At 68.5% G+C, this 115,343-nt stretch carries 86 protein-coding genes, 1 pseudogene and 4 riboswitches (1 of these 91 only partly in view); of the genes and pseudogenes, 48 read left to right on the top strand and 39 right to left on the bottom strand.

Translation table 11 applies throughout. The annotated features are described in order from the left end of the window. Positions 1–19,626, top strand: partial view of a non-ribosomal peptide synthase/polyketide synthase gene (locus tag AC6CID_RS12315; protein WP_498354017.1) — the 3' portion only. The gene continues 10,935 nt to the left of window position 1, outside the view; only the last 19,626 of its 30,561 coding nucleotides appear in the window; its start codon lies off the left edge, out of view; its stop codon occupies positions 19,624–19,626. A gap of 7 nt (positions 19,627–19,633) precedes the next feature. On the opposite strand, the gene AC6CID_RS12320 is transcribed toward AC6CID_RS12315, so the two are convergent. Further along, positions 19,634–20,512, bottom strand: coding sequence for an esterase/lipase family protein (locus tag AC6CID_RS12320; protein ID WP_217579500.1), 879 nt, complete (start codon positions 20,510–20,512; stop codon positions 19,634–19,636). A 115-nt stretch (positions 20,513–20,627) separates the two neighbouring features. Here AC6CID_RS12320 and AC6CID_RS12325 point away from each other — a divergent pair, with 115 nt between their 5' ends. Further along, complete coding sequence (locus AC6CID_RS12325; RefSeq protein WP_217579501.1) at positions 20,628–21,602, top strand: alpha/beta hydrolase; 975 nt, start codon at positions 20,628–20,630, stop codon at positions 21,600–21,602. Between the two features lie 94 nt (positions 21,603–21,696). Next, positions 21,697–22,647, top strand: coding sequence for a hypothetical protein (locus AC6CID_RS12330; RefSeq protein WP_138844359.1), 951 nt, complete (start codon positions 21,697–21,699; stop codon positions 22,645–22,647). A 58-nt stretch (positions 22,648–22,705) separates the two neighbouring features. On the opposite strand, the gene AC6CID_RS12335 is transcribed toward AC6CID_RS12330, so the two are convergent. Further along, positions 22,706–25,861 (bottom strand): (Fe-S)-binding protein, encoded by a 3,156-nt coding sequence (locus AC6CID_RS12335; protein ID WP_498354018.1) that lies wholly within the window; start codon positions 25,859–25,861, stop codon positions 22,706–22,708. A 434-nt stretch (positions 25,862–26,295) separates the two neighbouring features. On the opposite strand from AC6CID_RS12335, the gene AC6CID_RS12340 reads away from it, so the two are divergent. After that, positions 26,296–26,994, top strand: a complete 699-nt coding sequence (locus AC6CID_RS12340) for a DUF8020 domain-containing protein (protein WP_498354019.1) — start codon at positions 26,296–26,298, stop codon at positions 26,992–26,994. 331 nt (positions 26,995–27,325) lie between these two features. Here the strand turns inward: AC6CID_RS12340 and AC6CID_RS12345 are convergent, their stop codons facing one another. The 5 genes from AC6CID_RS12345 to AC6CID_RS12365 all read right to left on the bottom strand — a co-directional run bounded on the left by AC6CID_RS12345 (position 27,326) and on the right by AC6CID_RS12365 (position 36,145). Next, a complete protein-coding gene (locus tag AC6CID_RS12345; RefSeq protein ID WP_217579503.1) occupies positions 27,326–28,633 on the bottom strand; it encodes a S1 family peptidase in 1,308 nt (435 codons plus the stop codon). A 166-nt stretch (positions 28,634–28,799) separates the two neighbouring features. Beyond that, positions 28,800–30,131, bottom strand: a complete 1,332-nt coding sequence (locus tag AC6CID_RS12350; RefSeq protein WP_006553037.1) for a S1 family peptidase — start codon at positions 30,129–30,131, stop codon at positions 28,800–28,802. A gap of 138 nt (positions 30,132–30,269) precedes the next feature. Continuing rightward, a complete protein-coding gene (locus tag AC6CID_RS12355; RefSeq protein ID WP_033096239.1) occupies positions 30,270–31,847 on the bottom strand; it encodes a DUF7159 family protein in 1,578 nt (525 codons plus the stop codon). Further along, entirely contained in the window at positions 31,838–34,315 is a 2,478-nt protein-coding gene (locus tag AC6CID_RS12360) for a LuxR C-terminal-related transcriptional regulator (protein ID WP_498354020.1), read from the bottom strand. The genes AC6CID_RS12355 and AC6CID_RS12360 overlap by 10 nt, the downstream gene beginning before the upstream one ends. A 9-nt stretch (positions 34,316–34,324) precedes the next feature. After that, complete coding sequence (locus tag AC6CID_RS12365) at positions 34,325–36,145, bottom strand: Hsp70 family protein (RefSeq protein ID WP_498354021.1); 1,821 nt, start codon at positions 36,143–36,145, stop codon at positions 34,325–34,327. A gap of 264 nt (positions 36,146–36,409) precedes the next feature. Here AC6CID_RS12365 and AC6CID_RS12370 point away from each other — a divergent pair, with 264 nt between their 5' ends. From AC6CID_RS12370 to AC6CID_RS12385, 4 genes are all read left to right on the top strand, one after another. Beyond that, positions 36,410–38,452 carry an IniB N-terminal domain-containing protein gene (locus tag AC6CID_RS12370; RefSeq protein WP_498354022.1) on the top strand — a complete coding sequence of 681 codons (2,043 nt, stop codon included), beginning with the start codon at positions 36,410–36,412 and terminating at the stop codon, positions 38,450–38,452. A gap of 71 nt (positions 38,453–38,523) precedes the next feature. Continuing rightward, a complete protein-coding gene (locus AC6CID_RS12375) occupies positions 38,524–40,341 on the top strand; it encodes a dynamin family protein (RefSeq protein ID WP_064061282.1) in 1,818 nt (605 codons plus the stop codon). Further along, positions 40,338–41,801: a dynamin family protein gene (locus AC6CID_RS12380; RefSeq protein ID WP_217579505.1), complete on the top strand. Its 1,464-nt coding sequence runs from the start codon at positions 40,338–40,340 to the stop codon at positions 41,799–41,801. The genes AC6CID_RS12375 and AC6CID_RS12380 overlap by 4 nt, the downstream gene beginning before the upstream one ends. 95 nt (positions 41,802–41,896) lie before the next feature. Then, entirely contained in the window at positions 41,897–42,673 is a 777-nt protein-coding gene (locus tag AC6CID_RS12385) for a MerR family transcriptional regulator (RefSeq protein ID WP_006553030.1), read from the top strand. A 55-nt stretch (positions 42,674–42,728) separates the two neighbouring features. On the opposite strand, the gene AC6CID_RS12390 is transcribed toward AC6CID_RS12385, so the two are convergent. Then, complete coding sequence (locus tag AC6CID_RS12390; protein WP_498354023.1) at positions 42,729–43,640, bottom strand: hypothetical protein; 912 nt, start codon at positions 43,638–43,640, stop codon at positions 42,729–42,731. Between the two features lie 388 nt (positions 43,641–44,028). Here AC6CID_RS12390 and dnaK point away from each other — a divergent pair, with 388 nt between their 5' ends. From dnaK to AC6CID_RS12415, 5 genes are all read left to right on the top strand, one after another. Next, positions 44,029–45,870: a molecular chaperone DnaK gene (gene dnaK / locus AC6CID_RS12395; RefSeq protein WP_024101921.1), complete on the top strand. Its 1,842-nt coding sequence runs from the start codon at positions 44,029–44,031 to the stop codon at positions 45,868–45,870. Continuing rightward, on the top strand, positions 45,867–46,511 hold the full coding sequence (grpE, locus tag AC6CID_RS12400; RefSeq protein WP_024101920.1) for a nucleotide exchange factor GrpE: 645 nt from the start codon (positions 45,867–45,869) through the stop codon (positions 46,509–46,511). Before dnaK ends, grpE begins: the two co-directional genes overlap by 4 nt. 32 nt (positions 46,512–46,543) lie before the next feature. Beyond that, complete coding sequence (gene dnaJ, locus AC6CID_RS12405; protein WP_498354024.1) at positions 46,544–47,716, top strand: molecular chaperone DnaJ; 1,173 nt, start codon at positions 46,544–46,546, stop codon at positions 47,714–47,716. Beyond that, complete coding sequence (locus AC6CID_RS12410; RefSeq protein WP_498354025.1) at positions 47,716–48,120, top strand: heat shock protein transcriptional repressor HspR; 405 nt, start codon at positions 47,716–47,718, stop codon at positions 48,118–48,120. The genes dnaJ and AC6CID_RS12410 overlap by 1 nt, the downstream gene beginning before the upstream one ends. 143 nt (positions 48,121–48,263) lie before the next feature. Beyond that, positions 48,264–49,799 (top strand): FAD-binding protein, encoded by a 1,536-nt coding sequence (locus AC6CID_RS12415; protein WP_033096233.1) that lies wholly within the window; start codon positions 48,264–48,266, stop codon positions 49,797–49,799. An 80-nt stretch (positions 49,800–49,879) separates the two neighbouring features. Here the strand turns inward: AC6CID_RS12415 and AC6CID_RS12420 are convergent, their stop codons facing one another. From AC6CID_RS12420 to AC6CID_RS12440, 5 genes are all read right to left on the bottom strand, one after another. Beyond that, positions 49,880–50,332, bottom strand: coding sequence for a hypothetical protein (locus AC6CID_RS12420; protein ID WP_006553023.1), 453 nt, complete (start codon positions 50,330–50,332; stop codon positions 49,880–49,882). Between the two features lie 96 nt (positions 50,333–50,428). Further along, complete coding sequence (locus AC6CID_RS12425; RefSeq protein WP_019291024.1) at positions 50,429–51,418, bottom strand: LLM class flavin-dependent oxidoreductase; 990 nt, start codon at positions 51,416–51,418, stop codon at positions 50,429–50,431. 98 nt (positions 51,419–51,516) lie between these two features. After that, positions 51,517–52,011, bottom strand: coding sequence for a flavin reductase family protein (locus AC6CID_RS12430; RefSeq protein WP_006553021.1), 495 nt, complete (start codon positions 52,009–52,011; stop codon positions 51,517–51,519). 78 nt (positions 52,012–52,089) lie between these two features. Beyond that, positions 52,090–52,479, bottom strand: a complete 390-nt coding sequence (locus tag AC6CID_RS12435) for a nuclear transport factor 2 family protein (RefSeq protein ID WP_094980091.1) — start codon at positions 52,477–52,479, stop codon at positions 52,090–52,092. A 105-nt stretch (positions 52,480–52,584) separates the two neighbouring features. Next, on the bottom strand, positions 52,585–53,487 hold the full coding sequence (locus AC6CID_RS12440) for an LLM class F420-dependent oxidoreductase (protein WP_064852469.1): 903 nt from the start codon (positions 53,485–53,487) through the stop codon (positions 52,585–52,587). 31 nt (positions 53,488–53,518) lie between these two features. On the opposite strand from AC6CID_RS12440, the gene AC6CID_RS12445 reads away from it, so the two are divergent. Genes AC6CID_RS12445 through AC6CID_RS12455 form a run of 3 tightly spaced genes read left to right on the top strand, consistent with a single transcriptional unit; the run spans position 53,519 to position 56,708 of the window. After that, positions 53,519–54,400, top strand: a complete 882-nt coding sequence (locus AC6CID_RS12445) for an alpha/beta hydrolase (protein ID WP_006553018.1) — start codon at positions 53,519–53,521, stop codon at positions 54,398–54,400. Between the two features lie 47 nt (positions 54,401–54,447). Further along, entirely contained in the window at positions 54,448–56,160 is a 1,713-nt protein-coding gene (locus tag AC6CID_RS12450; protein ID WP_220666847.1) for a 3-ketosteroid-delta-1-dehydrogenase, read from the top strand. Positions 56,161–56,189: 29 nt separating this feature from the next. Next, positions 56,190–56,708: a hypothetical protein gene (locus AC6CID_RS12455; RefSeq protein ID WP_498354026.1), complete on the top strand. Its 519-nt coding sequence runs from the start codon at positions 56,190–56,192 to the stop codon at positions 56,706–56,708. 25 nt (positions 56,709–56,733) lie between these two features. Here AC6CID_RS12455 and AC6CID_RS12460 read toward each other — a convergent pair whose 3' ends face one another. Further along, a complete protein-coding gene (locus tag AC6CID_RS12460) occupies positions 56,734–57,525 on the bottom strand; it encodes an FAD-binding oxidoreductase (RefSeq protein WP_006553015.1) in 792 nt (263 codons plus the stop codon). A gap of 197 nt (positions 57,526–57,722) precedes the next feature. Between AC6CID_RS12460 and AC6CID_RS12465 the strand changes: the two genes are divergently transcribed. Beyond that, positions 57,723–59,276 (top strand): AMP-binding protein, encoded by a 1,554-nt coding sequence (locus tag AC6CID_RS12465; protein ID WP_033096228.1) that lies wholly within the window; start codon positions 57,723–57,725, stop codon positions 59,274–59,276. A 99-nt stretch (positions 59,277–59,375) separates the two neighbouring features. Here AC6CID_RS12465 and AC6CID_RS12470 read toward each other — a convergent pair whose 3' ends face one another. From AC6CID_RS12470 to AC6CID_RS12485, 4 genes are all read right to left on the bottom strand, one after another. Continuing rightward, on the bottom strand, positions 59,376–59,900 hold the full coding sequence (locus AC6CID_RS12470) for an AMIN-like domain-containing (lipo)protein (RefSeq protein WP_232512559.1): 525 nt from the start codon (positions 59,898–59,900) through the stop codon (positions 59,376–59,378). A gap of 55 nt (positions 59,901–59,955) precedes the next feature. Continuing rightward, on the bottom strand, positions 59,956–60,234 hold the full coding sequence (locus tag AC6CID_RS12475) for a hypothetical protein (protein WP_064061273.1): 279 nt from the start codon (positions 60,232–60,234) through the stop codon (positions 59,956–59,958). Positions 60,235–60,266: 32 nt separating this feature from the next. Continuing rightward, positions 60,267–60,887, bottom strand: coding sequence for a hypothetical protein (locus tag AC6CID_RS12480; RefSeq protein WP_482127391.1), 621 nt, complete (start codon positions 60,885–60,887; stop codon positions 60,267–60,269). Between the two features lie 76 nt (positions 60,888–60,963). After that, a complete protein-coding gene (locus AC6CID_RS12485) occupies positions 60,964–61,287 on the bottom strand; it encodes a hypothetical protein (RefSeq protein WP_231413818.1) in 324 nt (107 codons plus the stop codon). Positions 61,288–61,514: 227 nt separating this feature from the next. Here AC6CID_RS12485 and AC6CID_RS12490 point away from each other — a divergent pair, with 227 nt between their 5' ends. From AC6CID_RS12490 to AC6CID_RS12500, 3 genes are all read left to right on the top strand, one after another. After that, the gene (locus tag AC6CID_RS12490) at positions 61,515–61,982 is read left to right on the top strand and encodes a hypothetical protein (protein ID WP_228044656.1); all 468 of its coding nucleotides are present in this window, start codon (positions 61,515–61,517) and stop codon (positions 61,980–61,982) included. Positions 61,983–62,027: 45 nt separating this feature from the next. After that, complete coding sequence (locus AC6CID_RS12495; protein WP_019291034.1) at positions 62,028–62,594, top strand: hypothetical protein; 567 nt, start codon at positions 62,028–62,030, stop codon at positions 62,592–62,594. Between the two features lie 97 nt (positions 62,595–62,691). Then, on the top strand, positions 62,692–63,258 hold the full coding sequence (locus AC6CID_RS12500; RefSeq protein ID WP_033096225.1) for an ester cyclase: 567 nt from the start codon (positions 62,692–62,694) through the stop codon (positions 63,256–63,258). On the opposite strand, the gene AC6CID_RS12505 is transcribed toward AC6CID_RS12500, so the two are convergent. Beyond that, the gene (locus tag AC6CID_RS12505) at positions 63,239–64,399 is read right to left on the bottom strand and encodes an FAD-binding oxidoreductase (RefSeq protein WP_024101900.1); all 1,161 of its coding nucleotides are present in this window, start codon (positions 64,397–64,399) and stop codon (positions 63,239–63,241) included. The genes AC6CID_RS12500 and AC6CID_RS12505 overlap by 20 nt on opposite strands. Before the next feature lie 270 nt (positions 64,400–64,669). On the opposite strand from AC6CID_RS12505, the gene clpB reads away from it, so the two are divergent. The 9 genes from clpB to AC6CID_RS12550 all read left to right on the top strand — a co-directional run bounded on the left by clpB (position 64,670) and on the right by AC6CID_RS12550 (position 74,204). Beyond that, positions 64,670–67,225: an ATP-dependent chaperone ClpB gene (gene clpB / locus AC6CID_RS12510; protein ID WP_039585568.1), complete on the top strand. Its 2,556-nt coding sequence runs from the start codon at positions 64,670–64,672 to the stop codon at positions 67,223–67,225. A 67-nt stretch (positions 67,226–67,292) separates the two neighbouring features. Beyond that, complete coding sequence (locus AC6CID_RS12515; protein WP_498354027.1) at positions 67,293–68,222, top strand: hypothetical protein; 930 nt, start codon at positions 67,293–67,295, stop codon at positions 68,220–68,222. A 29-nt stretch (positions 68,223–68,251) separates the two neighbouring features. Beyond that, a complete protein-coding gene (locus tag AC6CID_RS12520; RefSeq protein ID WP_006553002.1) occupies positions 68,252–68,911 on the top strand; it encodes a TtfA family protein in 660 nt (219 codons plus the stop codon). 105 nt (positions 68,912–69,016) lie between these two features. Next, a complete protein-coding gene (locus tag AC6CID_RS12525) occupies positions 69,017–69,799 on the top strand; it encodes an SDR family NAD(P)-dependent oxidoreductase (RefSeq protein WP_019291039.1) in 783 nt (260 codons plus the stop codon). Between the two features lie 184 nt (positions 69,800–69,983). Then, positions 69,984–70,571, top strand: coding sequence for a LemA family protein (locus AC6CID_RS12530; protein ID WP_019291040.1), 588 nt, complete (start codon positions 69,984–69,986; stop codon positions 70,569–70,571). Positions 70,572–70,657: 86 nt separating this feature from the next. Further along, complete coding sequence (gene pyrE / locus AC6CID_RS12535; RefSeq protein ID WP_006552999.1) at positions 70,658–71,197, top strand: orotate phosphoribosyltransferase; 540 nt, start codon at positions 70,658–70,660, stop codon at positions 71,195–71,197. 4 nt (positions 71,198–71,201) lie between these two features. After that, positions 71,202–72,317, top strand: a complete 1,116-nt coding sequence (gene galT / locus AC6CID_RS12540) for a galactose-1-phosphate uridylyltransferase (protein WP_006552998.1) — start codon at positions 71,202–71,204, stop codon at positions 72,315–72,317. After that, on the top strand, positions 72,314–73,435 hold the full coding sequence (gene galK / locus AC6CID_RS12545) for a galactokinase (RefSeq protein WP_019291042.1): 1,122 nt from the start codon (positions 72,314–72,316) through the stop codon (positions 73,433–73,435). The genes galT and galK overlap by 4 nt, the downstream gene beginning before the upstream one ends. Before the next feature lie 40 nt (positions 73,436–73,475). Beyond that, positions 73,476–74,204, top strand: a complete 729-nt coding sequence (locus AC6CID_RS12550; protein WP_019291043.1) for a lysoplasmalogenase family protein — start codon at positions 73,476–73,478, stop codon at positions 74,202–74,204. Here the strand turns inward: AC6CID_RS12550 and AC6CID_RS12555 are convergent. Beyond that, entirely contained in the window at positions 74,195–74,635 is a 441-nt protein-coding gene (locus AC6CID_RS12555; protein WP_094980097.1) for a hypothetical protein, read from the bottom strand. The genes AC6CID_RS12550 and AC6CID_RS12555 overlap by 10 nt on opposite strands. 67 nt (positions 74,636–74,702) lie before the next feature. Between AC6CID_RS12555 and AC6CID_RS12560 the strand changes: the two genes are divergently transcribed. The 4 genes from AC6CID_RS12560 to AC6CID_RS12575 all read left to right on the top strand — a co-directional run bounded on the left by AC6CID_RS12560 (position 74,703) and on the right by AC6CID_RS12575 (position 78,062). Beyond that, positions 74,703–75,485: an SDR family oxidoreductase gene (locus AC6CID_RS12560; protein WP_064061267.1), complete on the top strand. Its 783-nt coding sequence runs from the start codon at positions 74,703–74,705 to the stop codon at positions 75,483–75,485. 59 nt (positions 75,486–75,544) lie between these two features. Further along, entirely contained in the window at positions 75,545–76,153 is a 609-nt protein-coding gene (locus AC6CID_RS12565) for a hypothetical protein (RefSeq protein WP_019291046.1), read from the top strand. 2 nt (positions 76,154–76,155) lie between these two features. Continuing rightward, positions 76,156–76,842, top strand: a complete 687-nt coding sequence (locus AC6CID_RS12570; RefSeq protein WP_019291047.1) for a TrmH family RNA methyltransferase — start codon at positions 76,156–76,158, stop codon at positions 76,840–76,842. A gap of 77 nt (positions 76,843–76,919) precedes the next feature. Beyond that, positions 76,920–78,062 (top strand): glycoside hydrolase family 76 protein, encoded by a 1,143-nt coding sequence (locus AC6CID_RS12575; protein ID WP_498354028.1) that lies wholly within the window; start codon positions 76,920–76,922, stop codon positions 78,060–78,062. A 72-nt stretch (positions 78,063–78,134) separates the two neighbouring features. Here AC6CID_RS12575 and AC6CID_RS12580 read toward each other — a convergent pair whose 3' ends face one another. After that, a complete protein-coding gene (locus tag AC6CID_RS12580) occupies positions 78,135–78,872 on the bottom strand; it encodes a VTT domain-containing protein (RefSeq protein WP_024101889.1) in 738 nt (245 codons plus the stop codon). Between the two features lie 165 nt (positions 78,873–79,037). Between AC6CID_RS12580 and fbaA the strand changes: the two genes are divergently transcribed. Continuing rightward, positions 79,038–80,072, top strand: coding sequence for a class II fructose-bisphosphate aldolase (gene fbaA, locus AC6CID_RS12585; RefSeq protein WP_006552988.1), 1,035 nt, complete (start codon positions 79,038–79,040; stop codon positions 80,070–80,072). A gap of 132 nt (positions 80,073–80,204) precedes the next feature. On the opposite strand, the gene AC6CID_RS12590 is transcribed toward fbaA, so the two are convergent. Then, on the bottom strand, positions 80,205–81,044 hold the full coding sequence (locus AC6CID_RS12590; protein ID WP_248846267.1) for an Rv0361 family membrane protein: 840 nt from the start codon (positions 81,042–81,044) through the stop codon (positions 80,205–80,207). Between the two features lie 274 nt (positions 81,045–81,318). Here AC6CID_RS12590 and AC6CID_RS12595 point away from each other — a divergent pair, with 274 nt between their 5' ends. The 3 genes from AC6CID_RS12595 (at position 81,319) to AC6CID_RS12605 (ending at position 83,924) form a co-directional block, all read left to right on the top strand. Then, the gene (locus AC6CID_RS12595; protein ID WP_006552986.1) at positions 81,319–81,735 is read left to right on the top strand and encodes a DUF3151 domain-containing protein; all 417 of its coding nucleotides are present in this window, start codon (positions 81,319–81,321) and stop codon (positions 81,733–81,735) included. A 10-nt stretch (positions 81,736–81,745) separates the two neighbouring features. Then, positions 81,746–82,909, top strand: coding sequence for an FUSC family protein (locus tag AC6CID_RS12600; RefSeq protein WP_174556266.1), 1,164 nt, complete (start codon positions 81,746–81,748; stop codon positions 82,907–82,909). Between the two features lie 85 nt (positions 82,910–82,994). Continuing rightward, positions 82,995–83,924 (top strand): cation diffusion facilitator family transporter, encoded by a 930-nt coding sequence (locus AC6CID_RS12605; protein ID WP_064061265.1) that lies wholly within the window; start codon positions 82,995–82,997, stop codon positions 83,922–83,924. A 1-nt stretch (position 83,925) separates the two neighbouring features. Here AC6CID_RS12605 and AC6CID_RS12610 read toward each other — a convergent pair whose 3' ends face one another. Further along, positions 83,926–84,474, bottom strand: coding sequence for a histidine phosphatase family protein (locus AC6CID_RS12610; protein WP_498354029.1), 549 nt, complete (start codon positions 84,472–84,474; stop codon positions 83,926–83,928). Between the two features lie 53 nt (positions 84,475–84,527). Beyond that, positions 84,528–84,646: riboswitch (cobalamin riboswitch) on the top strand. Between the two features lie 32 nt (positions 84,647–84,678). On the opposite strand from AC6CID_RS12610, the gene AC6CID_RS12615 reads away from it, so the two are divergent. From AC6CID_RS12615 to AC6CID_RS12630, 4 genes are read left to right on the top strand one after another with little or no spacing between them, the layout of a single operon-like run. Further along, the gene (locus AC6CID_RS12615) at positions 84,679–84,873 is read left to right on the top strand and encodes a CbtB domain-containing protein (protein WP_006552982.1); all 195 of its coding nucleotides are present in this window, start codon (positions 84,679–84,681) and stop codon (positions 84,871–84,873) included. A 14-nt stretch (positions 84,874–84,887) separates the two neighbouring features. Continuing rightward, positions 84,888–85,658 (top strand): CbtA family protein, encoded by a 771-nt coding sequence (locus AC6CID_RS12620; protein ID WP_019291054.1) that lies wholly within the window; start codon positions 84,888–84,890, stop codon positions 85,656–85,658. A 4-nt stretch (positions 85,659–85,662) separates the two neighbouring features. Continuing rightward, complete coding sequence (locus AC6CID_RS12625) at positions 85,663–87,141, top strand: cobyric acid synthase (protein ID WP_498354030.1); 1,479 nt, start codon at positions 85,663–85,665, stop codon at positions 87,139–87,141. Then, on the top strand, positions 87,138–87,968 hold the full coding sequence (locus AC6CID_RS12630; RefSeq protein ID WP_498354031.1) for a cobalt-precorrin-6A reductase: 831 nt from the start codon (positions 87,138–87,140) through the stop codon (positions 87,966–87,968). Before AC6CID_RS12625 ends, AC6CID_RS12630 begins: the two co-directional genes overlap by 4 nt. On the opposite strand, the gene abmR is transcribed toward AC6CID_RS12630, so the two are convergent. Further along, positions 87,871–88,419, bottom strand: a complete 549-nt coding sequence (gene abmR / locus AC6CID_RS12635) for an ATP-binding transcription factor AbmR (RefSeq protein WP_024101881.1) — start codon at positions 88,417–88,419, stop codon at positions 87,871–87,873. The genes AC6CID_RS12630 and abmR overlap by 98 nt on opposite strands. 121 nt (positions 88,420–88,540) lie before the next feature. Beyond that, positions 88,541–89,062 (bottom strand): Rv2732c family membrane protein, encoded by a 522-nt coding sequence (locus tag AC6CID_RS12640; RefSeq protein WP_498354032.1) that lies wholly within the window; start codon positions 89,060–89,062, stop codon positions 88,541–88,543. Positions 89,063–89,164: 102 nt separating this feature from the next. Here AC6CID_RS12640 and AC6CID_RS12645 point away from each other — a divergent pair, with 102 nt between their 5' ends. Further along, positions 89,165–89,866: a haloacid dehalogenase type II gene (locus AC6CID_RS12645; RefSeq protein ID WP_498354033.1), complete on the top strand. Its 702-nt coding sequence runs from the start codon at positions 89,165–89,167 to the stop codon at positions 89,864–89,866. Between the two features lie 185 nt (positions 89,867–90,051). Here the strand turns inward: AC6CID_RS12645 and AC6CID_RS12650 are convergent, their stop codons facing one another. The 4 genes from AC6CID_RS12650 to AC6CID_RS12665 are packed head-to-tail and all read right to left on the bottom strand — an operon-like array spanning position 90,052 to position 95,832. Further along, positions 90,052–90,969 carry a cobalamin biosynthesis protein gene (locus AC6CID_RS12650; RefSeq protein WP_498354034.1) on the bottom strand — a complete coding sequence of 306 codons (918 nt, stop codon included), beginning with the start codon at positions 90,967–90,969 and terminating at the stop codon, positions 90,052–90,054. Continuing rightward, positions 90,966–93,341 (bottom strand): bifunctional hydrogenobyrinic acid a,c-diamide synthase/histidinol phosphate aminotransferase CobBC, encoded by a 2,376-nt coding sequence (gene cobBC, locus AC6CID_RS12655; RefSeq protein ID WP_498354035.1) that lies wholly within the window; start codon positions 93,339–93,341, stop codon positions 90,966–90,968. Before cobBC ends, AC6CID_RS12650 begins: the two co-directional genes overlap by 4 nt. Further along, positions 93,338–93,952, bottom strand: a complete 615-nt coding sequence (cobO, locus tag AC6CID_RS12660; RefSeq protein WP_498354036.1) for a cob(I)yrinic acid a,c-diamide adenosyltransferase — start codon at positions 93,950–93,952, stop codon at positions 93,338–93,340. Before cobO ends, cobBC begins: the two co-directional genes overlap by 4 nt. Then, positions 93,952–95,832: a VWA domain-containing protein gene (locus AC6CID_RS12665; RefSeq protein ID WP_498354037.1), complete on the bottom strand. Its 1,881-nt coding sequence runs from the start codon at positions 95,830–95,832 to the stop codon at positions 93,952–93,954. Before AC6CID_RS12665 ends, cobO begins: the two co-directional genes overlap by 1 nt. Before the next feature lie 35 nt (positions 95,833–95,867). Then, positions 95,868–96,063, bottom strand: a riboswitch (cobalamin riboswitch). A 41-nt stretch (positions 96,064–96,104) separates the two neighbouring features. On the opposite strand from AC6CID_RS12665, the gene AC6CID_RS12670 reads away from it, so the two are divergent. Next, positions 96,105–97,325: a bifunctional cobalt-precorrin-7 (C(5))-methyltransferase/cobalt-precorrin-6B (C(15))-methyltransferase gene (locus AC6CID_RS12670; protein WP_006552971.1), complete on the top strand. Its 1,221-nt coding sequence runs from the start codon at positions 96,105–96,107 to the stop codon at positions 97,323–97,325. Beyond that, the gene (locus AC6CID_RS12675; protein WP_006552970.1) at positions 97,322–98,083 is read left to right on the top strand and encodes a cobalt-precorrin-4/precorrin-4 C(11)-methyltransferase; all 762 of its coding nucleotides are present in this window, start codon (positions 97,322–97,324) and stop codon (positions 98,081–98,083) included. The genes AC6CID_RS12670 and AC6CID_RS12675 overlap by 4 nt, the downstream gene beginning before the upstream one ends. A 102-nt stretch (positions 98,084–98,185) precedes the next feature. Here AC6CID_RS12675 and AC6CID_RS12680 read toward each other — a convergent pair whose 3' ends face one another. The 3 genes from AC6CID_RS12680 to AC6CID_RS12690 are packed head-to-tail and all read right to left on the bottom strand — an operon-like array spanning position 98,186 to position 101,456. Beyond that, positions 98,186–99,742 carry a precorrin-2 C(20)-methyltransferase gene (locus AC6CID_RS12680; RefSeq protein ID WP_498354038.1) on the bottom strand — a complete coding sequence of 519 codons (1,557 nt, stop codon included), beginning with the start codon at positions 99,740–99,742 and terminating at the stop codon, positions 98,186–98,188. Further along, a complete protein-coding gene (locus AC6CID_RS12685) occupies positions 99,739–100,389 on the bottom strand; it encodes a precorrin-8X methylmutase (protein WP_217579520.1) in 651 nt (216 codons plus the stop codon). The genes AC6CID_RS12680 and AC6CID_RS12685 overlap by 4 nt, the downstream gene beginning before the upstream one ends. After that, positions 100,386–101,456 carry a ferredoxin-like domain-containing protein gene (locus tag AC6CID_RS12690; RefSeq protein ID WP_064061258.1) on the bottom strand — a complete coding sequence of 357 codons (1,071 nt, stop codon included), beginning with the start codon at positions 101,454–101,456 and terminating at the stop codon, positions 100,386–100,388. Before AC6CID_RS12690 ends, AC6CID_RS12685 begins: the two co-directional genes overlap by 4 nt. A gap of 37 nt (positions 101,457–101,493) precedes the next feature. After that, positions 101,494–101,686: riboswitch (cobalamin riboswitch) on the top strand. A gap of 53 nt (positions 101,687–101,739) precedes the next feature. Here AC6CID_RS12690 and cobN point away from each other — a divergent pair. Then, positions 101,740–105,351 (top strand): cobaltochelatase subunit CobN, encoded by a 3,612-nt coding sequence (gene cobN, locus AC6CID_RS12695; protein WP_498354039.1) that lies wholly within the window; start codon positions 101,740–101,742, stop codon positions 105,349–105,351. Then, a complete protein-coding gene (cobF, locus tag AC6CID_RS12700; RefSeq protein ID WP_482127522.1) occupies positions 105,348–106,094 on the top strand; it encodes a precorrin-6A synthase (deacetylating) in 747 nt (248 codons plus the stop codon). The genes cobN and cobF overlap by 4 nt, the downstream gene beginning before the upstream one ends. Here cobF and AC6CID_RS12705 read toward each other — a convergent pair. Continuing rightward, positions 106,077–106,868 carry a class I SAM-dependent methyltransferase gene (locus AC6CID_RS12705; RefSeq protein ID WP_064061256.1) on the bottom strand — a complete coding sequence of 264 codons (792 nt, stop codon included), beginning with the start codon at positions 106,866–106,868 and terminating at the stop codon, positions 106,077–106,079. The genes cobF and AC6CID_RS12705 overlap by 18 nt on opposite strands. A gap of 60 nt (positions 106,869–106,928) precedes the next feature. Then, positions 106,929–107,066, bottom strand: coding sequence for a hypothetical protein (locus tag AC6CID_RS12710; protein WP_016691526.1), 138 nt, complete (start codon positions 107,064–107,066; stop codon positions 106,929–106,931). Positions 107,067–107,191: 125 nt separating this feature from the next. Here AC6CID_RS12710 and AC6CID_RS12715 point away from each other — a divergent pair, with 125 nt between their 5' ends. After that, on the top strand, positions 107,192–107,992 hold the full coding sequence (locus AC6CID_RS12715; protein ID WP_064061255.1) for an SDR family NAD(P)-dependent oxidoreductase: 801 nt from the start codon (positions 107,192–107,194) through the stop codon (positions 107,990–107,992). A 1-nt stretch (position 107,993) separates the two neighbouring features. Here AC6CID_RS12715 and AC6CID_RS12720 read toward each other — a convergent pair whose 3' ends face one another. Then, positions 107,994–108,527, bottom strand: coding sequence for an Rv2732c family membrane protein (locus tag AC6CID_RS12720; protein WP_006552961.1), 534 nt, complete (start codon positions 108,525–108,527; stop codon positions 107,994–107,996). Positions 108,528–108,791: 264 nt separating this feature from the next. Between AC6CID_RS12720 and AC6CID_RS12725 the strand changes: the two are divergent. Then, positions 108,792–108,902: pseudogene (locus AC6CID_RS12725) on the top strand (SDR family oxidoreductase); the annotation flags it as partial. A 70-nt stretch (positions 108,903–108,972) separates the two neighbouring features. Here AC6CID_RS12725 and AC6CID_RS12730 read toward each other — a convergent pair. The 4 genes from AC6CID_RS12730 to AC6CID_RS12745 all read right to left on the bottom strand — a co-directional run bounded on the left by AC6CID_RS12730 (position 108,973) and on the right by AC6CID_RS12745 (position 115,263). Beyond that, the gene (locus AC6CID_RS12730; protein ID WP_006552959.1) at positions 108,973–109,650 is read right to left on the bottom strand and encodes a polysaccharide deacetylase family protein; all 678 of its coding nucleotides are present in this window, start codon (positions 109,648–109,650) and stop codon (positions 108,973–108,975) included. Continuing rightward, entirely contained in the window at positions 109,562–110,854 is a 1,293-nt protein-coding gene (locus AC6CID_RS12735) for a cobalamin-independent methionine synthase II family protein (protein ID WP_248846265.1), read from the bottom strand. The genes AC6CID_RS12730 and AC6CID_RS12735 overlap by 89 nt, the downstream gene beginning before the upstream one ends. A gap of 29 nt (positions 110,855–110,883) precedes the next feature. After that, positions 110,884–113,166, bottom strand: coding sequence for a 5-methyltetrahydropteroyltriglutamate--homocysteine S-methyltransferase (metE, locus tag AC6CID_RS12740; RefSeq protein WP_498354040.1), 2,283 nt, complete (start codon positions 113,164–113,166; stop codon positions 110,884–110,886). Between the two features lie 144 nt (positions 113,167–113,310). Further along, positions 113,311–113,528, bottom strand: a riboswitch (cobalamin riboswitch). Positions 113,529–113,739: 211 nt separating this feature from the next. Then, complete coding sequence (locus tag AC6CID_RS12745) at positions 113,740–115,263, bottom strand: PepSY-associated TM helix domain-containing protein (protein WP_498354041.1); 1,524 nt, start codon at positions 115,261–115,263, stop codon at positions 113,740–113,742. Between the last annotated feature and the right edge of the window lie 80 nt (positions 115,264–115,343).

Consider the following 115,343-nt stretch of genomic DNA (forward strand, 5'->3'; position numbering starts at 1 on the left):
TCGCCGCTCTACAACATCCCGCTTGCAGTGCGTCTGCACGGCGACCTCGACGTCGACGCCCTCACCGCCGCCGTCCGCGACGTGCTCGACCGGCACGAAGCACTGCGCACGGTGTTCCCGGAACACGAAGACGGGCCGTCGCAGTACGTACTCGCCACCGGCGACGTGCCGCTCGACCTCACCCCGATCGACACCCCCGACACCGGCGCACTGCACACCGCGATCGCCCGAGTGGTGGGACGCGGCTTCGACGTCACGCGGGAGGTCCCCATCCGCGGCGCGCTGTTCCGCGAGAGCGACCGTACCCACGTGCTCGTGGTGGTCGTGCACCACATCAGCGCCGACGGCGCGTCGACCGTGCCCCTGGCCCGCGACGTCCTCGTCGCCTACTCCGCGCGCCTCGACGACGCACAGCCGTCCTGGGAGCCGTTGCCGGTGCAGTACGCCGACTTCGCGCTGTGGCAGCGCACAGTGCTCGGCGACCCGCAGGACCCGCGGGCCCCGATCGCGCAGCAACTCGACTACTGGACCTCGGTCCTCGCCGACACCCCGGCCGTGCTCGAACTGCCCGCCGACCGGCCGCGACCCGCGGCGGCGTCGTACCGGGGTGCCAACACCGGTTTCCGGATCGCCCCCGAGGTCCTCGCCCGCGTCGACCGTCTCGCGCACGCCCACGGCGCGACCCGCTTCATGGTCCTGCACGCCGCGCTCGCCGTGCTGCTCGCGCGTCTCGGCAGCACCGAGGACGTGTCGGTGGGCACGCCGGTCGCCGGTCGTGGTGATCGTGCTCTCGACGACCTCGTCGGCATGTTCGTCAACACCCTCGTGCTGCGCACCCGTATCGATCCCGCGGCGTCGTTCGCGGAGTTCCTCGAGCAGGTCCGCACCACCGACCTCGCGGCGTTCTCGCATGCCGACGTGCCGTTCGACCAGGTGGTCGAGGCCGTCGATCCGGTGCGTTCGCAGAGCCACCCGCCGCTGTTCCAGGTCGCGTTGTCGCTGCAGAACCAGGGCATCGGCGAGCTCGAACTGCCCGGGCTGCGGGTCGAACCGCTCACAGCGGATCTCGCCATCGCCAAGTTCGACATCGACATCGCGCTGCGTGAGGACGAGAGTGGCGGACTGGCCGCCGAACTCACCTACGCGACCGACCTGTTCGACGAAGTGACCGCCGTCGATCTCGCCGCGCGGTGGGTGCAACTGCTCGACGCGACCACGGCCGACCCGACGGTTGCCGTGGGTGACATCGCCCTCCTGTCGGACGCCGAGACCGGTCGGGCACTGTCGTACTCGGTGCCGGCACCGTTGCCGCAGAGGACGTTCCCGCAAATCCTCGCGGCCGGGGTCGCCGCGAACCCGGACGGTGTCGCGGTGGTGGACGGCGAGCGGCAGCTCACCTACACCGGACTCGACCTCGCGTCCAACCGACTCGCGCACAAGCTGATCGACCACGGTGCCGGGCCGGAAACCGTGGTGGCGCTGTCGTTCCCGCGCAGTCTCGACGCCGTCGTCGCCCTGTGGGCCGTGGTCAAGACCGGCGCGGCGTTCGTGCCCGTCGATCCGGCACTGCCTGCAGCGCGTATCGCGTACCTGCTCACCGACTCCCGGGCCATCCTCGGCCTCGGCGACGGACCGTCGCACGTTCCGTGGCTGAGCGTCGACGCCGACGACTACTCTTCTGCACCGGTGACGTCCGCGGTGAATGCGGAGTCGGCGGCGTACATGATCTACACGTCCGGTTCCACCGGCACGCCGAAGGGCGTCGTCGTCACCCACCGCGGCCTCAACGCCTTCACTGCCGACCACCGCCCCGAACTCGGATTGAGCACCGGCTCGCGGATGCTGCGGTTCTCGTCGTCGAGCTTCGACGCGTCGGTCTTCGAGCAGATCTCGGCGTTCTCCGCCGGTGCCACCGTGGTGGTCGTGCCGCCGCACATCGTCGCCGGTGCCGAACTGACCGACCTGCTGCGCCGCGAACACATCACCCACATCATCACCGCACCCGCCGCGCTCGGCACCGTCACCCCCGACGACCTGCCCGACCTCGAATCCGTGGTGATCGGCGGCGACGTGTGCCCGCCGGAACTCGTCGAGAAGTTCGGACCGGTCTGCAGTTTCGTCAACAGCTACGGTCCCACCGAGACCACCATCATCATCACCGAGACCGCGCCGCTCACTCCGGGCGATCGCATCACCATCGGCGCGCCCATCGAAGGTGCCGGTGCCGTCGTCCTCGACACGCGTCTGCATCCCGTACCCGACGGCGTCATCGGAGAGCTGTACCTGGCGGGTGCCGGTCTCGCGCGCGGCTACAACGCGCAGCCGGGACTCACGGCAGCGCGGTTCGTCGCGAACCCGTTCACCGGTGGGCTCATGTACCGCACGGGTGATCTCGTGCGCCGCACCGCGACCGGCGAACTCGACTTCGTCGGCCGCAGCGACGCGCAGGTGCAGGTCCGCGGCCTGCGCATCGAACTCGGCGAGATCGAAGCGGCGCTGAGCCGCGCCGACGAGGTGGCCCAGGCCGTCGTCGTCCTGCACACCGACGCGCGCACCGGCGAACGCCTCATCGGCTACGTCGTCCCGGCGACCGGCACCGCAGCCGACCCGCAGGTGCTGCGCGACCGCCTCGCCGACGAACTGCCGTCGTACATGGTGCCCGCGCAGATCCACGTCCTCGACGCGCTGCCCATCACCGCCAACGGCAAGCTCGACCGGAAGGCACTGCCCGTCCCCGGTTTCGAGGCACGCGCCTTCCGCGCACCCGAGACACCCGTGGAACAGACGGTCGCGTCCGTCTACGCCGACCTGCTCGGTGTCGACCGCGTGGGCCTCGACGACGACTTCTTCGCGCTCGGCGGCAACTCGCTCAACGCGACCCAACTCGTCGCGCGGCTCGGTGCCGCCCTGCACACCACCGTGCCCGTGCGCACGGTGTTCGACGCTCCGACGGTTGCCGCGCTGACCGCCGCCGTGGCGCGCACCGCCGGTTCCGGCGGTCGTCCCGAGCTCGTGGCCGTCGAACGCCCCGACCGCATCCCGCTGTCGCTCCAGCAGCAGCGCATGTGGTTCTTCAACCGCTTCGATCCCGGCTCGGCCGCCTTCAACATCCCGATGGTGCTGCGCCTGAGCGGCGAGCTCGACGTGCCTGCGTTGCAGGCCGCGCTGCTCGACGTCCTCGACCGGCACGAAGCGCTGCGCACCGTCTTCCCCGACAGCGACGCCGGGCCCGCCCAGGTGATCGTGCCCGTCGGCGAGGCCGCGTCCGATCTCGGACCGCAGGACGTCGCGGCCGACGACATCACCGGCGTCCTCACCGACTTCGTCACGCGCGGTTTCGATCTCACCGTCGACGTGCCGGTGCGCGCCCGGCTGTTCCGCATCGCCGACGACGAGCACGTCCTCGCCGTCGTCGCCCACCACATCGCGAGCGACGGCGGGTCGCAGGCACCGCTGTCGCGCGACGTCGTCACCGCCTACCTCGCGCGTCGCGAAGGTGCCGAGCCCGGCTGGTCGCCGCTGAGCGTCCAGTATGCCGACTACGCGCTCTGGCAGCAGAAGCTCCTCGGCAGCGAGTACGACCCGCAGTCGCTGCTCGCCCGTCAGCTCGCGTACTGGACCGACACCCTCGCCGACCTGCCCGACCTGGTGGAACTGCCCACCGACCGGCCGCGTCCGCCCGTGCAGTCGTCGCGGGGCGCGACCGTCCCGATCGCCCTCGACGCCGAGCTCGCCGACCGCGTCGCACAGTTCACCCGCGAACGCGGCATCACGCTGTTCATGCTCGCCCACGCGGCCGTCGCGGTGCTGCTGGCACGCTGGTCGGGGAGCAGCGACATCCCGATCGGCACCCAGATCGCCGGTCGCGGCGAGGAAGCCCTCGACGACCTCGTCGGCATGTTCGGCAACACCCTCGTCCTGCGCACCCGCATCGACGCCGGCGCCACCTTCGACGAGATCCTCGACCAGGTGCGCGACGTCGACCTCGCGGCCTTCTCGCATCCGGACGTGCCGGTCGAGCGACTCGTCGAACTGCTCGATCCCGTCCGCTCCACGGCCTATTCGGCGCTGTTCCAGACCCTGCTCGTGGTGCACAACTTCACGCGCTCGGAGATCGACCTGCCCGGGCTGCGGCTGAGCACCGTCGAACCCGGCGCGACCGGCGCCAAGCTCGACCTCGAAATCCACCTCGGGGAGACCTTCGACGCCGACGGCCGACGCCTCGGCATCGACTGCTCGATCACCTACGCCACCGACCTGTTCACCGAAGACACCATCACGCAGGCCGCGCAGCGCCTCATGGCACTCGTCGATGCCGCGGTGAGTGCGCCGGAGATCGCGGTCGGCGACATCGACCTGCGCGACGATGACGAGATCCGCCTGCTGGACGAAATCAATGCGGCCGACGCGGGGTCCGTCGACGAGACCCTGCTCGCCCGCTTCGACCAGCAGGCCGCCCGCACCCCGGACGCGCCGGCGCTGATCTTCGAGGACATGACCCTGACGTACGCGCAGTTCGCGTCGCGGGTCGACCGTCTCGCGCGGCACCTCGTCGGACTCGGTGTGGGTCCGGAGAGCCTCGTCGGCGTGTACACCGGCCGGTCCATCGAGATGATGGTCGCGATCTACGCGATCCTGCAGGCCGGGGGAGCGTACGTTCCGCTCGACCCCGAACATCCCGCCGACCGCACCGAGTACGTGCTCGACCTCGCTCGGCCCGTCGTCGTGCTCACCACCGCAGCCGATCGGGGTTCGTTGCCCGCCGCGGCACCGGTGCTCGAGATCGATGCGCCGTCGACGGTCTCCGACGCGCCGCTCACCGACGCCGACCGCGTCGCGCCGCTGCGACCGGACAACACCGCCTACGTCATCTTCACCTCTGGCTCCACCGGTCGCCCGAAGGGTGTTGCGGTGAGCCATCGTTCGGCCGCGAACCAGATCGCGTGGATGCGCGAACGGTACGACCTCGGCGCCGCCGACGCTGCGCTCCACAAGACACCGATCACGTTCGACGCGTCGGTGTGGGAGCTGTTCTACCCCTTGCAGGTCGGGGCACGCCTCGTCGTCGCCGTTCCGGGTGGGCACCGCGACCCCGCCTATCTGGCACGAGTGTCGCGTGAGGAGCGCGTGAGCATCCTCGAATTCGTCCCGTCGATGCTCGCGGTGTTCCTCGCCGACCCGGCGCTGCAGCTTCCCGAGTCGCTGCGCTACCTGTCCGTCGGCGGCGAAGCCCTGCCGGCCGATCTCGCCGCCGACTTCGCCGCACGATCGACGGCGGCGCTCGACAACACCTACGGACCCACCGAAACCACCGTGACCGCAACGGTCCTGCGCGTCGAAGGCGAGCACGCGGGCAGCGTCCCGATCGGCCGTCCGATCCGCAACACCACCGTGCAGGTGCTCGACGCGCGACTCCGCCCGGTGCCGATCGGGGTGCCCGGTGAGCTCTACCTCGGGGGAGTGCAGGTCGCACGCGGCTACCACGCCCGTCCCGACCTCACCGCCGAACGGTTCGTCGCCGCACCTGACGGCGAACGCATCTACCGCACCGGCGATCTCGTCCGTATCCTGCCCAGTGGTGAGGTGGACTTCCTGGGCCGCACCGACTTCCAGGTCAAGGTGCGCGGTCTGCGCATCGAACTCGGCGAGATCGAGAGCGCCCTGACTGCGCTGCCGGAGATCGCGCAAGCCGTGATGGTCGTGCACGACGGCGACCACGGCCAGCAACTCGTCGGCTACGTCGTCCCGTCCTCAGGCGCGAGTGTCGACATCGAGGCGGCGCGTGCCGCGGTCGGCAGGTCGCTGCCGCGCTACATGGTGCCCGACGTGCTCATGGTGCTCGACGCGTTTCCGCTCAACGCATCCGGCAAGCTCGACCGTCGCGCTCTGCCCGCGCCCCTCGCCGCGATCCGGGAGTTCCGCCCTCCCGTCACCCCTACGGAACAGGCGGTCGCGGCCGCGATCGCCGAGGTGCTCGAGGTGGAGCGGGTCGGTCTCGACGACGACTTCTTCGCGCTCGGCGGCAACTCACTCATCGCGACCCGCGTGATCGCCCGCATCGGTGCCGCGCTCGGCGCGGACATCCCGCTGCGCACGCTCTTCGAACATCCCACCGTCGAAGCGCTCGCCGCCGCGGTGGCCGAGCACGGTGAGCAGGCCGCGCGACCCGCGCTCGCCGCGGGGGAGCGGCCCGAACAGGTGCCGCTGTCGCTCGCCCAGCAGCGGATGTGGTTCCTCAACCGCTTCGATCCGGACTCGGCGGCCTACAACCTGCCGATGGCGATCCGCCTGTCGGGCTCGGTCGACGGCGACCTGCTGCGCATCGCGGTCGCCCACGTCGTCGAGCGACACGAGTCGCTGCGCACCGTCTACCCCGACACCCCGGACGGGCCGGTGCAGGTCGTGCTGCCGGCCGCCGACACCGCTCCGGACATCGAGGTCCACACCGTCGCCGGTGGGGACGACGCCCTGCTCGCGGCGGTCGCGCCGTTCGCGACCGGCCGTTTCGACGTCACCACCGAGGTGCCGCTGCGGATCGGGCTCTTCGAACTCGGCGCCGACGACTACGTCCTCGCGATGGTCGTCCACCACATCTCCGGCGACGGCTTCTCGATCGCCCCGATGGTGCGCGACCTGCTCGTCGCCTACACCTCGGCCCTCACCGGCTCCGAGCCCGAGTGGGCGCCCCTGCCGGTGCAGTACGCCGACTACGCGCTGTGGCAGCGTCGTGTGCTCGGGTCCGAGGACGATCCCGACTCGCTGGTGTCGCAGCAACTCCACTACTGGCGCGGTGCCCTCGCCGGACTGCCCGACCAACTGTCGCTGCCGACCGACCGCCGGCGGCCCGCCGTGCAGTCCTACGAGGGCGGACGCGTCGAGATCCGCATCGACGCCGACCTCCACGCCCGGCTCGTCGACCTCGCCCAGAGCCGTCACGCCACGCTGTTCATGGCCGTGCACGCCGCCCTGTCGGTGCTGCTCGCGCGACTGTCCGACAGCGACGACATCGCCGTCGGCACACCCATCGCGGGTCGCGGCGAACGTGAACTCGACGACCTGATCGGCATGTTCGTCAACACCCTCGTGCTGCGCACCCGGGTATCCGGCGCCGTCACCTTCGACGACCTGCTCGCCGCCGTCCGCGAATCCGACCTGCGGGCCTTCGCGCACGCCGATGTGCCGTTCGAGCGGCTCGTCGAGGTGCTCAACCCGCAGCGCTCCACCGCGCGGCACCCGCTGTTCCAGGTCGGCTTCTCGTTCCAGAACTTCGAACAGGGCACCCTCGCGCTGCCCGGACTCGACGTCGCCCTCGTCGACCTCGAACACGACACCTCGCAGTTCGACCTGCACTGGATCGTCCAGGACCGCTACGACGAGTCGGGTACACCCACCGGCATCGTCGGCTACCTGACCTATGCGTCGGCCCTGTTCGACGAGTCGACGGCCCGCAGGTTCGTCGATCGGTTCGTCCGGTTGCTGGACAGCATCGTCGCCGAACCCGACCGTCCCGTCGGTGATCTCGACATCCTCGACACCGTCGAGCGAACGCGAATCCTGCACGAGTGGAACAACACTCGGCACGACGTTCCCGTCCGAACGCTGGTGTCGCTGTTCGACGCGCAGGTCGCGGCCCGGCCGGACGCCGTCGCGCTCGACCACGAGGGCGGCTCCCTCACTTACCACGAGTTCGACGGACGGGTCAACCGTCTCGCCCGTCACCTGATCGACCTCGGCGTGGGGCCCGAGACGGCGGTTGCGCTGGGGATGCGTCGCTCCGTCGAGTTGCTCGTGGGCATGTACGCCGTCGCGAAGGCCGGCGGCGCGTACGTCCCCCTCGACCCCGATCACCCCCGCGAGCGAATCGACTACATCCTGTCGGTCGCCGACCCCGTCTGCGTGCTGACCGGTCGCGACGACGACTTCGATGCCGGCGGTCGCGCCGTGGTGCACGTCGACGCACCCGAACTCGACGCGCTCGACGACAGCCCGGTGCGTGACACCGAACGTCGTGTTCCGCTCGACCCGCAGCACCTCGCCTACGTCATCTTCACGTCGGGTTCCACTGGACGACCCAAGGGTGTCGCAGTTCCGCATGCGGCGATCGCCAACCAGTTGCTCTGGAAGACAGGGCATTTCGGCCTGTTCCCCGACGACGCCGCGCTGCTGAAGACGGCCGCGACGTTCGACCTGTCGGTGTGGGAGTTCTGGTCGGCACTCGTCTCCGGCGGTCGACTCGTCGTCGCCGCACCCGACGGTCATCGCGACCCGGCCTACCTCGACGCGGTCATACGGCAGAAGTCCGTGACCACTCTGCACGTCGTGCCGTCGATGCTCGAGGCGCTGCTCGACACGGCCGGCGATGCGCTGAGCCCGTCGCTGCGGCGCATCCTCGCGATCGGTGAGGCGCTGCCCTCCGCGCTAGCCCAGCGGTTCCGCTCGGTCCACCCCGACGTCGACCTGGTCAACCTGTACGGGCCGACAGAGGCCGCCGTCTCCGTGACCGCGCACGCGGTGACCGGCGACGACACCGACTCGGTGCCGATCGGCCGCCCGGAGTGGAACACGCGCGTCCACGTCCTCGACGGTCGCCTCCGCCCCGTGCCGGTGGGTGTGACGGGCGAGCTGTATCTCGCGGGCGCCCAGCTCGCACGTGGCTACACCGGACGCCCCGACCTCACCGCCGACCGGTTCGTCGCCGACCCGCTCGGATCCGGCGCGCGCCTCTACCGCACCGGTGACATCGTCGCCTGGAACGAGGACGGCACCCTCGACTACCGCGGCCGCGCCGACTTCCAGGTCAAACTCCGCGGCTTCCGCATCGAACTCGGCGAGATCGACACCGCACTGCGGGCACAGCCGGGTGTGGCGCAGGCCGTGACGGTCGTGCACAGCGACCCGCACACCGGCGACCGGATCGTCGCCTACCTCACCGGCGACGAGACCCTGCACGCGAACACCGTGAAGGACGCACTCGCACAGAGTCTTCCGAGCTACATGGTGCCGTCGGTCGTCATGATCCTCGACGCGCTGCCGCTCAACGCGAACGGCAAGATCAACCGCAAGGCGCTGCCCGCACCGGAGGTCGCGACCCGCGCGTACCGTGCGCCGTCCACCCCGATCGAAGAGATTGTCGCCGGCATCTACCGCGACCTGCTCGGCGTCGACCGCGTCGGCGCGGACGACGACTTCTTCGAACTCGGCGGCAACTCACTGATCGCCACCCAGGTCATCGCGCGACTCGCCACCGCACTCGACGCGCGCGTCCCGCTGCGCGTGCTGTTCGAGGCACCCACCGTGGCAGCACTGGCCGTGCGGGCCGAGGAACACGCCGGATCCGGTGGCCGCCCGGCACTGCAGACGCAACCGCGACCCGACTCGGTGCCGCTCTCGCTCGCGCAGCAGCGGATGTGGTTCCTCAACCGCCTCGACCCCGACTCCGCCGCGTACAACATCCCGGTCGCCATCCGCCTCACCGGTTCTCTGCACCTCACGGCCCTGGAAGACGCCGTCGCGGATCTGTTCGCGCGCCACGAGATCCTGCGCACCGTCTACCCGGAAGCCGATGGTGTCGGCCATCAGGTCGTGCTGCCCGTCTCCCAAGTGCGCCCGGATGTCACGCCCGTGCCGATCGACGAGGCCGACATCCTGCCCACCGTCGTCGAATTCGTGAACGCCGGATTCGACGTCACGTCCGAGGTACCGGTCCGCACCCGCCTCTATCAGGTCGGCGACGACGAGTACGTGCTCGTCTTCGTCGTGCACCACGTAGCCGCGGACGGCTTCTCGATGGGACCGCTGACCCGCGACGTCATGGTCGCCTACGACGCGCGTCGCCGCGGGGAGGCACCGTCGTGGTCGCCGCTCGCCGTCCAGTACGCGGATTACGCTCTGTGGCAACGCGAACTGCTCGGATCCGAGGACGATCCGGACAGTCTCGTCGCACGTGAACTGGCCTACTGGACCGAACGACTCGGTGACCTGCCCGAGCCGCTCGAACTGCCGCTCGACCACCCGCGTCCGCCGGTCGCCACCAACCGCGGTGCACGGCACACCTTCCAGATCGACGCCACCACCGTCGGTGCGCTGCAACGCCTCGCACGCGAACACAACGCGACCACCTTCATGGTCGTGCACGCCGCACTCGCCGTCCTGCTCGCGAAACTCGCCGGCACCCGCGACGTCACCATCGGCACGCCCGTCGCGGGTCGCGGGGAGGCCGAACTCGACGACCTGATCGGCATGTTCGTCAACACCCTCGTGCTGCGCAACGACATCGACCCGGCCCTGCCGTTCACCGAGCTGCTCGCGCAGGTGCGCGACACCGACCTGGGTGCCTTCGGCAACGCGGACGTGCCGTTCGAGCGGCTCGTCGAGGTGCTCGATCCGCCCCGCTCGCAGTCGCGAACACCGTTGTTCCAGGTCATGCTCGTCTTCCAGAACATGCAGCAGTCGGTGTTCGAACTCGACGAGCTGACCATCTCCGCGCTCGACACGGACTTCGCCGAAGCTCGGTTCGACCTGCAGTTGACGCTGACCGATTCGCACAACGCAGCAGGAGATCCTTCGGGGTGGACAGCTGAATTCATCTACGCTACCGACCTGTTCGACGGTTCCACGATCGATGCATTCGGAGATCGGTTCCGTCGGATACTCGGTGCCGTCACTGCCGAGCCCGAGGTAGCGGTCGGTGACATCGACATCTTGGAACCCGCCGAACGGGCACTCGTCCAGTGGGACCGTGGCGTCATACCCCTGCACAGCGAGACTCTCGTCGATCTGTTCGACCGTCAGGTGACGCGGACCCCCGATGCGCCGGCACTGTCGGCCGACGGCGTGACCCTGTCGTACGCGCAGTTCGATGCGCAGGTCAATGCGATGGCCCGGTACCTCGTGTCCCGCGGGGTCGGTCCCGACACCTTGGTCGCCCTGGCGCTGCGTCGATCGGCGAACCTGTTGATCGGTATGTACGCAGTGGCCAAGGCGGGCGGCGCATACGTTCCTGTTGATCCCGATTTGCCGCAGGACCGCAACGACTACGTCCTCGGGACCGCCGACCCACTCCTGGTCCTCTCGACGTCCGGCGACGATTTCGCCACGGACCATGATCTCGAGATCGTTCAGATCGACACCCTCGAGCTCGGAAACTACTCCGAACGGACCGTTTCGGACGCCGACAGGAACGCGCCTCTGCATGTCGAGAACATCGCCTACGTGATTTTCACGTCCGGTTCGACCGGGCGGCCGAAGGGTGTTGCAGTTCCCCACAGTGCGGTCGTTGCTTCATTGTCGTGGCGACAGAATGCCTACGGCCTGGGCACCGATGACACAGTCCTGCAGAAAACACCGTTCACTTTCGATGCGTCGGTTCGCGAGTTCTGGTGGCCCCTCACATCGGGCGCCCGACTGGTCGTCGCCGCACCTGACGCGCACCGCGATCCTCGACGTCTCATCGAGGCAATTGTCGAGAACCAGGTGACATCTGCACACTTCGTCCCGTCGATGCTCACCGAGCTGGTTGCGTCCGCCGAACCGGGCGAACTCGCCTCCCTCCGCCAGGTGTTCTGCGGTGGAGAAGTCTTCACCCCCAAGCTCGCCGGGGCCTTCCGCACTGTCAACGCCGCGACGGCGCTGTCGAACGAGTACGGTCCGACCGAAGCGGCAGTATCCGTCAGCCGCCACGCAGTCTCTGCCACCGACCTGAATGTAATTCCGATCGGGGCGGCGCAGGGTCCCGTCGGGATGTACGTATTGGACGCGCATCTCCGTCCGGTGCCCGTCGGCGTGACAGGGGAGCTGTACCTCGCCGGAGTTCAGCTTGCCCGCGGCTATGTGGAACGCCCCGATCTGACAGTCGAGCGGTTCGTCGCCGATCCGTTCGGTGGCGACGGCGGTCGGATGTACCGTACCGGTGACCTCGTTCGATGGAATCGGGCATCGGAACTCGAGTACGTCGGACGCTCGGACTTCCAGGTGAAGTTGCGGGGCCTTCGCATCGAACTGGGCGAGATCGAGTCGGCGCTTCTCGGTGATGCGACGGTCCGTCAATGCGTGGTCATCGTGCACTCCCACCAAACACTCGGAGACCATCTCGTTGCCTATGTCGTGCCGGAAGACGGCGCGGATATCGATACGGACTCCCTCGCCGTGGCAGTTGCATCGAAGGTTCCCCGCTACATGGTGCCCTCGAGCATCATCGCGCTGCCGAGGATGCCGCTGAACACATCCGGAAAGATCGACCGCCGCGCGCTCCCCGATCCCGTATTCGGTAGCGGCGACTTCCGCGCTCCGACTACGGTTGCAGAAGAGATTGTTGCCGGCGTATTTGCGGAGGTCCTCGGCCTGGAACGAGTCGGTGCCGACGACGACTTCTTCGATCTCGGTGGCAACTCGCTCATCGCCACACGTGTCGCTGCCCGTCTCGGCAACGCATTCGAAGCGCAGATTCCAGTGCGCCTGTTGTTCGAATCCTCGAAGGTCTCCGACCTCGCAGCTGCTGCGGAAAGGCGAAGTGGTTCCGGCAACCGGCCTGCACTCACAGCGAGGACCAGACCCGAACATGTGCCGCTGTCCCTCGCTCAGCGGCGGATGTGGTTCCTCAACCGCTTCGATCCGGCGTCCGCGACCTACAACATTCCGCTGGCGATCCGGTTGTCCGGTGACCTGAACGTGCCGGCACTCCACCACGCCGTCGAGGACCTTCTCGACCGTCACGAGATCCTGCGCACCGTGTATCCGGAGATCAACGGAATCGGCGTGCAGAGAATCCTGCCGGCATCGGACGTCGACGTGGACCTCTCTCCCATACCGGTGAGTGAGAGCGAGATCCTCGGTCGCCTCGCCGAATTCGTATCCACCGGTTTCGATGTGACGACCGAAGTGCCGCTGGCCGCGCGACTGTACAAACCTGCAGAGAACGAGTTCGTTCTCGTATTCGTCGTGCATCACATCGCAGGTGACGGCTTCTCTGCCGGGCCGCTGACGCGGGATATCATGCTGGCGTACGCATCTCGGGATCAAGGGACCGTACCCACGTGGTCGCCCCTGGCCGTGCAGTACGCAGATTACGCATTGTGGCAACGTGAGATGTTGGGTTCGGCCGATGACGCGAGCAGTGTCATGGCCGGTCAGATTCGCTTCTGGATCGAGACGCTCACGGGTGCCCCCGAGCAGTTGGAGTTGCCGTGGGACCGGCCTCGGCCGGCGATCGCATCCCACCGCGGCGCGACACACACCATCACGGTCGACCGAACGGTCCACGCCGGGCTGACACGCTTGGCGCGAGAACGCAATGCAACTCTCTTCATGGTGCTTCACTCCGTGTTGGCAGTCGAGCTTGCAGCACTGAGTGGCAGCACCGACATCGTCATCGGCACACCTGTCGCCGGACGTGGCCACGCCGAGCTCGACGATCTCGTCGGCATGTTCGTGAACACTCTCGTACTGCGAACCGAAATCGAACCGAGTGTGCCGTTCCTCGAGTTGCTCGACTCGGTCAAGAGTATCGACCTGAAGGCGTTCTCCCACGCGGACATCCCGTTCGAGTCGCTGGTCGACGTGCTCGCGCCCACTCGATCGCAGTCTCGGAACCCGCTGTTCCAGGTCATGCTGACCCTGCAGAATGCACAGACCACCGACTTCCGTCTCGGTGGAGTCCGCATGTCGCCGGTCGAAGTGCCGCTCGGTCATGCGATGACCGACCTTCAGGTCACAGTGCACGAAACGATATCGGATGCCAACGAGCCCGCAGGTATCGCGATGGCGTGGACGTATGCCACCGACCTGTTCGACGATGCGACGGTCGGCGCGATCGCGCAGCGTTTCCTGCGAATACTCGACGCCGTCGTCACCGACGCAGCAGCGGCGGTCGGTGACTTGCCGTGGATGCTACCTGCGGAGACGGAGAAAGTACGCGCACTCGGTGAGTCTGCGACACGTGAACTCGTGGGGCCGATGACTGTCCCCGAATGGTTCAGCGAAAGCGTAGCGGCAACCCCCGACGCTGCCGCGGTCTCCGCTCAGGACACGACTCTCACCTATCGCGAGTTCTCAAGACGAGTCAATTCTCTTGCTCGGTATCTGATTTCGGTCGGAGTTTCTCCGGACTCCACCGTCGCGGTCGCAATCGGGCGGTCTGTCGATCTCGTGGTGAGCATCTACGCGGTCCTCGCGGCCGGCGGCGCCTACGTGCCCGTGGATCCCGAACAGCCGTCGGAGCGTGTCGGCTACGTTCTCGACATCACCGATCCGGCGGTCGTTCTGACGACTTCTGGAACAGACTTCCGTACCGATCGTGAAGTGGTTGTGGTCGACACCGTCGATCTTTCCGGCTTCGATTCCGAGCCGTTGGCGGCCGATGAACGTCGCGGAGAGTTGCGGCCGGAGAACGTCGCCTACGTACTGTTCACGTCGGGCTCGACAGGGCGGCCGAAGGGCGTCGCGGTTACGCACGCCGCTGTGGTCAACCAACTTGCCTGGATGCAAGAGCAGTTCGATGTCGGACCCTCCGATGTGGTGTTGCTCAAGACTCCCGCGACCTTCGACGCTTCGGTGTGGGAGTTCATGCTGCCGCTGATCTCCGGTGCCCGCCTCGTGATCGCATCGCACGACGGACACCGCGACCCCGCCTATCTCGCTCGGGCGCTGGTGGACTTCGACATCACGATCGCACAGTTCGTACCGATCGTGCTCGACGCCGTGCTCGATGAGTCGACGGAGCCGACCCCGGCATTGCGAGCGGTGTTCGCCGGCGGAGAAGCATTGTCGTCGGCGACCGTCGAGCGTGCCCGTTCGAAGTTCGGCGCGGACGTGCACAATCTCTACGGCCCAACCGAGGTGACGATTCAGGCGACGCACCGTGAGGCGAGCGCCGACGACGACGTCGTGGTTCCCATCGGTACACCTGTATGGAACACGCACGCGCGTGTTCTGGACGCGCGACTGCGCCCCGTGCCCGTCGGCGTGATGGGCGAACTGTATCTGTCGGGCATCCAGGTCGCGCGTGGATACGAGGGACGTGCGGGACTGACTGCCGAACGTTTCGTGGCCGACCCGGCCGGTGGTACCGGCGAGAGGTTCTACCGCACCGGCGATCTCGTTCGGTGGAACCGCGACGGCGAACTCGAATACGTCGGTCGCAACGACCTGCAGGTCAAACTGCGCGGCCAGCGCCTCGAGATCGGCGAGATCGAAGCGGTGCTGCGCGGCACGGATCGGATCGCGGCAGCAGCGGTCGACGTCCGGTCGGATCAGCTGGTCGGTTACATCGTTCCGGTGGGTGACGTCGACGCGACCCAGCTGCGTGGCGCTCTAGGCGAAGTGCTGCCGTCGTACATGGTTCCGACACAGTTCGTCGTGCTGGATTCGTTGCCCCTCAATGCGTCCGGAAAGCTGGATCGGAAGGCGCTACCGGCTCCGGAGCTCGAGGAGCGGGAGTTCCGTGCCCCGGTCACGGAAACCCAACGTGCTGTCGCATCGGTGTTCGCAGACGTACTCGGTGTCGAGCAGGTCGGCCTGGACGACGACTTCTTCGCCCTCGGCGGCAACTCCCTCGTGGCGACCCAGGTCGTGTCCCGTCTCGGAGCGGCCGTCGAGGCGCGGGTCCCGTTGCGTTCGTTGTTCGATGCGCCGACCGTCGAAACTCTCGCTGCGAACCTCGAAGGACGGGCCGGTGCCGGTGCTGTGGTTCCGCTGGTGGCACAAGAACGTCCCGATCAGATTCCGCTCTCACTCGCCCAGCAGCGGATGTGGTTCCTGAACCGGTTCGATCCGGAGTCGGCGGCGTACAACATTCCATTTGCAATTCGCCTGAGCGGCGACCTCGACATCGAGGCCCTCGAGAGAGCGATGCGGGAAGTGATTTCCCGGCACGAGGTGCTGCGCACGGAGTATCCGGAAGTAGACGGCGTGGGCACCCAGAAGGTGCTTCCTGCAGGTTGGATACCGGCCGGCCTCGAACCTGTTCGGGCGGCTGATGAGGACGAGCTACGACTCCGCGTCACCGAGCTTCTCACCAGTGGTTTCGACGTCACGAACGCGCCGCCGATTCGTGGTGCACTACTGCGGATCGACGAGGACGAACACGTCCTTGCGCTGGTTGTGCACCACATCGCTGCCGATGGGGTTTCGATCGGACTGTTGGCGCGGGACGTCGTCGTTGCCTACACCGCTCGCATCGCAGGGCAAGCTCCCGCATGGCCACCGCTCGAGGTGCAGTATGCGGACTTCGCACTGTGGCAACGTGCCGTGCTCGGTGACGAATCCGATCCGGACTCGATGATATCCCGACAACTCGATTACTGGACCGGGTTCCTTGCGGATCTGCCGGACGCATTGGATCTTCCTACCGATCGGCCACGCCCGGCGACTCGGGGCGGGTTGGGCGCACGCGTCGATTTCACGGTCCCGCCGGAAGTCGTGGCTCGCGTCAGGCAGCTCGCCGCCGCGCAGCACGCTACTCCGTTCATGGTGGTGCACACGGCCTTGGCGGTGCTGCTGGCCCGATTGTCAGGTACCGCCGATATTGCGATCGGCACTCCGGTGGCCGGTCGTGGTGAGCGCGCGCTGGATGACCTGGTCGGGATGTTCGTCAATACTCTGGTGTTGCGGACCGAGGTCGACCCGAGCTCGTCTTTCCGTGAGTTGATGACGGCCACGACCCGGGCGGATCTCGAGGCGTTCGCGCATGCGGATGTACCGTTTGAGAAATTGGTGGACCGGATCAACCCGGTACGGTCCCAGTCGTTCTCTCCATTGTTCCAGGTGATGCTGGCCTTCCAGAACTACACCCAGTCTGCAGTCGAAATCCCCGGACTTTCCCTTTCGGCGTTGGAATTCGATCGCAAGTCCGCGCAGTTCGATTTGTCCTTCAGTCTTGCCGAGACGCCGGGCGGTGACGGGTACCTCGGTCAGATCGACTACGCCACAGACATTTTCGATGCAGACACCGTCGATCTGATGGCGGAGCGCCTGGTCCGGCTTCTCTCGACGACGACCGCCGATCCGGATCTCTTCATCGGTGATGTGGACGTAATGGAGGATGCCGAGCGGCACCGCATCCTGACAGAGTGGAACGACACCGCGGTACCGGTAACCGATGCTCTCCTGCTCGACGGGTTCACCACTCAGGCGCAGCGCACGCCGCACGCACCGGCAGTTGTGTTCGGCGACGGTGTCCTCGACTACGGCGAGTTCGATCGTCGGGTCGACGCGCTCGCCGGGTACCTCATCGGACATGGGGTCGGGCCCGAAGTGTTGGTCGGCGTCTGCATGAGTCGGTCGCCGAACATGCTGGTCGCGATCTATGCGATCCTGCGTGCAGGTGGGGGATATCTACCGATCGATCCGGAACATCCGCTCGACCGGACGGCGTACGTCCTCGCGACCGCAGCACCGTTGCTGACTCTCACCACGGCAACGGATGGAGCTTCGCTTCCGGCGTCTGCAGTCGCGGTGGACGTCGAGACGATCGATCTCGATGCGCACGACGTGAGCTCGGTTCTCCCGGTTGCGCCGCACCCGGACAACACGGCGTACGTCATCTTCACGTCGGGATCGACGGGGCGACCGAAGGGCGTCACCGTCTCGCACCGATCGGTCGTCAATCAGATCGCGTGGATGGCGGAACGGTACGGCCTGGGTCCGGGAGATACCGCGCTTCACAAGACACCGATCACGTTCGATGCCAGCGTGTGGGAGCTGTTCTACCCGCTGCAGATGGGTGCGCGTCTCGTGATCGCGGAGCCCGGCGGCCACCGGGACCCGGAGTATCTGGTGCAGGTCGCACGTCGGTGGGATGTGTGCATCATGGAGTTCGTCCCATCGATGTTGGCGTTGTTCGTTGCGGACGAAGGACTCGAGCTTCCGTCGTCGCTGCGGTATCTTTCGGCGGGCGGTGAGGCGCTCTCGCCGGATCTCGTTGCACGTGTCGTGTCGCGTTCGGATGCGGTACTGGACAACACCTACGGCCCGACCGAGGTGACTGTGACGTCTACGGCGTTCCGATGTGTGGGCACGGAATCCGTGTCGGTTCCGATCGGTGTACCGCTCCGCGGTGTCCGTGCCTACGTGCTCGACGGACGTCTGAACCCGGTCCCGGTCGGAGTGCAGGGCGAGTTGTACCTGTCGGGCGTCCAGGTGGCGCGCGGGTACATCGGACGAGCCGACCTGACGGCCGAGCGCTTCGTCGCGGACCCGTTCACGACCGGAGGTGGCCGGCTCTACCGCACCGGTGACAGGGTGCGATGGAACGCCGACGGCATGCTGGAGTACCTCGGCCGCACCGACTTCCAGGTCAAGGTGCGCGGTCTGCGGATCGAACTCGGGGAGATCGAGACGGCTCTGACGGGCCTGCCCGAGATCGGACAGGCAGCCGTCGTGGTGCACGAAGGTGAATTCGGTCCGCAGTTGGTGGCCTATGTTGTTCCTGCTGCGGGCATAACCGTCGAACTCGACAGCGTTCGTGACGCACTGGGAGCATCCCTTCCCCGGTACATGGTCCCGGCGCAGTTCGTCGTTCTGGATGCGCTACCGCTCAATGCGTCCGGGAAGCTCGATCGCAGGGCATTGCCGGAGCCCGAACTCGCGGCGCGGGAGTTCCGGGCGCCGGTGACGGACAGCGAGCGTGCCGTGGCATCGGTGTTCGAGGACGTGCTCGGAGTCGAGCGGATCGGCCTGGACGACGACTTCTTCGGACTCGGTGGCAATTCGTTGGTTGCAACCAAGCTCGTCTCCCGGTTGAACGCGGAACTCCCCACGCGAGTACCTCTGCAGTGGCTGTTCCGGGAACCCGGCGTCGAAGGACTCGCGGCGCTCATCGATCGTGAAAGTGCCGGTGACGTCGAAGAGTCCGTGGCCCCGGTCCTGCCGATCCGGAGGCAGGGTGCGGGTACGCCGCTGTTCTTCGTCCACCCGATCGTCGGATTGTCGTGGTGTTACACCGCCCTCGCGCGTCAGCTCGATCACGACGCACCCGTCTACGGTCTGCAGACCCCGGCCGTCACCGAGGACGACTTCGAGCCCGCCACCCTCGACGAACTCGCGGCGCGCTACGTCGATGAACTGCGGGCCGCGCAGCCCGAGGGGCCGTATCGGTTGTTCGGCTGGTCGCTCGGCGGCGTGATCGCCCACGCGATGGCCGTTCGTCTGCAGGCGGAGGGGGAGCGTGTCGACACGTTGGTGATGCTCGACAGCTTCGCCGGCAACGGTGCACGGACGGGCGAGTCGAGCGATGTGTCGATGAGCGAGCTGCTCGCCGGATTCGGACTCGACGATGCAGACGCAGCCGGCGCTGAGGACATCGACGACCTCGTCACGTCCGTCGCCTCACTTACGGGCAACACCGAGGACGACACGAGACGTGTGATGACCAGGCTGGTCGCGGCGGCACAGCGGAACTCCGAGCTGATGGCGGGCCATCGGCCGGGGACGTACGACGGCGACATCGTCTACTTCACCGCCGCAGCCGACGACCCGACCGGAACACGCGGCGCGTCCGGCTGGAACGCGGCCGTGACGGGTGCCGTCGACAACCATCAGGTGCCGGCGACGCACTGGCAGATGACCTCACCCGACGCGCTCGACGTCATCGTGCCCGTGCTCGACGCGGTGCTCTCCGAGCGGGAGAGCTGAGGTGCTGTCAGTCGACGCAGCCGGTCGGCGCCGGAACGGTCTCGTCGAGGGTGGAGAGCACGAGCTCCGCGGTTAGCCGGTCGGCGAGCATCTCCAGGTGCGTGGTCTTCGCGGAGGAGCACACGTCCTGCAGAACGATGTCGGTGACGTTCGGGTCCTCGCCCAGGCCGCTCGTGTACGGCTGCACCACGTCGTCGTGGGCGGTGAGGATGTTCGTGTACTCCACCGACTCGACGAAGCGGCCGGTCGCGGCGAGATCCTCGAGGAACTGCGAGCCGGGAAGCATGTCGGCGCAGGCGGGGCAGGTCGCGTATTCGAAGTCGCGCATCATACCGTCGCTGGTGACGATGGTCGTTCCGTCCCACAGGGGAGCGAGCGACACGAGCCGGTCGACCTTGCCGGCGCCGCCGTCACCGATCCACTTCGACGCGACCAGCGTGCCCTGCGAATGGCCGACGATGTCGACCTTCTCGGCGCCGGTCTGCGCGAGCACCTCGTCGACGAATGCGGAGAGCTGATGTGTGCTCGGCTCGAGCGGCGCCATCCCACCCAGAGCGCTGACGGGCCACGGACCGGGGAACGCGCCGAAGGTCGGAGCGAAGACGCAGTAGCCGGCGTTGGCGAGCAGAGGCGAGAACGTCTGCCACGCGACCTGCCGGTTACCGCTGGTGTTGTGGACCAGCACAACAGGATTGGGCTTGTCGGGGGTCGGGCGGCAGTTCGGGTCGTTCGATCCGGGAGCCGAACCACCCGGATTCTCGAGCTCCAGAGCCACCGTGTCGGGAAGTTCGTACGGCACGGGCAGCGTGGCAGGCGAGGCGGCCGCCGTGCCGGAGCCGAGAAGACCCGCGGCGAGAACGGTCAGCAGGAGCGATCGGCCAAACACGGGTCATCCTTCGAACAGTGACGACTATCGGTAAGTGCACTGCGGCCCTATAAGGTGTTCCGGGGGCTGCGCAGGGGAACGGAATCGGAGTATATCTATGCGGCGGATATCCGCGTTGGCTGTCGTGACGACCGTCGTGGCGTCGACCTGGGGACTCGGAGCGTCGACGGCGTCCGCAGAACCCGATGAGGCCCGGCTCGTGAGCACTACGGTCGTCGACGACCAGCAACTCGACATCGAGGTCTACTCGCCGTCCATGGACGAGAACATCGAGCTGCGGATCCTGCGCCCCACCGACACCGTCACTCCAAGCCCCACGCTGTACGTGCTGAGCGGCGTCGACGGCGGGTCGTACAACAACAGCTGGATGGACCAGTCCGACATCGTCGACTTCTTCTCCGACAAGCACGTCAACGTCGTCATCCCGAAGGGCGGCGAGTCGAGCTACTACACCGACTGGAAGCACGACGACCCGAACCTCGGCCGCTACAAGTGGGCCACCTTCCTCACCGAGGAACTACCGCCCGTCGTCGACAGCACCTACGCGACCACCGGCACCAACGGCCTGATCGGCTTCTCGATGTCGGGCACGTCGTCGCTCAATCTCGCGATTGCCGCACCGGATCTGTACGACGCGGTGGGCAGCTTCAGCGGCTGCGCACGCACAAGCGACCCCCTCGGCCAGGCCTTCGTCACCACGACCGTCGTCAACTTCTTCGGCAACCCGCTCAACATGTGGGGTCCGTTCGACCACCCCACCTGGGTCGCCAACGATCCGTACATCAATGCGGAGAAGCTGCGCGGCACCACCTTGTACCTGTCGTCGCGCACCGGCCTGCCCGGCCGCTACGACAATCTCGAATCCGAGTGGATCAAGGACGAGGAAGACCTTACCGACGTGGTCATCAAGGGCGGACTCATCGAAGCCGCAGCGGCCGACTGCACCCGACGCATGGCGACGCGCCTCGACGAACTGGGCATCCCCGCCACCATCGACATCCACGACGACGGCACCCACAACTGGGGCTACTGGCAGGACGACCTGCACAACTCGTGGCCCGTCCTCGGTCCCGCGATCGGCGCGTCCTGACGGTTCATCCACAGGCGGTCGGTTCATCCACAGATCCGGCCGATTCGTCCTCGTAGGCACCTGCGGCCCGGGGCGACGGGCGATGCTAGGCGCCATGGGGGAGTTGATTCTGCGGCGCGAGGCAAATGCGCGCGGCGTCACCGATGCGGAGATCCGACGTCTGGTGCGGAACGGAACGTGGACTCGGCTCGCGTCGGGAGTCTTCGTCCAGTCCGACCAGTATGCGGGGGCCGACGATCACGCTCGACATGCTCTTCGGGCACGGGCGTTCATCGCCAATGCAGGACCGACCTCGGCGCTGAGCCACGTATCGGCCGCGGTGCTGCACGGGCTCGACGTCTGGCAGATCCCACTCGACGATGTGCACCTCACCCGCAACGCGCCGAGTGGAGCGCGGAGGACGCCCGGCCGCGCCATGCACGCGGCGCTCTTCCGTGAGGCGGACGTCGTGGATCGGAGGGGAGCGCGGGTGCTGTCGGTCGCACGGACGATCACGGATGTGGCCGCAACGGTGCCGGTGGAGCAGGCCGTCGTACTTGCCGACAGTGCGCTGCGAGCGGGGCTGGTTGCCTCCGACGAGCTGACCCGTTCCGTGGAACGGATGGGGAGTCATCCCCGCATCGCGCATGCGCGTCGTGCCGTGCAGCTGTCGAGCGGGTGCAGCGACAGCGCCGGCGAGTCGCGGAGCAGGGTTCTGTTCGTCCGTGAGCAGATCCCGATGCCGCTCACGCAGGTGGACGTCTTCTGCGCCGACGGCAGGTGGCTCGCTCGCGTCGACTTCCTGTGGCCGGAGCACGGTGTGATCGGCGAGTTCGACGGTCGGATCAAGTACCGCCGCGACGGGGTCGCGACCACCGCCGCCGAGGACGTGGTCTACCGCGAGAAGCTGCGGGAGGACGCACTGCGTCACGCGGGGTGGACGGTGGTGCGGTGGACGTGGCAGGACCTCGGGACCCGCGGCGCCGTCGCAACGAAGGTGCGGGAGGCGTTCGCACGGGCGGCGCGGGGGAGCGGGCCGACGGGGAGGTACGCAACAAAGAAGTAAGGCTCGCAACGCCAGCAGTCACTGCCAGCGTTGCGAGCCTCAACCTCGCGTTGCGTACCTACTTGCGGCCGGGTGCCTTCGCGCCGGGCTTGAAGCCGAGCGCGCCCGGCTTCGCCTTCGGTGCCTCGACCTCCGGCTTCGCCGGGGTCGCGGGCGCCTCGGGCTCAGCCGGAGCCTCGGCGACCGGCTCGGGTTCCGGCGTCGGCTCCGCCTTCGCCGGAGCGGCAGGCGCAGCCTTCTTCGCGCCCGGACCCTTCAGACCGCTCTTGAGCTGCAGTCCGCCCGGCTTCGCCTGCGGGATCGCCGACTCCTTCGGCTGCTCCGCAGCAGGCGCCTCGGCCGTAGACGACTCCGCCGCGGGAGCCTCGGCAACAGGTGCCTCCTCGGCAGGTGCCGCCGGAGCCGCCTTCTTGGCGCCCGGTCCCTTCAGGCCGCTCTTGAGCTGCAGTCCGCCCGGCTTCGCCTTCGGCACCGCGGGTGCCTCGGCAGCGGGAGCGTCCGACGACTCGGCAGGAGCGGCGGGAGCAGCAGGAGCGGCCGGCTTCGCAGCGCCCGGGGCCTTCGCGCCCGGTGCCTTGAGACCGCCCTTCATCTGCAGCCCGCCCGGCTTCGCCTTCGGCGCTGCCGCTGCCTCGGCCGCAGGAGCAGCCTCGGACGACGCGGCCGGAGCCGCAGCCTTCTTCGCGCCCGGACCCTTCAGGCCGCCCTTCATCTGCAGGCCGCCCGGCTTAGCCTTCGGCGCTGCCGGCGCCTCGGCAGCTTCGGCAGCAGGAGCCTTCGCGCCACCGGGTGCCTTCGGTCCGCCCGGAGCCTTGAGGCCGCCCTTCATCTGCAGGCCGCCGGCCTTCGGGACACCGGTGGTCTTCGGAGCAGCCGGCGCTGCCGCTGCCGCCTCGACCTCCTCGACGCGCTCCTTCTCGACCTCTTCCGCGGTCTCCTCGACCTCGACCGGAGTCTTCGGCTGCTGGACCACCTTGAGGTTGTCGCTGAGCTTCGCAGCCTCGACGCGAGAGATCGACTCGAGCATGAGCTGCGCAACGTCGATGACCTCGACGCCCTCGCCCTTGCCCTCTTCCTGACGCGCCGTCACACCGTCGGTGAGCATGACGCGGCAGAACGGGCAGCCCGTCGCGATCTTGGCGGGATTCGTGGTGAGCGCTTCGTCGACACGGTCGATGTTGATGCGCTTACCGATCTTCTCCTCCATCCACATGCGGGCACCACCGGCACCACAGCACATGGACCGCTCGCCGTGACGCGGCATCTCGACGAGCTTCGCACCCGACGCCGCCATCAGCTCACGCGGAGCGTTGTAGACCTTGTTGTGCCGTCCGAGGAAGCACGGGTCGTGGTAGGTCACGTCCTGGCCGACGGCCTTGACCTGGACCAGCTTCTTCGCCCGCACCAGACGGTTGAGCAGCTGCGTGTGGTGGACGACCTCGTAGCTGCCACCCACCTGCGGGTACTCGTTGTTCAGCGCGTTGAAGCAGTGCGCGCAGGTCACGACGATCTTGCGCTTGCTCTGCTCGACGCCCTCGAACACACCGTTGAGGACCTCGATGTTCTGCTGCGCCAACTGCTGGAACAGGAACTCGTTGCCCGCGCGGCGAGCGGAGTCGCCGGTGCAAGTCTCCTCGGCGCCGAGGACCATGAACTTCACGCCAGCGGTCGCGAGGAGCTCGGCGACGGCCTTCGTGGTCTTCTTGGCGCGGTCCTCGTAGGCACCGGCACAGCCGACCCAGAAGAGGTACTCGTAGCCGTCGAAGCTGTCGGCCTCCTGGCCGAAGACCGGGATGTCGAACTCCATCTCGTTGATCCAGTTGAGACGGTCCTTGGCGTTCTGGCCCCAGGGGTTGCCCTTGTTCTCGAGGTTCTTGAACAGACCCGCGAGCTCGGACGGGAAGTCCGACTCGATGAGCACCTGGTAGCGACGCATGTCGATGATGTGGTCGACGTGCTCGATGTCCACCGGGCACTGCTCGACGCACGCACCACAGTTGGTGCACGACCACAGGGTCTCGGTGTCGATGACGGGAGCGAGCTCGCCTGCTTCCAGCAGTCCCTCGGTCTCGCCGACGAGCTTGCGACCCGACTCCTCGCGAGCCGACGCCGGGATCTTCGCCAGCTTGGCCTCGTCCGGGTTGCCCTCGGCGTCGACCAGGCCGACCTCGTCGCCACCGAGATCAGTGCGACCACCGGCGAGCAGGTAGGGAGCCTTGGCGTAACCGTGGTCGCGCAGCGACGTGATGAGCAGCTTCGGCGACAGCGGCTTACCGGTGTTCCAGGCGGGGCACTGCGACTGGCAACGACCGCACTCGGTGCAGGTCGTGAAGTCCAGCCAGCCCTTCCACGTGAAGTCCTCGATGCGGCCGGCACCGAAGGTGTCCTTGTCCGGATCGGCGTCTTCCATGTCGACGGGCTTGCCGCCGGACATCATCTGACGTGCGGCACCGAGGGCGGGACCGCCGTCGTCCTCACGCTTGAAGTAGATGTTGAAGAAGGCCGAGAAGCGGTGCCATGCGACACCCCACGTGATGTTGCGGCCGACGATGTAGAGCCACACCATGCCCGACATGAGCTTGATGAACGCGAAGACCGACACGAGTTCAGGGCTCTCCGGAAGGATCCGGGCGACCTGCATCGTGAAGAAGTCGGTGTAGGCGTTGTGGTGGTGGTAGGTGGCGATCTTGCCGGCCTTCACCAGGATCATGCCCAGGCCCTCGAGCAGCACGACCGCTTCGACGAAGTAGGCGGCCTTGAAGTTCGAGCCGCTGAAGCGCGACATCCGACCGGGCTGACGTGGATGATTGCGCTGGCGGATGTAGATCAGCGTCAGGATGCCGATCACCGTGCCGAGGCCGAGAATCTCGTCGATGAAGTGATAGACGACGGTGTCACCGATGAGGGGCCAGTGGAAGCTCGGGTCGAACGTCTGGCCGTAGGCCTCGAACCAGACGATCGCGCCGAGCATGAAGCCGACCATCACCAGCCAGTGCGCCCAGCCGACGGTCCGGAACTTGACCATCTTCGTGTGCGCGAGGAATTCGACGACCATCTGCTTGAAGCGCGGGAAGAACGGCCGCCAGCGGTCCGGAGCCGGCTGGCCGACCCGGATCGTGTTGACCATCTTCAATGCGCCGCTGATGAACGTGAACCAACACACGAGGCTCAGCAGCACGCCGATCGTGCCCAACGTAATCGTCAGGGCATTCATACGTGGCCTTTCGTGTCGGGGGCGGCGTCGTGCCGCCTGGTATGAGTCACCGCATCGTAACGCAAGCTAAGTTACCCACCGGTAACTTGGTCTGAACTGGAGTTACCCGCCAGTAGCAAAATCTGCGTCGAATCGGAGACCGTGTGCCCGGACACGCTAGAGGTCAAACGCGATACCGCCGTCGCGCAGGATGTCCTAACTCGCCCGAAACGAGGCGTGTGTCACACGGAGGTCACGACACGCTCTACCGGCCACGATGCGGTGTCCATTCGGACAAAGGGGTATAACGCTCCGGATGTGATGTCGGTTATGATTTGCCCGGTACGTGGGGTTCGCACGTGGGATGCACACGTCGGGGGACGTAGAACTCCAGGTCGATACAGCAGAATGGGGGCGTCTTAACAGGCGTGCGCCATGTCACAGAACGGAAAAAGATGAAGCTGAAGAAGCTTGCCGCTGTGGCGACGATGACGATCGCCGCCATGGGCATCACCGCCGGAACTTCGTACGCCGCTCCGGCCGCAGCCGACGAAGACGCGATCAACTACGAGGTCCGGCCCGAGGGTGAGTCCGTCGTGACCGTCATCGACGCAGGTTCCTTCCAGGTCTCCGGAGACGGAAAGAGCGTCGAACTGCAGGACGACGAGGGCAACGCAGTCCTCAGCCTGCCGCTCGCGATCCAGCTCGGCGATCTGCAGCTGCCCTTCGAGCGTGAGGTGAGCGAGGACGGCAAGACCCTGACGCTGACCCCGGTCACCGACTTGTCCAAGACGGTCCCGGTTGCTCCCGAGGACAAGGTCGGACCGTCGCTCACCCCGGTGGCGCTGAAGCTCACCGATGTCGCATCGCCCGAAGAGAACCTGAAGTCGCAGCAGAACTTCGTGTCGCAGTTGGGCATGGCCACCGCTATCGGCACTGTCGCGGGCGCGATCATCGGTTGCATCGTCGGAGCGATTCCCGGAACGATCGTGCCGGGCGCAGGGACCATCCTCGGCTGTGGTGCCGGTGCGGGCGTCGGTGGCACCATCGGCGCGTTCACGGCTGGCGGCCCGACGGCTGTCATCGCGGGTATCGCGGTGGTCCAGGATCTGCTGGCGGCTCCGGGAACCACGCAGTGGGCCGAAGGTAAGTAAGCAGTAGTACGAAACGGCCCCGTCGCCCTGCAGGGCGACGGGGCCGTTTCGTATGCAGATCAACCGGCCAGGAAAAGCCTGATCAGATTCCACAGCACCTGCTGATCCGTGAGCAGCACCGCAATGCTGCCCACGATCGATGATCCCAGCACTTCAATCTCCCTCTGTCCTGCGGTCCACTCGTCCGGTCCGACCGATCGGGCGAGCCTATCCGATTCGATCTTGGTGCCCGAACGACGCTCCGAGAAGGGCGCAATCTGCGGAGATGAGACGAAACGAGGCCCGGCCTCCGCGGTGCGGAAGCCGGGCCTCGTCGTCGTGTGGACTCGCGCTACCAGGTGCGGACCTTCAGGCCCGGGTTCTCGGCCAGGACCGTCTTGATCGGCGTGGCGAACAGCTCGGGGCTCTCACCGAGGAGGCCGCTGACGAACCCGGCGATCTCGCACATGCCGTACTGGCCGACGTTCGAGGCGCTGGAGATGCCGAGGGCGAGAGTGCCGGTGACGAGGGTGCCGCCGCTGTCGCCCTGCAGGGCGCACAGGTTGGTGGAGAAGCCGTTCTCGAGCACGCGGTGGCCGATCTCGACGTTCTGGTTGGCGGCCGTCACGACGCCGCAGCTGTAGCCGGTGCGCAGGCCCGACTTGCAGACCGGGGTGCCGACGACGGGATCCGCGACGCCCGTGATGGGCAGCGGAGCAGCGAGCGGAACGCGCACACCGTTGTTCTCGAAGCGGGCTGCGGCCTCGGCGGAGGGACGGATCAGCGCGTAGTCGCTGCGGTCGAGCACCGTCTTCTCGAACGAGCCGAGGTGCTGACCCAGGTTGTCGCCGACGAGCTGGTGGACCTGGGACGCCCATCGCGTACCGGCCTGGGCGCGGTTGGGGTCGCAGTGACCGGCGGTGATGTTCACAGGACGTCCGCTGCCGTCCTCGGCGTTGAAGCCGAGCGAGCAGCGGAGCCCTTCGCCGGCACCGAGCGCGGCGTAGGCGTCGCCGCCGAAGAGCGCGTCGGGCGCGCCGAGGCCACCGGCGATGGGCTGCAGGTCGGTTGCGCCCTCCGGGGTCAGTTCGGCGGGAGCGAACAGCACGCGCACGCCGTCGAGGAAGTCGGGGAGCTCGACGCCGGACACGTTGTCGGTGCGCACGACGACATCGTTGTTGACCACGTCGACGGCGATGCCGCGGATGACATCGGCGACGGCGGGCGGCTGGGTCTCGAGCCAGTCGCCCAGCGCGCCGAGCTGATCTTCGAGGGCGTCCTCGCTGCGCTCGGTCTCGGCGACGGTGAATCCGGCATCCTCGGCGGCCTTGCGGGCCTCCTCGAAGCCGTCACCTTCGGTGAGGCCGACGGTGGCGGTGCCCTGGTCGTCCAGCCACACACCGGCGAAGACGGCTTCGAACTGCTCCCGTGCCTTCTCGGCGAACGCGGCGAGATCCTGGCTGCGCTGCGCATCGGCGAGGAAGCGCTCGGCATCGATGTTCAGGTCGCGCTGCAACGCCTCGACGAGCTCGGCCGGCAGAGACGATGTCTGCGCCGGTTCGGTCTCGGGTTCGGCCTGCGCGATGGCAACGGCAGGGCCGAGGAGCAGCAGTGCGGTCGAACCGATGACGGCCGTCCGACGTGCGAAGGTGCGTCGCATGGATACCTTTCTCGTTCCTTCGCGCATGCACGCGCGAAGGCGCCGTTCCCCCGCGGATCGGCGTCCGTCCGATCCTAAGGGGTGATCGCGGAAGTACGTAGCTACTTCTCGGTTACGTATGAGACTCGTGTGACTGTTGTGACGAACGGCCCAGGTGTTCCGGGCATTATGACGGGTTCGCCGCAGTACGGACTCGGGCGCCGGTGGCGTTCTCGATCTCTTGGATCGGGATGCCGAGGCTGGAGGTGCCACCGTTGGGCGCGAGTACCAGATTCGCCTCGACGCAGTTCGGTGCGCCGGCGCTGTTCGATCCGCTGATCACGCCGAGGGCGAGGGTGCCGGTGACGATGGCACCACCGCTGTCACCCGCGAGGGTGCAGGCGGAGGTCGCGAAGCCGCGGATGGTGCTCGAGAAGCCCGAGTCGTAGGTCAGCTGGGTCTCGATGCGATCGGCGACGACGAGCCCGCACGTGAACGACGACGACTGTCCCGACTTGCAGACGGGCGCGCCGACGACCGGAACGGCCGTGCCGGTGACCGTGAGGGTCGAGCCGTTGCCGCCGCGAACCGACGGGCGGTCCAGGCCCGCCTCGACGCCGGCCTTGTCGAGCGAGACGATGCCGTAGTCGAGGGTGCTGTCGGTACCGACCGTGGACTCGGTGAACTTGCCGATCCGGACGCTCTCGTCGATGTTCGCGCGGTTGGGCAGGTAGACCGTCGAACCACCGTCGGAACGAGCGACCGCGTCGCAGTGACCGGCGGTGAGGTTGACGGCGTCGCCGTCGGCGTCGACACCGTTGAAGCCGAACGAGCAGATGCCGATGCGCTCGATGGGCGTGGCGCGGACGTCGCCGTCGGCGGTGATGTAGGTGTCGCCACCCATCGGGGCCGGATCGTTCGGCGGCATGCCCGGCGACAACTGGACCTGCACGTTCGCCACCAGCGACGGCAGGTTCAGTGCGCGCCCGATCGGCGAGTTCACGATGTCGAGGACGATCTGGTTGTTGAGCACATCGATCGACGCGGAGTTGATCTGCGACGACACCTCGCGCGGGAGCCCCGCCACCCAGCGGTTCAGTTCGGCGAGGGCCTGCTCGAGTCCGTCGGCCGAGACCGGCGCGACCGTCGCCCGGTAGCCGTCCTGGGCTGCCTTCTCGGCGGCCTCGGGGTTCGTGACGGCGATGACGGGCTTGCCGTCCTCGCCGAGCCAGGCGCCTGCGAACTCGGAGGGACGCTCGGAGCGGAAGTCGCGGGCGTAGTCACCGAGTTCCTGCGCCCGCGCGGCGCGATCGAGGTATTCCTCGGGCGTCAGACCCAGGTCGCGCTGGATCGCTTCGACGAGCTCGGCGGGAAGTTCAGCGGAAGGCAACTGTTCGGCGGGCGCGGCGTTCGCTGTGGCGCTCAGAGGCACAGCCAGCAGAACCGCGGAGGCCGCTGCGACTGCGACGCGGCGGGTGGTGGAACGGACTGCGGCGCGCGACGCCGACGAGAGACGCATGGAGGCCTTTCATGTGTGCTCGATGTGCTCTTGAACAGGTGCTTCGTGGAATCGGCGAGCCGACCCGCGGGACAGCCTACGGGACGGCCCGGCGACCGCCGATAGTGCCGTAGGTCACCACTCGGATACCCGCGCTGTCTAGCTGCCGGTCTCAGTCTCTGTCGTTTCCGGAATGTCCGTCGAGGGCGGTTCCTCAGAAGGGTCGGGATCGGTCGGGGCAGTCGTCGGCTGGGTCGTCGTGGTGGTGGTACTGCCACCGCTCCCGCCGCTGCCACCACTGCCGCGTCCGCCACCCGAGGAATCATCGGGCTGGTTCCGCCGCGACCAGCCGGTGCTCGAGGTGGTTGAGGACGTGCTCGAGGTGGTCGAGCCGGGCGACGACGACGAAGAGGACTGTTCGCTCGTGCCGGTGGTGGGATCGACCCAGGTCTGCTGCACGACCGGCGGGGCCACCGGGACCGCCTGCTCGGCGGTGGCCGGCTCGGTCGACTCCTCGGTGGTGGTCTCCTCGGTGCTGCGGGGAGCCGGCGGCTTGCTCGACTTCGAGGTCGTCGTGGTTGCGGGAGCGGTCGGGGTCTCGGCGACCTGCGTGCCCGCGGTGGCCGTCGGGGAGTCCCGCAGCCCGAACACCAACGCGCCGACGCCTACCAGCAACGCGATCGCCGCAGCCGCCGCGATGGCCGTGACCTTCGACGAGCGACCCGAGGGCTTCTCGTCGGCGGCATCTCCGGCTGCGACGGCGGCGACCGTCGCCTTCGGCGTGTTCGCCGCGGCGGCAGCGGGCGTGGCGCCCGGAGGGGGAGTCGCGGTGATCTTCGAGATCACCGCGGTGATCTCGGGGTCGAGTTCGCTGCGTCGCGGTTCGGTGAGCTTGGCGGTGGGCAGGATCTGCGTCGAACCGAGGAGGTCGACCGAGCCGGCGGCCGCGGCGAGAGCGGCGCCCCGCACCATCGTCTGGTGCGGGGCGGGCGCCAAAGCACACCGCACACCGAGACCGGTCTTCACCGACTGTGCGACGAGCTGCGCGGCGCTCGGATCGACTGCTTCGTCGATCGTGACGACGATGGCGTCGAGGTTGCTCACGAGCCAGCCGAACGCGCCGAGCGCCGACGAGAGCTGCGCGGCGACCGACGGAGCGTCGTCCTCAGGGAATCGGAAGGCCTTACCCGCCGCGACTCCAGAGCGCACGAGCGTGACGGTCGAGCCCTGCGGGTCGATGTGGTAGACCGCGAGGAGCCGTCCGGTCTGGTGCGCGACCTGCGATTCGAACCATGCCGCGGCGGCCTCGGCGTCGGAGACGAGCGAGACGTGACGCAACCCGACGTAGTCGAGGGCGTTGCGCAGCACCGCGACCGTCGAGCTCGGCCAGTCGGTGGGATGCGTCGCCACAGCCGTGTACGGGGTGTCGCCGATGAGGGAGGCTGCGTCGGCGAGGAGACATTCCATGGCCGTTGCGACCAGGTCTTCGGCGCGGGAGAGTGACCCGTCGTTGGCGCGGACACCGCCGGAGTGGCCGAGGCGGTCGACGAAGCCGGTGAAGGAACTGGTGTGCCCGTCGACGACGTCGTGGTCGCCCAGCGTCGCGGTGCCGTCGGAATGCAGGTGGACGGCGGTGAACCGCTCGATCGGTGCGGGGTCCGGCCGTCCCGGCGTCGGTGAGGTGACCGCAACCGACGACACGGTGGTCCCCACCCTCAGGCCTACGCCTACGGACATGCCGGCTTTCCTCCATTCCGGTCGGAGTGCATGTGACGGGATACATCTGCGCCGTGCCCCATGGCTCGGAGCAGTGACAGGAGCTCCGAGCGGGAACCGGCACCGAGTCGGCGCCGGATACGGGCGACATGATGTTCCACGGTCTTCGCGGAAATGTACAGGTGGTTCCCGACTTCTCGGTAGGTGAGGCCCGAAACCACCAGGTCGGCCACCTGCGCCTCGCGCTCGGACAGTGCGCCCGGTTTCTCCCGTGCGCCGAGGGGTGATTCGTCCGGAACGCTCGGGGGAGCGGCGGGGGCGACGTCGACCGGTGCGCGACCGGCCGGGCCGTCCTGCCGGATCGTCCGCGCGACCTGCAGCAATCCGGTGGCGACGGTGGTGTCGTCCGTCCGGAGCGCTGCTTCTCCCGCGAGCTTCGCGCCGTCCCACGGGAGACCCACGGACGCGAGGGACTCGGCCGCCTCGCGGATGCGCGTCGCGTCGACCTCACCGCGCAGCACCGAGAGCCATGCATGCCCGGCCCGCGCGAGCACCGCGGCGTAGGCAGTGGTCTCCGCGGCCAGGGCGAGCGCGCGGGCGTGCGGGACAAGGTCGGCCGGACGGTCCGCGGCGATCGCGGCCTGCACTCCGTACCAGTGCAGCGCCGCACCCCACAGCGGTGGCTCGCCGAGGGTGGTGAGCAGCGCACGGGCACCGACGACGAGGTGCGCGACCCGCGCGGACTCCCCGAGGCGGACGGCGGCCAGCCACAGTTCACCCAGGGGCAGCAATCCGAACAGGTCGACGGAGTACTCGGCGACGACCGCCTGCGCGGCCTGCCATCGCACCGTCAACGCTCCGAGGTCGGCGTTGCGTCGCGCCAGCCCGACCTGCAGGGCGTGGAAGAAGAGGAGATTGCGTTGCCCGGTCACCTCGGGAGCGACGGCTTCGGCGGTCGCCGCGGCGGCGGTGAGATCACCGCCGAGCATCTCGGTCCACGCCACCAGGATGCGATTGCGCACGGTGGGAGTCTCCGGACGGTCGAGGATCGCGCGTGCGTGCCCGAGTTCGCCCGAGTGCAGACACAGCAGTGCGGCGACGGCGTCGACCGTGTCGGGCCAGGCGCGCAACGAACCGTCGGATCCGAGGCTCGTCAATGCGCGGGCGAGGTGATTCATCGCGATCCGGCCGTCGCCTCCGACGGATTCGCGCAGGCCCTCCTCGAGCAGTCGTGCGGCGGAGGCCGCCGAGGTCGGCGCACCCGAGGCGGCGGCACCGCGGAGACGTTCTGCGGCCGAGGGGCGTCCGGCGGCGAGCAGCACTGTGGCGGCGAGAGGAGCGTCCGTACCGACCCGTTCGGGGCCGAGCCATTCGAACAGGTCGGCGCTGCGGTCGAGCATGCCGCGATGCGCGGCGATACTCGCGGAGATCCGGGTGGCGGCGCGCACGTCGTCGACGTCCACCGTGTCGGCGCGGTCGAGCAGCCGGTCGGTGACCTGCTCGGCTCGCTCGAGATCCCCTGCCGCAAAGGCGACTTCGGCGCGTCGCACTGCGAGGGCATCGGGATCGGCTCCCGCCGGTACCGCGGCGTCGAGAAGATCGGCGGCCTCGCGCGGCGTTGCGTCGACCGCGAACTCCACGAGCCGTCGGGCGAGATGCGGATCGGTGAGGCCGATCGTGGCGAGCCCCCGGGCGAGGTGCGGCGTGAGTGTTCCGGCGTCGATGCGTGTCGCGAGGAGGCGGCGGGCGACGGCGAACAGGTTGTGTCTCCCGAGGACCGCGGCGGGCACGCCGCTCGCTCCCGCAGTGAGACTCGCTGCATCGGCCCCGAGCAGACCGCTCGCGCGGGCCGCGTCGACGAGATCGAGGGCCCGCTCGGCGGGTACCTCGAGTACGGCGGAGAGTTCGCCGGGATCGAGCGCCGCACCGAGATCGACGAGCGCGAGGGCTGCGGTGAGATCGAGATCGGCGAGGAGCTGCCGGCGGATCCCCTCCTCGACGGCCTGCCGGACATCGGCCTCCGTCCGCACGGCTTCGAGGGCGGTGTCGACGAGATGCGGTACGCCGCCCGTCAGGCGGTGCAGGGCACGCACCTGGGGTGGCGCGAGCCGAAGCTCGAACGATGCCGCGCGACCGGCGATCTCACGGGGCGTCCACGAGCCCAGTTCCACCACTGTCCCGTTTCCCGCGAACGCTGCGGTCAGCGAACGCATCTCGGCTCGGTGGGGTCGAGCTTCGGTGGCCACGACGATTCCGGTCGGCGCATTCCGGACGTGGTCGACGAGCTCGTGCAGTTCCGCGGCGGTCATGCGGTGCGCGTCGTCGACGGTGCGGGTGTCGCCGAGATCGGTTCGGAGCGAAGCGAGTACGGCGGACTTCCCGCTTCCGGTGCCGCCGACGAGCAGCAGTCGCGGGGGAGCGGCCGCGGTCAGGGCACGCGTGACCTCCCGGGGGACCGGGCGTCGCGGAGGAGCGGGAGCGGACGTCATCGGGATCGGTCAGCGTCCGGTTCCGAGCAGTCCGCCGACGACCTGCCCCGTGCCGTCGAGGACACCCCCGACCACGTTGCCGGTGCCGTCGAGCACCCCGCCGACGCCGTTACCGACACCCTCGACGACCGCACCGGCACCCTGACCTGCGCCGGACAGGGCGTCGCCGACGCCGCTGCCACCCGTGCTCGGCGGGGTCGGTTGCGGCGCAGGCTGAGGGGCGGGCGCCGGGGCCGGAGCAGGAGCGGGTTGCGGCGCAGGCTGGGGTGCCTGCGGGCTTTGACCGGGTGCTACCGGCGCGGGTGCGGTCGGGTCCGGCGCAGGTACAGCGCCGGTGGGTGCGGCGCCGGAAGCGGGCGTCGCGGCGACCGGAACAGCGGTCACGGTGCCGTCCGGTCCCTGCACCCCGATCGGGACGGTGGTTCCCGCCTCGGACGGCTGCGCGCCAGTCGTGCCGGGAACGGTCGTACCGGGGACGGTCGCGGTGGTGGTCGAGTTGCCGGCCACGACCTCGCTCGACGGACCCACCTCCGAACCGGGTGTCTCGGCCTCCGACGACAGGGTGCCGATCGCCAGTCCACCCCCGGCGAGGACGACGACGGCAGCGACAGCGGCACCCACCAGCGCGAACGAGCGGGCACGGGCGCGTGAGGGTGTGCCGGACCCGGTGTCGACGACCGCAGGCCGATGCGCGGCGGCGACCGGCGGCGCCTCAGCGGCGGGCACCACCGGGAGCGCGACGGTCTCGGGCTCGTCGTCGACGACAGGTGCAGGAGGCGCCATCGGCACCGCGGCAGTCGGGGCACCGTCCGCGGCTGCTGCAAGCGCGGCCCCATGCGCTGCGGTGAAGGCCGGTCGCGCCGACGAGACGATCGGCAGACCCAGCTCCGACGAGATCAGTTCGGCGACGAGCGGGGTGGACGAGCCACCACCGATCAGCAGTACGCGTCCGATGTCCGCACGATCGAGCCCGGCCCCGCGGATCGCGTCCTGCACCACGGCGAGCGACGCCCCGAGCGGTTCCCGGGCGAGTTCCTCGAACTCGCTGCGCACCAGACGCAGGTCGCGGTGCAGGCCGGGCAGCGCGACCGGCACCACCGTCTCGGTGTCGCTGGACAGTGCCTCCTTCGCCGCGCGGCACCGACCGCGGAAGTCGGCTAGTGCCGCGACGGTCGCGGAATCGAACGGATCGAGGCCGGTCGAGTCCCCGCCGAGCGTTTCCAGCAGATAGGTCGTGACGAGATGGTCGAAATGGTCGCCGGAGACGTCGTCGCTGCTCAACGGGCGGCCCAGCAGCATGGGATGGGCGCCGCCCTGCACGACGGTGACGTCGAGGCTGCGCGCACCGAGGTCGTAGACCACCGTCACGTCGTCTCCCAGCGGCCCGTGTGTGGCGTCGAGCCAGCGCACCGCCGCGATCGGTTCGGGGATCGTCCGTGCGGTCACGCCGGCGCGGACGAGTGCCGCCTGTAAGGTCTCGACGGTGTGAGCCGACCACGCGGCGGGATGTGCCAGCATCGTCGGCACATCGGAGGTGCCGGTGCGGTACTGCAGGCAGGCCACGGTCGACGCGACGAGATCCTCACCGAGATAGGTGGAGCCGTCGTCGGCGAGGATGCCGACCGGATCGCCGACCCGGGCCGCATAGCCGGAGAACACCTGCGCACCGGGGGCCGGGGTACCGGCGCCGAGGACGAAGGCTCCGCCCTCGGGGAGGTGGAGTTCGGTGGGGACCGACAGAACGCTGGGATCGCCGGCTCGGGGCTGGTCGAGCACGGTGAGGGCCACCGAGTTGACTGCCCCGATCGTGACGCCGAGTCCTGAATACATGCACGCTCCCGTGTTCTGGGCGGACATCGGTCCGCGATCTCGTTCCACCGTTCGGTCTCGATGAGCCTGTCGTTCCCGCCGCGCGGCCCGTTAGCGCCCACGCCGCCACCGGCCCGATCGTAGGGACTGTCCCCTAACGACCCCCACGCCCCCGAACCCCGATCCCCTAACGGGTGACGGCGGACAGGGGGCCGCACCCCCTGTGCCCGCGACCGGCCGTTTCGTAGCGTCGTCCGTAGATCCCGACGACTCAGGAGACACGCGATGGCCACCAACGCCGTACTCGACTTCATCCTCAGCCTGTTCCGTGACGAGAAGGAACTCGCCCGGTACTGCAACAACCCCGAGGCCGTCCTCGCCGAAGCCGGATTGGACAGCGTGTGCCACGCCGACATCGTCGCCGTCGCCCCGCTCGTTGCGGACAGTGGTCTGTTCGCCGGAACCGCCGCCGAACTGACCGCAGCGCTGAACGGTGCGGCGAACGTCGGGGCGTCGATCGCAGGCACCGCCGCAGCCGGTCTGGGCGGAGCAGCGGGCCTCGGTGGCGCAGTGGGCCTCGGTGGCGCCGCCGGCCTGGGCCTCGGTGTCGGAGCAGGCCTCGGTGGGGGCCTGGGTCTCGGTGGTGGACTTAACCTCGGCGGCGGACTGGACCTCGGCGGGACCGTCGGCGCGCAGACCGGGATCGTCGTCGACCTCGGTGCGCAGCTCGGAGCGGCGCTCGAAGCCGGTGGCGAACTCGGCGCTTCCCTGGGTGCAGCGCTCGGTGGTGCTCTCGACTCAGGCCTCGAACTCGGCGGATCCTTCGACGTCGGAGGTGCCGTGGCCGGAGCGCTCGAAGGTGGGCTCGGCCTGGGCGTCGGTGCCGCTGCAGACCTGGCCGCGGCGATCGACGCGGCCGTCGAGGCCTCGGGCGGCCTCGGCGCAGATCTCGCCACGACCCTCGAAGGAGCCTTGGGCATCGGCGGCACCCTCGGCGCCGACATCGGGCTTGCCCTCGGTGGCCTGCTGGAATCGGCCGTCGACGTCGGCGGCACCTTCTCGACCGAACTCACCGCGGCCCTCGAGGGCGGTGCCGAACTCGGTGCCGCACTCGGCACGACCCTCGGTGGCGTTCTCGGCGTGGGCACGGAACTGACCGGCGCGCTCGGCACGAGCCTGGGCGGCGTCCTCGGTGGTGTGGCCGATCTCGGCGCCGGACTGGGAACCGACCTTTCCGCCGGTCTCGACGCCGGTGTGGGCGCGACGCTCGGCCTCGGTGCGTCCCTCTCGGCCCTGCTCGGAGCGGGCGGTGGAGCTGCGGCCGATCTCGGCGCCGCGCTGGGGACCGTCATCGAGAACAGCGCGCAGGGCGGTCTGCTCGGCGGTGTCGACCTCGACGCGGTCCTCTCGGGTGGCGGTGAGATCGACGCTGAGGCCGGGGCGGGCGTCGAACTCGGCACGCTGGTCGGCGGGGTGCTCGGAGGTGCGCTCGGCCTCGAGACCACCGCGGCCACCGAACTGTCGTCGGCGCTGAACGTCGCCATCGGCTCGACCACCGGTATCGGCGCGACCGTCGATTCGACCGTGCAGGCGGGGACGAACCTCGGATCGGATCTGTCGTCCGTCCTCGGCTCGACCTTCGCGACCGGCGGCTCGGCCGGCGCCGAGCTCGGCCTGCAACTCGGCAGTGCACTCGAGACGGCCGCAGGGTCGGCGTCCCTCGATGCGGGGGCCGATCTCGGCACGCAGCTCGCGTCGACGATCGGCGGCAGCCTCGACGCCGGTGCCGAAGCCACCGGTCAGCTCGGCTACGCCCTCGACGGCGCACTGGACGCGGCGGCGGAACTCGGGGCCGGAGTGAACGTGGGAGCGGACCTCGGCGCGGCGATCGGCTCGGGGATCGGCGCGGCCGGTGGACTGGGAACGTCCGTCGATCTGGGTGCAGCCACCGATGTCGAGAACGGGTTGGATCTCGGTGGTGCAGCAGACCTGGGCGCGGCTGCCGACCTCGGTGTCTCCGGCGGTCTGGAGAGCGCAGCCGACCTCGGTGCCGAGCTATCCACGCAGGTGGGGACGGCCCTGTCGGGCGGGGTCGATACGGCCCTGTCGGGCGGGGTCGATACGGCCCTGTCGGGCGGTGCGGACAGCTGGGCATCGGTCGGCGAGGACGTCTTCGGCTCTGCCTCGGGAGCTGCGGGCTTGTTCGGCTCTGCCTCGGGAGCTGCGGGCTTGTTCGGCGAGGGTGGTCTCACCGCGACCTCCGGTCTCGGCGGCGACTCCTCTCTCGGCGCCACCGACTCCACCGAGCTCGACGAACTGCTGCCCTGACCCGCAGCGGTGCGGGCTCCGGGACATAATGTCCGGAGCCCGCACCGACGGAAGGCGAGTCGACGCAGCCCATGCAGCATTCACCGGATACGCAGCATCCATCCGATCCTTCGAGACGCCGAGCGCTCCTCGACCTGATCGACTCCGCGATCGCGCGATCTCGCAGCGCCAGGCGCAACGATCTCACCGACCGGTTGACGGCCGCCCGTACGAAGGTCTCCGACCCGCGACTGCGGGTGGTCGTCGTCGGGGGTCTGAACCAGGGCAAGAGCCGGTTCGTGAACGCTCTGCTCGGCCTCGAGGTGTGTTCCGTCGGCGACGACGAGACCACCGCGGTCCCCACGCTCGTGCAACACGGGCAGGAGCCGTCCGCCGAACTCGTCCCGACCGGTTCGGCGCCGCGCATCGCCGTGCCCTTCGACGACCTGCAGCAGGTCGCGCCGCGCAGCGCCGGCCGGGACGTCGACCGGCTCGAGGTGAGTGTGCCGAGTCCGCTGCTCGCCGACGGACTCGTGTTCGTCGACACCCCGGGTGTGGGAGGCCACGGAAACCCGCACACAGCAGCCACATTGACGCTCCTGGCCACCGCGGATGCGGTCTTCGTCGTCTCGGATGCGAGTCAGGAGTTCACCGCACCGGAGATGTCGTTCCTGCGACAGGTGCAGACGTTGTGCCCGGCGTCGGCGGTGCTCGTCACCAAGACGGACGTGTATCCGCACTGGCGCGCGATCGTCGACGCCGACCGCGAACACCTGCAGCGAGCGGGGATCGACCTGCCGCTGCTGCCCGTCTCGTCCCTGCTGCGCGAGTACGCCCTGCGCACCGAAGACGCCTCGCTGCAGCAGGAATCCGGCTTCGACGCGATCTACGACTTCCTGCGCGAACAGGTGGTCGCGCGCAACGCCGACTCGGCGCGACTGTCGGTGGCGCACGACGTGAAGACCGTCGTCGACCATCTCGCGCTCGGATGCGAGAGCGAACTCGCCGCCCTGCGCGACCCCGACTCCGGGAACGCCGCGATCGAGGACCTGCACCGGGCACGCGCCGCGACCGAGGCATTGCGGACGCGGGCGGCGCGGTGGCAGATCACGTTGTCGGACGGCATCGCCGATCTCGCGGCCGACATCGACCACGACCTGCGCGACCGGCTGCGCACGGTGACCCGCGACGCCGAAGCGTCCGTGGACGACTGTGATCCGGGCAAGGAATGGCCGCGGCTGGGGCAGTGGCTCGCCGAACAGGTCGCCGAATCCGTCGGTGACAACTTCGTGTGGGCGCACGAACGCGCCGAGGCGCTCGCAGGCAAGGTCGCCGAGCACTTCGCACTCGACGACGACTCCTTGCCGTCGTTGCATCTCGGCGACCTGTCGAGACTGCTCGAGCCCGTCGAGAACCTGTCCGATCTCGAATCGGGCCGGATCGGTATCGGTCAGAAGGTACTCGTCGGCATGAAGGGTTCTTACGGTGGCGTGCTGATGTTCGGTCTCGTCACCACCCTGATGGGGATGGCGCTCGTGAACCCGATCTCGGTGGGAGCCGGAGTCGTCCTGGGTACCAAGGCGTATCGCGACGACAAGCAGGTGCGGCTCGCCAAGCGCCGCGTCGACGCGAAGAGCGCGATCCGCGCCTTCACCGACGACGTGAGCTTCCAGGTCGGCAAGGAATCGAAGGACCGGCTCCGGCTCATCCAGCGTCAGTTGCGCGATCACTTCACCGAGATCGCAGAGCAGACACTACGTTCGCTCGACGAGTCGCTCGAAGCGGCCCGCCAGGCCGCGACCGTGCAGGAACAGGAACGCCGCCGTCGGATCGGTGAACTCGACACGCAGGTCGCGGAACTGGGCCGATTGCGCGAGCGCGCCGCGGAACTCGCGGGAGTGTCGGCGTGACCCCGACTCTCTCGCGCGCCCGCGACCTGCTCGACCGGGCACGCGCGTCGTACGGCGGGAACCCGGCCGTCGCGGACCGGCTCGACCACTGCGCCGCGCGACTCGATCAGCCGTTGCGGATCGCGCTCGCCGGATCGCTCAAGGCCGGCAAGTCGACCCTACTCAATGCGCTTGTAGGACAGGACATCGCGCCCACCGACGCGACGGAGTGCACGCGCGTCGTCACCTGGTACCGCAACGGACCCGTGCCGACGGTGAACGCCTGGTACGACGGGAACCGCCGCATGCCGGTGCCCGTGCAGCGTCCCGACGGCCGTTTGACCTTCGACCTCGGCGAACTCACCGCCGACCGCGTCGACTTCATCGACGTCGAATGGCCGGCCAGCGCGCTGGCGCAGACCACCATCATCGACACCCCGGGCACGTCGTCGTTGTCGCAGGACGTGTCGGCGCGGACCCTGGCGCTGCTCACCCCGGAGGAATCGGCCTCCGGTGCCGACGCCGTCGTCTACCTGATGCGTTCGCTCGGAGCCGCCGACGTCGAGTTCCTCGAACGGATCGGCCGGCACGTCGGCGGGGGATCGGGACCGCTCGGCATCGTCGGGGTGGTGTCGCGCGCCGACGAGGTCGGTGCGGGTCGTGCCGACGCGATGATGTCGGCGAAGCAGGTCGCGGCGAGGTTCACCGACGAACTCGAACGCACCGGACTGTGCCAGGCGGTCGTGCCGGTCGCCGGGTTGCTCGCCCTCGCCGCACGGACCCTGCGGCAGAACGAGTTCGCGGCCTTCGAGGCGCTCGCACAGGTGCCGGTGGAACAACTGCAGGTCGCGATGCTGTCGGCCGACCGTTTCGCGCGGCCCGACGTCGACCTGCCCGTCGACCCCGGGATGCGGGCACGTCTCGTCGACCGGTTCGGTCTGTTCGGCATCCGCACCGCAGTGCTGCTCGTGCAGCTCGGCGCGCGCGATTCACCGTCCCTCGCCGCCGAACTCGTCGCGCGCAGCGGGCTCGACGAGCTGCGTCAGGTCATCGACGTGCAGTTCGGTCAGCGTGCCGATCAGCTCAAGACCCATTCGGCGCTGCTGGCGCTCGAGCGGGTGTTGCACGCGTGCGGCGACCACGAGCTGCTGGGAGCCGTGCGACGCGAACTGGCCGACGACCACGGCTTCGCCGAACTCCGCCTGCTGGGCAGACTGCGGTCGTCGTCGGTGTCACTGCCCGACGAGGAGGTCCAGGCGCTGCAGCGCGTTGTCGGTGGATCCGGGATCGGCGCCACCCGGCGCCTCGGTCTCGCCGACGGCGCCTCACCTGCCGAGATCCGCGCTGCGGCCGTCGATGCGGTGCGGCACTGGCGATCCCGCGCCGAACATCCGCTGCTCGATCCGTTCACTGCGAAAGCCGCAGCGGTGGCAGCGCGCAGTGCGGAAGGGCTGGTCGCGGGAGCCGGCCGACAGATGTGAGCTGTAGCCGAACGATTCGGCTTGCACCTCACGTAACGTGAGGTCATAGCGTCGATCGTGCCGGCGCACGGAGTGCCGGTGGAAGTGGGTGGACGATGCCGGCGACTGGTTCCGGGCAGCAGACACGTTCCGGACAGCACTGGAAGGTGGGGCGTCTCGCAGCGGAGACAGGCCTGACCGTGCGGACCCTGCATCACTACGACGACATAGGCCTCGTGCGGCCGTCGGGTCGGACGGCGTCGGGCCATCGGCTGTACGAGGAGTCGGACGTCGAGAGGCTGTACCAGGTGCTGGCGCTGCGTCAGCTCGGGCTGTCACTGGACGCGATCGCCACGGTCACCGACGGCGACACCTCGCTGTCGGAGATCCTCGACGCGCACCGTGCCTACCTGGACGATCAGCTCGCGGCGACCCGCACGCTGCGTGCGCAGGTCGAGATGCTCTCCCGCACGGTCCGAACGTCGCCGGATGCATCGGTCGCCGACTTCCTTCACGTGATCCGAGGAGTGATCGAAGTGGACGACATCTTCGAAAGGTATTTCGACAAGGGACAGATCGCAGACCTCGCGGAACGACGCGCGATGCTGGGCGACGACGTCATCACGGCGGCAGAGACGTCGTGGCAGGAACTCATCCCGCGTGTCGACGCTGCGCTGAGTTCGGGGATGGATCCGGCCTGTTCGGAGGCCCAGGAGATGGCACGGCAATGGATGGATCTGCTCGAGCAGTTCCACGGCGGCGACGAGGGCCTACGCGACAGCCTCTACCGCATGCACGAGGACAACGCGCAGCAGATCGAGCAGGAGTTCTGCGGGCCGAGTCGCGAACACATCGAGTTCATCACGAAGGCGAACGAGGCGCGATCTACGTAAGCACAGGGACGGATGCTCGATGTCGTCATCGAGCATCCGTCCCCGAATCGTGCAATCAACGTCGACGGGCTCTGCCGGCGGCGCGAACCAGGCGGGCGTGGACGGCCTCGAAGCGGAACAGATCCGCCCACGTCCATCGCACGACCTCGAAGCCCAGAGCCCTGATCGCATCCTCCCGCAGCTTCTCGCGATGGACGGTCTCGGCCGTCGCGCCGGGCTCGTCCGAGCCGTACTTGCTCCTTCCGTCGAATTCACCGACCACGCCTTCGTCCTCCCAGAGGAAGTCGGGACGAGCGACGAATGCTCCGGAAGGGGTCCGCAGCTCGTGCTGCAGCTTCGGCGCCGGTAACCCCGCCGACCGGATCCGTAGTCGGCTGAGCGACTCGCCGGGACTTTCGCTGCGACCGTCGAGGAAAGCAATGGTCCGCCGGGCAGCGGCGATCCCGTGCCGCATGCCGGACGATGCCAGCGCATCGAGGAGCAGGGGCGCGATATGGGGATGCGCCCGCAGCGCCGCGTCGCCGGCGATGACTGCCGAGTCCACCGACAGTGTTCGTGCCAGGTCGACAACCGTCCGCGCGACGGTCGTGGTGCGCAGACCCGCGACGACGCAGACCTCGTCGGGTTGGTAGGTGCACCTGTGTACATGGAGGGTCGGGGTGCGGCGTCCGCTCGACGGCCGTTCGCGGCTGATGTGCACCGGGGAGAGGTCGACGTCCCAGAGAGGAAGGCCGTGCAGCACCGCAGCGGAGACATGGCTGACGACGGCGTCCGGGGTGATCCGTCCTTGTCGCGCCAGTACGCGCGCACGGTGCAGGGTGAGCGGGTCGAGGTCCGCGCCACCGTCGACGTACACACCGCGCGTGACGTTCCGCAGTCGTCCCACACGGACAGCCTGACGGATCTCGTCCGAGGTCGTCCCGCCGGCCAGCAGGTCGGAGCGCAGAAGGAAGTTCGGTTCGTCCATGCAGCGAGGGTCGTGTACGGCGACGACGGACCCGGAGCATCGAAGCCCTCGACCCGACCACCTGTGGATCGACGGGGTCCCTGTGGACAACCCGTCCTTGCGCACCGGTGCGGACAGTGGCGCCTTGTCGACATCGGGTATCGGTCCTCGAATCGAGCAGATGCGACCGATCGAAGTGATGTGCGCCACCCTCGGAACAAAAGTCCACGACCTGCCGTTGGATGAGTCAGACAACTTGAGCGCATAAGACTCAACTTCACTTGACGGCGTGGACCGCTCGGGTGCAGGCTTGAGTCGACCGCGCTCACCTGAGCCGAACGGGCTCAGGTCGGGCATGGAACGTTTTCGCGGCGCGCACGCGTCGCGGCAGGAACATTGGAGGAAAATTATGGCTCGTGCGGTCGGCATCGACCTCGGAACCACCAACTCGGTCGTTTCCGTTCTGGAAGGCGGCGAGCCCGTTGTGGTCGCCAACGCCGAGGGGTCCCGCACCACCCCGTCCGTCGTCGCATTCGCGAAGAACGGTGAGGTTCTGGTGGGTCAGCCCGCCAAGAACCAGGCGGTCACCAACGTCGACCGCACCATCCGTTCGGTCAAGCGCCACATCGGCACGGACTGGACCGTGGCCATCGACGACAAGAAGTACACGCCGCAGGAGATCAGCGCCCGCACGCTGATGAAGCTCAAGCGCGACGCGGAGGCCTACCTCGGTGAGGACATCACCGACGCGGTCATCACCGTCCCGGCGTACTTCAACGACGCCCAGCGTCAGGCCACGAAGGAAGCCGGCACCATCGCCGGTCTCAACGTCCTGCGCATCGTCAACGAGCCCACCGCGGCTGCCCTCGCCTACGGTCTCGACAAGGGCGAGAAGGAGCAGACCATCCTGGTCTTCGACCTCGGTGGCGGCACCTTCGACGTCTCCCTCCTCGAGATCGGCGACGGCGTCGTCGAGGTCCGCGCGACCTCCGGCGACAACCACCTCGGTGGCGACGACTGGGACGAGCGCATCGTCAACTGGCTCGTCGACAAGTTCAAGGCACAGCACGGCGTCGACCTGACCAAGGACAAGATGGCCATGCAGCGTCTGCGTGAGGCTGCCGAGAAGGCCAAGATCGAGCTGTCGTCCTCGCAGTCGACCTCGATCAACCTGCCGTACATCACCGTCGACGCGGACAAGAACCCGCTGTTCCTCGACGAGCAGCTCACCCGCTCGGAGTTCCAGAAGATCACCGGCGACCTCCTCGAGCGCACCCGCGCTCCCTTCCAGCAGGTCGTCAAGGACGCCGGCATTTCCGTCGGCGACATCGACCACGTCGTGCTGGTCGGCGGCTCGACCCGTATGCCCGCCGTCACCGACCTGGTGCGCGAGCTCACCGGTGGCCGCGAGCCCAACAAGGGCGTGAACCCCGACGAGGTCGTCGCCGTGGGTGCAGCCCTGCAGGCCGGCGTCCTCAAGGGCGAGGTCAAGGACGTGCTGCTGCTCGACGTCACCCCGCTGTCGCTGGGTATCGAGACCAAGGGCGGCGTGATGACCAAGCTCATCGAGCGCAACACCACGATCCCCACCAAGCGGTCGGAGACCTTCACCACCGCCGACGACAACCAGCCGTCGGTGCAGATCCAGGTCTTCCAGGGCGAGCGTGAGATCGCGGCGCACAACAAGCTGCTCGGCTCGTTCGAGCTCGGCGGCATCGCGCCGGCTCCGCGTGGCGTCCCGCAGATCGAGGTGACCTTCGACATCGACGCCAACGGCATCGTCCACGTCACCGCCCGCGACAAGGGCACCGGCAAGGAGAACACGATCAAGATCCAGGAAGGCTCCGGCCTGTCCCAGGAGGAGATCGACCGGATGGTCAAGGACGCCGAGGCGCACGCCGAGGAGGACCGCAAGCGTCGCGAGGAGGCCGAGGTCCGCAACCAGGCCGAGTCGCTCGTGCACCAGACCGAGAAGTTCATCAAGGAGAACGAGGACAAGGTCCCGGCCGACGTCAAGGAGAAGGTCGAGGCTGCGATCAAGGAAGCCAACGACGCCCTCGCCGGCTCCGACATCAACGCGGTCAAGGCCGCCGTCGAGAAGCTCGCGACCGAGTCGCAGGCCCTCGGCCAGGCCATCTACGAGGCGCAGGGCGCCGAGGGTGCCGCTGCCGGTGACGGCGCGGCCGCAGGTGCCGACGACGTCGTCGACGCCGAGGTCGTCGACGAGCCGAACGATTCGGAGAAGAAGTGAGTGCCGACAAGCCCGAGCAGGAACCGGTGACCGTCACCGACAAGCGACGGATCGACCCTGAGACCTTCGAGGTGCGCGACCCCGCCGAGGAGCCGCGCGCCGAGGAGGGCGAGGTGATCGAGTCGGTTCCTGCGGAGGGCGACGCCGAGAAGGCCGAGCGGACCGAAGGACAGTCGCAGGAGGCGAAGGAACTCGCCGAGCGCACCGCCGACCTGCAGCGCGTGAGCGCGGAGTACGCGAACTACCGTCGCCGCGCCGAGGCGCAGCGCACGGCGATCGCGGAGGAGGCCAAGGCCTCCGTCGCGGCGAAGTTCCTCGACGTCCTCGACGACCTCGACCGGGCACGCGCCCACGGCGACCTGGAGACGGGTCCGCTGAAGGCACTGTCCGGCAAGCTGACCGGTGTGTTCGACAGTGTCGGACTCGTCGCGTTCGGTGAGGAAGGCGACGCCTTCGATCCCGAGTTGCACGAGGCCGTCCAGATGGAAGGCGACGGTCACCACCCAGTGCTCGGGACGGTGCTCCGCAAGGGTTACCGCTTCGGCGACCGCATCCTGCGGCACGCGATGGTGACGGTCACCGACGGCGATCCGGCGGACACGCCGGGTGACGCGCGGTCGGCGGAGCCGGGCACAGAGTAAGAACAAGAAAACGCGAGAGGAGGAGACGCCCGGTGAGCCAGCGGGAGTGGATCGAGAAGGATTTCTACAAGGACCTGGGCGTCTCCCCCGACGCAACGCAGGACGAGATCAAGAAGGCCTACCGGAAACTGGCGCGGGACCTGCATCCCGACGCCAACCCCGGTGACGCCAAGGCCGAGGAACGCTTCAAGGCCGTCAGCGAGGCCAACGCCGTCCTGTCGGATCCCGCCAAGCGCAAGGAATACGACGAGACCCGGCGCCTGTTCGCCTCCGGCGGCATGCCGGGTGGCTTCCGTCCCGGCGCCGGCGGATTCTCCGGTGGTACCGGAGCGACCTTCGACATCGGCGACCTGTTCGGCGGTGGCGGCGACGGTGGGCTCGGCGACCTCTTCGGTGGCCTGTTCAACCGCGCCGGTGGCGGCACTGCTTCCACCGCCGGCCGTTCGCGTCCACGCCGCGGATCAGATGTCGAGACCGAGACGACGCTCGACTTCCGCGATGCCGTCCAGGGCGTCACGGTTCCCCTGCGGATGACCAGCCCGGCGCCGTGCACCACCTGCCACGGCAGCGGTGCCCAGCCGGGAACGAGCCCGCGGGTCTGTCCGAACTGCAACGGAAGCGGTGTGGTCTCCCGTAACCAGGGCGCCTTCGGATTCTCGGAACCGTGCGACGACTGCCGGGGCAGCGGATCGATCATCGACAACCCCTGCAGCGACTGCCGCGGTACCGGCGTGCAGAACCGCACCCGCACCATCACCGTGCGGGTCCCCGCAGGCATCAAGGACGGTTCGCGCATCCGCCTCGCCGGTCAGGGCGAGGCCGGTCTGCGCGGCGCCCCGTCCGGCGACCTGTTCGTGACGGTGCACGTCCGTCCCGACCGCGTGTTCGGGCGTGTGGGCGACGATCTGACCCTCGTGCTGCCCGTCAGCTACGGCGAACTCGTCCTCGGCGGCACCGTCTCGGTGCCGACCCTCGACGGCCGCGTCGGGCTGAAGATCCCGCCGGGAACGGCCGACGGCCGGGTCCTGCGGGTCCGCGGACGCGGCGTCCCCAAGCGCGGGGGCGGCGCCGGTGACCTTCTCGTCACGGTGAAGGTCGCGATCCCGCAGAATCTCGACGAGAAGGCGACGGAAGCGCTGCACAACTATCTTCGTGCAGAAGAGGCAAGCGGTTTCGATCCTCGAGAGGGATGGGCAGGTGCGTGATGAGCGAGACGAGAATGCCACGGAATCTGTCACCGGATCCCGATGCGCGCGTCTACGTCATCTCGGTGGCAGCAGAACTCGCCGGGATGCATGCGCAGACGCTGCGTAACTACGACCGGCTCGGACTCGTCACCCCGCACCGCACCAGCGGCGGCGGCCGCCGGTACTCGCCGCGCGACGTCGAACTGCTGCGCGAAGTGCAGCGCCTCTCCCAGGACGAAGGTGTCAACCTCGCCGGGATCAAACGGATCATAGAGCTGACCAACCAGGTCGAGGCACTGCAGCAGCGTGTCGCCGAACTCAACGCCGAGGTCGCCCAGTTGCGTTCGACACGCGGCGATCTGGTGCCCATTCCGCGCAGCAACGCCCTCGTCGTGTGGAAGCCGCGCACCAGGCGCGACTGACCGCACCGCGGTCGAGCGGGACTGATCCGCCGGATCGGTCGAGAACGAAAATCTCCCGCCCAGCGAGACGATCGCCCTGTGGAGCCTCGACGTCTGCCTAGTGTGGCGTGTTCCACACGAACGGTCGACGGAAGGCAACAGTCATGGCGGAGTGGGCGGAAGAATGCGACGTCCTCGTGGTGGGGTCGGGAGCCGGAGGGTGCTGCGGTGCGTACACCGCTGCGCGCGAAGGACTGTCGGTGATCCTCGTCGAGGCATCCGAGTACTTCGGCGGCACCACGGCGTACTCCGGGGGCGGCGGCGTCTGGTTCCCCACCAACGCGGTCCTGCAGCGTGCCGGTGACGACGACACCCTCGAGGACGCACTGACCTACTACCACGCGGTCGTCGGCGACCGCACCCCGCGCGAACTGCAGGAGGCGTATGTCCGCGGCGGCGCCCCGCTGATCGACTACCTCGAGTCCGACGACGATCTCGAATTCATGGTCTACCCGTGGCCCGACTACTTCGGCAAGGCGCCCAAGGCCCGTGCCCAGGGACGTCACATCGTCCCGTCGCCGCTGCCCATCGCCGCCGATCCCGAGCTCAACGAGTCGATCCGCGGCCCGCTCGGTCGCGAACGCAACGGCGAACCCCTGCCCGACATGCTCATCGGAGGTCGCGCGCTCGTCGGACGATTCCTCATCGCCCTGCGCAAGTACCCGAACGTGGAGCTGTACCGGAACACCCCGCTCGAAGAACTGATCGTCGAGGACGGTGTGGTCGTGGGCGCGGTCGTCGGGAACGACGGCGAGCGACGGGCGATCCGCGCGCGCAAGGGTGTCGTCCTCGCCGCCGGTGGCTTCGATCGGAACGACGAGATGCGCAGCAAGTACGGGGTGCCCGGCGCCGCGCGGGACTCGATGGGCCCGTGGTCGAATCTCGGCAAGGCCCACGAGGCGGGCATCGCCGTCGGCGCCGACGTCGACCTGATGGATCAGGCCTGGTGGTCGCCGGGACTGACCCACCCGGACGGACGTTCGGCGTTCGCGCTGTGCTTCACGGGCGGCATCTTCGTCGACCAGGACGGTGCGCGGTTCACCAACGAGTACGCACCCTACGACCGTCTGGGCCGCGACGTCATCGCCCGCATGGAGCGCGGCGAGATGACGTTGCCGTTCTGGATGATCTACGACGACCGGAACGGTGAGGTCCCACCGGTCGGGGCGACGAATGTGCCGCTTGTCGAAACCGAGAAGTACGTCGACGCGGGACTGTGGAAGACCGCCGACACCCTCGAGGAACTCGCCGAGCAGATCGGTGTGCCAGCCGAATCCCTGAAGGCGACCGTCGCGCGGTGGAACGACCTGGCCGCGAAGGGAGTCGACGAGGACTTCGGCCGCGGGGACGAGCCCTACGATCTCGCCTTCACCGGCGGTGGGTCCGCGCTGGTCCCGATCGAACAGGGCCCCTTCCACGCGGCGCAGTTCGGCATCTCCGACCTCGGCACCAAGGGCGGTCTGCGGACCGACACCGTCGGGCGGGTGCTCGACAGCGAGGGTGCTCCGATCCCCGGCCTGTACGCGGCGGGCAACACGATGGCCGCACCGAGCGGCACCGTCTACCCCGGCGGCGGCAATCCGATCGGCGCGAGCGCACTGTTCGCGCACCTGTCCGTGATGGACGCTGCGGGACGCTGACACACAGAGGCGGGACGCCGACGCACATACGAACCGGGCCCGGAGGATACGCAGGTATCCTCCGGGCCCGGTCCGTCGTCTCAGGGTCGGGTGACGGCGAAGTCCGCTGTCATGAACGGATATCCGTCCTCTACGGTGGTCGCGACCTCGAAGCGGTGCCGGTTGGCACCGCCGATGTGGGTGCCGTCGCCGTTCGCGACGCCCGTGCCGTAGTTGTTGGCCATGAGCGCCACGGTCGCGTCGCCGGGCATCGTGTAGTCGATCTGGATGCCGAACCCGCGCCGGTCGGCGCTGCTCGCCGAGACCGTCTCGGTGGAGCGGGCCGGCACCACGGTGGCCGGCTCGTCCACCCATGTTCCGTAAGGGTTCTCGGTCGACGTGAGCACCATCGGCGCATCGGTGTCGTTGCGGATCGTCAGCGTGATGGTGGGCCCGTCGGTGGGCAGGGAATCGGCGGCCGCAGTGGCGGGTGCGGTGATCGCCGCTGCAGCGGTCAGAACTGCCGCTGCGACAGCGCGGGTGCGGTACTTCATCGTGCTCCTGGCGGTTGACGACTCGTGGTTCTCAGCCGTGCCTGGCCGGCCGCTGAAGTGTACCCGTCGGTAGCCCGATCCGTCGGTCTTCGGCGATCAGGCCGGGACGAGGTCGCTGACCTGCGCAACAAGCTCCAGCGAACGCAGCCACGCGTCGCGTCCGGGAGCCGACGACACGACGATCAGCTCGTCGGCCTGCGCGCGCTCGGTGAACCGGTCGAGGTAGTCGCGCACCTCCTGCGGCGTACCCACGGCGGTGTACCGAAGCATCTCGAGCACCTGCATGCCGGCGGGGGAGTCGAGCAGCATGTCGATCTCCTCCTCGCTGAACGTGCGCCCGCGTCCGACCATCTGGACGACCCGCGCCCGCTTGGTCGCCTCGAACAGCGACTGCGCCTCCTCGGCGGTATCGGCGGCGATCACACCGACACCCGCGATGACGTACGGCTCCGAGTGGTCGGGGGAGGGCTGGAACTCGCGGCGGTACAGCCGCACCGCGTCCTCGAGGGCCTGCGGCGCGAAGTGCGACGCGAAGGCGTACGGAAGACCGAGCAGAGCAGCGAGTTTCGCGCCGAACAGCGACGAGCCCAGGATGTACAGCGGCACATCGGTGCCCTTACCGGGGATCGCGTCGACTCCAGGGATCCGCGACTCACCCTTCAGGTAGGCCTGCAGTTCGAGGACGTCCTGCGGAAAACTGTCGGCCGACGTCGGGTCGCGGCGCAGCGCCCGCATGGTCTTCTGGTCGCTGCCGGGAGCGCGGCCGAGACCGAGGTCGATGCGGCCGGGATGCAGCGTGGCGAGAGTTCCGAACTGTTCGGCGATGGTCAGCGGCGAGTGGTTCGGCAGCATGATGCCGCCGGCGCCGAGACGGATCGACGAGGTGTGCGCGGCGACGTGCGCAATGAGTACGCTCGTCGCCGACGAGGCGATCGTCGGCATGTTGTGGTGTTCGGCGTACCAGATGCGCCGGTAACCCCACTGCTCGGCGAGCTGGGCCATCTTCACGCTGGCGTCGAAGCTCTCACGGGCGGTCTCGCCCTTGCCGATGTGTGCGAGGTCGAGGATGGAGAGGGGAACGGTCACCGGTAATCCTTCGCGTCGGGGCCCGGTATCGGCCGCCGGGCACACCTTCGGAGCAACCTCGACCGGTGACCGTCTATTCCCTCACCTGTCGTTCGGCGTCACCGCCGTTCGAAACCGCCGTAGGTGCCCTGGAAGAACAGGAGCGGACCGCGGGAGTGCAGCGACGTCAGCCCCGTGACCCGTGCCAGCACGATCGTGTGGTCGCCGGCCTCGTACTCGGTCTCCACGGTTGCCTCGACCCGCGCCAGGGCTCCCTCGATCGCCGGAGCGCCGTTGTCGCCCGGCTCCCAGCGCACCCCGCGGAACTTGTTGCCGCCGCTCACCGCGAACGCACCGCACAGGGTGCGCTGGCTCTCGGCCAGGACGTTGACGGCCAGGTTGCCGACCTCCCGGATCTTCGGCCAGGTCGTCGACGTGCGGGCGGGACAGAACGAGATGAGCGGCGGGTCCAGCGAGACCGACACGAACGACTGACAGGCGAATCCCAGCGGTTCGTCGCCGTCGAGCGCGGTGATCACCGTGACACCCGTGCAGAAGTTGCCCATCACGTCGCGGATCCGTCGGGGATCCAGTACCGCGTGTTCCGCTGTCATCGAAACTCCAATCGATCGGCGTTCGTTCCAGTGTCCGTCACCGACGACACAGTGTGCGAACCCTGTCCCGCCGACCGGTCAGCGAACACGCATGTCGCCGGGAGCCCAGACCGCCCGCATGCTGGTGATGCGTCCCTCGTCGTCGAACGTCATGACGTCGATGGGCTCGATCTCGTAGGTCTGCTCGCCCGCCTTCGTGACCACACGGAAGTGGAAGGTCGCGGTCGACCCGGCGATCCGGAGCGTGAGCAACTCGGTGGTGTTCTCGGTGGCCTCGACACCCTTGTAGAACTCGGCGATCGCTGCCCGGCCCACGCGAGGCTCGCTTCCGGCAGGATCCTCGAGGGTGGCGTCGTCGGCGTAGAGGGCGGCGATGTCGGCGGCCACGCCTGCGGCCACGGCATCGAGATAGGCGTGCACGGTGGTGCGGATGCGCTGAGTGCGGGCGTCGGTGTCGGAAACGGTCACGGTCGCTCCTGTGTGGTGCGGGACGAAAGGTGTCGCGTCGACGCTGGCTAGCGACCCGCTGGCGCACCGCATCGCCGTTCTCCCGGCCAGCGGGAGATGCCGACCTCACCCCACCCCGAGATCGCCGAATTCCCTGCCGAACAGGTCGGCGAGGGCGACGAGCTGATCGCAGTAGTGGTCGGCGGATCCGGCGTCCACACCGGCACCGACGATCGTCGCGCCCGCTGCGATCGCGCGGCCGAGTCGTCTGCGCGTCGCGTCGGGGTCACCGAGCGGGTCGAGCCGCGTCACCGACAGCACGACCTCGAAGCCGGGCGGCGGCTGCCTCTTCGCGAGCATCGTTTTCACGTCGTCGAAGGGGAGCCCGAAAGGTACCCAGCCGTCCCCGAACTCGCACGCGCGTCGCAGCGAACGCGGGGTGCGGCCGCCGATCCATAACGGAACTCGCGGCTGCACGGCGCAGGGATCGACCACCACATCCGAGTACTCGAAATACTCTCCGTGATAGGAGGGTTCGCGTGTCGATAGAGATGCGCGCAGGGCGGCGAGAGCATCGTCGGCGCGTGCGCCGCGATCAGTGAAGGGGGCTTCGAGCAACGCGAACTCCTCCTCGAGCGAACCGACGCCGAGACCGAGGGTCAGGCGTCCACCGCTGACCGTGTCGAGCGTGCCGTAGCGCTTCGCGATCTCCAGAGGATGGTGGTAGCCGAGGACGAGAACCTGGGTGACCAGTCGGATCCGGTCGGTGCGCGCTGCCAGGAAGCCGAGGGTCGCCAGCGGATCCCAGTACGTCCCACCGCGCGTCGCGGCCACGGGCGCCGGTACGGCGACGTGTTCACTGCAGGTGAGGTGGTGGAATCCCGACCGATCCGCGGTGACCGCGATCTGCGACAGTTCCTCGATGCCCGCGCCGGCCTCCCAGTCGCCGGAGGCCCCGGGGACCCGGGTGACGACCGGGCTGGTGATCCCGATGCGTACTGCCGGCATGCGGTTCGATCCGTCGGTCATACGCTCTCCTTCGTCGATCGGTCCGTCAGGAGTGTGCGCTCGGACGGGCTCGCGGAGCACGTCCGGTCCCGCTCGCCGATACACGACCAGTGAGGTACACGATCTCGTCGTCGACGGACCGGGAGGCGGCCTCGCGTTGCGCCTCTACCGTCCCGAGTCCTCCGAGGCCGCGCGCCCGGTCGTCGTGTTCGCGCACGGTGGAGGGTTCGTCTTCTGCGATCTCGACAGTCACGACGAGTTCTGCCGGTCGATGGCGGAGGCTGTCGGGGCCGTCGTCGTGTCCGTCGATTACCGCCTCGCTCCCGAACACCCTGCCCCGGCCGCGCACGACGACCTGTACGCCGCGCTCGAATGGACGGCCGCGACCGTCGCGTCGTACGGGGGAGACCCGGCGCGCATCGTGCTTGCCGGCGACAGTGCCGGTGGAAACCTCGCCGTGACCGTCGCGATCGCCACCTGCGACAGGGGCGGACCGGCGGTGCTCGGTCAGGCGTTGTTCTATCCGGTGATCGACGACGACTTCGACACCGAGTCGTACCGGAAGTACGGGGTGGGCTACTACAACTCCGCCGCGGCGATGCGGTGGTACTGGGAGCAGTACGCACCGGACGGCACCGACGATCCCCGCCTGATCCCCACCCGCGCCGAGTCGCTCGCCGGGCTGCCCTCGGCGGTCGTCGCCACCGCCGAACTCGATCCGCCGTGTTCGTCCGGCGACGACTACGCCGACCGTCTCGCCGCGGCCGGGGTGTCCGTGCAGCACCGCAGATTCGACGGCCTGTTCCACGGATTCCTGACCTTCCCCGCGTTGTCGCTCAGCGAGCCGGCGCGGCAGGAGGTGTGGAAGATGGTGCGCGCCCTGGTCGACGGGCCGGATCTCCCGGTGACCGGGACGAGCGGCTTCGCGTCCTGAGCAACTGTCCTAGCGTCCCGCAGACAACGACGAGAAGGAGACTGTCGATGGCGCCGACATCCGTACCGCCCGTGGCACCCGCCCAGGACACCACCGTCGACCTGCTCGTGATCGGGTCCGGTACCGGCATGGCCGCCGCACTCACCGCGCACGAGGCAGGACTGTCCGCCCTCCTCGTGGAGAAGTCGGCCTACGTCGGCGGATCGACCGCCCGTTCCGGCGGTGCGTTCTGGGTGCCGGCCAATCCGGTACTCACCGCGGCGGGAAGCGGCGACACCGTCGAGCGCGGCCACACCTACGTGCGGACGGTCGTCGACGGCACGGCGCCGGTCGAACGGGGCGAGGCCTTCGTCGACAACGGTGTCGCCACCGTCGAGATGCTCCAGCGCACCACCCCCATGAAGCTGTTCTGGGCTGAGGGCTACTCCGACTATCACCCCGAACTGGCGGGTGGTTCGGCGGTCGGCCGCAGCTGCGAGTGCCTGCCCATGGACCTGTCGGTCCTCGGTGAGGAGCGGGGTCGACTGCGTCCCGGCCTCATGGAGGCGAGCCTGCCGATGCCTACCACCGGTGCCGACTACAAGTGGATGAACCTCATGTTGCGCGTGCCGCACAAGGGTTTTCCGCGTATCTTCAAGCGGCTCGCACAGGGGGTCGCCGGTCTCGCCGTCAAGCGTGAATACGTCGCCGGTGGGCAAGCGATCGCCGCCGGCCTGTTCGCGGGTGTGCTGAAGGCCGGTGTGCCGGTGTGGACCGAGACGTCGCTGGTGCGTCTGCTCACCGACGGGGATCGTGTCACCGGTGCCGTCGTAGCGCAGAACGGACGTGAGGTGACGGTGACCGCTCGTCGCGGGGTGGTGCTTGCCGCGGGTGGGTTCGACCACGACATGGAGATGCGGCGCAAGTTCCAGTCCGAGCGTCTGCTCGACCACGAGAGCCTCGGGGCGGAGACCAACACCGGCGACGCGATCAAGGCGGCCCAGGAGGTCGGTGCCGATCTCGCCCTCATGGATCAGGCATGGTGGTTCCCCGCCGTCGCGCCGACCCGTCCGGGCAAGCCGCCGATGGTCATGCTCGCCGAGCGTTCGCTGCCCGGCTCGTTCATCGTCGACCAGACGGGACGCCGGTTCACGAACGAGTCGTCCGACTACATGTCGTTCGGACAGCTGGTGCTCGAACGCGAGCGTGCCGGCGATCCGATCGAGTCGATGTGGATCGTCTTCGACCAGAACTACCGCAACAGCTACGTGTTCGCGGCCGGGGTGTTCCCGCGCCGGCCGCTCCCGGAGGCCTGGTACGAGGCGGGCATCGCCCACCGCGGCACCACCGCTGCGGAACTCGCGGCGTCGATGGGTGTGCCGGTGGACACCTTCGCCGCGACGTTCGGAAGGTTCAACGAGGACGCCGCGGCGGGAACGGATTCCGAGTTCGGACGTGGCGGCAGTGCCTACGACCGCTACTACGGTGACCCGACCGTCCAGCCGAACCCGAACCTGCGACCCCTCACGCACGGCCCGCTCTACGCGGTGAAGATGACGCTGAGCGATCTCGGCACGTGCGGTGGCGTGCGCGCCGACGAGCGGGCGCGGGTCCTCCGCGAGGACGGCAGCCCCATCGCCGGTCTCTACGCCATCGGCAACACCGCGGCCAACGCGTTCGGCCACCGCTATCCCGGTGCCGGTGCCACCATCGGGCAGGGCCTGGTCTTCGGGTACATCGCGGCACGCGACGCAGCATCGTCGGACGCACCGGTCGCCTGAGTGGACGATCCGAAAGGTAGGGAGGGCATGTGACGATCACGAACGGGGACGTCCGTTCCCTCCCGACCGTGCTGTCCCTCTGGGGAGCCGGGCCCCGTCTCGAAGACGGCCCGGTGGACGAAGTGGACATCGTGTTCTTCGCGCCACCCACCACCGAGGCGCTGGCCTGCCGGTCCCGCGACAACCGCGACGAGGCGTCCGGTCGGCTCGACCGGACACTCGGATACGTCGATGAGATCGGACGGTTGGTCGCCGAGGTCTACGTGTCCGGATCGGCGCGTCCGGTCGGTGAGCACGGTGCGTCCGTCCCGCTCGCCGACGAACTGCTGCATTCGGTTGTCGAACGGTTCGACCTCGCCGATGTGCGGCGACTCCGGATGCGGTTCTACGGACATTCCGCGGGTCCCGGATCACAGACCTGGTCGGTGACCGTGTTGCAGCGTTACCGCACCGATCACGAGGACGTCGAGGACGTCGCGCTCATCGGCACGGATCCTTCCGGATCCGTCGTCGCTCGTGCCTGGGTGACCGTCGCACCCGATCGCTGAAGAGCCGGCCGGACGTCGGGCGCACTCAGTACGGGTCGTAGCGGATGTTCTCGACCGGGGTGCCGGTCTCGATCAGCCGCTGAGCGGTGGTGCGCACCATGGCCGCCGGGCCACACACGAGCACCTGGTGGTCGCCGAACGCACCGTAGGACGTGACGACCTCGTCGACGTTGCCCTCGAGCAGTTCGTCGGGGTCGGGTCCGAACTCGTCGATGCGCGGGGCGATGCGATCGAACCAGGGGTCGGGGATGTCGGGGATCTCGAGGGTCTCCACGACCGGCACCACCGTCAGCCACGGCAGCGCCTCGGACAGGAGCATGAGCATGTCGGCGGCGTACAGGTCGCGCGGGTTGCGGGCGCCCGTGAACAGGAAGGTGCGGGGCGGATCCGGGTGACGCGCCGTGTCGAGGATCAGCGACCGCAGCGGCGCGAGGCCCGTGCCGCCGGCCACCATGATGACGATGCGGCCGGTGTCGTCGATGTGGAGGTCGCCGCCGCGGGCGGCGCCGATCTGCCACACGTCGCCCGGTTGGGTGTCGGCGACGATCGCGCCGCTCACCCAGCCACCCGGGACCGTGCGCACGTGGAACTCGAGCTTGCCGTCCAGCGACGGTGGCAGCGCGGGGGAGAGGCGACGCGGCAGCGTGGGACGCTGCGGCACGGCCACGTCGACGTACTGCCCGGGGCGGAAATCGACGATCGCGTCGTCGCATTCGAGACGCACGACGGCGAGGTCGTGCCGGAGCCGATGATGTTCGACGACAGTTGCGGTGACTGCCGTTTCGGTCTCGCTCGGTGACGGCGTGGCCGACTGCATGCGTGATCCCCCGGTGGTGTGCTGTGACGTGCCCAAGACTCTAGGCGAGAAGTCGCCGAAAAGGCAGAGTGGAACGTGTTTCAGTTTTCGGCCTCGGGCGGTTATCGTGACGAACGGCAGGTGATGGTCACCACAGCGGAGAACGCCAACCGGTGACGTCACACAACGGACCGTCACAGCACACCGGAAGGACGACCATGCCCGAGGAGTACGCCGACCTCTACCGCCCCGCATTCACGCCCGATCTCCTCATCACCGCGCTCGACCGCAGCGCCGACCGGCCCGCCCTGCACCTCGGTGACGTCGTCCTCACCGGAGCCGAGATGCGCGCCGCCATCAGCCGGTTCCAGCAGGCGCTCGCGTCCGTCGGGGTCGGCCAGGGAACGGCGGTCGCGATGCTGTCCAAGAACCGGCCCGAGGTGCTCATCTCGATGGGCGCCACGATGGTCGCCGGCTGCCGCACCACGGCCCTGAACCCGATGGGCTCGCTCTCCGACCACCTGTACATCTCGACCGACGCCGAGATCGAGACCCTGATCTTCGATCCCCGCCACTTCGAGGAACGCGCAGCGGAGCTGCGCGAGCAGGTGCCGACCCTGAAGAACCTGTTCTCCCTCGGCCCGTCCTCGGTGGGCACCGACATTCTCGCCCTGTCCGAGGAGTTCACCGAGCAGCGCCTCGTGTCCGCGCCCGTCGACATCGAGGACACCTCCTCCATCGTCTACACCGGCGGCACGACCGGGAAGCCGAAGGGCGTGATGGGCTCGTTCCGTTCGGGCGCGGCCCTGAACCAGATCCAGATGGCCGAGTGGCAGTGGCCCGAGCAGCCGCGCTTCCTCGTGTGCACCCCGCTCTCGCACGCCGGTGCGGCGTTCTTCGTCCCCACGCTCCTGCGCGGCGGATGCCTCTACGTGCTGCCGCACTTCGATCCTGCGCTCGTGCTCGAAGCGATCGAGAAGCATCGCATCAACGCGACCATGCTCGTGCCGACGATGATCTACATGCTGCTCGACCATCCCGATTTCGACAGCCGCGACCTGTCGAGCATCGAGACCCTGTTCTACGGTGCGTCGGCGATGTCGCCGTCCCGCCTGCGCGAAGGGATCGAGCGGCTCGGCCCGGTCTTCTTCCAGTTCTACGGCCAGTCCGAATGCGGCATGACCATCTCGGTGCTGCGCAAGGAAGAACACCTCCCCGACGATCCGAGCCGCCTCGCGTCGTGCGGCCGCCCCGTGCCGTGGCTCGACGTCCGCCTGCTCGACGACGACCTGAACGAGGTGCCGCAGGGCGAACTCGGCGAGATCTGTGTGCGCGGCCCGCTCGTGATGAAGGGCTATCTGAACAAGCCGGAGGAGACCGCCGAGGCGCTGCGCGGCGGATGGCTGCACACCGGCGACGTCGCGCGCGCCGACAAGAACGGCTTCATGACGATCGTCGACCGCAAGAAGGACATGATCGTCACCGGCGGCTTCAACGTCTTCCCCCGCGAGATCGAGGACGTCATCTCGTCGCACCCGGCGGTCGCGTCCGTGGCCGTCGTCGGTGTGCCGGATACCAAGTGGGGCGAGGCCGTCAAGGCGTGTGTCGTGCTGCGCGACGGTCAGTCGGTGCCGGTCGAGGAACTGATCGAGAAGGTGCGTGCCGCAAAGGGTTCGGTGCACGCCCCCAAATCGGTCGACTTCCTCGACGCCCTGCCGTTGACGCCGCTGGGCAAGCTCGACAAGAAGACGCTGCGGGCGTCCTATCGCTGACCTCGTTCGCGTGGCGGTCGGTCCCGGCAACCGGTCGTGGTTGCCGGGGCCGGCTGTTTGTCACCAGGACTCGTGGATTCGGAATGCCGCTGTCCTGCCTCACCACTGGTGCGCGACGTCCAGCACCACCCGTGAACCGCTACCGGGACCGTCGAGGGTGAACACCCGGAACGGCAGCCGGGCCCGTACCCCGACACCGAGGGTGGTCTGGCCTTCGAAACTGTTGGCCCACGCCACCTGTCGCAGGGTGCGGTATCCGCTCACGTCGACGACCTCGCGCCGGTTCGCCGGTACGTAGTAGGCGGGCGCGAGGACGACCACCTGGAGGTAGGCGCCTCCGCGCAGCGGGACCTCGAACCCCGATCCGTCCTCGTGGACGGCGGGGACGTAGCCGACGCGGTAACCCGCGGCCGGCCCGGCGAGATCGACGACGGTCCGGTCGAAGCACTCGTGCCGTCCTGCCCGCACGGCGGTGAACGGTGAGGCGACCATCGTCGGGTTCACCTTGTCCAGCGAACCCCAGTGGATGCCGCAATAGGGCGTTGCGGCCGACGCGGTCGGGCCCGTCAGCCCGATCCCCGCGATGACGACGATCATCGCGAGCCACACGTGAATCCTGCTCATGTCCGTTCCTCTGTGTGTGGCTGATGATGGATCATCGCGAGGAGTGTGAGCTGCGTTACATTCGAGGGTCGGGACGCTCCTCGACGAGGTCCTCGAAGGTCGTCTCCTTCAGCGACTCGAAGACCGGGGCGACCAGACGGTCGAGCATCGACGAGAACACTTCTGTACCGGCGAGTTCCCGCACCCCCAGCTCACCCGACGTCACCTGCTCGACGAGCTTCGCGAAGGCCGGGTCGCCCGTGGCATCGGCGATCGACCGCAATGACGTGACGATCTCGCGGGACAGGGTGGTATCGCCGCGCGCGACGTCGACGACGATCTCGGATTCGTCCATGTCTTCTCGATTCCTGTGCGGCACCGTGGTGCCTAGACTGCGGGGAGGCCGGGGATCTCGATGTTCTCGATCTTCGCGAGATTTCCGGTGAGCACACCGATGAGGCCCTGGATGGACGTCCACACTGTGGTGTGGACGTCGATCGCCTTCCTCCACTGGTCGCTGATGATCACCAGGTCCACTACGGAGGACGCTGCAATGGCCGCCGAGCCCAGAACTCCGACACCGGTTGCGGCGGCGATACTCGTCGCCGCGATCCTGATCAGAACCCTGATGGCTGCATCGGTTATGACCGAGAGGATTTCGGCGAATGCTTGGTTCAGTTCGTACATCGACACGGCGATCTTCTCCAATTGCTCAGAGATCCCGTGAACGGCCCGGGCCTGTTCGTCGAGGGCGTTCTGCAGATCGGTGAGATAACGACCGGCGGCCCCGCCCGCCGATCCGTCCCACGGGGCAACCGTGCCGTGGACGTCGTCTACGGCCGTCGCGTACGCACGGTGGAAGGTGGCCAGCCTGTTCACGCCATCGCTCGTGCGCAGCACCGACTCCCAGTCGCCACCGCAGTGCTGGGCCGCGTACACCCACGGATCCGTGCCCACCACGAACTTGCAGAGTTCGGCGACGTAGAAGCTCGGGGAGAGGTAGTACATCCCCAGGGTGCGTTCGAGCAGGTCCGGTATGGAATCGGACGCGGTGGTTCGACGAGCGCATCGTCCGGACGAGCGCTCACCAGCCGATGTCCGGACCGGTGCGCTCGAACTGTGCCGAAGTGCCCAGTTCGGTGTCCTCGTATGTCCGTGCGGATTCGGTCATCGCCGTCGCCGCTCGGTCGATCGCCACACCCAGCTCGTCGTAGAGAGCCGTCAGCCGGGCACGGGCCGTGTGCACCCGTTCGACGACATCGAAGTAGATCAGTCCCCCGGTCTCAGGAGGCGTCAGCCAGCGATCGGCGTAACGGCGTGCACCATCCGCCTGGTCGGCCAGATCGCGCAGATCATGTGTTGCAGCGCGCAGGTCGTCCGGGCCCACATACAGATTCGATCGTGTCAAGACATCCCCCAGTCGTGATCGGACGAGAGTGTAGGCCATCGCAACGGCGTTTGCGACGCCCGCTACAGTGCACGACGTGACAACCGGGGGGGAACACGAAAAATGGTCTTGCGCATGTGCGTTTCGAGACACAGGACCGTGACGATGCGATACCGACACGACTGGGGGGCCGACCCGTCCAGCTGACGGTGAAGGATGAGCTTCCACCCGTGTGTCCTGTGCACGGGGTGCCGGAGGTCGAGCGCGTGCACACCTGGGTCACCACCTATCGCAAGATCCGGCACAGTCGCGCGCAGATCCGCATCATCGGTACCGAAGCTGCGGCGAAGGCCAGTACGTGGCGTGCACGTGCGCAGCACAAGCCACACGTGATCGCGTTCGATGTACCGATGTGTGCGCGGTGCGTCCGGATCGATCGGCTGACACGGTGGGCGATGTGGCTGTGCATGCTGGGCGGACTGGTCTGCCTGCTCGTCGCGGTGCAGATGGCGGCCCTCGGCTGGGCCCGCGAGTACATGGCCCTGTGGTCGCTGCTCGTGTTCGGAACCTTCCTCGTTCCGACCCCGGCGATCTTCGTCAGACAGATGCGTCAGGGCTGGTGGGGTTTCGAGGCTCCGATCGACGGGTCGGCCCTCGTTGTCGCGTACGCCCACCCGAACTTCGTGGCCGAGACGGAGAGGCGACGCGGCCGATAGATCCTCGGCTTTCACCGGGGAATGCGGCCTGACATACTCCCTCGCATGGTGAACGGGGACGTCCAGCGGGTCGAGGTGCGGTTGGCAGTCGAATATCCGGGCTCGGGAGCGACGAGCACGCTCGGAGACGGTTCGATGCGACCGATCGATCCCATCCCCCCGATCTGCCCGCGCCACGGAGAGCCCGAGACCGGACGTGTCCGGGTGACGGTCGCGGCCGACGCATCGGAGCCCCGCCAGGGATCGAACCGGTTCGGTTCGGCGCTCGAGGCCGCCTACACGGTGCAGGTCGCCGCGGTGGACTGGCCCGTGTGTGCTCGCTGCGTCGCCGTCCGCACGCGCTGGCAGATCGCCGCCGCCGCGACCTGCACGGTCCTCGGCGTCATCTTCCTCGCGCTGGTGTTCGCGCTCGTGCAGGGCGCTCCCGAGATCTACGGTCTGGCGCTGCTCGGTGTCTTCGGTCTGTCGTTCCTCCCGATCTACGTCGCCTTGAGGGTGCTCGAGCCGAAGCGGGCCTCTCTGGGAATGTCCGTGGCCGAGGACGGTTCGGAACTCGTCATCTCGCAGGCGCATCCGGAGTTCGCGCGGGCGGTCGCGGCGCAGCGGATGTAACCACCGTTCCCTTCTCCTGCGGCGTTGACTTCTGGACCGGCCGGTTCATACTCGAACCGGGGGTCGATCGTCTCGTTTCACAGGCAGGAGAAGTGCCGTGAAGATCGAACATTCCACTCCGGCGTCCACCCCGGAACTCGGATCCGAGGAGAAGAAATCTCTCGCCGTGCGGGCTCTGATGATGATGGCCGACGGTGATCGCAGCGTTTTCGGCGAGGTGCTGTCCGCGGACGCGGTCAATCGCGAAGCAAAGAGTGAACCGCCTCCCACCAGAGTCCACGGACCCGACGGTTTCTTCGCGACTGCACTGTGGTTGCGTGACGCCTTCGCAGATCTGAAGTTCGAGGTGAAGAACGTCGTGGAGCAGGACGATCTCGTCGTCCTCGACACCGTCATGTCGGCGCGACACGAAGGACCCTTCGCCACCTACGACGAGCAGGGCCGCGTCGATCAGGTGTTCGCGCCGACGGGAAAGAGTTTCACGGTGCGTCAGGCCCATTGGATGCGGGTGGCCGACGGCAAGATCGTCGAGCATTGGGCCGTGCGCGACGACCTCGGAATGGCAAAGCAGGCGGGATGGGTGCCACCGAACCCGATCTCGCTGACGCGGAACGTTCTCGCAGCACGGAAGCTGCGCAAGCAGATCAGAGCGGGTCGAAGCTGATGTTCTGACGCGGGGTGCCTGCCGCCGACAGCGCGTACAGCGTCGTGCGGATCATCGACGGCGACCCGGCGATCTGGATCTGACGGTCGGCCCACGTGCCGAACTGCCCGGCGACCTTACCGAGCTTGCCGTACATCGGCCGGTTGAGGCCGGTGGGCGGTTCCTTCGCGGGAACCGGGTGCCACCAAGGGTTCTCCTTCTCCTCGAGCACCGGCACGATGGTCAGCCACGGGTTGGTCGTGGCGATCTGCCACAGGGTCTCGAGGTCGTACAGGTCGCACGGATACTTGCCCCCGTAGAACAGGTGGACGCGCGGGTTGTCGCCGCGCATCGCCATCTCCATGATCTGGGCGCGCATGGGTGCGAGACCGGTGCCGGACGCGATCATCAGCACGTCCCGGCCGCTCTCGCGGTCGACGTGCAGGCCACCGAGCGGTGGGCCGATCGTCCACCGGTCGCCGACCGCGGTCTCGCCGACGAGCGCGGGGCTCACCCATCCGGTGGAGACCCGTCGAACGTGGAATTCGATCTGCCCGTACGGATTCGGCGGGATCGCTGCCGACAGGTACCGCCACATGTGCGGGCGCTGCGGGATCTGCACGCTCATGTACTGGCCCGCGTAGTAGGGGATCGAGCTGTCGGCCTCGAGCCGGATGATGGCCAGATCGGGGAGCACGCGTTCGTGGCCGACGACGGTGGCCCCCCACGAGGCAGGCAGGTCGTCGGTGGCCGCGGCGGTCGCCATCGTCTCGACGACTCCGTCGACGACCTCGGCCCAGGTGCGTTCGAGCGCGGCCGTCCACAGGATCAGGGGAGTGCATTCGCGGACCGCGGCGAGCAGTGCGTTGCCCGCGACGCGGTAGTGCAGCGGCTCGACCCCGTACTTACGGTGGTCGCGCGCGAGCTGGGCGAGGAACCTGTCGACGGTGCCCGGTTCGTGGAGGCGGGCGACGACCCAGCCGACCGCGGTCGCGAACCGCTGTCGCATCGACTCCATGCCGGCGGGGAACAGTGAGCGGATGCCGGTGGACTCGCTCCACATGGCGTTGTAGAACGCCGTCGCGAACCGTTCGGCTCCGGTGGGGGTGGCGATGATCGACGCGAAGCTGAGCTGAACCCGGGCGATGGCGAAAGCCTCCACGCCATCCTCCCTGTATCCGTGCTGCGCGAACGCCGCCACTGTAGTCGGTTGCAGGGCGCCCGGCCACTGACCGCCGGGTCCGTCACAACCTGCGAGCGGTTTGTGAGCAGAATCACTGCACTCAGGAAAGTTGAGTGGAACAAACTCAACTTATGATCCGTTGAAGAATTCGACATCACCGAGACCTGCCCGAGGCAGGGAATCGGCTGCAGAATCGACATGGGGCACTCGCCTGCGCGTGGGGTGCACCGAGAAAGAAAGGGGCGCGCAGTGGACTCGTTCAATCCGACGACCAAGACCCAGGCCGCACTCACCGCTGCACTTCAGTCGGCGTCCGCTGCGGGCAACCCGGAGATCCGTCCGGCACACCTGCTCGTGGCACTGCTCGACCAGACCGACGGCATCGCCGGCCCGCTGCTCGAAGCGGTGGGCGTCGACCCGGCCGCGGTGCGCAGGGAAGCCGAGGACCTCGTCCGTCGTCTTCCGCAGACCAGCGGGGCGACCACCACACCACAGCTCGGGCGTGAGGCGATCGCGGCCATGACCGCGGCACAGAAACTCGCCACCGAACTCACCGACGAATTCGTCTCCACCGAGCACGTCCTCGTCGGCCTCGCCGGTGGCGACTCCGATGTCGCGAAGCTCCTCGCCGGGCACGGCGCAACGCCGGCCGCCCTGCGCGACGCCTTCACGACCGTCCGCGGCAACCGCCGCGTGACCTCCGCCGATCCCGAGGCCAGCTATCAGGCCCTGGAGAAGTACTCCACCGATCTGACGGCGCGGGCGCGTGAAGGCAAGCTCGACCCGGTCATCGGTCGCGACAACGAGATCCGCCGTGTCGTCCAGGTGCTCTCCCGCAGGACCAAGAACAACCCGGTCCTCATCGGTGAGCCAGGCGTCGGTAAGACCGCCATCGTCGAGGGCCTCGCCCAGCGCATCGTCGCCGGGGACGTGCCCGAGTCGCTGCGCGGCAAGACCGTCATCTCGCTCGACCTCGGCTCGATGGTCGCGGGCGCGAAGTACCGCGGCGAGTTCGAGGAACGCCTCAAGGCCGTGCTCGACGAGATCAAGGAATCGGCCGGGCAGATCATCACCTTCATCGACGAGCTCCACACCATCGTCGGCGCCGGCGCGACCGGCGAGTCGGCGATGGACGCCGGCAACATGATCAAGCCGATGCTCGCCCGCGGTGAGCTGCGGCTGGTCGGTGCCACGACCCTCGACGAGTACCGCAAGTACATCGAGAAGGACGCGGCCCTCGAACGTCGTTTCCAGCAGGTCCTGGTGGGGGAGCCGAGTGTCGAGGACACCGTCGGCATCCTGCGCGGCCTCAAGGAGCGCTACGAGGTGCACCACGGCGTGCGCATCACCGACTCCGCGCTCGTCGCGGCGGCGACGCTGTCCGACCGGTACATCACCTCGCGCTTCCTACCCGACAAGGCGATCGACCTCGTCGACGAGGCAGCCTCGCGCCTGCGGATGGAGATCGACTCGCGTCCCGAGGAGATCGACACCGTCGAACGCGTCGTCCGTCGCCTCGAGATCGAGGAGATGGCGTTGCAGAAGGAGAGCGACGAGGCCTCGAAGGAACGCCTCGAGAAGCTGCGCGCCGAACTCGCCGACGAGCGGGAGAAGCTCAACCAGCTCACCACGCGCTGGCAGAACGAGAAGACCGCGATCGACTCCGTCCGGGAGATCAAGGAACAGCTCGAATCCCTGCGCGGTGAGGAAGAACGCGCCGAACGCGACGGCGACCTCGGCAAGGCCGCCGAGCTGCGCTACGGCCGCATCCCCGAGCTGGAGAAGAAGCTCGAGGCGGCAGCCGCCGCGTCGGGTACCACCGCCGGTGGCGACCTGATGCTCAAGGAGGAGGTCGGCCCGGACGACGTCGCCGACGTCGTCGCGGCATGGACCGGCATCCCCGCCGGCCGCATGCTCGAGGGCGAGACCTCCAAGTTGCTGCGGATGGAGGACGAACTGCGCAAGCGGGTCGTCGGCCAGGACGTCGCGGTGCAGGCCGTCTCCGACGCGGTGCGTCGTGCACGTGCCGGTGTCGCCGACCCGAACCGTCCGACGGGGTCCTTCCTGTTCCTCGGCCCGACCGGTGTCGGCAAGACGGAGCTGGCGAAGGCGCTCGCCGACTTCCTGTTCGACGACGAACGCGCCATGGTGCGGATCGACATGTCCGAGTACAGCGAGAAGCACTCGGTGGCACGCCTCGTCGGTGCGCCTCCGGGCTACGTCGGCTATGAGGCCGGCGGTCAGCTGACCGAGGCCGTGCGGCGTCGCCCCTACACGGTGGTGCTGTTCGACGAGGTCGAGAAGGCACACCCGGACGTCTTCGACACGCTGCTGCAGGTGCTCGACGACGGTCGTCTCACCGACGGCCAGGGCCGCACGGTCGACTTCCGCAACACCATCCTGATCCTCACATCGAACCTCGGTGCGGGTGGCGATCGGGAGCACATCATGGCGGCGGTGCGGGCGGCGTTCAAGCCGGAGTTCATCAACCGGCTCGACGACGTCGTGATCTTCGACCCGCTCTCGGAGGAGCAGCTAGAGAAGATCGTCGACATCCAGCTCGACCAGTTCGCCGACCGCATGTCGGCGCGGCGACTGACACTGGACGTCTCGAGCACCGCGCGGTTCTGGCTGGCGGTGCGCGGCTACGACCCGCAGTACGGTGCACGTCCGTTGCGCCGCCTGATACAGCAGGCGGTCGGCGACCAGCTCGCCAAGAAGCTGCTCGCCGGTGAGATCAAGGACGGAGACACCGTCCACGTGGGCGTCAGCGAGGACGGCGACCACCTCGTGATCAGCGCCTGACGGCGCCCGTGCGCGGCCTCGGTGGCAGGAGCTGCCGGGGCCGCGCGCGCCTACTCTGGAAGGCGCTATGAAGAATCCCCAGGATCCGCGCACCCCGCAGGAACGGGCCTACGCACTCGACGAGTCGTCGAACGGGACGGACCCCGACGCGACCCGCGTGCTGCACACCGACGACGCGACCGAGGCGTACGGGCGGCCGGTCACCAACCCGACGGTCGCGTACACCCGCTACGAGCAGTGGGGCGCGCAGGGGAGCGAGTACCAGCCCACTCAGGCCTATCCCTCCCCGCAGGGTCCTCCGTCGCAACAGGGTCCTCCGTCGCAACAGCCGTATCCGCCTCAGCCGGGCTACCCGCCCCCGCGCGGCTATCAGCCCACACAGGTGCTCCCCGGATACGACCCCGGTAACCCGCAGACGGCGATGAACCCGGGACCGGGAACGCGGGGACACGGAATCCCCGGGCAGCCACCCACGGGTCCGGCGCCCGGCACGGATGCCGGGAAGCCGCGCGGCCCGCGCTGGGGACTGATCACGCTCGCCGCGGTGGTCCTCATCGCGCTCGGCGGCACCATCGGGTTCCTGCTCAGCCGGCCCGACGACTCCACCTCGCGGGTCGCGTCGGATCGCGCCCCGGCCACCGTCGCGCCCCCGCCGACGGCGACTCTCCCGCCGGCACCCGAACCGACCACACCGGGACTGCCGCTCGACCGGATCCCCGGCGGACTCGGCGAGGTCATGGGCGACGCGGGCGCGGTCGTGGGCACGATCACCGCTAACGACGGCGGCAGCATCACCCTCGGCGTCATCGGTGGTTCGACGGTCACCGTCGTCCTCACCCCCGACACCGAGATCATCACCCTGACCGGCGACACCGCCGACAGCCTCGAGGTCGGAGCGACCGCCGTGGCGACCGGCAGTGCCGTCGAGCAGGGACGGATGACCGCCGAGACCGTCGTCAGCGCGTCCCTCCCATCCTTCGGTGGTTCGGGCCGCTGACCCGCTAGGCTGACTCGACGATGACTGCCATGTGGTTCTCTCTGGCCGCGGTCGCACTGCTGGGTGCGGTCGCGCTGCTCTACGTCGACCGGACGCGGCGAGAACAGTCGGGTCGTATCCGGGAGATCTGGGCCAAAGCGCAGGGCTACAAGTACACCTCCGCCGAGGACCACCTGCCGTCCACCTGGCACCGCGCGGCGCTCGCCAAGCAGGAATATCTCGGCGCGATCGACATCGTCCGTGGGGTTCGCCGCGGCGAGGAGTTCGTCCTGTTCGACATCGAGGAGACCGCGACGATCATCGCGGTCCGGCGCAAGGTCGGCTCCGACGTCGACATCGATCTGCGGCTCAAGTCGACGCCGCCGCCGAAGGACCCCGACATGAACCTGCTCGGTTCGATCGGCCCGCGCATCGTCTTCGCCACCGACCTCGAGATCGCGCGACGCGTGTGCGACCAGCGGATGGTCGCGTTCACCGAGTCCATCCCCGACCACGTACAGATGCTGTGGAGCGAAGGCGAGTGGACGCTCGGCTCGATCCCCGTCGGCAGCTCCGGACGCGAATGGGACTCGGCCATCGAGACCGTCGCGCGTTTGTCGGGCATCCTCCACGTGCTGCCGCCCGTCGTGGAACCCGAGGAACTGGACCGGGGTTCGCAGGATCCGGGCCGGCCCTCCGCCCGTCACTGAGGCGGAACGCCGAGAATTGTCACTGAGGCGGAACGCCGAGAATTGTCACTGAGGTAGATCCTCGGGAGGTGGTCGCGCGCGTCGCGTGTCGTTAGTGTGGCGGCCATGACTTCCGTCCGCCCCGTCGCGCTCGTGACCGGACCCACCTCGGGAATCGGTGCGGGTTTCGCCCGCACCCTCGCGAGTCGCGGTTACGACCTCGTGCTCGTCGCCCGCACCCGTCCCGCCCTCGACGAACTCGCCGCCGAGCTGAAGCAGAAGTTCGGGGCGGCATCGGAGATCATCGTCGCCGATCTGGCGGCCGTCGACGGTCGCGATCTCGTCGTCGAACGCCTCGGTCGCGGTGTCGAGATGCTCGTCAACAACGCCGGCTTCGGCACGACCGGCGAGTTCTGGACCGCCGATCCGGGCCTGCTGCAGGCGCAGCTCGACGTCAACGTCACCTCGGTCGTCGCGTTCACCCGCGCCGCGCTCCCGTCGATGATCGAGGCGGGCAGGGGCGACATCGTCAACGTCGCGAGCGTGGCCGGTCTGCTGCCCGGTCGCGGTTCCACCTACTCCGGCAGCAAGGCCTATGTCGTGTCGTTCACCGAAGGGCTGGCCGGTGGTCTCGCCGGCACGGGCGTGCGGGTGCAGGCACTGTGCCCCGGCTTCGTGCGCACCGAGTTCCATCAGCGTGCCGGGATCGACATGTCGTCCACCCCGAACCTGATGTGGCTCGACGTCGACGAGGTGGTGCGCACTTCGCTCGCCGACCTCGACAAGGGCAAGGTCCGCAGCATTCCGGGGCTGCAGTACAAGGTGCTCGCCACGGCGGGACGACTGGTGCCGCAGAACCTCGTGCGGAAGCTGACCAACACCTTCGGCAACGGTCGCGGCCGGACCTGATCGGCTGCGGCCGCGACAGCACCCGATCGCCACGGACGAACTGACGGCGGGCGTTGCCAGATCACGGTACGGATACACCGCGCAGGACACGCCGGGTGCAGTCTTCGACGCGATTCGTGCGCTCGGTACATTTCTGCGCGTGACGTCTGTGGCTGTGGTGCTCTGTGTTGCTGTCGTGGTTGCGGTGGTGCTGTGGTTGCGTGCAGGCGTGCGCCGTCTTCGGACGTTGCAGCAACGCCACCGGGAGAGCCTGCGCCTGCTCCTCCACGAACTCGACGACCGCTACGATCTCGTGCCCGCGCTCATCGCGGCGTCGGCCGGCGCCGGTGTAGAACGTGAGCGCATCCGGCCCGTCGTCGGCGCCCGCTCGCTCGCCATCGGTGTGCGCGACCAGCGCCTGGGTCTCACCGAACGCGCCGGTGCGGAGAACGCGCTGTCGGCGACGCTCCACGAGCTGATCGGTGGACTCGGAGGGGTCAACCACTGGCCGTTCATCCGGGTCGCCCGGGAACTGCAGACCCGCGAGCAGCGCATCGCCGGAGCCGTCCGCGTACACAACGACCTCGGTGGCGCACTGAACACCGCGGTCGGCGGATTCCCCACCTCGCTGTTCGCGAAGCTCGCGGCCGTCGGACCTGTCGTGCTGTTCGAGGCGCCCGCGCCCGTCGCCGCATCCGAGCCGGCCCGCAGGCACGAGACCGTCGATGCGGAGGTTGTCGAGAACGACGTCCGGTCGGAGTCCGAGGCGACCTCCGACACCGTCGCTGCCTGACCTGCGACCCGCAGCGACTAGGCTCGTTCCCCGACACGAGCGCGACCGCACCGGCGTCGCGCCGCCGAACGACGGGTGAGGACGCAATGAGTGACCGCGACGAACTGGCAGCACTGGTACGCGAGCTGGCGGTGGTACACGGCCGCGTGACCCTGTCGTCCGGTAAGGAAGCCGACTACTACGTCGACCTGCGCCGCGCGACCTTGCACCACAAGGCCGGCCCGCTCATCGGCACGCTCCTGCGCGAACTCGTCTCCGACTGGGACTTCGACGCCGTCGGAGGCCTGACCATGGGTGCCGACCCCGTCGCCCTCGCCGTCATGCACGCCCCCGGCCGGCCCATCGACGCCTTCGTCGTCCGCAAGGCCGCCAAGGCCCACGGCATGCAGCGGCAGATCGAGGGACCGGACGTCACCGGCAAGCGCGTGCTCGTCGTCGAGGACACCACCACCACCGGCAACTCGCCGCTCACCGCCGTCAAGGCGCTGCGCGATGCCGGCGCGATCGTCGTGGGTGTCGCGACCGTCGTCGACCGCGCGACCGGCGCCGACGAGGTCATCGCCGCCGAGGGCGTCGAGTACCGTTCCCTGCTCGGCCTCGCCGACCTGGGTCTGGACGACAAGTAGCCGCGTGGGGGCGCGGGTCCGGCAGACCGTCACGCATCTCGCGGACGGCCGGGAACTGATCTATTTCGACGACACCGAGCCGTTCGTCTCCGGTGCCGCGACCCGCGACCTCCGCGACCGCCGCGACCTGCCGCCGGTCGCGGCGACCTCCGAGATGCGCGGCGACCCGCTGACGGGGGAGTGGGTCACCTTCGCGGCCCACCGCATGGACCGCACCTTCCTGCCGTCGGCCGTCGACTGCCCGCTGTGCCCGAGCAGGGCGGACGTGTGTACCGAGATCCCGGCCGACGACTACGACGTCGTCGTGTTCGAGAACCGTTTTCCGTCGCTCGGGGCGCCGTCGGCCGGTGAGGATCTCGTCGACGATGAAGGTCTGTGGCCGCGACGACCGGCGACCGGCCGCTGCGAGGTCGTCGCGTTCACCCCCGACCACGACGCCCGATTCGCCGACCTCTCCGTGCCGCGGGCGCGCACCGTCATCGATGCGCTCGCCGCCCGCACCGCCGCGCTGTCGAAGCAACCGGATGTCGAGCAGGTCTTCTGCTTCGAGAATCGCGGCGTGGAAATCGGTGTGACACTGCAACATCCACACGGGCAGATCTACGCCTACCCGTTCGTCCCACCGCGCTCACGCGCCCTGCTCGACCGCGCCCGTGAGTATCGGCAGCGGACCGGCAGGTCGCTGCAGGGCGCCATCCTCGACGCCGAACGACGCGCGGGCACCCGACTGGTGGTCTCCGGCGACGCGTGGTCGGCCTATGTCCCCGCCGCGGCACGCTGGCCCGTCGAGGTGCACCTCGTCCCGCACCGCGACATCCCGGATCTCGCCGCCCTCGACGAACACGAACGCGACGAACTCGCCGCCGTCCAGCGCGACCTTCTCGGCCGCGTCGACCGGTTCTTCCCCGGCGTCGACCGCGCCCCCTACATCGCTGCCTGGCACCAGGCGCCGGTCGGTGCACCTCGCGGGGACATGCGGCTGTTCTGCCAGATCTTCTCGTTGCGGCGGGCCCCGGACAAGCTGAAATATCTCGCAGGGTCCGAATCCGCGATGGGCGCGTGGATCAGCGACACCACCCCCGAACGGATCGCCGAACGCCTGCGTGAGGTGGCGCCATGACGCTCGCAGAGACCGCACGCGCACTGTTCGCGACCGAGTTCGGCACCGAACCCGAGGGCTGCTGGTGCGCCCCCGGGCGCGTCAATCTCATCGGCGAGCACGTCGACTACGCCGGGGGTCTGTGTCTGCCGATGGCGATCCCGCAGATCACCGTCGTCGCGGTGCGTCGGCGCTCCGATCATGTACTGCGCGTGCGCAGTTCCGGTTTCGACGGCGTCGACCTGGATCTGCGCGACCGGCACGTCGACGGTTGGGCCGCCTACGTCGCCGGCGTGATCTGGACGCTCGACCCGCCGGGATTGACCGGTGCGGACATCGCGGTCGCGTCGGACGTGCCCGTCGGAGCGGGACTCTCGTCGTCCGCGGCGCTCGAGACGTCGGTCGCGGTGGCGCTCGCCGACCTGTGCGGGCTGCCCCTCGGCGACGACGGCCGTGATCGACTCGCCGCGGCGTGTGTGCGCGCGGAGAACGATTACGCCGGTGCCCCCACCGGTGGGCTCGACCAGCGGATCGCCCTCCACGCACGTCCGGGCCACGCGCTGCTCCTCGACTTCGCCGATGGCAGCAGCGAACACATCCCGTTCGACGCGGAAGCCCGCGGGCTGACCGTGCTGGTCGTCGACACCGGGACCGGGCACGAGCTCGCCGACGGACAGTACGGACAGCGTCGCCGTGAGGTCGAAGACGCCACCCGGTTCCTCGGCGTGGAGAGCTTGCGCGACGCCTCGTCGGCGGACCTGATCGACGATCCCGTCCTACGTCGCCGCGCCCGGCACGTGATCGACGAGATCGCCCGCGTTCAGAAGGCTGCGGCGTTGCTGCGGGCAGGGCGGATCCGGGATCTCGGACCATTGCTCGATGCGTCGCACCGCTCGTTGCGCGACGACTTCGAGGTCAGCTGCCTCGAACTCGACACCGCAGTCGACGCGGCCGTCGCTGCCGGTGCACTCGGCGCCCGGATGGTGGGCGGCGGTTTCGGCGGGTCGGCGATCGCGCTGTGCGAGGACGACCGCGTGGACTCGGTGCGGAAGGCCGTCGCCGACGCCGCTGTGCAGCGCGACCTGCCGGCGCCGACCTTCCTGCGCGCCACGGCGTCCGGCGGTGCGCGCCGCTGCTGAAGCTTGCGGGACGATCGATGCAGCCGGGTACTGTGCGCGCATGGGTTGGTTCAGTCGCAAGAGGTGGGGCGTCGAGCACGCGGTGTTCGCGGCGGCGTCGGCCGCCACCGTCGTCGGGGGAGTGTCGGGGAACGAGAAGTTGCAGCAGATCGCCAAACCGCTCATCGCACCCGCGCTCGCCGTGCGGGTGCTGCGCCGCTCCCGCGACACCGATCGCGCCGACACCGCCCTGCTTGTCGCAGGTCTCGCAGCCGCCACCCTCGGTGACATCGCCATGATCCGCTCCGACGAGGACCGCCGGATCCTGAGCGGTGCAGCCTGTTTCGGTGTCATGCAGACCGCCTACTCGAGCATCCTCGTCCGGCGCGGTGCGCGGGTGTCGAAGCCGGTCGCGGTGCAGCGTGCCGGTGCCCTGGCCGGTGCGGCCGGTCTGCTCGCCGTCCGCAACCGCTCGGTGGCCGCGCCGCTGACCGGATACGGCGCCCTGCTCGCCACCACTGCGATCCTTGCCGGAGACCCCGCCCTCGCACCCGGTGCGCGAGTGCGCGCAGGGCTGGCCGTGCCGGGTGCCGACAGGCGTAGTCGGCTCGGTCTCGGCGGCCTGATCTTCACGCTGTCCGACGGATCGATCGTGGTGCGCCGCACCCTGCTGAAGGACGAGAAGATGCGCGCGGCAGCGGAAGGGTTCGTGCTCGCCACCTACACCGTGGCCCAGCTGTTGCTCGTGGAAGGGCTCCTTGCTCTCACGAGCCGGAACAGTCAGGGATAGAGGACGATCCGGTCGCGGTCGAGCGGGTCCACCCAGATGCTCACGACCTCCCCGGGCGCGTAGCGCTGCAGGTTGCGACGGTCGACCTCGTAGACGACCGTGCCGCGATAGGACTCCGAGCCGGGCACCGTGAGCTCGAGATCGAGCCGGGTCAGCTGACCGGTCGAGGTCAGATCGAGCGGGGTCGCGGAACGGATGGTCGCCCATCCCTCGTACCCTTCGCGTTCGATACGGCGCATGACCTTCGAGCGGCGACCCGCGAGCGCCATCGACAGACCGAGCACGGTGCCGTACAGGCAGACGAGGAAGACCACCTGGAAGCCCTCGGTGCCGGGTTCGGAGATCGGCAGGAACAGGTGCATCCACAACGCGAGAACGACGACATATCCCACGGTGATGAACGCGACGGTGGCAACGATACGACGATTCACAGCTCCTCCGATCCCAGCCTATCCCCGCTGTGCGCCGTCGGCTCCCGTCCGTGACTAGGGTGATGCCATGTCTGCTCCCAGCGTGGTGATCACCGGAGCCGCCGCCGGTATCGGCCGCTCCACAGCTCTGTTCTTCGCCCGTCACGGTTACCGCGTCGGCGCCTTCGACATCGACACCGCGGGGCTCGCGAGCCTCGCCGAGGAGGGCGCCTCGGTCACCGCGGGGCAGATCGCCACCGGTGCCCTCGACGTCACCGACACCTCCGCGTGGACCCGCGTACTCGAGGAGTTCTGCACCGACGGCCGGCTCGACGTCCTCGTCAACAACGCCGGGCTGCTGTCGTCCGGGCCGTTCGAGGACACCCCGGCGAGCCGGCACCGGCAGCTCGTCGACGTCAACGTCACCGGTGTCGTCCTCGGCTGCCACGCGGCCTTCCCGTATCTCCGCGACACCCCCGGCGCGCACATCGTGAACATGTGCTCGGCGTCGGCGCTCTACGGACAGCCCGAGCTCGCCACCTACAGCGCCACCAAGTTCGCGGTGCGCGGCCTGACCGAAGCACTCGAACTCGAGTGGGCCCGCCATGACATCAAGGTGCAGGCGTTGTGGCCGCTGTTCGTCGACACGAACATGGTCGACGGGATGGACATCGGCTCGCGACGCTCCCTGGGCGTGAACCTCGGCGCCGACGACGTCGCCCGCGCGGTGTTCGACGCGACTCGTCTCACGCGGCGCTCGGGACGGGTGCATCGGCCCGTGGGCCGGCAGGCGACCGTGCTCGCCACGCTCGCCCAGGTGTCGCCCGGATGGATGAATCGCCTGGTGAACCGGCGCCTGACCGGCCACTGACGCCGCTCGATAGAGTGACACCCGCACGTCGTCGGGAAGGGTGTTGCGTGAGAATTCGGATGTGGCCGGTCGCAGTCGTCGCGGGTGTGGCACTGTTCGTCGCAGGATGCGGAGGCTCCGCGGACGGGCCGGAGGCCGACTCCGGAGCGACGTCGACGACGACCTCCGCGGCTGCCTCGACGACCCCCTCCACGACGGTCGCTGCGAGCACCACCGAGGAGGCGACCCCGTCGACGACCGAACCAGCTCCCGAGCCGGAGACCTCCCCGGAGGAACCGGCTCCGCTCGCGCAGGTCGAGTACCAGCGCAACGAGTCGTACTACTTCAGCAGCCCCGACGGCACCTTCGAATGCGGCATCGTCCGGCTGCCCACCCGCACCGAGGCGGGCTGCGAAGGACCGACCGATCCGATCCCGCCGCGCCCCGAGGACTGCATGGTCAACTGGGGACTCGGCATCCGCGTACAGGACTCCGGAGAAGGCGAGTTCGTGTGCTCGGGCGGACCGGTCTACCTCTCGCCCGACGGGGCGAGCCCCGTCCTGCCGCCGGGATCGTCGTTGTCGCAGCTCGGCTACACGTGCGCCACCACCGCAGCCGACGTGACCTGCACCAACGACGCCACCGGCCACGGTTTCCGCGTCGCAGCAGGTTCGAACGAGACGTTCTGACGGTGACCGACACGCATTCCGAACCGGCCGTCGAGGACGTGGCGGGCCCCACCGAATGGGGTGAGCACCCGCACGGCGTCGGACCGTGGATCGAGGAGTTCGGCACCGAGCCGCCCACCGACCCGCGCTACGACCCCGAGCTGCTCGCCCACGGCGACCGGCGCAACGTCGTCGACGCCTACCGCTACTGGACCCGCGAGGCGATCGTCGCGGACATCGACCGTCGCCGGCACCCGCTGCACGTCGCCATCGAGAACTTCGCCCACGACGCGAACATCGGGACGGTCGTTCGCACCGCCAACGCGTTCGCCGTGGGCACCGTGCACATCGTCGGGCGACGCCGATGGAATCGGCGCGGAGCGATGGTCACCGACCGCTACCAGCACCTGCTCCACCACTCGGATGTCGACGCGCTCGTCGCGTGGGCGGCCGAACAGGACCTCGAGATCGTCGCGGTGGACAACACCCCCGGCTCGGTCCGGTTGGAGACGGCGACCCTGCCGCGCCGCTGCCTGCTGCTGTTCGGGCAGGAGGGTCCCGGCGTCACCGAAGCGGCCCGCAACGTCGCCTCGATGACGGTCTCCATCGCCCAGTTCGGCTCCACGCGGTCCATCAACGCGGGTGTCGCCGCGGGGATCGCAATGCACGCGTGGATCCGGCAGCACGCCGATTTCTCGGACGCCTGGTAACACCTGCCCCGCAATCCGGGATGAAAGTCGCGCGGACCGTCGTCGGGGCGGCCGCCGGTCGGGCAGTGTGGAGGGTGATGAACACCGCAGCAGGACAGCGTTCGGACGGAGTCGAGGCCGCCCGGTGGTCGGAGCGGGCCGACGCCGCGGAGGGTGCGATCGTGTCGCGGCACATCCGTCGTCTCTGGGCACTGCCCGGCACCGCGCTCGGGGTGGTCGGATGGCCCGCCGTCCGACGTGAGCGACTGTTCCTCTCCTGGCACTACTGGTGGCAGGCGCACCTGATCGACGCCGCCGTCGACGCCGCCGAGCGCGACGCCACCCCGCGCCGCCGGCGCCGTGTCGTGCGGCTCGCACGCACCCACCGCATCCGCAACCTCACCGGCTGGACCAACAACTACTACGACGACATGGCGTGGCTCGGTCTGTCGCTCGAACGGGCCGAACGGCATCTCTACGTCGACCACCGCGGCGCGATCGCGACCCTCGTCGACGAGCTCGTCGACGCCTGGCAACCCGAGAGCGGCGGCGGCATCCCGTGGCGCCGGCGGGACACCTTCTTCAACGCCCCCGCGAACGGTCCGGCGGCGCTGCTGCTCGCCCGCACCGGCAAGGTCTACCGCGCCGAGGAGATGGCCGACTGGATCCACGACGTGCTGCTCGACCCCGAGACGGGTCTCGTCCTGGACGGCATCCGTGATGGCGTGCACGAACGCGCGATCTACAGCTACTGCCAGGGGGTGACGCTCGGCCTCGAGACCGAGCTCGCCCTGCAACTCGACGACTCCAGGCATCGCCGCAGGGTCCACGCGCTCGTCGCCGCGGTCGACGATCACCTCACCGAGCGCAGCGTCGTCACCGGCGGGGGAGGCGGCGACGGGGGACTGTTCAACGGGATCCTGGCCCGCTACCTCGCGATGGTCGCCACGACACTGCCCGTCGTCGACCGCGACGACATCCGCGCCCGCAACGTCGCGGCACGGATCGTGCTGGCGTCGGCGGAGGCCGCCTGGGAGAACCGGCTGCAGGTCGAGGAGCTGCCGGTCTTCGGCCGCGACTGGTCGCGGCAGGCGCGGCTACCCGGCCTGGGCACCTCGGTCGCGCGGTTCGCGGGCGGCACCGTCCGCGAGTCGCCCGTCGCCGAACGCGACATGTCGGTGCAGCTCGGCGGGTGGATGCTCATGGAAGCGGCCTACGCTGTCGCGGCCTCGCGGTCCTGAAACGGAAGAAGGTGGATTCCGACCCGTTCGTTCGACGGGCGGAAGCCACCTTCTGTGGTGCCAGGTTCGTTCCTACGTGCTCTCGATGCGGTTGATCGGCATCGTCGCGGCCTCGGCGGCCGGCGCCTCACCGTTCTTGGCCGCACGACGCGAGTTGAGCACGCGCTTGCCGACCTCCGTGATGATCGGGATCACCGAGACGAACACGATGCCCAGGAAGATGATGTCGATGTTGTCTGCGATGAAGCTGATCTGTCCCAGCAGGTAGCCGAGCAGCGTCACGCCGGCGCCCCACACGATGCCGCCGATGATGTTGTAGGTGATGAACACGCGGTAGGGCATCTTCGCGGCGCCCGCGACGAGCGGGGCGTAGGTGCGCACGATCGGCACGAAACGTGCCAGGAAGATCATCGCGGGTCCGTGGCGCAGGAAGAAGCGGTGCGCTTCGTCGATGTAGGCCTGCTTGAAGAGCTTCGAGTCCGGCTTGAACAGCCTGGTTCCGCCCTTCGCGCCGATGAGATAGCCGACCTGGTCGCCGAGGACCGCCGCGATGGGGATCGTCACCATCAGCACCCACAACGGGGCGAACGGTTCGACCTCCGCCGACTTGGCCGCCGCGATCAGGCCCGCGGTGAACAGCAGCGAGTCGCCGGGCAGCAGCGGGAACAGCAGACCGGATTCGATGAACACCACGAGCAGCAACCCGATGAGCATCCAGGTACCGAACGAATTGAGTAGATTGACAGGATCCAGAAACCCCGGTAGCAGGGCCAGATTGGTCACGGACTCCGAGGCTTCGAACACAGTCACGCGATCCAGGGTACCGGCGGCGTCCACCTCCCCCCGAATCCCGACACCCACCCCGGACGGCCCGAGTATCGAACGGACGTGTCACTTGACATACTGCAAGGACAACCGGGCACCCACCACATCCCGGTGGGGTGCCGATCGACTCTCATCTGGAGGACAGCCGCTGTGCCTATCGCGACTCCCGAGGTCTACGCCGAGATGATCGCCCGCGCGAAGGAGCACTCCTTCGCGTTCCCGGCGATCAACTGCACGTCGTCCGAAACGATCAACGCCGCCATCAAGGGCTTTGCGGACGCCGGCAGCGACGGCATCATCCAGTTCTCGACCGGTGGCGCCGAGTTCGGCTCGGGCCTGGGTGTGAAGGACATGGTCACCGGCGCCGTGGCACTCGCCGAGTTCGCCCACGTCGTCGCCGAGAAGTACGACGTGACGATCGCTCTGCACACCGACCACTGCCCGAAGGACAAGCTCGACGGCTTCGTCCGCCCGCTCATCGCGATCTCGCAGGAGCGCGTGAACAACGGACAGAACCCGCTGTTCCAGTCGCACATGTGGGACGGCTCGGCCATCCCGATCGACGAGAACCTCGAGATCGCGCAGGAACTCCTCGCTGCCGCCAAGGCCGCGAAGATCATCCTCGAGATCGAGATCGGCGTCGTCGGCGGTGAAGAGGACGGCGTCGAGAACGCCATCAACGACAAGCTCTACACCACGGTCGAGGACTTCGAGAAGACCGTCGACGCGCTCGGCGCCGACAAGGGCCAGTACCTGCTCGCCGCTACCTTCGGCAACGTCCACGGCGTCTACAAGCCGGGCAACGTCAAGCTCAAGCCGTCCGTCCTCGCCGAGGGCCAGGCCGCCGCGTCGAAGAAGCTGGGTCTGCCCGAGGGGTCGAAGCCGTTCGACCTCGTCTTCCACGGCGGTTCGGGCTCGCTGAAGTCGGAGATCGACGAGGCGCTGAGCTACGGCGTCGTGAAGATGAACGTCGACACCGACACGCAGTACGCGTTCACCCGCCCGATCGCGGGACACATGTTCACCAACTACGACGGTGTGCTCAAGATCGACGGCGAGGTCGGCAACAAGAAGGCCTACGACCCGCGCAGCTACCTCAAGAAGGCCGAGGCGTCCATGACGCAGCGTGTCATCGAGGCCTGCAACGACCTCAAGTCGGCGGGACGCTCGGTCTCGGCCAAGTAAGGCCCCACCGATACCAGAAGGGCGCCGACGTTCTCGTCGGCGCCCTTCGTCGTCCCTACGGTGTGCAGAAATCGTCGCGACACGCCGAGGGCGAACGACGACTTCTGCACACTCGTGGTCGCTGTCGTCCCGTTATTCGCTGCAGACCTTCCACTGCTCACCGTCGAGCGTGAGGTCGAAGGTGCGGTCGGTGACATCGTCGGGATCGTTCACCGTGTGCGCGGTGACCTGCGCGATGGCGGTGCCCTCGGTGATCTGGATGCGATCGACGCTCGTCACCACCGGGATCTCGCCCTGTTCGACGGCGAGCCGGTGGATGTCGCGGAAGTTCTCCGGATCGACCGTCTCGTAGAAGTCGGAGAGCGCTCCGCAGGTCGACTCCCGCAGAGTCCCCAGGTCGCCCGATTCGAGTGCTCCGACGAAGGTGTCGATGCTCGCGCGGATCCGGCTCTCGGGGGAGTTGTCGGCGCGGTCCTTCAGGAACACGATCACGCCGGCCGCGACGATCGCCACGACCACCAGCACGGCCGCTGCTCCGACAGCGATCAGCCGACGACCGCGGCTCTTGTCGCGGGCCGGCGGGATGCGCGTGGGCGTGGGCTGGACGGCGACGCGGACGGGCTCGGGCTGAACCGTCGGTTCCTCACGGCGCGGAGCGATGCGCTGCGGCGGCGCCTTCGGCACGTGGCTGCGGACCGGGATCTGCACCGTGGGCGCATCGGCGGAGGTGACATCGGGCGCGGGCGTGGATTCGGGGGTCGGGCGGGACTCGACGGTCTCGGGTTCGACGACGGGAAGCGCCACGGTCTCGTCCGTGGTGACGCTCTCGTCTGCAGCCTGTTCCGGCTCATCGCTGCTCGCGTCCTCACCCGAGGACGCCGCATCGGTGGTCGGCTCCTCAGGTTTCTCGGAGACCTGCTCCGCCGGCTCGTCGGCCTTCTCGGTTGCCGCGCCCACTGCATCCTCGGGCACTGCATCCTGGGACGCTGCATCCTCGGGCACTGCATCCTGGGGCACTGCATCCTCGGATACCGCTTCTTCTGCGGCTGCTTCGTCGGTCGCCGCCGGCTCGACAGGGGGTTCGTTTTCCGCACTCTCGTCCGGTGTCTCGACAGAAGGGGTCGTCGAAGTCTGCTCGGGTGACTCTTCGTTCTTCGGGTCCGACAACGTGCTGCACCTCGCTCGACGGCCTGCGGTTACCCGGGGACTCTATCGAGCCTTCGCCACGGAAGGGCACAATGACCCCATGACGTCTTTCGGTGATCTTCTCGGACCGCAGCCCACCCTTCTCCCCGGCGACGACGACGCGGAGTCGGCCCTGCTGAACAACGAGGACCCGGCGAAGGTCGCAGCCGACCATCCCACCGCCTCGATCGCCTGGGCGTACCTCGCCGAGGCCGCACTCGACAGTGGCGAGACGATCCAGGCATACGCCTACGCACGCACCGGATATCACCGCGGTCTCGACCAGCTGCGCCGCAACGGCTGGAAGGGTTTCGGTCCCGTGCCCTACAGCCACGAACCCAACCGCGGTTTCCTGCGTTGCGTCGCCGTCCTGGCCCGGGCAGCCCGAACCATCGGTGAGTCGGACGAGCACGCCCGCTGCCTGGACCTGCTCGAGGACTGCGACCCGCGGGCAGCGGAAGAACTCGGCGTCGAATAGACGCCCGTACATGTCTGTGTTGAACAGACTGTCCGCGGCGACCCGGCGTCGACCCACCCGTCAGGGAGCTCGTAAACGCCTGACCGACTCGTTCGAACGGCTGCGCACATCGGCGCTGCCGATCGTGCAGTGCGCGCTGGCGGCGGGCCTGGCGTGGTGGGTCGCGAAGGATCTGGTCGGGCACCAACAGCCCTTCTTCGCCCCCATCGCGGCAGTCGTCTCCCTCGGGCTCGGTCTCGGCGCCCGATTGCGGCGTTCCGTCGAACTCGTCTGCGGTGTGACCGTCGGGATCGGCGTGGGCGACCTGCTCGTCTCGCTGATCGGCAGCGGACCGTGGCAGATCGCGCTCGTCGTGACCATCGCGATGAGTACGGCGGTCGCGTTGAACAGCGGCCCGATCTTCGCGATGCAGGCCGGGAACTCCGCGGTGCTCGTGGCGACGCTGCTGCCACCCGGTGGCACCGGTGGGCCCGATCGGATGGTCGACGCCCTGGTCGGGGGTCTCACGGGCATCGCGGTCGTCGCGATGATCCCCACCCATCCGGTGCGGCGTGCCCGGCGCAACGCCGCCGAGATCCTCGCCACGGCGAGCGAGGTCCTGAGGAAGGTCGAGACCGGGCTCGTCGAGAACAACCCGAAACCGATCGAGGACGCCCTCAAGCAGGCGCGGGCCACCCAGCCCGCGATCGACTCGATGCGCACCCACCTCAAGGGCGGTCGGGAGATCAGCCGGATCTCGCCGCTGTACTGGAACAGCCGCAAGCGTCTCGCGGTCCTGACGGCTGCCGCCGACCCGATCGATCACGCGATGCGCAACATTCGCGTGCTCGCGCGCCGGTCGCTGACCCTCGTCCGCGACGACGAGATCCTTGATCCGCGGCTCGTGCAGCGGTTCGCCGAGTTGGCCGATGCGGTGGACGTGCTCCGCGAGATGGTTCTCGCGGAGCCGGGGGAGCAGCCCGACCAGGCCGAGGCTGCACGTGTGCTGCGCAGCATCGCCAAGAAGATGGATCCCGAACTCATCGCCGGGGCAGGAGTGTCGGCCACGGTGGTGTTCGCGCAGATGAGGTCACTGATCGTCGACCTGCTGCAGACCGCCGGACTCAAGCGGATCACCGCGATCGCGACCCTTCCACCCACCGTCGAACATCCGGCCTACGACCCGGACGAGTAAGCCCTCCGAGCCCGCCGGGCACGTAGCCGTTGAAACATATGCGCATTCGTGCATACGATGGCCCGAGGTTCGGAGAGGGAGTTCGATGGGTTCGGGTCACGGGCACTCACACGGCGTCGGCCACGGTCACGGTCAGGGCGCCGGTCCCACGCGCGCCGTCATCCGGCGCATGGCCTTCGCGCTGGGCATCCTCGGAGCGTTCTTCGTACTGGAGGCGTTCGTCGGTCTCCTGATCGGTTCTCTCGCCCTGCTCGCCGACGCGGGCCACATGCTCACCGACGTCGTCGGGGTGTCCATGGGCATGGTCGCCCTCATCCTCGCCCGACGCGGGAGCAGCGCGGCCTCGCGCACCTTCGGCTGGCATCGCGCCGAAGTCCTCACCGCGATGGTCAACGCGGTGCTGCTGCTCGGCGTCGCCGGCTGGGTGTTCTACGAGGCGATCAACCGCATCGGCGACGCCCCCGAACTTCCCGGCCTGCCCATGATCGTCACCGCCCTCGCGGGACTCGCCGCCAACATCGTCGTGATGCTCATGCTGCGGGCCGACGCAAAGGACAGCATCGCGGTGCGCGGCGCCTACATGGAGGTGCTCGCCGACGCCGTCGGATCCGTCGGCGTCCTCATCGCGGGCGCACTCGTCATGATCTTCGGCTGGAGCCTGGCCGACGTCGTCGTCGGTGTGCTCATCTCCCTGTGGGTCGTGCCGCGCGCCCTGCGACTGGCCGCCGAGTCGCTGCGCATCCTCACCCAGACCTCGCCGGCGCATCTCGACGTCGAGCTTCTCCGCACCGACCTGCTCGCGCTGCCCGGCGTGTGCGGCGTGCACGACCTGCACGTGTGGACGCTGACCACCGGCATGGACGTCGCGACCGTGCATCTCGTCAGCGACCACGACCCGCAGTGGATCCTCGACTCGGCGCGCACCGCGCTGTCGTCGCACGGGCTCGAGCACGCCACCGTCCAGGTGGAGTCGACAGTCGACGGCAAGCAGTGCGAGAAGGACGTCACCTGGTAGCTCACCGCGCGAATCGGTTCGGCCGCAAAGTCCACCGACCCGGCCCGCCGTAGAGCCGGACGACGTCCAGCGGTCCCACGTCGACCCTCCGGAACGACGCCGCCGGAGCGTCGAGAGCGCACACCGTCGCCGCTCGCACGACCGCCGGGTGTGTCACCACCCCGACCCGTTCGTAGCCGTCGTCCTGTGCCGCCAGCCAGGTGCCGACCCGGCGGATGAGGTCCTCGACGGACTCGCCGCCGTGCGGTGCGGCCGCCGGCTCGGTCAGCCACATCGCCAGCTCGCCCTCGGGCACATCGCCCATCGCCGACCCGCACCACCTGCCGTAGTCGAGCTCGCGCAGCGCGGAGTCGATCTCGGCGGGGACACTGAAGGCGTGGACCGTGTCGACCGCGCGTCGCTCGGGTGCACATACCCACCGGTCGACGACCGGGACCGCGAAGCGTCCGAGTTCGCGGCGGCCCCGATCGGAGATCGGTTCGTCGCACGGAAATCGGGCCTGTTCCGTCGCACGCGTGGAAGCGTGTGCGACGACGAACAATCGGGTCACGGCAGGTACGTCCTCTCCGCTTGACATCGCACAACGCGCGGTGCGAAGGTGCGTCGGTAAAGATGTGCCGAGGTGTAGGCAATCCGGTGGAAAGCCGGAGCGGTCGCGCCACTGTAACCGGAGATGTCGAAATCTCCGGAAGCCAGAAAACTCCCGCGGCACATGACGGAATCGAATGGGGCGCGAAATCCCAGGAGGATTGTCATGGCTGTTGTCCATACCCCCGACGAGTCGCTCGGCTCCGCCGCACTCGCAGTCGCTCTCGCCGCAGTGATCGTCGCGGCTTTTCTCGTTCTCTACCTGGTCGGATTCGATCAGGGCGCGATCTCGCGCACCGGCATGTTCATGCACGAACTGATGCACGACGGCCGGCACCTCCTCGGTCTTCCGTGCCATTGAGAACGGGGACCACGATGCCCGGAACCTACCTCCACCTGCTGCTGCGGGGCCTGCTCGCCGGACTCGTCGCGGGTCTGCTCGCCGGCGGTGTCGCCTTCGTCGTCGGCGAACCCCACATCGAATCCGCGATCGCGCTCGAAGAAGCTGCCGGCGAAGCGCATTCGCATGATCACGACCACGCTGCGACCACCGGGGAATCCCACGGTCACAGTCACGGCGAGGATGCGCTCGTCGACCGTACCGGGCAGAAGGCCGGACTGTTCCTCGCGACGACTCTCGCCGGTCTCGCGTTCGGCGCCCTCTACGCGTCGGTGCTGCACTTCGCGCGTCGCCTCACCGACATGCCGGGCTGGAAGCTCGGATTGTTCGGGGCGGCCGGAGCGTGGCTCGCCGTCGAGGCCGTCCCGTTCGTGAAGTATCCGGCGAATCCGCCGGCCGTCGGTGATCCCGACACGATCGATCAACGCACCCTGCTGTGGCTCGCCTCGGTCGTTCTCGGACTCGTCGCGATCGCAGTGGCCGTCGCGGTGGCGAAGGCGCTGGCCGCCCAGGATCTGCACACCGTCCGCATCGCAGGACCGGCGGTCGCCTTCCTCGTCGTGGTGGGTCTCGGATATCTCGCCTTGCCGAAAATCGACGAGGTGGGGGAGGGCTTCCCCGCGACGCTGCTGTGGGAGTTCCGGGTCGCGTCGTTCACCGTGCAGCTCACCCTGTGGGCGGTGCTCGGTGTGGTCTTCGCGTACCTCACCGAACGCGCGTCCCGTCGCGTGACGATCCCGGCCTGACGGCATGGGTTCGGGTCTGCTCGTCGCCGGAACGACCTCGGATGCAGGAAAATCCGTGGTCGTCACCGGGATCTGCCGATCCTTGGCGCGGCGCGGCCTGAAGGTCGCGCCGTTCAAGGCGCAGAACATGTCGAACAACTCGATGGTGACGAGCGAGGGCGCGGAGATCGGGCGCGCCCAGTGGATCCAGGCAGTGGCTGCCCGTGCGATCCCCGAGGCCGCGATGAACCCGGTGCTGCTCAAGCCCGGCGACGACCGGCGCAGCCACGTCGTGGTTCTCGGGCGGCCGGCCGGAGCGCTGGAGGCGGGTGAGTTCGCCGGTGGACGAAAGCATCTCGCCGACGCGGCATTCGGTGCCTTCGACGACCTCCGGCGTAGATTCGACGTGGTGGTGTGCGAAGGTGCCGGGAGCGCGGCCGAGATCAATCTGCGCGACCACGACTATGTGAACATGGGTCTGGCGCAACATGGTTCGATGCCGACCGTCGTGGTCGGCGACATCGACCGCGGTGGTGTGTTCGCCTCGATGTACGGGACGCTGGCCCTGCTCGGCGCCGCAGATCAGCAGTTGATCCGCGGCTTCGTGATCAACAAGTTCCGCGGCGACGTCTCGCTCCTGAAGCCCGGACTCGACTCGCTCGAACGGCTCACCGGCCGCCCGGTGCTCGGCGTGCTGCCATGGCAACGCGACCTGTGGCTCGACTCGGAGGATTCACTCGCCCTCACCTCCCGTCCCGCACACGATGGTGACGGCGCACTGAGCATCGCCGTCGTGATGCTGCCGCGGGTCAGCAACTTCACCGATGTCGACGCGTTGTGCCTCGAACCGGACGTGCGGGTCCGCTTCGTCGACGACCCGCGAGCGCTCGCCGGCGCCGACGTCGTGATCGTGCCCGGAACACGCGCGACCCTCGCGGATCTCGCGTGGCTGCGCTCGCGAGGACTCGACACCGCGATCGTCGACCACGTCCGCCGAGGTGGACCGGTCCTCGGTATCTGCGGCGGCTTCCAGATGCTCGGCACGCGCATCGACGACCCGCACGGCGTCGAGGGTGTTCCCGGCGCAAGCGCCGCGGGTCTCGGGTTGCTCCCGGCCCGAACCGAGTTCGGACACGAGAAGGTCCTCCGATTGCCGAGGGGGTCAGCGTTGGATGCGGCTGCCTCCGGATACGAGATCCATCACGGACGCGTCACCGTCGACGGTGGCACCGAATTCCTCGGTGGCACCCGGGAGGGTTCGGTGTTCGGCACCATGTGGCACGGCGCCCTCGAAGGGGACGCGTTGCGCTGGGCGTGGTTACGCGAGGTCGCTGCGGTGGTGGGCCGCGAGATCCGCACCGGGGAAGTGAGTTTCCCGGCCGCACGCGAGGTCCGCATCGAGGCGCTCGCGGACCTCGTCGACGAACATCTCGACATGGACGCTCTGCTCACCATGCTCTCCGACGAGCGAACCCTGCCCGTGCTGAGGGGAACCCTGCGGTGACGGTCCTCATCCTCGGTGGGACAGGGGAAGCCCGTTCCCTCGCCGCGGCATTGGACGACGCGGACATCGCGTTCGAATCCTCCCTGGCAGGCCGAGTCCGCAATCCACGCCTGCCCGTCGGTCCGGTGCGCATCGGAGGGTTCGGCGGAGCGGACGGTCTCGTCCGGTACCTGACCGAGCGCGGTATCCGAGCCGTCGTCGACGCCACCCATCCGTTCGCCGCGGGCATCAGCGCGAACGCCGCCGCGGCATGCGCCGCCGCGAACGTGCCACTGGTGCGCCTGCAACGACCGGGCTGGCACGACGCGCACGGCCGGTGGACGTGGGTCGACGACCACGACGGCGCCGCGCACGTCGCCGCGACCGGCCGGAGGATCTTCCTCAGCACCGGACGGCAGACACTCGACCGCTTCGTCGGACCGCTCGCCACGCACGACGTGCTCGTCCGCGTCGTCGATCCACTGACGACCGAACTGCCACCGAGCTGGTCGGTGCTGCTCGGACGCGGCCCCTACACGGCGAGTGACGAACGGAAGCTACTGCTCGACAACGGGATCGATACCCTCGTCACGAAGGATTCGGGTGGTTCGCTCACCCGCGGCAAACTCGACGCCGCCGATGAACTGGGCGTGCGCGTGATCGTCATACGCCGCCCGCCCACACCCCGCGGTGTCGCCGCGGTGGAGACCGTGACGCTAGCGCGGGAATGGGTCCTCCGGGTGGCGGAGGTCAGACCTGCGGACCTTCGGAACGCAGATCGTCGACCTTCTTCATCGCTTCGCGCAGTTCCCGGAGCCACTGCTCCGAGTGCTGCCCCACGAGCCTGACGGTCCACTTCAGTGCGTCCGAACGGGACCGCGCGACACCGGCGTCGACGAGGGTGTCGAGCACCTTCCGTTCGGGTTGGCGCAGTCGCGTCATGACCGGGACGGCGAGGTGGGTGAACAGGTCGGTCCGGTCGCCGACCGTCACGCCCCAGGCCACCTTGCGGCCGTAGCGGGCCTCGGCCTCGTCGGCGATGCGCATCCGGTCGGCGCGCGTGGTCTCGCGGAATCGAGCGATGCGTCCGTCGATCTCGGTGTCGCTCGTGCCGTCGGGTACCCCGAGGGGGCCGACGACGAAGATCTCTTCTCTGTCGATCTCGATGTCGGGCGGTCCGGTGAACCAGTCGTCGGGGAGCCTGCCGGCGAACCACTCGGCGGCATCGCTCGCGTCGGGGACGTCTGCCTGTTGCCAGCCGCCCGGTCGTCCGAATCCGTGGATGTGTGAATGTCGCATGATGTCCTCCTCGGGACGCGACCCGGTGCGTGTCGCACCGATCAACCTGTGCGCGTTGCACTGATTACAGTGTTGCACCGCAAGCGTGTCGTGCGCCACTGTCGAGCGGCGAACGGTGCGGTCAGCGACCGTTCCGGGGAGTCAGAACTCCGGAGGTGACCGGAGGGGCGCTGCGCAGGGGAGCGGTGGAGAGCACGACGGGTAACCACACCGCAGTGGATGCCATCACCGCGCCCCAGCACAGATACAGGCCGACGTGCGGTGCGTGAGAGGTGTGGGCGACCATCCCGGCCTGTGACCAGACGGCGAACAGTCCCACCATCGACGCCGCCCCCGAACCGAGCATCGCGAGCGTTGCGGCACCCCACCGGCGGCGGAGCAATGCGACGAGCGGTACGAGGATGCCGAACACCACCACGAAGACGTCGAAGACACGGAGGGGAAGGGTTGCGGCCTCGGAGTCCCAGCGCAGAAGGGTCGTCAGGGACGTCACCGAAGTGGCCTGGGGAAGCAGCAGACCCATGACCAGCAGCGCGACGCACCCGGCCAGGATCCGGACCCGCGAGCGGCCGACGACCACCTTACCGGCGACGCGGTGTTCGATGCGATCGAGATCGTGACGGAATTCCGCCAGGTCGTCCATGGTGCACCCCCGGAGCGCGGCGACGCTTCGGTCCCAGTATGCGACGCGGGTCACATCGGCGTGCGGGTTCGGGAAAGCAGTTTCGGGCAGGCGCGATCGGGCATGCTCCAAGGCGTGAGCCGATACGACGCGTACATCTTCGACGTGCAGGGCACGCTGATGGACTTCTACACCCCGGTCACCCGGGCGGTGGCCCATGCGCTCGGACCCGATGCCGATCCGGCGACCGTGGGCGACCTGGTGCGGGCCTGGAGGGGCGACTACTACGAACGCATCCTCCGTCTCGACCAGTCGGTGGAGAAGTGGTATCGCGTGCAGGACTCCTACGTCGACGGACTCGGCGACGTGTGCGAGCAGTTCGGGATCGACCTTCCCAAGGACGTGCGCGTCGAGACGGCGCGGGCCTGGCAACGCCTCCAGGCATGGCCGGACGTGCGGCCCGGGCTGAACGAACTCCGTTCGCAGGCAGTGGTGGCGACACTGTCCAATACGGACATGGCCACGATGATCGCGCTCTTCCGCGACCAGCAGCTCGAGGCCGATGCCATCCTCACGGCCGAACTGTTCGGCGCCTTCAAACCCGAACGTTTCCTGTACGAGCGCACCTGCCGGTATCTGGGCGTCGATCCCTTCCGGGCCGCGATGGTCGCGTCGCATCCCTACGATCTGCGGGCCGCCCGCGAAGTCGGACTGAACACCGTCTTCGTGTACCGGCCGCTCGAGAACGGCCGCGTCGAGGACTCGGTCGACGACACCGAGGGGGAGTTCGACCACCGCATCGAGGACCTGCGGGACATTCCGTGACAGGTTGTCGGCCGTGGACGCCGACGTGTTGTCGGAGTTGACGCGACCGACTCGGCGTGGCGCAGTGCGCCATGTTCGTCGCGCACAGCAACCGGAGTTACGTTTCGGGCAGAACGAACACGGATTCACCCCGGAATTTCACCCTCGGCCGGAGTTCCCGTCGTGGCTGGGTAATATCGGGGAGACTATCGACGGACGAGGGCGACCGCGATGGCGGTCGCCACGGCTCCGAGTCCGACCTTGGAGGCGAGTCGCGCGGTACGGCCGATATCTTCCGGGGCCGGCGCGGGTCCGTCGCCGAGCGTGCCGCGATCCTCGACCACACCGTGATAGACGTTCGAGCCGCCGAGCCGGATCCCGAGAGCACCGGCGAACGCCGCTTCGACCGGACCGGCATTCGGACTCGGATGCTGACGGGCGTCCCGGCGCCACGCCCGGACCGCGCCCCGGCCGTCGTCACCGAGTGCGACAGCCAGCAGGGCGGTGAGGCGAGCGGGGACGAGGTTGAGCAGGTCGTCGAACCGGGCCGAGGCCCAGCCGAACCGTTCGAGCCGCGGCGTGCGGTGACCGACGCGCGCGTCCAGGGTGTTCGCGGCGCGGTACCCGAGCAGGCCGGCCGGACCGAGGACCGCACCCCACCACAGCGGGGCGACGACGGCGTCGGAGGTGTTCTCGGCGACCGACTCGATCGTGGCGCGCGCGATCCCGTTCTCGTCGAGCCGAGACGGGTCGCGGCCCACCAGGTGGGTCACCTGTTGCCGCGCCGCGGCGAGATCGCCGTTGCGGAGTTGGGCGTCGATCGTCCGGGCCTCGAATCCGAGGGAGCGGCCGCCGAGCACGGTCCAGGTGGTCAGCGCCGTGACCGCCACCGCCGGCACCGGACGACCGCGGGTCGCGTGGTCGGCGACGTATCCCAGCGCTCCGGCAGAGCCGACCAGCAGCGAGGTGAACACCACCCCGGCAACGCGGTGGTCGGCATACAGCCGGCCCTCGGCGGCGCGCGCCAACTTCCCGAAGCCGCTCACGGGATGCCACCGCTGCGGGTCGCCGACGAGTTGGTCGGCGGCGTAGCCGAGCGCCAGTCCGAGTGCCCTGTGCTTCACAGGATCGTTCTCCACGCCTCGACGAGCGTTGCCGTGGTCGCCGCGTCGCGCACCGCGATCCGTACCCAGTCGTCACCGAGGCCGGGGAAGGTGTCGCCGCGACGCAGCGCGAAGCCCTTCTCCCGCAATCTCTCCCGCGTTCCCTCTGGCGTTTCCGCCAGCACGAACGGGGCTGTCGCGGGGGAGACCACGTGGATTCCGAGTCCGGTGAGGGCGTCGACGAGAACCTTCCTGTCGCCGGCGATCTCCTGTGCGATCACCTCGGTCTCGCGTACTGCGTCACCGGATGCGCACGCGATCATCGCGGCCCCTGCGGGAGTGGACACCGACCAGGGTGGTTGCTGCGCGGCGAAATCCGCGAGCACTGCGGCGTCGCCGACCACGTATCCGGCGCGCAGACCCGGGATCGCCCACGTCTTGGTGAGCGACCGCAGCACCACGAGTCCCGGAACGAGCTGTCCCGTCAACGATTCGGTTTCGCCGGGAACGGCGTCCATGAACGCCTCGTCGACCACGACCACCCGTCCCGGTCGGGTCAGTGCCAGGAGCGTGTCGGCTGGGTGCAGGACCGAGGTGGGATTCGTCGGATTGCCGACGATGACCAGGTCGGCATCCTCCGGGACCGCGCCCGGATCGAGGACGAACCCGTCATCGCAGCGCAACACGACCCGCGTGACACGATGTCCGGCGGCCAACAGTGCGGCCTCCGGTTCGGTGAACTGCGGGTGCACCACCACCGGCTTCCGCCACGCCCGTGCCCGAGCGATCAATGTGAACGCCTCGGCACCTCCGGCGGTCGGGAGGACCTCGTCGACGCTGCGGCCGTGACGATCGGCGAGAGCGGCGCGTGCATCGCTCGGGTCGGGATACCGGGCGAGATCGTCCAGCGATGCACGCAGGGCTTCGTCGAGCCATGCCGGTCGCGGTCGGCGCGAGACGTTGACGGCGAGGTCGACCAGCCCCTCGGTCGCGTCGCGGTCGCCGTGATGGTGCAGGTCGGGTTCGGGTGTTCGACGACGCGCAGGTGCCGAGGTGGGTTCGGGGGCGGGTTCCGCCGACCGTGCGGCGTCTGCGAACCGTCGTGCGAGATCGGGATGTCCGGCCCAGTGCGTGTGCAGGTACGACGCATGCACCGTTGCGGTGGCGATGCCGTCCGGCCGGCCGTCGAGCAGCCACGCGGCAGACGAGCCGGAATCGATCACGGTGCGGTGGAATTCGTGGCCGGTGACGCGGGTGCCGGCGGAGGCGAGCAGGGTGTCCTGCGGCGCGATCGCGGTGCGGTAGCCGAGGGTCAGGCGCGGGGTCATCCGTGCCGCAGTGTCGAGGGCTCCCACCATCTCGTGCCCGTCGACCTCGCGCCCCAGATAGAGCAGACCGGCGCACTCGGCGACGGTCGGAACTCCGGCCGCGATCGCGGCACGCAGGTGCGTGCGCAAGGGGAGGTTCGCGGCGAGGTCGGCGGCATGTACCTCGGGGAACCCGCCGCCGAGGTAGATGCCCGCGGTGCCGGTGGGCAGTCGTTCGTCGCGCAGGGGATCGAAGGTCACCGATCGGCATCCGTGTGCGCGCAGCAGTTCCTCGGTCTCGGTGTAGCGGAAGGTGAAAGCGCGGCCTCCGGCGACGGCGATCACCGGTCCGTCCTCGGTGGGCGTGCCCGGTGACCACGGTGTTGCCGGCAGGTCGGGTGCTGCCGAGGCGATACCGAGGATCTCGGTGAGGTCGATGCGCTCGGCGATCCGCGCGGCGAGACGATCCACCTGCGCGGTCGCCTCGTCGCGCTCCTCGGCGGGCACCAGGCCGAGATGGCGCGAGGGGACGGTGACGCCGTCGTCGCGACCGAGCACACCGAGCACCGGGATACCGGTCGGTTCGAGTGCGCGGATCACCTCGTCCGAATGTCGCTGCGATCCGGTCTTGTTCAGGATCACGCCGGCGATCCGCGTGCCGCGGTCGTAGGACGCCATGCCGTGCACGATCGCCGCGATCGACCGGGAGGCGTGCGAGACGTCGACGACGAGGACCACCGGTGCGGACAGCAGGGCCGCGGTGTGGGCGGTAGACGCGTACCCGTCGGTGCCGATCATCCCGTCGTACAACCCCATGACCCCTTCGATCACGGCGATGTCCGCACCGGCGGCGCCGTGCAGGAAGAGAGGAGCGACGAGGTCCTCGCCGACGAGGTGCGGGTCGAGGTTGCGGCCCGGTCGGCCGGTGGCGAGCGAGTGGTAGCCGGGATCGATGTAGTCGGGACCGATCTTGTGCCCCGACACGATGTGGCCGGCGCGACGCAGTGCCGCCATGAGGCCCGTGGCGACGGTGGTCTTCCCGTGCCCGGATGCCGGTGCGGCGACGACGACGCGTGGAACCCTCACCACTCGATCCCTCGTTGGCCTTTCTGTCCCGCATCCATCGGATGCTTGACCTTCGTCATCTCCGTCACCAGGTCGGCGACCTCGACGAGCTTCGGGTGCGCACGCCGCCCCGTGATCATGACGTGCTGACGTCCCGGCCGTGAGGTCAGCGTATCGACGACCTCGTCGATGTCGACCCAGCCCCAGGCGATCGGATAAGTGAACTCGTCCAGCACGTAGAGGCCGTGCTGCTCCGCGGCGAGACGTCGCTGGATCTCACGCCACCCGGCGAGCGCATCGGCGGCATGATCCTCCTCGGTGCCTTCCTTGCGCGACCACGACCAGCCGGAACCCATCTTGTGCCACTCGATCGGCCCCCCGGTGCCGCGCTCGGCGTGCAGATCGGCGAGGGTTTCGAAGGCGGTCTGCTCGCCGAGTCGCCACTTGGCGGACTTGACGAACTGGAAGACGGCGACCGACCAGCCCTGGTTCCAGCCACGCAGTGCGAGGCCGAATGCGGCTGTGGACTTTCCTTTTCCGTCACCGGTGTTGACCATCAGCAGCGGCCGGTTGCGGCGCTGCCGGGTGGTGAGACCGTCGGCGGGGACGACGGTGGGTTGTCCCTTCGGCATCAGGCGGCCCTCTCCCGGACGATTCCGGTCAAAGCGTCGGCATCGACCTCACCGACGGGCACATACTCGGCGCCGAGGCGTTCGGCGAGACGGGCCGCGAGACCCATCCGGAACCGGCCCGTCTCGGAATCGACCACCACGGAGGAGATTCCCTGTGCAGCGATGACGTCCGCGGCGTCGAGCGAGCGCTGCACAGCGTCCGGTCCGGCGGTGGCGCGACCGTCGGTGACCACGACGAGCAGGGCGCGTCGACGCGGATCCCGCAGGGAATGACGCCGAAGGGTGGTGGCCGATTCGATCAGTCCCTCGGCCAGCGGGGTCCGTCCACCGGCGGGAAGTTCTCGCAGCCGTGCGGCAGCCACGTCCACCGAATTCGTCGGCGGGAGTGCGACGGTCGCACCGGTGCCGCGGAAGGTCACGAGTCCGACGGTGTCGCGACGGCGGTAGGCGTCGAGCAGCAGCGACAGGACAGCGGTCTTGACCTGCACCATCCGGTTGCGTGCTGCCATCGACCCGGATGCGTCGACGCAGAGCAGGACGAGATTGGTCTCGCGGCCTTCGATGATCTTGCGGCGCACCTGCAGACCCCGATCGGTGAAGGCGGACGCGCGGATCGTGGCGGGCAGATGAACCGGGCCGGTGTCGCCGCGGCGACTACCCACGGTACGGCCGATCGTGGTGACCGCCCGCGACCGGCGACCGGCCGCCCCGCGCCCGACCCGATCGACGGAGAACACCCTGGCGCGAAAAGGATCCGTCGCCGACGCCAGGCTGGTGGACGACCGATCACCCGAACCGGAGGACGTCTCCGCCGCCGAGTCGTCGGGTGCGCTCTCGCCACCACCGGGATCGTCGTCGGGGTCAGGATCCGGATCGTCTCCACCGAGAAGTTCGTCGAGCAGATCGTCGCTGCTGGTGGGGGCGTCGAAGGGGTTGCGGCGCCGACGGTGTGGCAGGGCGAGTCGGGCCGCTGCCGCGATGTCCTCGCGTGTCACCTCGAGCCGGTCGTGCCAGGCCGCGTGTGCGATCGCCGTGCGGGCGGTGACCAGGTCGGCGCGCATGCCGTCCACGTCGAACGCCGCGCACACCTCGGCGATCGAGACCAATGCGTCGTCGCTCAGTGCGACCTGCGGGACGAGTTCGCGGGCGGAGGCGACTCGCCGCGACCACTCTGCGTCCCGATCCGCCCATCGCGCGGTGAACCCGGCCGGGTCGGCGTCGAAGGCCATCCGCCGCCGCACGATCTCGGCGCGCATGTGCGGGTCGCGGGGCGCGGTCACGTCCACGGCGAGTCCGAAGCGGTCGAGCAACTGCGGGCGAAGCTCACCCTCCTCGGGATTCATCGTTCCGACCAGTACGAATCGGGAGGCGTGCTCGACGGAGACCCCGTCGCGTTCGACGGTCGAGCGGCCCATCGCCGCGGCGTCGAGCAGCAGGTCGACCAGGTGGTCGTGCAGGAGGTTGACCTCGTCGACGTACAGCACGCCGCGGTGGGCCAGTGCCAGAAGACCGGGTTCGTATTCGGCCGTGCGGTCGGCCAGTGCCTTGCCGAGATGCAACGCTCCGGTGACGCGATCCTCCGCCGCGCCGACGGGTAGTTCCACCAGCCGGACCGGCCGGACATGCGAGGCCGCACCGGGCGGATGGGGGCCGTCCGGGCAGGACTGATCGGGGGCGTCCGGATCGCACGAGAACCGGCACCCGTCCACGACGGTGACCGGGGGCAACAGTGCGGCGTGGGCACGCACCGTCGTCGATTTCGCGGTGCCCTTCTCGCCACGCACCAGCACACCGCCGATCGTCGGCGACACCGCACACAGGGTCAGGGCCAGCGCGAGGTCGTCGGAACCGACCACCGCACCGAACGGATACACGTGCACTTCGACCTCCACAGGCTCCCGCTGGGATGTTTTTCGCGGCAAGCTGTTCGAAGGCCGGTATTCGGACTTCCCGGTCGGACGCCGTGCGATCGCCTTCCCGGACCGGACGGTCCAGTGGCTGCGCGGATGCGCGTGATCGACGACTCCCGGGTCACCGCAGCGGGCCTGTGCCGGATTCTCACCGGCTTCCCGATTATCCCCGTGAGGGGCACCTTCGATTGCCTTGCCACGGCCGAGTCTAGGCCATGGCGCGTGGGCTATGGTTCACCGCCATGGGACCGATACGACAGACGACAGGCATCACCGTTGTCGGAATCGGGGCGGACGGATGGTCCGGTGTGCCGTCCACCGTCCGGGAGCGGATTCTCGCGGCCGAGGTCCTGCTCGGCGGCCGGCGCCACCTCGACCTGGTTCCCGCCGGCACAGCGGTGCGCGAGGAGTGGCCGTCGCCGCTCCTGTCCGGGCTCGACGACCTCCTCGACCGGCACGCCGGCAAGGACGTCGTCGCGCTCGCATCCGGTGATCCGCTGGTCTCCGGGATCGGCACCACGCTGATCCGACGCCTCGGAGGCGACGCCGTGGAGGTGATCCCGGCGATCTCGTCGGTGGCACTTGCCCGTGCACGCATGGGCTGGTCCGCGGAGGAGTGCGAGACGATCACCGTCGTGGGTCGCGAGATCGATGCTCTGCGCAGAGTTCTGACGCGCGGACGCAAACTCGTCGTCCTCGTCGACGGTGCACGTGTCGCGGATGTTGCGACGCTCCTGGAGGCCGCCGGTTTCGGGAACTCACGGGTCGCGGTGTTGTCGCATCTCGGTGCTGCGGACGAGTCCCGGATCGATGCGAAGGCGGCCCATCTGACCGATACGGGCGTCCGGTCTCTGAGTCTGATGTGCGTCGAGGTCGACGGCCCCGCCGGGTTGTCGGTGCTGCCCGGTCTCGACGACTCCCTGTTCGAGCACGACGGGCAGCTCAGCAAGCGGACCGTACGCCTCGCGGCGGTGTGCGCACTCGCACCGCGACCGGGCGAGTTGCTGTGGGACGTCGGTGCGGGAGCCGGGTCCGTCGGAATCGAATGGGCGCGAACCGATCCGCGCTGTCGTACTCTCGCGATCGAGAAGGACGAACGGCGCGCGGGCGCGATCGAACGCAATGCCGCCGCGTTGGGTGTGCCGTCGATCGTGCGCATCGTCCGAGGTGCTGCACCTGCCGCGCTCGTCGGACTCCCGGTGCCCGACGCGATCTTCGTCGGCGGAGGAGGAAGTCGCGAGGGTGTGCTCGACACGTGTTGGGACGCATTGCCTCCCGGCGGTCGGCTCGTCGCGCACGCGGTGACGCTGGAGACCGAGGCCGTCCTGGTGCAGTGGTGGAAGACGCACGGCGGTGAACTCACTCGTCTGTCCGTCGAACACGCAGATCCCATAGGAACATTCACCGGCTGGCGTGCGCAGCGACCGGTCGTGCAATGGAGCGCAGTGAAAGGCGAACGATGACCGTCCATTTCGTAGGATCCGGACCCGGAGCGGCCGACCTGCTCACACTGCGAGCGGTGAATCTGCTGCGCGAGGTCCCGGTCGTGCTGTACGCCGGTACCTATCTCGATGCCGACACCCTCTCGCACTGCCGTGACGACGCCGAACTGGTCGACACGCAACACCTGGACCTCGACGAGATCACCGCGCATCTCGTCGACGCGCACCGGCGCGGCCTCGACGCCGTGCGGCTGTGCTCCGGCGACCCGTCGCTGTACTCGGCGCTCACCGAGCAGACGCGACGGCTCGACGCCGCGGGCGTGCCGTGGGACGTCACACCCGGTGTGCCCGCCTACGCCGCGGCCGCGGCGGCACTCGGTACCGAGCTGACGGTCCCCGAACTCGTGCAGACGGTCGTGCTGACCCGCACGCAGGCCCGATCGACGGCGATGCCCGACAGCGAGGCTCTGGCGCGGGTCGCAGGAATCCGGGCGAGTCTCGTCCTGCACCTGGCGATCACCCGCATCCGCGTCCTTGCCGAAGAACTCACTGCCGAATACGGCGCCGATTGCCCCGTCGCGGTGGTCGCGTTCGCGTCGCGACCGAACCAGGTCGTGCTGCGCGGCACCCTCGCCGACATCGCCGACGGTGTCGAGGCGGCGGGACTGAAGCACACTGCGGTGATCGTCGTCGGACACGCTCTCGGCGTGCGTGAACGGCCGGATGTGGCCTGTTCACACCTCTACGACCCTTCCCGCGAGCGCGCCGGTCTCGGATAGCTCCATCCTCGCGCGCCGAACCGGGGTTCGCCCCGGTTGCAACAGTGGCGAACCCCGGTTCACCGCGCGAACCTGTTGACAACCCGCGGGTGAACACCGCAGTCAAGCGGTTGTCGAGGATCCCGAATGGCGACCGTCGACCGACCGTTTCGTCCACACCGCACCCGAAGGCATCACGAAGGTCCCCGCAGCGCCGACGATGAGCAGGCACTTCATGTCGATGCTCGCCGGATCGAGCTTCTCGAGCGTCGTGACCTCGAGCGACTCGCCGGACCGTCCCACATCGCGTCCGATCACGACGACGGTGTCGGCCGGACGATGCTTCAAAAGTACCGTTTTCGCGTCTGCGACCTGCGTCGTCCGAGACCGCGACGCCGGGTTGTAGATGCCCAGGACGAGATCGGCCTCGGACACCGCTGCCAGCCGCTTCTCGATCACGTCCCACGGCTTGAGTCGATCCGACAGGCTCATCACCGCGAAGTCACCACCGATCGGGGCGCCGGCCCGCGCTGCCACGGCCTGCACCGCGGAGACACCCGGCAGGACGCGAATGGGTACGGACGCGTACTTCTCGTCCTGCGCGGCCTCGAACACCGCCGACGCCATGCCGAACACTCCGGCGTCACCACCGGAGACCACGGCGACCTTCTCACCCGCCAGGGCGAGATCGAGCGCGAATCGCGCGCGGTCCACCTCCACGGTGTTGCCACTCGAATGCCGGTGCAGCCCGGTGCGAACCGGAACGCGGTCGACGTACGGTCCGTAGCCGACGACGTGATCGACCTGTGTGAGCGCGTCCGCCGCTTCGGGTGTCAGCCACTTCTCGTCGGCCGGTCCCAACCCGACGATGAGCAGTTCGTTCGCCTCCGGATGTGTCGTCTCGGCCGAGACGGACGGCCGCGAGCGGTCGGCGACCGCCCGATTCCTCGGGGAGTGGTCACCGGCGGTGAGGATCACCGAGAAGTACGGCACCGCGTCGGCGTCGACCTCGGCGACCGGCAGGATGCGTTGCCGATCCATCGACGCGCGTTCGACATAGACGGCGTCGTCGAGGCGACCGGATTGGGCGAGAGCCTCGCGCACAGCGGGAAACGTCCTGCCCAGCTTCATGATTGCCGCACCGTCGGTGTCGGCGAGCCGTCGTGCGAGCTCCGGGGCGGGGAGTGTGCCGGGCAGGATGGTGAGGACGTCGGTGCGGCGCACCATCGGCTCGGCGGCCGCGGCAGAGGCGGCGGACACCGAGGTCACGCCCGGCACCACTTCCGTCGGGTATCGCGGAGCGAGCCGATCGTGCAGGTACATGTACGAGCCGTAGAACAGAGGGTCGCCCTCGCAGAGCACGACGACGGTGCGTCCCGCGTCGAGGTGGACGGCCAACCGGGCGGCGGACTCGTCATAGAAATCGGCGATCGCACCGTCGTAACCACCCGGGTGCTCGGTGGTGCCCGTCGTCACCGGGTACACCAGCAGTTCCTCGATCACGCCGTCCGGGATCAGGTCGGCGGCGATCGACCGGGCGATGGATCGGCCGTGCGTGCCGGAGTAGTAGGCGAGGACGTCGGCCTCGGCGATCAGCCGCGCGGCCTTGCGTGTGATGAGTTCGGGATCGCCGGGACCGAGTCCCACGCCGTAGAACCTGCCGGACACCGTGTCACTCATTCCTTCTCCTGGGCAAGTGCGTTGATCGCGGACGACGCCATCGCCGACCCGCCGCGGCGGCCCCGCACCACCAGATGGGGTATCTGCAGCCGATGGTCGAGCAGCGCTTCCTTGGATTCGGCGGCGCCGATGAACCCGACGGGCACCCCGACGATCGCGGCCGGCCGGGGGGCGCCGGCGTCGAGCATCTCGAGGAGATGGAACAAGGCCGTCGGGGCATTACCGATCGCGACGACTGCACCCTCGAGGCGGTCGGCCCACAGGGACACCGCCGCAGCGGAGCGGGTCGTGCCCCAGCGCTCGGCGAGTTCGGGGACACGCGGATCGGCGAGCAGACACACCACGTCGTTGCCAGCGGGCAGTCGTGTGCGGGTGACTCCCGACGCCACCATGTTCGCGTCGGTGAGGATCGGAGCGCCCGCGTTGAGCGCAGCGCGTGCGGCCGGAACAAGATCGGGATGGATCACGAGATCCCGTGCCAGATCGGTCTGTCCGCTCGCGTGGATCATCCGGACCGCGATCTTCTCCGCCGTCGCGGGGATCGCGGTCAGATCCGATTCGGCGCGGATCGTCGCGAACGACCGGACGTAGATCTCGGCACCGTCGGTGACGTAGTCGTACCGACGCGGGGGAGGTCGAAGGGTCACGGGGTGCTCCTGGCAAGAACGACGCGGTGAGGCGAGTGTGGTGCGCCGCAGACGCGCTCGCATCCGGCGACGTGAATTCGGGGATCGGTGGTATTTCCGGCGACGATCCGGCGAGCCAGCGCTCGGGTGTCACCTTCGGCGAGGCTACACCCGGGCGCTCCCGTGCACGCTGTCACCCGCTGCCACGCCGAATCCGGGGCCGTCTCGAAGCCGGTCTCGCGAAGCGCGACGAGATCCGACCCGGACGGGAGTATCAGGCCGCGCCAGGGCGTGACGACCACACCTCGATCGGGCAGTGCAGCAACCATGGCGGGGGTGAGGATTCCCAGGGGGACCAGCACCGACACCGCATCGCCGAGCATGCCGTACGGCATCGTGAAGGCCGGTGGCCGCGGAGCGGGATCGGTGCCACCGAGTTCCGCTCCCGCACGCGGGAGTTGACGCACGTGCCACACCGACTCGCGAATCTCGACGAACCGGCGGGCCTGGCGCAGGAGCATCTCGGGAACCTGGGTGAGCCGCACCGTCGGCCCGTCGAGTCCACCCACGACGATGCGTGCGGTCCCGTCGTCGAGTGCGACAGCGGTGAGGTCGCACCGCAGCGTCGCGACGTCGCCGCGACCGTCGTCGAGGCCGAACAGGAACCGGCCGGGCAGATCGGCGAGGACCGGATCGGCGCACAGTCCGGCGTCGAGATCGCGGACGAGAGGCCGGACGTCGGTGAGTCCACCCACGAGTCCCGACAGCGGCGACGCGACGATGTTCCGCACCCGTTCGTGGCTCGCCGAGGGCAGCAGCCCGGCCGCCGTGACGGCGTCGGCCAGTCCCGCGGGGACGGCACCGCACTCGTCGAGGTCGATACCTCTGAGCTGCAGGTTCCCTCGCGACGTCAGGTGGACGTCGCCGTCGGCGTAGGCGGTCGATGCGTTCGACAGTGCTCGGAGCGCCCCGTCGGGTACCTGCCCTCCGGGCACGCGGAGCCGCACCAGCGCGCCGTCCGCCGCGACATGCGGGCGAAGGATTCCGGGGCACCGATCGGGAGGGAGAGGGGGTGGCAGAGCATCCACGGACGCACATGGTTGCACACCTTTCCGGCCGGGTGCGCTACTCTCGGTTTGCCGTGGTGCTCGGGAAGCCGGTGGGAAACCGGCGCGGCCCTCGCCACTGTGAGCGGATAGTTGCTCGCCCTCGTCCGTACCGGTCCGCCGGTGTGGAGGCCACTGGATCTCATCCGGGAAGGTCGGTGGAGCAGCGACGACCCGTCAGCCAGGAGACCGGCCACGGCACGTGAGGTCCACGAGGGTTTTGGAGACTGAACATGGCTGTACGCCTGTGTTTTCGGGTTGCGTCGTGACGCGCCTGACTTTGTTGTCGACGTCCGACACCGACCTGCTGTCGGCTCGGTCGAGCGATGTCGAGTGGGCGCTGGGTAACCCGTCCCGCCTCGACGTGTCCACCGAACTGCCCGGTCTGCTCAGCGGATCGGACCTGGTCGTCGTGCGGATCCTGGGGTCCGCGCGCAGTTGGCGCGACGGGCTCGACACCGTGCTCGCGACCGGCGTCCCGGTCGTCGTTCTCGGTGGTGAACAGACCCCGGACGCCGAGCTCATGGGGCATTCGACGGTGCCGATCGGCATCGCCGCCGAGGCTCACCGCTATCTCGCGTACGGCGGTCCCGCCAACCTCGCGCAGCTCCATGCCTTCCTCACCGACACCGTGCTGCTCGGCGGTGAAGGCTTCGATCCGCCCGTCGAATTGCCCGAGTGGGGTGTGCTCGACCGGCCCGAGGGGCCGGCCGACGACCGGCTGCCACTCGTCGGTGTGCTGTTCTACCGGGCCCACCACACCAGCGGAAACGTGCAGTTCGCGCACGATCTCGCCGACGCGATCGACGCGACCGGCAGGGCCCGCGGCGTCGTGATCCACTGCGCCTCGTTGCGGGGAGCGTCCGAGGATCTGCTCGCCGAACTCGGCACCCTGGATGCGCTCGTCGTGACGGTGCTCGCGGCCGGCGGAACCAAGCCCGCCACCGTGAGCGCGGGAGGTGAGGACGAGGCGTGGGACGTCGGGGCGCTCGCTGCGCTCGACATCCCGATCCTGCAGGCCCTGTGCCTGACCTGGAGTCGCGAGGATTGGGCGGAGTCGGACGACGGTGTGTCGCCGCTGGATTCGGCCACGCAGATCGCGGTCCCCGAGTTCGACGGCCGCATCATCACGGTGCCGTTCTCGTTCAAGGAACTCGACGCCGACGGACTGCCCCGCTACGTCACCGACCCGGAACGGTGCCGTCGCGTCGCCGGTATCGCGGTGGCGCACGCACGACTGCGACACGTACCGCCGCCGCAGCGCCGGATAGCCATCATGCTGTCCGCCTACCCGACCAAACATTCCCGGGTCGGCAACGCCGTCGGTCTCGACACCCCGGTGTCGGCGATCCACATGCTGCGCGCTCTACGCGATGCCGGATACGACCTCGGCGACGGATTTCCCGGCATGGACGTCGAGGACGACACCGAAGCCGGTAACACCCTCATCCACGCCCTGATCGATGCGGGCGGTCAGGACGAGGAGTGGCTCACCGCCGATCAGGTCGCCGGAAACCCGGTGCGGGTGAGCACATCCGACTATCTGGCATGGACGAAGGACCTGCCTGCCGAGCTCACCGACGCGATGAGCGAGGCGTGGGGCCCGGCGCCCGGGTCGCTGTTCGTCGACGGCAGCGGTGGCGACAAGGCGATCGTGCTGGCGACCCTGCAGGCCGGCAACGTGGTGCTGATGATCCAGCCGCCCCGGGGATTCGGCGAGAATCCGGTGGCAATCTACCACGATCCCGACATGGCGCCGTCGCACCATTACCTCGCCGCGTACAAGTGGATCGAACACGGCTTCGGTGCCGATGCCGTGGTTCACCTGGGCAAACACGGTTCGATGGAATGGCTGCCCGGAAAGAACGCGGGCCTGTCCGCGGCGTGCGCGACCGACGCGGCCATCGGCAATCTGCCGCTGATCTATCCGTTCCTCGTCAACGATCCGGGTGAAGGTGCGCAGGCCAAGCGCCGTGCCCATGCGATCATCGTCGATCACCTGATCCCGCCGATGGCGCGCGCCGAATCGTACGGCGACATCGCTCGTTTGGAGCAACTGCTCGACGAGTACTCCAACATCGCCGCGATGGACCCGGCGAAACTGCCCGCGATCCGCGCGCAGATCTGGACGTTGATCCAGGCGGCGAAACTCGATCACGATCTCGGGCTCGACGACCGCCCGCACGACGCCGAGTTCGACGACTTCCTGCTGCACGTCGATGGATGGTTGTGCGAGGTCAAGGACGCGCAGATCCGCGACGGCCTGCACGTTCTCGGTGCCGCACCGGTCGGGGAGGCACGGGTGAATCTGGTGCTGTCGATCCTGCGTGCCGCCCAGATATGGGGTGGCAAGAGTAACGCCGTCCCTGGATTGCGCACCGCGCTGGGACTGAAGCCCGACGCCCCGCTGACCGAGGTCGACGGAATCGAGAACATCGCACGGGCGCTCGTGCAGGCCATGGAGGACGACGACTGGAACACCGGGTCGGCCGCGCGCGTTGTCGAATCCGTTCTCGGCCATATCGATTCCGAGGTCGCGCGGGTGCTCACCTTCGCTGCCGACGAAGTGGTTCCCCGGCTCGCGGGCACGACTGCCGAGCTCGACGCCGTGCTCCACGCGCTCGACGGCGGGTACGTCCCGGCCGGCCCGTCCGGTTCACCCTTGCGTGGACTGGTCAACGTGCTGCCGACCGGGCGCAACTTCTACACCGTCGACCCGAAGGCCGTCCCGAGCCGCCTCGCATACGACACCGGTGTCGCGTTGGCGGACAATCTGATCGAGCGGTATCTCGCCGATACGGGGGAGTACCCGCAGTCGGTCGGCCTGTCGGTGTGGGGGACCTCGGCGATGCGCACCGCCGGCGACGACATCGCCGAGGTGCTCGCGCTCATCGGTGTGCGGCCGGAATGGGACGCCGAGTCGCGTCGGGTGCGCGAACTGACCGTGATCCCGCTCGAGGAACTCGGCCGGCCCCGCATCGACGTCACGGTCCGCATCTCCGGTTTCTTCCGTGATGCGTTCCCGCACGTCATCGGGATGCTCGACGACGCGATCCGCATGGTCGCCGCCCTCGACGAACCCGACGAGCAGAACTACGTGCGAGCCCACGCTCGGCGGGACGAAGCCGAACACGGCGACGCCGACCGTGCGGTGCGGCGCATCTTCGGATCGAAGCCCGGCTCGTACGGTGCGGGCATCCTGCAGCTCATCGACTCCGGCAACTGGCGCACCGACGCCGATCTCGCCGAGGTCTACACGGCGTGGGGCGGATTCGCCTACGGGCGCGGTGTGCACGGAGTTGCGGCCGCCGACGACATGCGCACGAACTACCGCCGGATCGCGGTGGCGGCCAAGAACACCGATACCCGTGAACACGACATCGCCGACTCGGACGATTACTTCCAGTACCACGGCGGCATGGTCGCGACGGTGCGGGCACTGACGGGCACCGACCCGAAGGCGTACATCGGCGACTCCACCACACCCGACGCGGTGCGGACACGCTCACTGGCGGAGGAGACCGCGCGGGTCTTCCGGGCGCGGGTCGTCAACCCGAGGTGGATCGGCGCGATGCGCCGGCACGGCTACAAGGGCGCCTTCGAACTCGCCGCGACCGTCGACTACCTGTTCGGCTACGACGCCACCGCAGGTGTCGTCGAGGACTGGATGTACGAGTCGCTTGCCCAGAACTACGCGCTCGACCCCGCGAACCAGCAGTTCCTCCGCGAAGCGAATCCGTGGGCGTTGCGCGGCATCGTCGAACGACTCACCGAGGCGGCCGATCGCGGACTGTGGTCCGAGCCCGATCCGGAGACGATGAACAGGCTGCAGCAGGCCTATCTCGACGTCGAGGGCGATCTCGAGGACCGGGGGTGAGAGTTCGGCTCATCGGGATCGGCCCCGGCGGACCGGACGATCTCACGGTCGCGGCGGTGCACGCCCTCGAGAGCGTCGACGTCTTCCTCGTACCCGACAAGAACCGGGGCGTGGACGATCTCGTCGAGGTGCGCGAGGGCATCCTGCGCCGCCACACCTCCGGTGCGCATCGGGTGATCGTGGTGGCCGACCCGCCCCGCGACCGGAATCCGGACCGGTACGGCGACGAGGTGCGCGACTGGCACGCCGCCCGCGCCGCAGCCTACGAATCCGTTCTGCTCGAACAGGTTCGGGACGACGAAACCGTCGGATTCCTCGTATGGGGAGACCCGAGCCTGTACGACAGCACGATTCGTGTCGTCGACCGCATCCTCGGGCGAGGGAACGTGCGGTTCGATTATGACGTCGTTCCCGGGGTCAGCAGTGTGCAACTGCTGGCGGCCCGGCATCGTCTCGTGCTCAACACCATCGGCGGGCCGATCACCGTCACGACCGGTCGCAGGCTGGTGCAGGACGTCGCAGCGGGTGCGTCGAACATCGTGGTGATGCTCGACGGCGGCCTCGCCTGCGCGGACCTCGACGGGGCCTGGAACATCTGGTGGGGTGCGAATCTGGGGACCGACGACGAAGAACTCGTCGCCGGCCCGCTCGCCGAGGTGCTCCCGGCGATCCGGGAGGCTCGTGCCCGGGCCAAGGGGGTCCGAGGCTGGGTGATGGACACCTATCTACTCCGACGAGGATGAGTTCGGGTCGCCCGGAACCGTTCCCCGCGCGTACCAGGCGCGGGCGTCGAGCGAGAACGGTCCCGACGGAAGAGCATCACGACAGGCGTCACGTACTGCAGCGCGGTGCCTTTCGGGCATCGACACCAGGTGCCGCCCGGCCGGTCCTACGCCGAACGTGAAGGGCTCCCAGAAGTCGGAGAAATCGGCGTAGTCCACGCGTGCGGACAGGGCACCACCGATCACGTCGTCCAGACCGGCACGGCGGAACCGCTCGGCGATGTCGCCCTCGGTGGTACCGGCCAACCTCGTCTCACCCGGAGACCCGGGCTCGACCGTTCCCACCGCGGCCCAGAAGATGCGGAGCATCGTCATCCCGCCGGCCGTGGTGTCCCACATGCATGCGGCGACGGTGCCGCCCGGGCGGGTCACCCGCACCATCTCGCGCACGCCCAGTTCGGGATCGTTCATGAATCCGAGGACCAGCGACGCCAGGGTGACGTCGAACGTTCCGTCCGGCCACGGCAGATTCTCGGCCACCCCGATGCGGACGTCGATCTCCGGTGCTATCTGCCGGCACGCCGCTGCGAACTGGGGAGCCGGGTCGATCGCCGCGACGTTCGCTGCGCCGACCCGGCCGACCAGTTCACGGGTGAGCCCACCCGGTCCGCAGCCCACGTCGCAGACCCGATGTCCGCCCCTCACCCCGCTCGCGTCCGCCAGGGCGGGCGCGAGCGTCGCTGCGTAGCGGCCCATGAAGCGGTTGTACTGTTCGGCAGGTCCGGCGAACTGCATGCACTCAAATCTATCGGCCCGATCGGTGGCCTCGTGGCCGTTCACATCGTCCGGATCGGGTCACTTCTCGTCGTCGTCCGAACGCTCGACCACCTCGGGGGCGTTCTCCCGGGTCGCCATGCCGCCGTTGCGACCGTGATCGACCGGACCCGGCGGGTCCTTGCGCACCTCGTCGTCCTTCTTCTTCGACGTCGTCACTTCTACCTCCGTACGCTGGGCCGACTCGTGTCCGGGCGGATACCCGCAGACGTGCACGCGCACACTTCGGGTGGCGTCGGGCCGCCGGACCGGATTGACTGGACCCAACGACACGAGGAGGCAGCATGCAGATCCGTGACAGGGTTTTCGTCGTCACCGGTGGAGGCAACGGGATCGGACGCGACGTCGTCCTCGAACTCCTCGTGCGTGGGGCGCGGGTCGCGGCGGTCGACCTCCGCGCCGAGGCTCTCGACGGCACCCGTGCCCTGGCGGTCGCGTACGACGACCGTCTGACCACCCACACGGTCGACGTCTCCGATCGCGGCGCGGTCGAAGCCCTGGTGGTGGAGGTGACCGCAGCACACGGGCAGGTCGACGGGGTCGCCAACGTCGCCGGCATCATCCAGAAGTTCGTCCCATTCGCGGACCTGCCGTACGACGAGATGAACAAGGTGCTCGACGTCAACTACTGGGGCGTCGTGCACATGTGCAAAGCGTTCCTCCCCGAGCTGCTGAGCCGTCCCGAAGCGAGCCTGCTCAACGTGTCGAGCATGGGTGCCTTCGTGCCGGTGCCGGGCCAGTCCGTCTACGGCGCGAGCAAGGCGGCGGTCAAACTGCTCACCGAAGGTCTGTACGCCGAACTGCGCATGACGAAGGTCGCGGTGACGCTGGTGTTCCCAGGCGCCGTCCGCACCGGCATCGCCGAGAACTCCGGTGCCGCCATCCCGGGACGCAGCACTGACGCCTCCGTCAAGATCACCTCGTCCGCCGAGGCAGCCCGCAGGATCGTCGACGCGATCGAGAAGGGCACCTTCCGGGTGTGCATCGGCAAGGACGCGACGATGCTCGACCTGCTCGCCAGGCTCATGCCGCGTCGCAGCATCGAGTTCCTGGCGAAGAAGATGGGCTCGCTCGTCGAGCGCTGACCTACCGGCGACCGGTCCGCAGCGGATGCGGCCGGGGCGGGACGTCCGTCGGCGACCGGCTCAGCACGATCGGCAACCACTGCGAGGTCATCACGATCATCACCAGCCATTCGGCGACCAACGCCACGGTCGGGTGATGCGGAGCGTTCGTGATCATTCCCGCCTGCGACCAGTACGCCAACAGCCCGAAGAACGACGACAGCCCCGAGCCGAGCATCGCGAGCGACGCCAGCTTCCATCGTCGCAGCCACAACGCCAGCGTCGAGATCACCACCCCGAACACGAGGGCCAGGGCCGCGAAGATCCGCAGCGGCACCGCCACGGGTGCGGTGTCGCCGAACCAACTACCGAAGACCGTCCACGACCACGCCGACGACGTCTGCGGAAGCACCATGCACACCGTCAGGACGACGACGCAGATCGCCAGGACCCGTCCGCGGCGACCGGCGTCGAACTCCCCGGCGACCTTCTTCTCGATCCGGGCGAAGTCGTTCCGATAGGCCGACAGGTCCGCGCTCGTACCGTCCGCGCTCATGCCTCGACCTCTCCGTTCCGACACATGGGTGGCCATTATGCGCCGCACACCGATGTGACCTCGCTCATGTCGTCCACCTGCGATTATGCTCCGACACATGCGTCCGGAGCGGTGCCGGTGTGGCGCCGTGGTGCACCGGGTATCGCCCCTTACGAACCCGATCGAGGGAGGGCGAGAATGCCGGACCAGGACCAGTACCGCATGCAGCACCCGGGAGAGCAGCACCCCGTTCCGTCGCTCGAGGAGCAACCGGAGATCGCCTACCCCGGCCAGCCCGCCGAACTCGCCCCGGCCTACGTCTTCCTCGCCTCCCAGGAGTCGAGCTACATCACCGGGGAGACCATCGCCGTCACCGGCGGAGTCCCGTTCACCTGAGAATCAGAGCGCGAAATGGTCATCGGAGCGCGTAACAGCGCGCATCGATGACCATTTCGCGCCCCGGAGTTCACGAGGCCTGCATGTCGAGCAATTCCGACACCGTCACGAACCGGTAGCCCTCGGCGCGCAGGCCGTCGACGATCCCGGGAATCGCCTCCAGCGACGCTGTCCGGGAGGGGTACATGACGTGCAGCAGGATGATCGAGCCGGGACGGGTCTCGTCGAGTGCGGTCTGCACGATCGTCTCGGTGTCGGACGCATCGGAATCCGGTTCGACGTCCCACATCACGGTGGTCCGGTCGTGCTGGTCGAGATAGCGGGGGAGCGCGACGAGCTTCTTGCCGTAGGGCGGGCGGAAGGTGATCTCCCCGTCGAACCCGGTCTCGCGGATCGCGGCGTCGGTGCGCTCGATCTCCTCGGCCACCGTGCCGCTGCCGACGAGCATCATCCTGCGGTGCGTCGCGGTGTGATTACCGAGTTCGTGCCCGGCCTCGACGATGGCCCGGCCCAGCTCCGGTCGCTGTTCGAGTTCCGAGCCGGTGACGTAGAAGGTGGCGGGGACGTCGGCGTCCTCGAGGGTCTGCAGGACCTGCGGGGTGAGGACGCTCGGGCCGTCGTCGAGGGTCAGCGAGACCACCTTCTCGGGTGTCTCCACCCTATGGACGAGTGCCCCGAACAGCTGGAAGGTGCGGGAGTTCGAAAGCTGGAAGATCGCGACGGCGACGACGACCAGCACCACGAGCACGGCGGATACGACGACGAGGGTTCTTCGGCGGGATGCCATTCGGACATGGTGCCTCATCCGGTGTCGATGGGTGGAGGACGCCCGGTTGCGCGGTTCCGGGACCGACGCCGGGTCTTGCGAGATTCGCGAAACGTTCGATGCGGTCGGCCACGAGTTCGGGATGTTCGACGACGTTCGTCGCGTGGCTGATGACGCCGGGCACGATCTGCTTCCCGTCGGGAAGCTTCACGTCCTCCCACACCCGCCACTCGTGTTCGTGACGGACGTTGGCGGCCTCGAACGAGTACGACCCGGCGTCGATGTCGAGCATGGTTTCGACGAGGTACTTGAACTCGAGATCGGTGGTGTGCGGGCCGTGCCAACTGCCCCAGCACAGATGGAAGCGGATCCGGTCCTGGGGCAGACCCCGCAGGGCGTAGTTCAGGGCTTCCACCCGGATGCGGGTGAAAGCCAGGTAGTCCTCGACCGTCGGCTCGGGGTTGATCTGGTCCCAGTTCTCGGCGATGGACGGGTCGTCGATCTGCAGGATCAGACCGGCGTCGATGATCGCTTTGTACTCCTCGCGCATGGCATCCGCGCATGCCCAGATGAATTCTTCCTCGGTTGCGTAGTGCTCGTTGCCGATCCGCGAGGCGCTACCCGGTGACAAGGAAGTCATGAAACCGTTCTCGACCCCTGCGGCCGCCAGCGCGGACTTCAGATTCGCGATGTCCGACGCGATGGCGTCGTGGCCGATATAGGTGACCGGTCCGGTCGCAGTAGGGAAGAGGGGTGCCTCCTTCCCGATCGACACCCCGCTGTCGGGATCGCCGTAGGCCTCAGCGAACAGCGTCCCGTCGCGCCGGTCGGGGAAGGTGGTCAGACGCACGTTGCCGGGTGTCGACCGGATCGGTGTACTGCCGAACGGTCCTCCGTCGGTCAACTGGAGACCGGACAGGCGCTGGAACGAGTACGACCACCAGGCACCGTAATCGACGGTCGAGGACATGGCCTTGCCGTACTCGCCGTCGCCGGGAGTGCAGATGCCGAGGTCGACCTGGCGCCGAACCAGCGCGGTCACCTCGTCGCCGAGCAACTGTGCGAACTCCTCGGAGGTATCGAGGCGGAAGCCGTCTGCCGCTTCTCGTCGTGCTCGGTTGGCTTCGACGAGGGCCGTGGTGCGCGGGAGACTTCCCGCATGGGTGGTGCGAATATGGGTGGACATTGTCGACGACTTTCTTCGTAGTGCGGTAGTTATCGGTTCAGCTCGGCACGCACGGTGGCGGCAGCGGTGACGAGATTTGCCAGTGAGGCCGTGACCTCCGTCGTACCGCGGGTCTTGAGCCCGCAGTCCGGGTTGACCCACAGTCGCTCGGCGGGCACTGCCTGCAGAGCCTTGCGCAACAGTGCTGTGATCTCGTCCTCGCTCGGGACGCGCGGCGAATGGATGTCGTACACGCCGGGGCCCACGCCGAGGTCGAAGCCGACGGCGTCGAGATCGTCGAGGATCTCCATGTGCGAGCGGGCGGCCTCGATGGACGTGACGTCGGCGTCGAGTTCGGCGATCGCCTCGATCACCTCTCCGAACTCCGAATAGCACAGGTGGGTGTGGATCTGCGTGGAGTCGGCGACACCGGATGTCGCCAACCGGAACGCACCGACCGCCCACTTCAGATACTCGGGCTGTTCCGACGCGCGCAGCGGCAGGAGTTCACGAAGTGCAGGCTCATCGACCTGGATGATGCGCACCCCGGCGGCCTGCAGGTCCACCGTCTCGTCGCGGATCGCGAGCGCGATCTGGTCGGCGGTCTCGGCGAGCGGCTGATCGTCGCGGACGAACGACCACGCCAGGATCGTCACCGGGCCGGTGAGCATGCCCTTGACCGGCTTGTCGGTGAGGGACTGGGCGTAGGTGATCCAGTCGACGGTCATCGGGCCGCGGCGGGCGACGTCGCCGTAGAGGATCGGCGGCCGCACACAGCGCGTGCCGTAGGACTGCACCCAGCCGTTGGCAGTGGCGAAGAATCCGTCGAGCTGCTCGGCGAAGTACTGCACCATGTCGTTGCGCTCGGGTTCGCCGTGCACCAGGACATCGAGTCCCAGTTCCTCCTGCAGCGCAACCACTTCGGCGATCTCGTCGCGCATCTGTCGCACGTACTCGCCGTGGTCGATCTCGCCGTTGCGCAGCGCGGCACGGGCCACCCGGATGCGGGTCGTCTGCGGGTACGAGCCGATCGTGGTCGTCGGCAGCAGTGGTAGATCGAGATGGCGACGCTGGATCTCGCGCCGTCGATCGGCGGGGGTGCGGGTGCGATCGGTGGAGATCGAGGCGAGGACACCGCGCACCCGATCGTTGCGTAGACGCGGATCCGACGCTCGTACCTGCGCGGCGGTACGGGCAGCGGCGAGTTCGTCGGTGACGGCGTCGCGCCCCGTACGCAGAGCGGTAGCGAGAGTGACTATCTCCGAGACCTTCTCGTCGCCGAAGGCCAACCACGTGCGCAGCGATGCGTCGAGATCCGGTTCTGCATCGATCGTGTACGGCACGTGCAGTAGTGAGCACGACGACGACACCGCCACGTCGGCTGCGGAACCGAGCAGTGTGGCCAGCGTCGCCAATGCCTGTTCGAGGTCGGTGCGCCAGACGTTGCGGCCGTCGACGACACCGGCGACGATGAGCTTGTCGGCGAGCTCGGGCAGACCTGCGATTCCGGTAGTGGTACCGGCTACCAGGTCGACGGCGAGGCCTTCGACTCCGGTGCGTGCGAGCCGCTCGAGCGCTGGCCCAAGGCTGCCGAAGTACGACGCGACGAGAATCGACGGCCGCTTCGGTGCCTGCACCAGGGCGTTGTACACCCGTCCGATCGCATCGAGGGCAGGTGAGTCGAGGTCGCGGACCAACGCCGGTTCGTCGAGCTGTACCCAGTCGACCCCGGTGTCGGCGAGCTGCGCCAACAGGTCCAGATAGAGGGGAACGAGCTCGTCGACGCGGCCGAGCAGCGGTCCTTGCCCGTCGACGGGCTTCGACAGCAGCAGGAAGGTCAGTGGACCCAGGACGACGGGGCGAGCGGGCACACTGAGCTCGCGTGCCTCCACGATCTCACCCAGAACCTTTGTGGCATCGAGTTCGAAGACGGTGTCGGGTCCGATCTCGGGGACGAGGTAGTGGTAGTTGGTGTCGAACCACTTGGTCATCTCGAGTGGGGCGATATCGTCGGTGCCGCGTGCTGCGGCGAAATAGCGGTCGAGGTCGTCGGCGATATCTGCGGCCCGGGCAGGCAACGCCCCGAGCATGACTGCTGTGTCGAGGACGTGGTCGTAGAACGAGAACGTTCCGACCGGGATCGAGTCCAGCCCGGCTGTGTGTTGACGTGACCACGTGTCGGCGCGCAGTTGTGCGGCAACCGATTCCAGGCCACTGCGGTCGAGGCGCCCGGCCCAGTAGGCTTCGGTGGCCTTCTTCAGTTCGCGGTTCGGTCCGATGCGTGCGGAGCCGAGCACGGTGGCGGTGAATGAGGATGCTGTCGGAGCAGACATCAGGTTTTCTCCGGTGTTCGTCGCTGGGTGGTCTACCGCCCGATGAACGCGCATCCCGATACGAGCCCCGTGTTCTCGACCTGTGGTCGAGGTGTTGCCGATCGGCGCGCGCCCATTCCACGAGGCGGCATACCGTCGGGCACGGCGTGCCCGACACGATCGGCAGGTCTTCGGACTCGCAAGCACCCATTCCCGATTCCGTCGGGATGGACCTAGTGGCCGTCGCTTCCCGGACCTGGTGGTCCAGTGCTTGGTGACGGCGGTCGTTCCTGCATACCGCTGCGGGACAGTCCCGGATTCCCACCGGGTTCCCTCTCACACCCGATACCTGTCGGCATCGGGTGCTTCGGCGCGCACATGAGGTCTTCGGGGCTCCTCACGACGACATGCGGCGAACCGATCGCAGCGCCGACTATACAAGGATCGCCTCCTTCCTCGGCGTGCGTGGGCGCGACGACGCTCTACCGAGTCCGGAATGCGTTCCTCTGTATACGAACTCGGGAGTGTGAGGATTGCCCGGTCGGCTCGGATCCGGTGGCAGGATCCGAGCCGCCGGGCCGGAGACAGCGAGACTCAGCCGGTCGCGGAGGTCCCCTCGGGGGAGTGCTCGGGCGAACGCCGGCGCCGCAGCAGACCGACCGCGACGTCGACGAGCAGGAATGCGAGCAGGCTCAGTCCCAGCAGCGGAGCGAACCACCCGACGGTCACCGCAGCAGCGACCACCGCGACGACGGTGACCGGGTGCAGGCGTCGCCACGTCCCACGCAGCGGTGGGCGCGCCACCCGGCGCGCTCCGCGGGTGGGGCGACGCTGCCACCACAGCTGGTACCCGCGCACGATGACCGTGCCCAACGCGACCGCGAGAGCGAGCAATACCAGCTGGTTGAGCAGCCCGAACAAGATGCCCATGTGCAGGGCGATGCCCCAGGTGGTGAGCTGGGCGGCCAGCGGCCAGTCCGCGAACGTGTTGGTGGCGGTCACCGCCCCGGTGGCCGGGTCGATCGCGACCGCGTCGGTGACGAACTGCCAGGGCTGGCGGGTTTCGGTGACGGTGACGGCAGTGTGGCCGTCGGCCGGGATGCTCATCTCGACGTGTTCGGTCACTCGATGCTCGGCAGCGGCGGCAAGGACGCGGTCCAGAGCGCCGATGTTGCGATCGAGTGCGCCCGTATCGGCAATAGCGGCAGTATGGCCGTCGTGGCCGTCGTGGCCGTCGTGGCCGTCGTGTCCACCGGCTGCAGGCGCGGTGTCCGAGACGCCGAGGGTGGTATCGAGCGTCGGGGTGGTCCAGCTCAACGCGGTACGCAACTCGCCCACATTCGCCCCGGCATATGTGGACCAGGTCAACCCGGTGGCCGACAGGAAGATCAAGCCGACCGCGATCCACAGGCCGGTGGTGCCGTGCCAGCCGAGGGTGCGGTTGCGGCCCCGCGCGCCGCGGTCGAAGGTCAGCAGTCGCGCCGACTGCCGGGTGCGGGTGCGCTGGGTGCGGTAGCGCTGCACCCACAGGTACACCCCGCCCAGAGCGATGACCCACAGCCAGGAGGCGGCCAGTTCGCTGTAGATCCGGCCGGGCTCACCCAGATGCAGGTGCCGGTGCAGCTGGGAAATCCAGGTGCGTACCGGCAGCGCGCTGCTACTGCCGTAGACCACCGACTGACCGGTCGACGAGGCGGTCGCGGGATCGATGAACACGGCAGTGCGCTCGGATTCACCGAGGGACGGATCGGTGAACAGCACCCGGGTGGTCTCACCGACCTCGGATGCGGGGCGTACCGCTGAGACGGTCAGGTCCGGGCGTAGCTGCTGGGCGGCGCGGACCTGCTCGGCGACCGGCAGTGCCGGACCGGTGGAATCGACGTGCAGCAGGTCGCGGTAGAGCACCTGTTCGAGGGTCGGGGCGATCGCGTAGAGGCCCCCGCTGATCGTCGCGATCAGCAGGAACGGGGCCACCAGGATCCCGGCGTAGAAGTGCAGCCGCATGATCAGCGGCCGCATGCTGCGCGGCGGTGAAGAATCCTGCGCCGCAGACCGGGCGGGCTCGGCGGCGGAATTGTCCGCGGCGATGGTGCCGCGGTCGAGTTCGGGAACGGACATGAGTGTGTCTCGATTCGGCTGTCGTGAGGTGCTCACCGTGTGCGCGTTTTTCGGCGGTGTCCGTGCATGAGTACGGGCAC

The sequence above is a fragment of the Rhodococcus sp. GQ147 genome, assembly GCF_059759155.1.

What these genes read in the sequence shown, in the direction of transcription:
- AC6CID_RS12355 (WP_033096239.1), bottom strand. Translation starts at nt 31,847, where the DNA reads ATGTCCGTAGGCGTAGGCCTGAGGGTGGGGACCACCGTGTCGTCGGTT.
- AC6CID_RS12475 (WP_064061273.1), bottom strand. Translation starts at nt 60,234, where the DNA reads ATGGACGAATCCGAGATCGTCGTCGACGTCGCGCGCGGCGATACCACC.
- AC6CID_RS12745 (WP_498354041.1), bottom strand. Translation starts at nt 115,263, where the DNA reads ATGTCCGTTCCCGAACTCGACCGCGGCACCATCGCCGCGGACAATTCC.
- AC6CID_RS12615 (WP_006552982.1), top strand. Translation starts at nt 84,679, where the DNA reads ATGGCTGTTGTCCATACCCCCGACGAGTCGCTCGGCTCCGCCGCACTC.
- AC6CID_RS12560 (WP_064061267.1), top strand. Translation starts at nt 74,703, where the DNA reads ATGTCTGCTCCCAGCGTGGTGATCACCGGAGCCGCCGCCGGTATCGGC.
- AC6CID_RS12420 (WP_006553023.1), bottom strand. Translation starts at nt 50,332, where the DNA reads ATGAAGTACCGCACCCGCGCTGTCGCAGCGGCAGTTCTGACCGCTGCA.
- AC6CID_RS12640 (WP_498354032.1), bottom strand. Translation starts at nt 89,062, where the DNA reads ATGGACGACCTGGCGGAATTCCGTCACGATCTCGATCGCATCGAACAC.
- AC6CID_RS12385 (WP_006553030.1), top strand. Translation starts at nt 41,897, where the DNA reads ATGCCGGCGACTGGTTCCGGGCAGCAGACACGTTCCGGACAGCACTGG.
- cobO (WP_498354036.1), bottom strand. Translation starts at nt 93,952, where the DNA reads ATGCCGAAGGGACAACCCACCGTCGTCCCCGCCGACGGTCTCACCACC.
- AC6CID_RS12565 (WP_019291046.1), top strand. Translation starts at nt 75,545, where the DNA reads ATGTGGCCGGTCGCAGTCGTCGCGGGTGTGGCACTGTTCGTCGCAGGA.
- AC6CID_RS12550 (WP_019291043.1), top strand. Translation starts at nt 73,476, where the DNA reads ATGGGTTGGTTCAGTCGCAAGAGGTGGGGCGTCGAGCACGCGGTGTTC.
- AC6CID_RS12330 (WP_138844359.1), top strand. Translation starts at nt 21,697, where the DNA reads ATGGGGGAGTTGATTCTGCGGCGCGAGGCAAATGCGCGCGGCGTCACC.
- AC6CID_RS12595 (WP_006552986.1), top strand. Translation starts at nt 81,319, where the DNA reads ATGACGTCTTTCGGTGATCTTCTCGGACCGCAGCCCACCCTTCTCCCC.
- AC6CID_RS12460 (WP_006553015.1), bottom strand. Translation starts at nt 57,525, where the DNA reads ATGCAGTCGGCCACGCCGTCACCGAGCGAGACCGAAACGGCAGTCACC.
- AC6CID_RS12430 (WP_006553021.1), bottom strand. Translation starts at nt 52,011, where the DNA reads ATGACAGCGGAACACGCGGTACTGGATCCCCGACGGATCCGCGACGTG.
- AC6CID_RS12575 (WP_498354028.1), top strand. Translation starts at nt 76,920, where the DNA reads ATGAACACCGCAGCAGGACAGCGTTCGGACGGAGTCGAGGCCGCCCGG.
- AC6CID_RS12670 (WP_006552971.1), top strand. Translation starts at nt 96,105, where the DNA reads ATGGGACCGATACGACAGACGACAGGCATCACCGTTGTCGGAATCGGG.
- AC6CID_RS12495 (WP_019291034.1), top strand. Translation starts at nt 62,028, where the DNA reads ATGGTGAACGGGGACGTCCAGCGGGTCGAGGTGCGGTTGGCAGTCGAA.
- AC6CID_RS12480 (WP_482127391.1), bottom strand. Translation starts at nt 60,887, where the DNA reads ATGTACTACCTCTCCCCGAGCTTCTACGTCGCCGAACTCTGCAAGTTC.
- AC6CID_RS12345 (WP_217579503.1), bottom strand. Translation starts at nt 28,633, where the DNA reads ATGCGACGCACCTTCGCACGTCGGACGGCCGTCATCGGTTCGACCGCA.
- abmR (WP_024101881.1), bottom strand. Translation starts at nt 88,419, where the DNA reads ATGCGACATTCACACATCCACGGATTCGGACGACCGGGCGGCTGGCAA.
- AC6CID_RS12525 (WP_019291039.1), top strand. Translation starts at nt 69,017, where the DNA reads ATGACTTCCGTCCGCCCCGTCGCGCTCGTGACCGGACCCACCTCGGGA.
- AC6CID_RS12705 (WP_064061256.1), bottom strand. Translation starts at nt 106,868, where the DNA reads ATGCAGTTCGCCGGACCTGCCGAACAGTACAACCGCTTCATGGGCCGC.
- AC6CID_RS12410 (WP_498354025.1), top strand. Translation starts at nt 47,716, where the DNA reads ATGAGCGAGACGAGAATGCCACGGAATCTGTCACCGGATCCCGATGCG.
- AC6CID_RS12735 (WP_248846265.1), bottom strand. Translation starts at nt 110,854, where the DNA reads ATGTCCACCCATATTCGCACCACCCATGCGGGAAGTCTCCCGCGCACC.
- pyrE (WP_006552999.1), top strand. Translation starts at nt 70,658, where the DNA reads ATGAGTGACCGCGACGAACTGGCAGCACTGGTACGCGAGCTGGCGGTG.
- AC6CID_RS12365 (WP_498354021.1), bottom strand. Translation starts at nt 36,145, where the DNA reads ATGTATTCAGGACTCGGCGTCACGATCGGGGCAGTCAACTCGGTGGCC.
- AC6CID_RS12360 (WP_498354020.1), bottom strand. Translation starts at nt 34,315, where the DNA reads ATGACGTCCGCTCCCGCTCCTCCGCGACGCCCGGTCCCCCGGGAGGTC.
- AC6CID_RS12620 (WP_019291054.1), top strand. Translation starts at nt 84,888, where the DNA reads ATGCCCGGAACCTACCTCCACCTGCTGCTGCGGGGCCTGCTCGCCGGA.
- AC6CID_RS12465 (WP_033096228.1), top strand. Translation starts at nt 57,723, where the DNA reads ATGCCCGAGGAGTACGCCGACCTCTACCGCCCCGCATTCACGCCCGAT.
- AC6CID_RS12515 (WP_498354027.1), top strand. Translation starts at nt 67,293, where the DNA reads ATGAAGAATCCCCAGGATCCGCGCACCCCGCAGGAACGGGCCTACGCA.
- AC6CID_RS12350 (WP_006553037.1), bottom strand. Translation starts at nt 30,131, where the DNA reads ATGCGTCTCTCGTCGGCGTCGCGCGCCGCAGTCCGTTCCACCACCCGC.
- AC6CID_RS12720 (WP_006552961.1), bottom strand. Translation starts at nt 108,527, where the DNA reads ATGAGCGCGGACGGTACGAGCGCGGACCTGTCGGCCTATCGGAACGAC.
- AC6CID_RS12390 (WP_498354023.1), bottom strand. Translation starts at nt 43,640, where the DNA reads ATGGACGAACCGAACTTCCTTCTGCGCTCCGACCTGCTGGCCGGCGGG.
- AC6CID_RS12440 (WP_064852469.1), bottom strand. Translation starts at nt 53,487, where the DNA reads ATGACCGACGGATCGAACCGCATGCCGGCAGTACGCATCGGGATCACC.
- AC6CID_RS12340 (WP_498354019.1), top strand. Translation starts at nt 26,296, where the DNA reads ATGAAGCTGAAGAAGCTTGCCGCTGTGGCGACGATGACGATCGCCGCC.
- AC6CID_RS12625 (WP_498354030.1), top strand. Translation starts at nt 85,663, where the DNA reads ATGGGTTCGGGTCTGCTCGTCGCCGGAACGACCTCGGATGCAGGAAAA.
- AC6CID_RS12520 (WP_006553002.1), top strand. Translation starts at nt 68,252, where the DNA reads ATGTGGTTCTCTCTGGCCGCGGTCGCACTGCTGGGTGCGGTCGCGCTG.
- AC6CID_RS12450 (WP_220666847.1), top strand. Translation starts at nt 54,448, where the DNA reads ATGGCGCCGACATCCGTACCGCCCGTGGCACCCGCCCAGGACACCACC.
- AC6CID_RS12415 (WP_033096233.1), top strand. Translation starts at nt 48,264, where the DNA reads ATGGCGGAGTGGGCGGAAGAATGCGACGTCCTCGTGGTGGGGTCGGGA.
- galK (WP_019291042.1), top strand. Translation starts at nt 72,314, where the DNA reads ATGACGCTCGCAGAGACCGCACGCGCACTGTTCGCGACCGAGTTCGGC.
- AC6CID_RS12470 (WP_232512559.1), bottom strand. Translation starts at nt 59,900, where the DNA reads ATGAGCAGGATTCACGTGTGGCTCGCGATGATCGTCGTCATCGCGGGG.
- AC6CID_RS12645 (WP_498354033.1), top strand. Translation starts at nt 89,165, where the DNA reads ATGCTCCAAGGCGTGAGCCGATACGACGCGTACATCTTCGACGTGCAG.
- AC6CID_RS12715 (WP_064061255.1), top strand. Translation starts at nt 107,192, where the DNA reads ATGCAGATCCGTGACAGGGTTTTCGTCGTCACCGGTGGAGGCAACGGG.
- AC6CID_RS12335 (WP_498354018.1), bottom strand. Translation starts at nt 25,861, where the DNA reads ATGAATGCCCTGACGATTACGTTGGGCACGATCGGCGTGCTGCTGAGC.
- dnaK (WP_024101921.1), top strand. Translation starts at nt 44,029, where the DNA reads ATGGCTCGTGCGGTCGGCATCGACCTCGGAACCACCAACTCGGTCGTT.
- metE (WP_498354040.1), bottom strand. Translation starts at nt 113,166, where the DNA reads ATGTCTGCTCCGACAGCATCCTCATTCACCGCCACCGTGCTCGGCTCC.
- AC6CID_RS12680 (WP_498354038.1), bottom strand. Translation starts at nt 99,742, where the DNA reads ATGAGTGACACGGTGTCCGGCAGGTTCTACGGCGTGGGACTCGGTCCC.
- AC6CID_RS12600 (WP_174556266.1), top strand. Translation starts at nt 81,746, where the DNA reads ATGTCTGTGTTGAACAGACTGTCCGCGGCGACCCGGCGTCGACCCACC.
- AC6CID_RS12675 (WP_006552970.1), top strand. Translation starts at nt 97,322, where the DNA reads ATGACCGTCCATTTCGTAGGATCCGGACCCGGAGCGGCCGACCTGCTC.
- AC6CID_RS12605 (WP_064061265.1), top strand. Translation starts at nt 82,995, where the DNA reads ATGGGTTCGGGTCACGGGCACTCACACGGCGTCGGCCACGGTCACGGT.
- AC6CID_RS12375 (WP_064061282.1), top strand. Translation starts at nt 38,524, where the DNA reads ATGCAGCATTCACCGGATACGCAGCATCCATCCGATCCTTCGAGACGC.
- AC6CID_RS12370 (WP_498354022.1), top strand. Translation starts at nt 36,410, where the DNA reads ATGGCCACCAACGCCGTACTCGACTTCATCCTCAGCCTGTTCCGTGAC.